Origin of the sequence: Klebsiella sp. GG_Kp146 (assembly GCF_040061975.1) — a bacterium.
Classification (GTDB): domain Bacteria; phylum Pseudomonadota; class Gammaproteobacteria; order Enterobacterales; family Enterobacteriaceae; genus Klebsiella; species Klebsiella quasipneumoniae.
The window spans coordinates 1-115343 of sequence record NZ_JBEAHA010000004.1 but is presented as its reverse complement, the minus strand read 5'-3'; the positions used below and the strand labels follow the sequence as shown (position 1 = coordinate 115343).

General features: G+C 59.7%; 94 protein-coding genes, 2 pseudogenes and 1 riboswitch (1 of these 97 running past the window's edge). Of the genes and pseudogenes, 55 read left to right on the top strand and 41 right to left on the bottom strand.

Annotation, left to right across the window (positions count from 1 at the left end):
- From ABLU95_RS06560 to ABLU95_RS06540, 5 genes are all read right to left on the bottom strand, one after another.
- Positions 1–1289, bottom strand: partial view of a cyclic di-GMP phosphodiesterase gene (locus ABLU95_RS06560; RefSeq protein WP_080901701.1) — the 5' portion only. The gene continues 274 nt to the left of window position 1, outside the view; the window shows 1289 of its 1563 coding nt (coding positions 1–1289); its start codon is at positions 1287–1289; its stop codon lies beyond the left edge, outside the window.
- Between the two features lie 187 nt (positions 1290–1476).
- On the bottom strand, positions 1477–2046 hold the full coding sequence (gene mepS, locus ABLU95_RS06555; RefSeq protein WP_004201653.1) for a bifunctional murein DD-endopeptidase/murein LD-carboxypeptidase: 570 nt from the start codon (positions 2044–2046) through the stop codon (positions 1477–1479).
- Positions 2047–2472: 426 nt separating this feature from the next.
- Positions 2473–3186, bottom strand: coding sequence for a phosphatase PAP2 family protein (locus ABLU95_RS06550; protein WP_192870662.1), 714 nt, complete (start codon positions 3184–3186; stop codon positions 2473–2475).
- A gap of 37 nt (positions 3187–3223) precedes the next feature.
- Positions 3224–4201: a GTP-binding protein gene (locus ABLU95_RS06545; RefSeq protein WP_023290457.1), complete on the bottom strand. Its 978-nt coding sequence runs from the start codon at positions 4199–4201 to the stop codon at positions 3224–3226.
- Positions 4202–4321: 120 nt separating this feature from the next.
- Positions 4322–5788: a fructuronate reductase gene (locus ABLU95_RS06540; protein WP_101977619.1), complete on the bottom strand. Its 1467-nt coding sequence runs from the start codon at positions 5786–5788 to the stop codon at positions 4322–4324.
- 207 nt (positions 5789–5995) lie between these two features.
- Here ABLU95_RS06540 and uxuA point away from each other — a divergent pair, with 207 nt between their 5' ends.
- Positions 5996–7186, top strand: coding sequence for a mannonate dehydratase (gene uxuA / locus ABLU95_RS06535; protein ID WP_348879079.1), 1191 nt, complete (start codon positions 5996–5998; stop codon positions 7184–7186).
- 71 nt (positions 7187–7257) lie between these two features.
- On the opposite strand, the gene yeiP is transcribed toward uxuA, so the two are convergent.
- The gene (gene yeiP, locus ABLU95_RS06530; protein WP_002912951.1) at positions 7258–7830 is read right to left on the bottom strand and encodes an elongation factor P-like protein YeiP; all 573 of its coding nucleotides are present in this window, start codon (positions 7828–7830) and stop codon (positions 7258–7260) included.
- A 147-nt stretch (positions 7831–7977) separates the two neighbouring features.
- Here yeiP and ABLU95_RS06525 point away from each other — a divergent pair, with 147 nt between their 5' ends.
- Both ABLU95_RS06525 and ABLU95_RS06520 read left to right on the top strand, forming a co-directional pair.
- Positions 7978–8232 (top strand): YkgJ family cysteine cluster protein, encoded by a 255-nt coding sequence (locus tag ABLU95_RS06525; RefSeq protein WP_023290454.1) that lies wholly within the window; start codon positions 7978–7980, stop codon positions 8230–8232.
- Positions 8233–8266: 34 nt separating this feature from the next.
- A pseudogene (locus ABLU95_RS06520) lies at positions 8267–8359 on the top strand (hypothetical protein); the annotation flags it as partial.
- A gap of 34 nt (positions 8360–8393) precedes the next feature.
- Here ABLU95_RS06520 and setB read toward each other — a convergent pair.
- The gene (gene setB, locus ABLU95_RS06515; protein ID WP_032453530.1) at positions 8394–9575 is read right to left on the bottom strand and encodes a sugar efflux transporter SetB; all 1182 of its coding nucleotides are present in this window, start codon (positions 9573–9575) and stop codon (positions 8394–8396) included.
- A gap of 336 nt (positions 9576–9911) precedes the next feature.
- Between setB and fruB the strand changes: the two genes are divergently transcribed.
- From fruB to fruA, 3 genes are read left to right on the top strand one after another with little or no spacing between them, the layout of a single operon-like run.
- A complete protein-coding gene (gene fruB, locus ABLU95_RS06510; RefSeq protein ID WP_023290452.1) occupies positions 9912–11042 on the top strand; it encodes a fused PTS fructose transporter subunit IIA/HPr protein in 1131 nt (376 codons plus the stop codon).
- Complete coding sequence (gene fruK, locus ABLU95_RS06505; protein WP_002912941.1) at positions 11043–11981, top strand: 1-phosphofructokinase; 939 nt, start codon at positions 11043–11045, stop codon at positions 11979–11981.
- A gap of 16 nt (positions 11982–11997) precedes the next feature.
- The gene (gene fruA, locus ABLU95_RS06500; RefSeq protein ID WP_101977617.1) at positions 11998–13692 is read left to right on the top strand and encodes a PTS fructose transporter subunit IIBC; all 1695 of its coding nucleotides are present in this window, start codon (positions 11998–12000) and stop codon (positions 13690–13692) included.
- Between the two features lie 53 nt (positions 13693–13745).
- Here the strand turns inward: fruA and nfo are convergent, their stop codons facing one another.
- Both nfo and ABLU95_RS06490 read right to left on the bottom strand, forming a co-directional pair.
- Entirely contained in the window at positions 13746–14600 is an 855-nt protein-coding gene (nfo, locus tag ABLU95_RS06495; protein ID WP_023290450.1) for a deoxyribonuclease IV, read from the bottom strand.
- Positions 14601–14671: 71 nt separating this feature from the next.
- On the bottom strand, positions 14672–15721 hold the full coding sequence (locus tag ABLU95_RS06490; RefSeq protein ID WP_060590045.1) for a YeiH family protein: 1050 nt from the start codon (positions 15719–15721) through the stop codon (positions 14672–14674).
- 265 nt (positions 15722–15986) lie between these two features.
- Between ABLU95_RS06490 and yieE the strand changes: the two genes are divergently transcribed.
- The 3 genes from yieE (at position 15987) to cirA (ending at position 20977) form a co-directional block, all read left to right on the top strand.
- Positions 15987–16853, top strand: coding sequence for a DNA-binding transcriptional regulator YeiE (yieE, locus tag ABLU95_RS06485; protein WP_004201638.1), 867 nt, complete (start codon positions 15987–15989; stop codon positions 16851–16853).
- Between the two features lie 179 nt (positions 16854–17032).
- Complete coding sequence (locus ABLU95_RS06480) at positions 17033–18502, top strand: amino acid permease (protein ID WP_023290447.1); 1470 nt, start codon at positions 17033–17035, stop codon at positions 18500–18502.
- Between the two features lie 501 nt (positions 18503–19003).
- Positions 19004–20977, top strand: a complete 1974-nt coding sequence (gene cirA, locus ABLU95_RS06475; RefSeq protein WP_064157251.1) for a catecholate siderophore receptor CirA — start codon at positions 19004–19006, stop codon at positions 20975–20977.
- 57 nt (positions 20978–21034) lie between these two features.
- Here cirA and fghA read toward each other — a convergent pair whose 3' ends face one another.
- Positions 21035–21868 carry an S-formylglutathione hydrolase gene (gene fghA, locus ABLU95_RS06470; protein WP_080901705.1) on the bottom strand — a complete coding sequence of 278 codons (834 nt, stop codon included), beginning with the start codon at positions 21866–21868 and terminating at the stop codon, positions 21035–21037.
- 360 nt (positions 21869–22228) lie between these two features.
- On the opposite strand from fghA, the gene folE reads away from it, so the two are divergent.
- The 6 genes from folE to mglC all read left to right on the top strand — a co-directional run bounded on the left by folE (position 22229) and on the right by mglC (position 29208).
- Entirely contained in the window at positions 22229–22897 is a 669-nt protein-coding gene (gene folE / locus ABLU95_RS06465) for a GTP cyclohydrolase I FolE (protein ID WP_023290444.1), read from the top strand.
- 15 nt (positions 22898–22912) lie between these two features.
- The gene (gene yeiB / locus ABLU95_RS06460) at positions 22913–24070 is read left to right on the top strand and encodes a DUF418 domain-containing protein YeiB (RefSeq protein WP_044524213.1); all 1158 of its coding nucleotides are present in this window, start codon (positions 22913–22915) and stop codon (positions 24068–24070) included.
- A gap of 155 nt (positions 24071–24225) precedes the next feature.
- Positions 24226–25248, top strand: a complete 1023-nt coding sequence (gene galS / locus ABLU95_RS06455) for an HTH-type transcriptional regulator GalS (protein ID WP_348879074.1) — start codon at positions 24226–24228, stop codon at positions 25246–25248.
- Between the two features lie 296 nt (positions 25249–25544).
- Positions 25545–26543 (top strand): galactose/glucose ABC transporter substrate-binding protein MglB, encoded by a 999-nt coding sequence (mglB, locus tag ABLU95_RS06450; RefSeq protein WP_023290441.1) that lies wholly within the window; start codon positions 25545–25547, stop codon positions 26541–26543.
- Positions 26544–26661: 118 nt separating this feature from the next.
- Positions 26662–28182, top strand: coding sequence for a galactose/methyl galactoside ABC transporter ATP-binding protein MglA (mglA, locus tag ABLU95_RS06445; RefSeq protein ID WP_002912876.1), 1521 nt, complete (start codon positions 26662–26664; stop codon positions 28180–28182).
- A gap of 15 nt (positions 28183–28197) precedes the next feature.
- Positions 28198–29208, top strand: a complete 1011-nt coding sequence (gene mglC, locus ABLU95_RS06440; protein WP_002912871.1) for a galactose/methyl galactoside ABC transporter permease MglC — start codon at positions 28198–28200, stop codon at positions 29206–29208.
- A gap of 70 nt (positions 29209–29278) precedes the next feature.
- Here the strand turns inward: mglC and sanA are convergent, their stop codons facing one another.
- The 4 genes from sanA to ABLU95_RS06420 all read right to left on the bottom strand — a co-directional run bounded on the left by sanA (position 29279) and on the right by ABLU95_RS06420 (position 32443).
- Entirely contained in the window at positions 29279–29995 is a 717-nt protein-coding gene (gene sanA / locus ABLU95_RS06435; protein ID WP_004201624.1) for an outer membrane permeability protein SanA, read from the bottom strand.
- A 345-nt stretch (positions 29996–30340) separates the two neighbouring features.
- Positions 30341–31225: a cytidine deaminase gene (gene cdd / locus ABLU95_RS06430; RefSeq protein WP_241516559.1), complete on the bottom strand. Its 885-nt coding sequence runs from the start codon at positions 31223–31225 to the stop codon at positions 30341–30343.
- A 128-nt stretch (positions 31226–31353) separates the two neighbouring features.
- Positions 31354–32049: a CidB/LrgB family autolysis modulator gene (locus ABLU95_RS06425; protein WP_004201621.1), complete on the bottom strand. Its 696-nt coding sequence runs from the start codon at positions 32047–32049 to the stop codon at positions 31354–31356.
- Entirely contained in the window at positions 32039–32443 is a 405-nt protein-coding gene (locus ABLU95_RS06420; RefSeq protein ID WP_023290438.1) for a CidA/LrgA family protein, read from the bottom strand. The genes ABLU95_RS06425 and ABLU95_RS06420 overlap by 11 nt, the downstream gene beginning before the upstream one ends.
- A 358-nt stretch (positions 32444–32801) precedes the next feature.
- On the opposite strand from ABLU95_RS06420, the gene dusC reads away from it, so the two are divergent.
- From dusC to ascB, 5 genes and pseudogenes are all read left to right on the top strand, one after another.
- Complete coding sequence (dusC, locus tag ABLU95_RS06415) at positions 32802–33734, top strand: tRNA dihydrouridine(16) synthase DusC (RefSeq protein WP_023290437.1); 933 nt, start codon at positions 32802–32804, stop codon at positions 33732–33734.
- Between the two features lie 356 nt (positions 33735–34090).
- Positions 34091–35455, top strand: coding sequence for a carbohydrate porin (locus ABLU95_RS06410; RefSeq protein WP_261902174.1), 1365 nt, complete (start codon positions 34091–34093; stop codon positions 35453–35455).
- 155 nt (positions 35456–35610) lie between these two features.
- Complete coding sequence (gene bglG, locus ABLU95_RS06405) at positions 35611–36444, top strand: transcriptional antiterminator BglG (RefSeq protein ID WP_044524210.1); 834 nt, start codon at positions 35611–35613, stop codon at positions 36442–36444.
- 29 nt (positions 36445–36473) lie between these two features.
- Positions 36474–38445 (top strand): annotated as a pseudogene (gene bglF / locus ABLU95_RS06400) (PTS beta-glucoside transporter subunit IIABC).
- Between the two features lie 15 nt (positions 38446–38460).
- Positions 38461–39855 (top strand): 6-phospho-beta-glucosidase, encoded by a 1395-nt coding sequence (ascB, locus tag ABLU95_RS06395; protein WP_080901711.1) that lies wholly within the window; start codon positions 38461–38463, stop codon positions 39853–39855.
- A gap of 33 nt (positions 39856–39888) precedes the next feature.
- On the opposite strand, the gene ABLU95_RS06390 is transcribed toward ascB, so the two are convergent.
- Positions 39889–40623 carry a class I SAM-dependent methyltransferase gene (locus ABLU95_RS06390; RefSeq protein WP_023290432.1) on the bottom strand — a complete coding sequence of 245 codons (735 nt, stop codon included), beginning with the start codon at positions 40621–40623 and terminating at the stop codon, positions 39889–39891.
- 128 nt (positions 40624–40751) lie between these two features.
- Here ABLU95_RS06390 and mdtQ point away from each other — a divergent pair, with 128 nt between their 5' ends.
- Entirely contained in the window at positions 40752–42191 is a 1440-nt protein-coding gene (gene mdtQ, locus ABLU95_RS06385; RefSeq protein WP_048297899.1) for a multidrug resistance outer membrane protein MdtQ, read from the top strand.
- Between the two features lie 32 nt (positions 42192–42223).
- Here mdtQ and ABLU95_RS06380 read toward each other — a convergent pair whose 3' ends face one another.
- Positions 42224–42793, bottom strand: coding sequence for a DedA family protein (locus ABLU95_RS06380; protein ID WP_023290430.1), 570 nt, complete (start codon positions 42791–42793; stop codon positions 42224–42226).
- A gap of 154 nt (positions 42794–42947) precedes the next feature.
- Between ABLU95_RS06380 and ABLU95_RS06375 the strand changes: the two genes are divergently transcribed.
- Entirely contained in the window at positions 42948–43535 is a 588-nt protein-coding gene (locus ABLU95_RS06375) for a Yip1 family protein (RefSeq protein WP_032453512.1), read from the top strand.
- Between the two features lie 188 nt (positions 43536–43723).
- Positions 43724–44674 (top strand): D-alanyl-D-alanine endopeptidase, encoded by a 951-nt coding sequence (gene pbpG, locus ABLU95_RS06370; RefSeq protein WP_074194602.1) that lies wholly within the window; start codon positions 43724–43726, stop codon positions 44672–44674.
- 624 nt (positions 44675–45298) lie between these two features.
- Here the strand turns inward: pbpG and ABLU95_RS06365 are convergent.
- Both ABLU95_RS06365 and dld read right to left on the bottom strand, forming a co-directional pair.
- Entirely contained in the window at positions 45299–45853 is a 555-nt protein-coding gene (locus tag ABLU95_RS06365) for a GNAT family N-acetyltransferase (RefSeq protein WP_002912829.1), read from the bottom strand.
- Positions 45854–45938: 85 nt separating this feature from the next.
- Positions 45939–47684 (bottom strand): D-lactate dehydrogenase, encoded by a 1746-nt coding sequence (dld, locus tag ABLU95_RS06360; protein ID WP_065812292.1) that lies wholly within the window; start codon positions 47682–47684, stop codon positions 45939–45941.
- Between the two features lie 194 nt (positions 47685–47878).
- Between dld and bglX the strand changes: the two genes are divergently transcribed.
- From bglX to ABLU95_RS06335, 5 genes are all read left to right on the top strand, one after another.
- The gene (gene bglX / locus ABLU95_RS06355; protein ID WP_348879073.1) at positions 47879–50176 is read left to right on the top strand and encodes a beta-glucosidase BglX; all 2298 of its coding nucleotides are present in this window, start codon (positions 47879–47881) and stop codon (positions 50174–50176) included.
- A gap of 136 nt (positions 50177–50312) precedes the next feature.
- The gene (locus ABLU95_RS06350; RefSeq protein ID WP_023290425.1) at positions 50313–51230 is read left to right on the top strand and encodes an ABC transporter substrate-binding protein; all 918 of its coding nucleotides are present in this window, start codon (positions 50313–50315) and stop codon (positions 51228–51230) included.
- Between the two features lie 7 nt (positions 51231–51237).
- Entirely contained in the window at positions 51238–52395 is a 1158-nt protein-coding gene (locus ABLU95_RS06345) for an ABC transporter permease (protein ID WP_044524199.1), read from the top strand.
- Positions 52388–53335, top strand: a complete 948-nt coding sequence (locus tag ABLU95_RS06340) for an ABC transporter ATP-binding protein (protein ID WP_243806096.1) — start codon at positions 52388–52390, stop codon at positions 53333–53335. Before ABLU95_RS06345 ends, ABLU95_RS06340 begins: the two co-directional genes overlap by 8 nt.
- Positions 53319–54056 (top strand): ABC transporter permease, encoded by a 738-nt coding sequence (locus ABLU95_RS06335; protein WP_080901715.1) that lies wholly within the window; start codon positions 53319–53321, stop codon positions 54054–54056. Before ABLU95_RS06340 ends, ABLU95_RS06335 begins: the two co-directional genes overlap by 17 nt.
- Here ABLU95_RS06335 and ABLU95_RS06330 read toward each other — a convergent pair.
- Complete coding sequence (locus ABLU95_RS06330) at positions 54031–54144, bottom strand: protein YohO (protein WP_002912762.1); 114 nt, start codon at positions 54142–54144, stop codon at positions 54031–54033. The two genes, ABLU95_RS06335 and ABLU95_RS06330, sit on opposite strands and share 26 nt — an antisense overlap.
- A 229-nt stretch (positions 54145–54373) precedes the next feature.
- On the opposite strand from ABLU95_RS06330, the gene ABLU95_RS06325 reads away from it, so the two are divergent.
- Genes ABLU95_RS06325 through ABLU95_RS06315 form a run of 3 tightly spaced genes read left to right on the top strand, consistent with a single transcriptional unit; the run spans position 54374 to position 57293 of the window.
- A complete protein-coding gene (locus ABLU95_RS06325) occupies positions 54374–56062 on the top strand; it encodes a sensor histidine kinase (RefSeq protein WP_004189065.1) in 1689 nt (562 codons plus the stop codon).
- Entirely contained in the window at positions 56056–56775 is a 720-nt protein-coding gene (btsR, locus tag ABLU95_RS06320; RefSeq protein WP_023290421.1) for a two-component system response regulator BtsR, read from the top strand. The genes ABLU95_RS06325 and btsR overlap by 7 nt, the downstream gene beginning before the upstream one ends.
- A gap of 47 nt (positions 56776–56822) precedes the next feature.
- A complete protein-coding gene (locus tag ABLU95_RS06315) occupies positions 56823–57293 on the top strand; it encodes a DUF1456 family protein (protein WP_023290420.1) in 471 nt (156 codons plus the stop codon).
- A 110-nt stretch (positions 57294–57403) separates the two neighbouring features.
- Here the strand turns inward: ABLU95_RS06315 and metG are convergent, their stop codons facing one another.
- A complete protein-coding gene (metG, locus tag ABLU95_RS06310; RefSeq protein ID WP_241516609.1) occupies positions 57404–59437 on the bottom strand; it encodes a methionine--tRNA ligase in 2034 nt (677 codons plus the stop codon).
- A 153-nt stretch (positions 59438–59590) separates the two neighbouring features.
- Between metG and apbC the strand changes: the two genes are divergently transcribed.
- Positions 59591–60700 carry an iron-sulfur cluster carrier protein ApbC gene (gene apbC, locus ABLU95_RS06305; protein ID WP_023290418.1) on the top strand — a complete coding sequence of 370 codons (1110 nt, stop codon included), beginning with the start codon at positions 59591–59593 and terminating at the stop codon, positions 60698–60700.
- Here the strand turns inward: apbC and ABLU95_RS06300 are convergent.
- Positions 60697–61158, bottom strand: coding sequence for a GNAT family N-acetyltransferase (locus ABLU95_RS06300; protein ID WP_236948274.1), 462 nt, complete (start codon positions 61156–61158; stop codon positions 60697–60699). The two genes, apbC and ABLU95_RS06300, sit on opposite strands and share 4 nt — an antisense overlap.
- Entirely contained in the window at positions 61133–61450 is a 318-nt protein-coding gene (locus ABLU95_RS06295) for an RcnB family protein (protein ID WP_004201590.1), read from the bottom strand. Before ABLU95_RS06295 ends, ABLU95_RS06300 begins: the two co-directional genes overlap by 26 nt.
- 183 nt (positions 61451–61633) lie before the next feature.
- Here ABLU95_RS06295 and ABLU95_RS06290 point away from each other — a divergent pair, with 183 nt between their 5' ends.
- Positions 61634–62533 carry a LysR family transcriptional regulator gene (locus ABLU95_RS06290; protein WP_032453496.1) on the top strand — a complete coding sequence of 300 codons (900 nt, stop codon included), beginning with the start codon at positions 61634–61636 and terminating at the stop codon, positions 62531–62533.
- Here ABLU95_RS06290 and ABLU95_RS06285 read toward each other — a convergent pair.
- Both ABLU95_RS06285 and ABLU95_RS06280 read right to left on the bottom strand, forming a co-directional pair.
- Positions 62523–63854, bottom strand: a complete 1332-nt coding sequence (locus ABLU95_RS06285; RefSeq protein ID WP_348879072.1) for an NCS2 family permease — start codon at positions 63852–63854, stop codon at positions 62523–62525. The genes ABLU95_RS06290 and ABLU95_RS06285 overlap by 11 nt on opposite strands.
- A 2-nt stretch (positions 63855–63856) precedes the next feature.
- Positions 63857–65668: an adenine deaminase C-terminal domain-containing protein gene (locus tag ABLU95_RS06280; protein ID WP_348879071.1), complete on the bottom strand. Its 1812-nt coding sequence runs from the start codon at positions 65666–65668 to the stop codon at positions 63857–63859.
- Between the two features lie 120 nt (positions 65669–65788).
- On the opposite strand from ABLU95_RS06280, the gene ABLU95_RS06275 reads away from it, so the two are divergent.
- Positions 65789–66703, top strand: a complete 915-nt coding sequence (locus tag ABLU95_RS06275) for a LysR family transcriptional regulator (protein WP_348879070.1) — start codon at positions 65789–65791, stop codon at positions 66701–66703.
- On the opposite strand, the gene ABLU95_RS06270 is transcribed toward ABLU95_RS06275, so the two are convergent.
- Both ABLU95_RS06270 and ABLU95_RS06265 read right to left on the bottom strand, forming a co-directional pair.
- Entirely contained in the window at positions 66700–67122 is a 423-nt protein-coding gene (locus ABLU95_RS06270) for a universal stress protein (RefSeq protein WP_023290412.1), read from the bottom strand. The two genes, ABLU95_RS06275 and ABLU95_RS06270, sit on opposite strands and share 4 nt — an antisense overlap.
- Before the next feature lie 140 nt (positions 67123–67262).
- Positions 67263–69239, bottom strand: a complete 1977-nt coding sequence (locus tag ABLU95_RS06265; RefSeq protein ID WP_023290411.1) for an alkyl sulfatase dimerization domain-containing protein — start codon at positions 69237–69239, stop codon at positions 67263–67265.
- Positions 69240–69440: 201 nt separating this feature from the next.
- Here ABLU95_RS06265 and ABLU95_RS06260 point away from each other — a divergent pair, with 201 nt between their 5' ends.
- Positions 69441–70076 carry a helix-turn-helix domain-containing protein gene (locus ABLU95_RS06260; protein WP_348879068.1) on the top strand — a complete coding sequence of 212 codons (636 nt, stop codon included), beginning with the start codon at positions 69441–69443 and terminating at the stop codon, positions 70074–70076.
- A 67-nt stretch (positions 70077–70143) separates the two neighbouring features.
- Here the strand turns inward: ABLU95_RS06260 and ABLU95_RS06255 are convergent, their stop codons facing one another.
- On the bottom strand, positions 70144–72120 hold the full coding sequence (locus ABLU95_RS06255; RefSeq protein ID WP_023290409.1) for an alkyl sulfatase dimerization domain-containing protein: 1977 nt from the start codon (positions 72118–72120) through the stop codon (positions 70144–70146).
- Between the two features lie 238 nt (positions 72121–72358).
- Positions 72359–72456: riboswitch (TPP riboswitch) on the top strand.
- Positions 72457–72490: 34 nt separating this feature from the next.
- Between ABLU95_RS06255 and thiM the strand changes: the two genes are divergently transcribed.
- From thiM to fbaB, 3 genes are all read left to right on the top strand, one after another.
- A complete protein-coding gene (thiM, locus tag ABLU95_RS06250; protein ID WP_348879066.1) occupies positions 72491–73264 on the top strand; it encodes a hydroxyethylthiazole kinase in 774 nt (257 codons plus the stop codon).
- Entirely contained in the window at positions 73261–74061 is an 801-nt protein-coding gene (gene thiD / locus ABLU95_RS06245) for a bifunctional hydroxymethylpyrimidine kinase/phosphomethylpyrimidine kinase (RefSeq protein WP_009307429.1), read from the top strand. The genes thiM and thiD overlap by 4 nt, the downstream gene beginning before the upstream one ends.
- 147 nt (positions 74062–74208) lie before the next feature.
- Complete coding sequence (gene fbaB / locus ABLU95_RS06240) at positions 74209–75261, top strand: class I fructose-bisphosphate aldolase (RefSeq protein WP_004201578.1); 1053 nt, start codon at positions 74209–74211, stop codon at positions 75259–75261.
- 81 nt (positions 75262–75342) lie between these two features.
- On the opposite strand, the gene ABLU95_RS06235 is transcribed toward fbaB, so the two are convergent.
- Positions 75343–76284, bottom strand: a complete 942-nt coding sequence (locus ABLU95_RS06235; RefSeq protein WP_087849496.1) for a sugar-binding domain-containing protein — start codon at positions 76282–76284, stop codon at positions 75343–75345.
- A gap of 206 nt (positions 76285–76490) precedes the next feature.
- Here ABLU95_RS06235 and dalD point away from each other — a divergent pair, with 206 nt between their 5' ends.
- From dalD to ABLU95_RS06175, 12 genes are all read left to right on the top strand, one after another.
- Positions 76491–77858: a D-arabinitol 4-dehydrogenase gene (dalD, locus tag ABLU95_RS06230; protein WP_348879064.1), complete on the top strand. Its 1368-nt coding sequence runs from the start codon at positions 76491–76493 to the stop codon at positions 77856–77858.
- Between the two features lie 9 nt (positions 77859–77867).
- Positions 77868–79331, top strand: coding sequence for a xylulokinase (gene xylB, locus ABLU95_RS06225; RefSeq protein ID WP_064154335.1), 1464 nt, complete (start codon positions 77868–77870; stop codon positions 79329–79331).
- 69 nt (positions 79332–79400) lie between these two features.
- Complete coding sequence (dalT, locus tag ABLU95_RS06220) at positions 79401–80678, top strand: D-arabinitol transporter (protein ID WP_348879063.1); 1278 nt, start codon at positions 79401–79403, stop codon at positions 80676–80678.
- Positions 80679–80726: 48 nt separating this feature from the next.
- Positions 80727–81389 (top strand): HAD-IA family hydrolase, encoded by a 663-nt coding sequence (locus ABLU95_RS06215; RefSeq protein ID WP_348879062.1) that lies wholly within the window; start codon positions 80727–80729, stop codon positions 81387–81389.
- 297 nt (positions 81390–81686) lie between these two features.
- Positions 81687–82841, top strand: coding sequence for a mandelate racemase family protein (locus ABLU95_RS06210; RefSeq protein ID WP_032728516.1), 1155 nt, complete (start codon positions 81687–81689; stop codon positions 82839–82841).
- A 119-nt stretch (positions 82842–82960) separates the two neighbouring features.
- Positions 82961–84583: an ABC transporter substrate-binding protein gene (locus ABLU95_RS06205; protein WP_214632607.1), complete on the top strand. Its 1623-nt coding sequence runs from the start codon at positions 82961–82963 to the stop codon at positions 84581–84583.
- Positions 84580–85617 (top strand): ABC transporter permease, encoded by a 1038-nt coding sequence (locus tag ABLU95_RS06200; RefSeq protein ID WP_285199059.1) that lies wholly within the window; start codon positions 84580–84582, stop codon positions 85615–85617. The genes ABLU95_RS06205 and ABLU95_RS06200 overlap by 4 nt, the downstream gene beginning before the upstream one ends.
- The gene (locus ABLU95_RS06195; protein WP_004103766.1) at positions 85614–86519 is read left to right on the top strand and encodes an ABC transporter permease; all 906 of its coding nucleotides are present in this window, start codon (positions 85614–85616) and stop codon (positions 86517–86519) included. The genes ABLU95_RS06200 and ABLU95_RS06195 overlap by 4 nt, the downstream gene beginning before the upstream one ends.
- Positions 86491–87354, top strand: coding sequence for an ABC transporter ATP-binding protein (locus ABLU95_RS06190; protein ID WP_004103764.1), 864 nt, complete (start codon positions 86491–86493; stop codon positions 87352–87354). Before ABLU95_RS06195 ends, ABLU95_RS06190 begins: the two co-directional genes overlap by 29 nt.
- Positions 87355–87364: 10 nt before the next feature.
- The gene (locus ABLU95_RS06185; RefSeq protein WP_348879060.1) at positions 87365–88138 is read left to right on the top strand and encodes an ABC transporter ATP-binding protein; all 774 of its coding nucleotides are present in this window, start codon (positions 87365–87367) and stop codon (positions 88136–88138) included.
- A 416-nt stretch (positions 88139–88554) separates the two neighbouring features.
- On the top strand, positions 88555–89364 hold the full coding sequence (locus ABLU95_RS06180; RefSeq protein ID WP_348879058.1) for a winged helix-turn-helix domain-containing protein: 810 nt from the start codon (positions 88555–88557) through the stop codon (positions 89362–89364).
- Positions 89351–89821 carry a hypothetical protein gene (locus ABLU95_RS06175; protein WP_348879057.1) on the top strand — a complete coding sequence of 157 codons (471 nt, stop codon included), beginning with the start codon at positions 89351–89353 and terminating at the stop codon, positions 89819–89821. Before ABLU95_RS06180 ends, ABLU95_RS06175 begins: the two co-directional genes overlap by 14 nt.
- On the opposite strand, the gene yegS is transcribed toward ABLU95_RS06175, so the two are convergent.
- The 8 genes from yegS to ABLU95_RS06135 all read right to left on the bottom strand — a co-directional run bounded on the left by yegS (position 89822) and on the right by ABLU95_RS06135 (position 103710).
- The gene (gene yegS, locus ABLU95_RS06170; protein WP_075202482.1) at positions 89822–90718 is read right to left on the bottom strand and encodes a lipid kinase YegS; all 897 of its coding nucleotides are present in this window, start codon (positions 90716–90718) and stop codon (positions 89822–89824) included.
- A gap of 242 nt (positions 90719–90960) precedes the next feature.
- Positions 90961–92322, bottom strand: a complete 1362-nt coding sequence (gene yegQ, locus ABLU95_RS06165) for a tRNA 5-hydroxyuridine modification protein YegQ (RefSeq protein WP_032428934.1) — start codon at positions 92320–92322, stop codon at positions 90961–90963.
- 320 nt (positions 92323–92642) lie between these two features.
- A complete protein-coding gene (gene baeR, locus ABLU95_RS06160; protein ID WP_023290397.1) occupies positions 92643–93365 on the bottom strand; it encodes a two-component system response regulator BaeR in 723 nt (240 codons plus the stop codon).
- Positions 93362–94858: a two-component system sensor histidine kinase BaeS gene (baeS, locus tag ABLU95_RS06155; protein WP_348879055.1), complete on the bottom strand. Its 1497-nt coding sequence runs from the start codon at positions 94856–94858 to the stop codon at positions 93362–93364. The genes baeR and baeS overlap by 4 nt, the downstream gene beginning before the upstream one ends.
- Positions 94855–96270: an MFS transporter gene (locus ABLU95_RS06150; RefSeq protein WP_348879054.1), complete on the bottom strand. Its 1416-nt coding sequence runs from the start codon at positions 96268–96270 to the stop codon at positions 94855–94857. The genes baeS and ABLU95_RS06150 overlap by 4 nt, the downstream gene beginning before the upstream one ends.
- Position 96271: 1 nt before the next feature.
- Positions 96272–99349 carry a multidrug efflux RND transporter permease subunit MdtC gene (gene mdtC / locus ABLU95_RS06145; protein WP_032453476.1) on the bottom strand — a complete coding sequence of 1026 codons (3078 nt, stop codon included), beginning with the start codon at positions 99347–99349 and terminating at the stop codon, positions 96272–96274.
- Positions 99350–102472 carry an MdtB/MuxB family multidrug efflux RND transporter permease subunit gene (locus tag ABLU95_RS06140; RefSeq protein WP_348879052.1) on the bottom strand — a complete coding sequence of 1041 codons (3123 nt, stop codon included), beginning with the start codon at positions 102470–102472 and terminating at the stop codon, positions 99350–99352.
- Positions 102472–103710, bottom strand: a complete 1239-nt coding sequence (locus tag ABLU95_RS06135; RefSeq protein WP_348879051.1) for an MdtA/MuxA family multidrug efflux RND transporter periplasmic adaptor subunit — start codon at positions 103708–103710, stop codon at positions 102472–102474. The genes ABLU95_RS06140 and ABLU95_RS06135 overlap by 1 nt, the downstream gene beginning before the upstream one ends.
- A 300-nt stretch (positions 103711–104010) precedes the next feature.
- On the opposite strand from ABLU95_RS06135, the gene ABLU95_RS06130 reads away from it, so the two are divergent.
- On the top strand, positions 104011–105285 hold the full coding sequence (locus tag ABLU95_RS06130; protein WP_032453470.1) for a dicarboxylate/amino acid:cation symporter: 1275 nt from the start codon (positions 104011–104013) through the stop codon (positions 105283–105285).
- 274 nt (positions 105286–105559) lie between these two features.
- On the opposite strand, the gene ABLU95_RS06125 is transcribed toward ABLU95_RS06130, so the two are convergent.
- From ABLU95_RS06125 to yegD, 5 genes are all read right to left on the bottom strand, one after another.
- Positions 105560–106171, bottom strand: coding sequence for a transcriptional regulator (locus ABLU95_RS06125; protein WP_086076041.1), 612 nt, complete (start codon positions 106169–106171; stop codon positions 105560–105562).
- Between the two features lie 116 nt (positions 106172–106287).
- Entirely contained in the window at positions 106288–106428 is a 141-nt protein-coding gene (locus ABLU95_RS06120; protein WP_004146563.1) for a small membrane protein, read from the bottom strand.
- A 237-nt stretch (positions 106429–106665) separates the two neighbouring features.
- Positions 106666–107370 carry a response regulator transcription factor gene (locus ABLU95_RS06115; RefSeq protein ID WP_172740243.1) on the bottom strand — a complete coding sequence of 235 codons (705 nt, stop codon included), beginning with the start codon at positions 107368–107370 and terminating at the stop codon, positions 106666–106668.
- A gap of 14 nt (positions 107371–107384) precedes the next feature.
- Positions 107385–109241 carry a sensor histidine kinase gene (locus tag ABLU95_RS06110; RefSeq protein WP_348879137.1) on the bottom strand — a complete coding sequence of 619 codons (1857 nt, stop codon included), beginning with the start codon at positions 109239–109241 and terminating at the stop codon, positions 107385–107387.
- A gap of 289 nt (positions 109242–109530) precedes the next feature.
- Positions 109531–110883 (bottom strand): molecular chaperone, encoded by a 1353-nt coding sequence (gene yegD / locus ABLU95_RS06105; RefSeq protein ID WP_348879050.1) that lies wholly within the window; start codon positions 110881–110883, stop codon positions 109531–109533.
- Between the two features lie 137 nt (positions 110884–111020).
- On the opposite strand from yegD, the gene alkA reads away from it, so the two are divergent.
- From alkA to asmA, 4 genes are all read left to right on the top strand, one after another.
- On the top strand, positions 111021–111869 hold the full coding sequence (gene alkA / locus ABLU95_RS06100; RefSeq protein ID WP_101862010.1) for a DNA-3-methyladenine glycosylase 2: 849 nt from the start codon (positions 111021–111023) through the stop codon (positions 111867–111869).
- A 114-nt stretch (positions 111870–111983) separates the two neighbouring features.
- A complete protein-coding gene (udk, locus tag ABLU95_RS06095; RefSeq protein ID WP_002912442.1) occupies positions 111984–112625 on the top strand; it encodes a uridine kinase in 642 nt (213 codons plus the stop codon).
- A gap of 90 nt (positions 112626–112715) precedes the next feature.
- The gene (gene dcd / locus ABLU95_RS06090; RefSeq protein ID WP_004151145.1) at positions 112716–113297 is read left to right on the top strand and encodes a dCTP deaminase; all 582 of its coding nucleotides are present in this window, start codon (positions 112716–112718) and stop codon (positions 113295–113297) included.
- Positions 113298–113327: 30 nt separating this feature from the next.
- Positions 113328–115175 (top strand): outer membrane assembly protein AsmA, encoded by a 1848-nt coding sequence (gene asmA / locus ABLU95_RS06085; protein WP_101995039.1) that lies wholly within the window; start codon positions 113328–113330, stop codon positions 115173–115175.
- The last annotated feature ends 168 nt before the right edge of the window (positions 115176–115343 follow it).

The window sequence follows — 115343 nt, the reverse complement described above, 5'->3', positions numbered from 1 at the left end:
CGTTCGAGATAGATCAACGCGCTATGCCCGGTGCCAAAATCATCGATCGCGATTTCAAAACCGTGCTGGTGCAGCCAGGCGAAGTTAGCGACCGATTTTTCTTTGTCAATCATCGCCCGCTCTGTGACCTCCAGCACCACGTGAAAATGGCCGGCGGGCAGCGCGGCGGCGAAGCGCAGCATATCGTCGCGGAAGCTGTCGGCCTGAAGATGGGCTGGGGAAATATTGAGCCCCAGCTTGACGCCGTGCGGCAGAATACGCTTCAGCGCCGGCGCGTCGCGGGCGATCAGCGCCAGCAGGTGATCGGTCAGCGGCACGATCATCTGCTGGGTTTCCGCGAGGTTAATAAAGACGTCAGGCGGAATTTCGCCCACCACCGGATGGCGCCAGCGCATCAGGACCTCCACGCCGCTGATACGCAGAGTCTGGGCATTCACCACCGGCTGATAGACGACGTAGAACTGGTTGTTTTTGATCCCCAGCAGAATGGATTTTCGCGGATCGGATTTGATCGACAGCACGTAATAGCAGAGCAGCCCCGCCAGCAGGCCGCACACCACCCCGAGCAGCAGAGCAAACTGCGTATTTTCCGCCAGCCAGCTGTTGGCATACAGGTAGACCTTGAGGGGGAAACCGTCGATCTGCACTTCGCGGATCGGCACATTATGCAGCGTTTGCGGATCCACCAGCCGGTTACTGAAGGTGGAGATAGCGGTGTGGCCGATGACCAGCGCAATACCGCTGAAATCATTCTGCCGTGCGGAATAGAGGATATACGGCGTGAGATTGGCGTTAATCGACACGAAAATGCCGCTGTTTTCATCACCGGGTTTGCCTACCCATAGTGCCAGCGCCGCGCTCTTCGGCATCATCGGCGTGCCTGGCAAAATCGCCATATCAAGGGGTTTGCGGATATCAATGGCCGGGATCAGCTGGGTGAGGGGGGTATTCATGGCGCCGGTTGCCGAGGAGCAAAAGGCCACGCCGTTTTTGACCAGCAGAAAAGCGCGGACGTTAGGGCTGAACGCGGCGTGGGAGGTGAGCCCGGAGTCAATATTCTCGCAGGGCTGGTCCACGAGCGGCTGCAGGCCGTCAATGGTCTGGCGCAGGTCGTGAAAATAGCTTTTCAGATAGGTATTAACATTGTTGATAATGGCGTCGAAACGCTCGGCCCGGTTATGGTAAATCACCATAAACTGAATGCTGCCAGCCAGTAGCGCGACGATAATGCCCACGCACAGGCTGGTTAGCCAGGTTTTACGCTGGGGCGAAAAGTAGCGAGTCAGCATAGCTATAGTCTTTCCGTGTTATTGATGCGCAGCAACGGGTTGTCAGTCGTCGTTTTTCTCATTCCCACTTAAAAGACATAGCTTATTTTGCGTCGTTCAGAATCAGGTGGCAAAAAAAAACACTGCCGGGGCAGTGTTTTTTATCCCGCTTCCAGCCAAGGGATAACCGGCGGCGGTAGAGGACAGTTTACGAGCGGCTCAGGACTCGACGCGCTTCGTTGTAGCGCTTTTTCCAGTATGGCTCATCCATGCTGGAGATGGTCACTCCGCTGCTGGTAGAGGCGTGAACAAACTGGTTGTTGCCGAGGTAGATCCCGACATGGCGGCCGGTAGAGCCGGCGCGGAACAGAACCAGATCGCCAGTACGCAGCTGGGTACGGGAAATCGATTTTCCGGTTTCCTGCTGTTCAGAAGTTGAACGCGGCAGTTCCAGACCAAATTGTTCGCGGAAGGTGCGCTGCACGAACGCCGAGCAGTCGATACCTTTGCGAGTGCTGCCGCCGAGGCGGTAACGCACGCCTTTCCAGCTGGCATACTGATCCATTAAACGGGACTTCACGTCCAGGTTACGGACCATCGTTTCAAATTCATCCTGAGAGGCTTGCAGTGATGATAAATCGCCACTACCCACAGCATGCGTCTCAGAATGCATATTCCTGGCGGTACTTGTTGAACTACACGCGGAAAGCAGAACCGCTACTGCAATCGCGGGGGCTACCCGCAAGATGTATCTCAAAATCGGCTGAGATTTGACCATGCTGTTTATTTTCCCTTGTTGTCCTTAACGACAATGTCGTTATAAAAAATGCCAAACGTGTTAGAGCCTAAATACCCATCCGCAATGAGACAATTCCTTAAGCTTAAATTTGTGCAGTCACGCACAATTTTATTCAGGGCCTGAATTAATGTTGCGGAAAAGGCAAAACGAGAACGAGATTACCCTATCAAACGCCGCATGGCGAGCGGTTTTGCGCGATTTCTTATAAGTATTTTGGTGACAAAAAGTGAATCATCGGGAAAGGTCAAAATTGCGGCAATTCCGGGCAAAAAACAGACAATTCCTTCATTTGTCACGGGATTAATGTGACCAGAAGATGAACGCGATGTTGAAAAAAAGGAAAATTGAAAAAAGGGACCCAAAAGGTCCCCTTATAGATAATGCCCCTGGCGGCTGCCCACGGCTTTATTTGGCCGATATTCCGCCGGGTAAGTAGCGATCGAAAAAGGCGATCAGTTTATCGCTCAGCGGCGTCATCAATACCCAGGGCGCGCCAATCAGCACGGCGGTCAGAGAGCCGACAGCAATATCGCTGAACCAGTGGGCGCCAATCATCACCCGCGGGAAAGCAAAGACCACAAATATCACCAGCGCCACGGCCAGCGCGCGGCGGCCAAAATAGCGCCACATAAAGCTCGCGAAGATCAGCAGCATCATCCCATGATCGCCGGGGAAGCTGTCCTTGGAAGCATCCTTTGTGGGGAAGTTAACGACGTCGCTGACGCGGGTGACATCGCTGAAAAACAGCGACGGACTGGCGCGCTGAACCGGCATCAGGTGCTGCGCCAGCTGGTTGATGATCACCGCCGCCAGCAGCATTACCACGCCCATAATAGCGATCTGACGACGGCCTGCCGCCGGCGCCTTGAGCCAATAGCTGAGCATCAGGCAACCCATCGCCAGCAGCGAGCAGGCGTCGAAGGCGCGATTGTTGATGATCGCCAGCAGCCAGGCGTAAGCGCGGCTGACGCTGACGCCATGGTTAAAGAAATGGAAGATCGCGGCGTCTACCGGCGCCCACGCGCCGTGGTTGGCTGGCAGATACCAGGAGCAAAATAGCGCCACACCCGCGAAGTTAAGCAGCAGGATTAAAGGAATTCGGTTTTTCATCATAGCCATTGCGATTTTGTGACAGTCGGCGGCAACCTTAGCCGCCTTAACTTAAACGAAGCCTCAACAATGAGGTCTGGAGCGCGTTCCAGTCGGCTTCATGGGCGGAGATAAGCTCGATGCGGCTATCGGGCGGGGCGACGCTAAGGGTCTCGATATGCAGATCCTCGCCCTGGCGGTTGATCCGCACCGCCCCTTCGGCAATGCGCAGCACACCTTTGACGCGCGCCACCGGCGCCAGCCGGGCCCACTCCAGCAGGGCGATGGTGTCAAAGACCGTTTCCGCGTCGAAGATCCAGCCGCAGGCCTGATAGCCCTGGCCGCTGTTAAGGTGGCGGCGCCAGCGCTGGTGTTCCGCCAGACTAAGGGCGGCGAGACCGGCTGTGGGGGGATGGCGGTGGGCGTGCTCCGCGCTCGCCGGCAGCGGGGCGGTATTGCGCCGCGGTTCATCAAGCAGGGCCAGGTCGATATTACCCTGGGTCGCCGACACCTGGCGGCGATCGCCGCCCCAGCGTTGCCACCAGTCGACAAACGCCTGAGCGCTTTCGGGCGTTTCCCGATCGCTTTTATTGGCCACGATGATATCCGCCGCCGCCAGCTGGTCGCGAAAGTTGTCGTTGTTGACCGCTTTCTCGTCCAGTAGCTGACGCGGATCGAGAATGCACAGGGTCGCGCGCAGATCGATCCAGGGTTCATACACCGCCGCGGTGAGGATATCGAGGATCTGCTTTGGATGGCCAAGTCCGGTGGGCTCAATCAACAGACGATCGGGTTTCCCCTGGCGCAGCAGGGTATTCAGCCCGACCTGCATCGGCAGGCCATTGACACAGCACATGCAGCCGCCGGGGATCTCCTTGAGCAGGGCGCCGCTGTCGGCCAGCAGGGCGCCGTCTATCCCGACTTCGCCAAACTCGTTAACCAGTACGGCCCATTTTTCATCCGCAGGCTTCTGCGCCAGCAGATGAAGAATCGAGGTCGTCTTACCGCTGCCGAGAAAGCCGGTGATCAAATTGGTTCTGGTCACTCTTTTCTCCTGGATAAATGTAATGTTGTAACAGTTACGTCTATCCTGACGAAAAAAGAGGGAAAAGAGAAGTCCTGAGGCGGACAGAAGGAAATTCTGTCCGCATAAGCGCAAATATTGTTAAGAATTGAGCGCGCGGGCAACCGCCTCGCGGGCGCCGTGCATCGCCAGCTGCTGCCAGGCGGCGCGGATCCCGGCGACAAACTGCGCGTTGCGCGGCAGGTCGCGGCCAAATATTTCCTCCAGACCCAGCAGGGCGTCAACGCGCTGCTGCTCATCGCTCTGCGCCACCCGCTGCTGGATCTTGTCCACCAGCGGATCGCGGACGTCGATGGCCTGACCGGCATCGTCCGTACCGCTGACGTAGCGCATCCAGCCGGCTACGCCGAGGGCCAGCAGCGGCCAGCGGCTGCCGCGGTCAAGATGCACGCGAATACCGTCGAGCATACGCTGGGGCAGCTTCTGGCTGCCGTCCATGGCGATTTGCCAGGTACGGTGTTTGAGCGCCGGGTTGCTGAAGCGCGCGATCAGGCTGTCGGCATAGGCCGCCAGATCGACGCCGGTAATGGTCAGCGTCGGGGCCTGTTCGTCAAGCATCAGCTGGCGGGCGGCGCGGCGGAAGACCTCATCCTGCATGCAGTCGCTGACGTGCGCATGACCTGCCAGATAGCCAAGCCAGGCGAGGAAAGAGTGGCTGCCGTTGAGCATCCGCAGCTTCATCTGCTCCCAGGGCAGCACGTCGTCGGTCATCTGCACGCCCGCCGTCTCCCAGGCGGGGCGCCCGGCGACAAAGTGGTCTTCGACCACCCACTGAATGAAGGGTTCGCAGCTGATGGCGCAGGGATCTTCCACCCCCAGCACGGCGGCGATTTCCGCCAGCGACTCCGCGGTGGCGGCGGGAACAATGCGATCCACCATGGTGCCCGGGAAGCTGACGTTGTCGGCGATCCAGCTCGCCAGCGCCGGACTGCGTTTTTCCGCCATGCCGAGGACGGCATTTTTCACCACGTGGCCGTTGTCGGGAATGTTATCGCAGGAGAGCACGGTAAAGGGCGGCAGGCCCCGTTCCCGGCGGCGGGCCAGCGCTTCAACTAAAATACCGGGAGCCGACTGCGGCAGCATCGGATTTTCCAGATCGTGAACGATACGCGGATGCGTCGGATCCAGCTTGCCGGTCGCCGGATCGATGCAATAGCCTTTTTCCGTGATGGTCAGCGAGACAATCGCTACCTGCGGCTCGCAAAATTTCTCGATAATCGCCGCCAGCGAATCGAGCCTGGCGTTCAGGCATTCGTGCACCGCGCCGATAACAATGGGCTGATTACCGTCGGCGCCTTTTTCCAGTACGGTAAACAGGTGGTCCTGTTCGCGAAGCTGGCTCATCAGCGTATCGCCGCTGAACAGACTGATTTCGCAGATCCCCCAGTCGCCGCCGATGTTATTCAGCACGCGATCGGTCAGCAGCGCCTGGTGCGCGCGATGAAACGCGCCAAAGCCGAAATGGACAATACGCGAGCGGAGCTGGCTGCGATCGTACTGAGGACGTTGCACGTTTTCCGGTAGCGTAGCGGTTGCAATTGTTGTCATTCTTTACACACCTGTTTAACTGCTTATTAACATTGCCAGTCTAAAGTTATATGACAGGAAATTAAATTGGTAAGCCGAAATTATCCGCTGACTGTGAGCTGGATCAATCAATGCGCCGGCTCTGTTTGCAGCCTGACGAGAAACATGTATGGTAGTCGTCATGATTGTCGCCATTATTGGTATAACAACTTTTGTGAGGGCATAGCGATGGAGCAAACCTGGCGGTGGTATGGGCCGAACGATCCGGTATCGCTTGATGATGTACGACAGGCGGGGGCGACCGGGGTCGTCACTGCGCTGCACCATATTGCAAACGGTCAGGTCTGGCCGGTCGACGAGATAAAAGAGCGTCAGGCGCTGTTAGCGGCGAAAGGGCTGACCTGGTCGGTGGTCGAAAGCATTCCGGTGCACGAGGATATTAAAACCCACAGCGGGCAGTATACGACCTGGATTGCCAACTATCAGCAGAGCATCCGCAACCTCGCGGCCTGCGGTATCGATACCGTATGCTACAACTTTATGCCGATCCTTGACTGGACGCGCACCGATCTGGAATATGAGCTGCCGGACGGCTCCCGGGCGCTGCGTTTCGATCAGATCGCCTTCGCCGCCTTTGAGCTGCATATCCTCAAACGCCCGAGGGCGGAAGCGGATTACAGCGAAGAAGAGCAGCGCCAGGCCGAGGCGTATTACAAGGCGATGAGCGAAGCGGACATTGAGAAACTGACCCGCAATATCATCGCCGGCCTGCCGGGGGCGGAAGAGGGCTACACCCTCGACCAGTTCCGCGCGCGCCTGGCGGAATATGACCACATCGATAAAGCGCAGCTGCGCGAAAATATGGCCTATTTCCTGCGGGCCATCGTACCGGTGTGCGAAGAGGTGGGGATCCGACTGGCAGTGCATCCGGACGATCCGCCGCGGCCGATCCTGGGCCTGCCGCGTATCGTGTCGACCATCGAAGATATGCAGTGGCTGAAAGAGACAGTGGACAGCATCAACAATGGCTTTACCATGTGCACCGGATCCTATGGCGTCCGCGCCGATAACGATCTGGTGAAGATGGTGGAGACCTTTGGCGATCGCATCCACTTTACCCATCTGCGCGCCACCTGCCGCGAGGCGAACCCGAAAACCTTCCACGAGGCGGCGCACCTTAGCGGCGACGTCAATATGGTGGCGGTGGTGGATGCGATTCTGCGTGAAGAGCAGCGGCGTAAACAGGCCGGCGATCTGCGCCCGATCCCGTTCCGTCCGGATCATGGTCATCAGATGCTGGACGATCTGCGCAAGAAAACCAACCCAGGCTATTCGGCGATTGGCCGTCTCAAGGGGATGGCGGAAGTGCGCGGCGTGGAGCTGGCGCTGAAGATGACCAAATACCCTGAACTGCTGTAATCGCGGCAACGGGGATAACAAAAAGGACAGCCAGCGGCTGTCCTTTTTTCTGGTCAACTCGTCACGGAAAATTAATCCGCGCGGCCCATATAGCGGCACTCTTCGATATGAATGCGGATTTTCTCACCGGTGGTCAGGTATTCCGGCACCTGAATCACCAGGCCGGTGCTCATGGTGGCGGGCTTGGTGCGGGAGCTGGCGGATGCCCCTTTAATACCCGGCGCGGTTTCGATAATTTCCAGGTCCACGGTCTGCGGCAGCTCAAGCGCCAGAAGCTGGCCGTCCCAGGTCAACACCTGCATATCCGGCATGCCGCCTTCCGGAATAAACTGCAGCTCTTCTTCGATCTGCTCTTTCGTGAAGGTGTAAGGGGTGTAGTCTTCTTTATCCATGAACACGTATTCGTTGCCATCGACATAGGAGAAGTCAACGAAACGGCGGGTCAGGGTCACGGTATCGACGATATCGTCGCCTTTGAAGCGCTCTTCTACTTTCAGGCCGGTACGCACATCGGAGAAGCGCATTTTATACAGTGTCGCAGCACCGCGGGCGCTGGGTGACTGAATATCGATATTTTTCACAATCAGCAGCTTGCCGTTGTAATTCAGCACCATACCTTTTTTAATTTCATTCGCTCTTGGCATTGCAGTAATCCTGTCACTTAACGAGTCAAAAATATCGCGTAAAACTACTCGCGCCCGGGCGTTCAGGCAAGTGGAATTCGCGAGTTTTGCTATCTTCTGGCAAAACGTTTAGGCTGTGGCGCAAAATGAGCGTTTGGGAGCTGGGTTGTGGAATGTCGTACTGATTGTGGCGCATGTTGCATCGCCCCCTCTATATCCTCGCCGATCCCCGGCATGCCGCAGGGCAAGCCGGCCAATACCCGCTGTATTCAGCTCTCCGAGCACAATCTGTGTCTGATTTTCGGCTCCCCACTGCGTCCGAAGGTATGCGCCAGCCTGCAGCCCTCGCCGGAGATGTGCTTCACTCATCGTGATGACGCCATCACCTGGCTGCTGGAGCTTGAGCTGGCCACCGCGCCCTGAGCTTAAAGCAGCAAATGAGACAGGTTTTTGATATGTGTATACCGATTATTTTGCCCATGTGTCGATTATGCGCAAGGTGCTGCTGCGCATGACCAGCTGGCTGCATTATCTCTATCTGGATCACTAATCCGCACTGCCCGGCTCCGGCCGGGCAACCTTATCTATACGTCCCTGATCCGCCACAGGCAGGCCTGGGTGGCGATCCCCATAACCAGCGCTATCCAGAACACCGCATGATAGCTCCAGATCTCTGCCACCACGCCCGCCAGTGAGCCGGCGATGATCCAGCCGACGCGGGTGGTATTGGTGTAGAGGGTGGTGGCCGCGCCCGCCTGCCCGGGCATCAAATCCTGGAAATAAAGCATGCCAATCCCGGCGAGGATCCCGATATAGATGGCGTTCAGCACCTGCATCGCCAGCAGCAGCGCCGGCGTATGCACCGTCAGCATGCCCACATAAAACAGCACCCCAGCCACCGCGGAAAGGCGCATCAGAAAGCGTTTACCGAAGCGCCGGGCGTAGTAACCGGCAATCAGCATGGTGGGAATTTCCAGCCCGGCGGCGGTCCCCATCATCAGGCCGGCCAGCTTCTCCGGCAGATGCAGCTCGTTAATGATAAACAGCGGCATATTAATGATGTACAGGCTGTTGGTGCCCCACATCAGCGTGCAGATGCTGAACAGCAGCAGCGCATCGCGGCGGTGCGTGCGCGGGGCTTCCAGCCGGCCAGTCGCCACCGCCTTGGCTTTGCGCATGCTGGGCAAGAACAGCCAGACCATGATCCCGCAGACGATAAACGCCGCCGCGGCGCTGAGGTACATCGCGGTAAAGCCAAACCCCATCGCCAGCGCATAGGCCAGCGGGGGACCAATCACCCAGGCCAGCGAGACCTGGGCGCGCAAAATGGAGCTGAACATCACCGCTTCGCGGCCGGTTTTGTCGGCATGCTCGCGCGCGAGGGCGAACATCTGCGGGTTGGCGGTCGAACCAAAGCTGCTAAGGAATACGCCGATGAACAGCAAAATGAAATAGTTCCGGTTCCAGGCAAACAGCACGCAGGCCAGCACCCCCAGCAGGCAGCAGACGACAATCAGCTGCTTGCGATCGCCCTGACGGTCAGAACGTCCGGCGAGGAACTGGCTGACCAGAATGCCGATGACGGCGCTACCGGTAAAAAAGAAACCCACCATCGCCGGGCGGACATGCACTTCATTGGTCAGAAACAGGCTCAGGGTTGGCGTCTGCAACGCCCCGGCAATGCCCGTCAGAAAGGCGACGATCAGGAAGGCGGAAGAGGTGACATCGAACCCGCGTCGGGGAAGGGCGGCGCTTCGGTTTTCCATGTGTTTGGTTTTCTGTAGTTTCAGGAGACGGCGCGGAGTTTACGCCTGCTGGCTGAAAATAAACAGTAGTATGGCACGAATAATTAAAAAGGCGTTTCAAAATAGAGGGTTCAGCAAAAAGCTGACGTTTACCGCGGCCAGGCGCCAGGGCTTCAGCAAAAGTGTGCAGTACCTCTAAGTTCTGCAATCAAGTCGCTGACGTACCTTGCGCGTTGAGCAAGAAAGGTACAGAATTCTTGAAACGTTTCAGCGTCATTCGGCATATCGTTTACCGTCAGATGGCGCCTTTTTTCTCAAGTTAGCTGAAACGATTCAATTCAGCAGGAGAGGAGAACCATGTTCCAGTTATCTGTGCAGGATATTCATCCCGGCCAGCAGGCCGGTAATAAAGAAGAGGCCATCCGGCAGGTCGCCGCCGCGCTGGTCAGCGCTGGCAACGTGGCCGATGGCTACGTGAACGGCATGCTGGCGCGCGAGCAGCAGACCTCCACCTTCCTCGGCAACGGGATCGCGATCCCGCACGGCACGACGGATACGCGTGACCAGGTGCTGAAGACCGGCGTTCAGGTGTTTCAGTTCCCGCAGGGCGTCACCTGGGGCGAAGGGCAGACCGCCTATGTGGCGATCGGGATTGCCGCCAGCTCAGATGAACACCTCGGCCTGCTGCGTCAGCTGACCCATGTGCTGAGCGATGACGCGGTCGCCGCCCAGCTGCAGTCCGCCACCACCGCGGAAGAGCTGCGTGCGCTGCTGATGGGGGAGAAACAGAGCGAAGCGCTGAAGCTGGACAACGAGACCCTGAGTCTCGACGTCGCGGCCAGCGATCTGCTGACCCTGCAGGCGCTGAACGCCGCGCGTCTGAAAGAAGCAGGCGCTGTGGATTCCGCCTTCGTTAGCCACGTCATTAACGATACGCCGCTGAACCTCGGTCAGGGTATCTGGCTGAACGACAGCGCCGAAGGCAATCTGCGCAGCGCCGTGGCGGTCAGCCGCGCCGCCACCGCCTTCACCCGCGACGACCAGCCAGTTTCCCTGCTGGTCACGGTGGCGATGACCGACGATCAGCCAACCGCGGTGCTGAACCGCCTGAGCAAGCTGCTGCTGGACAAGAAAGCTGACCATCTGCTGAAAGCCGACGCCGCCACCGTGCTGGCGCTGCTGACCAGCGACGACGCGATTGCCGAAGATGTGCTGAGCGCCGAATTCGTGGTGCGCAATGAGCACGGCCTGCACGCCCGTCCGGGCACCATGCTGGTCAACACCATTAAACAATTTTCCAGCGACGTCACCGTCACTAACCTCGACGGTTCCGGCAAGCCGGCCAACGGCCGCAGCCTGATGAAGGTCGTGGCGCTGGGTGTGAAAAAAGGTCACCGTCTGCGCTTTACCGCGCAGGGTGAGGATGCGCAACAAGCGCTGGATGCGATTGGCGAAGCGATCGCCGCAGGCCTTGGGGAGGGCGCATAAATGAGCAGACGTGTAGCAACCATTACTTTAAACCCGGCGTACGATCTGGTGGGCTTCACCCCGGAGATCGAGCGCGGTGAAGTGAACCTGGTGCGTACCACCGGCCTGCACGCCGCCGGGAAAGGCATCAACGTGGCGAAAGTGCTGAAAGATCTTGGTATTGACGTCACCGTCGGCGGCTTCCTGGGGAAAGACAACCAGGATGGCTTTCAGCAGCTGTTCAGCGAGCTGGGGATCGCCAACCGTTTCCAGGTGGTGCAGGGGCGGACCCGCATCAACGTTAAGCTGACGGAAAAAGATGGCGAAGTGACCGATTTCAACTTCTCCGGCTTTGAAGTGACCCCAGGCGACTGGGAACGCTTCGTCAACGACTCCCTGAGCTGGCTGGGGCAGTTCGATATGGTCTGCGTCAGCGGCAGCCTGCCGTCCGGCGTCAGCCCGGAGGCCTTTACCGACTGGATGACCCGTCTGCGCAGCCAGTGCCCGTGCATCATTTTCGACAGCAGCCGCGAAGCGCTGGTTGCCGGACTGAAAGCGGCGCCGTGGCTGGTGAAACCGAACCGTCGCGAGCTGGAGATCTGGGCTGGCCGTAAGCTGCCGGAGATGAAAGACGTTATCGACGCCGCCCATGCGCTGCGCGAGCAGGGGATCGCCCACGTGGTGATTTCCCTGGGCGAAGAGGGCGCGCTGTGGGTGAACGCCTCCGGCGAGTGGATTGCCAAACCGCCTTCAGTCGAAGTGGTCAGCACCGTTGGCGCCGGCGATTCGATGGTCGGCGGCCTGATTTACGGCCTGCTGATGCGTGAATCCAGCGAGCATACCCTGCGCCTGGCGACCGCCGTCGCTGCCCTGGCCGTCAGCCAGAGCAACGTCGGGATCACCGACCGTACCCAGTTGGCCGCGATGATGGCGCGCGTCGACTTACAACCCTTTAATTGACAGCAGGAGAGGCATAATGAAAACGCTGCTGATTATTGATGCCGGACTCGGACAGGCGCGCGCCTATATGGCGAAAACCCTGCTGGGTGCCGCAGCTCCAAAAGCGCAACTTGAACTGATTGATAATCCGAACGACGCCGAACTGGTGATTGTTCTCGGGTCGGCGCTGCCCACTGACAGCGCGCTGAACGGCAAACAGGTTTTCCTCGGCGATATTAATCGCGCCGTGGCGCACCCGGAGCTGTTCCTCAGCGAAGCTAAAGGCCACGCGACGCCGTACGCGGCGCCTGCCGCCGCGGCAGTCCCGGCGGCCACCGGCGGACCGAAACGTATTGTCGCGGTCACCGCCTGTCCGACCGGCGTTGCCCATACCTTTATGGCGGCTGAAGCCATTGAAACCGAAGCGAAAAAACGCGGCTGGTGGGTGAAAGTGGAAACCCGCGGCTCCGTCGGCGCGGGCAATGCTATCACCCCGGAAGAGGTGGCCGAGGCGGATCTGGTGATCGTCGCCGCCGATATCGAAGTCGACCTGGCGAAATTCGCCGGCAAGCCGATGTATCGCACCACCACCGGTCTGGCGCTGAAGAAAACCGCCCAGGAGCTGGACAAAGCGGTGGCTGAAGCCAAACCGTACCAGCCTTCCGGTAAACCTCAGGCTGCTGGCGAAGGTAAAAAAGAGTCGGCGGGCGCCTACCGCCACCTGCTGACCGGCGTCTCCTACATGCTGCCGATGGTGGTGGCGGGCGGCCTGTGTATCGCGCTCTCCTTTGCCTTCGGGATCAAAGCGTTTGAAGTGAAAGACACCCTCGCGGCGGCGCTGATGCAAATCGGCGGCGGCTCGGCCTTCGCGCTGATGGTGCCGGTGCTGGCGGGCTTTATCGCCTTCTCCATTGCCGACCGTCCGGGTCTGACCCCGGGTCTTATCGGCGGTATGCTGGCGGTCAGCGGCGGCTCCGGCTTTATCGGCGGGATCATTGCCGGTTTCCTTGCCGGTTACGTGGCGAAAGCCATCAGCACTAAGCTGAAACTGCCGCAGAGTATGGAAGCGCTGAAGCCGATCCTGATCATTCCGCTGGTCTCCAGCCTGATCGTGGGCCTGGCGATGATCTACCTGATTGGTAAACCGGTCGCCGGTATCCTCGCCTGGCTGACCCACTGGCTGCAAACCATGGGCACCGCCAACGCGGTTCTGCTGGGCGCGATCCTCGGCGCGATGATGTGTACCGACATGGGCGGCCCGGTGAACAAAGCGGCCTATGCCTTCGGCGTTGGCCTGCTGAGTACCCAGACCTACGCGCCGATGGCGGCGATCATGGCGGCCGGTATGGTGCCTCCGCTGGCGATGGGTATCGCGACGCTGGTTGCCCGCAATAAGTTCGACAAAGGGCAGCGGGAAGGGGGTAAAGCCGCGCTGGTTCTCGGCCTGTGCTTTATCTCTGAAGGGGCGATTCCTTTTGCCGCCCGTGACCCGATGCGCGTGCTGCCTTGCTGTATCGTCGGCGGCGCGGTAACCGGCGCTATCTCGATGGCGATTGGCGCGAAACTGATGGCGCCGCACGGCGGGCTGTTTGTTCTGCTGATCCCGGGGGCGATTACGCCAGTGCTGGGCTACCTGCTGGCGATTGTTGCCGGGACGCTGGTGGCGGGCCTCTCCTACGCGGTGCTGAAACGCCCGGAAGCGCAGGTAGCGGAAGTCGAAAAAGCGGCATAATCTCTCCGCAATAAAAAAGGGCCGACTGTTCGGCCCTTTTTTTATGTCTCTATTTATGCCACTTCGGCGATCTGCTGCGCCCGCAGCCAGGCTATCTCTTCCGCCCAGATATCCGGGTTGATGGTTTCCAGAATCAGCGGAATGCCGTCGAAGCGGTTGTCCTGCATGATCCAGCTGAAGCAATCGTGGCCGATGTTGCCTTCCCCCAGACTATGGTGACGGTCGACCCGGCTGCCGAAGGCGCTCTTGGCATCGTTGAGATGCATGCCGCGCAGATACTGAAAGCCGACGATACGGTCGAAGTCGGCAAAGGTCTTCTCGCAGGCTTCGGCGCTGCGCAGGTCATAGCCAGCGGCGAAGGCGTGGCAGGTATCGATGCAGACGCCGACGCGGGTTTTATCTTCCACGCCGTCGATGATGGCTGCGAGGTGCTCGAACTTAAAGCCCAGGTTGCTGCCCTGGCCGGCGGTATTTTCGATAACCGCGGTGACGCCTTCGGTCTTCGCCAGCGCGATATTGATCGATTCGGCGATGCGCGCCAGACACTCTTCCTCCGGGATCTGCTGCAGATGGCTGCCGGGGTGGAAGTTGAGCAGCGTCAGCCCCAGCTGCTGACAGCGGGTCATCTCATCGATGAAGGCGTCACGGGATTTTTCCAGCGCCTCTTCCACCGGGTGGCCGAGGTTAATCAGGTAGCTGTCGTGCGGCAGGATCTGTCCGGGGCCAAAGTGATACTTTTCACAGGCGGCTTTGAATTCGGCGATGGTCTGGTCGCTGAGAGGCGCGGCGCGCCACTGGCGCTGATTTTTGGTGAAGAGGGCGAAGGCGGTTGCTTCGATTTCGGCGGCGCGAATGGCGGCATTGGCCAGTCCACCTGAGGCGCTCACGTGCGCTCCTACGTATTTCATAAAAAAACTCCAGTTAAAGCCGCTGGGGGGTGGGTAATGATAGCGGCTTAACTGGAGAAAGATGTAGTGCTTTATGCCATCAGGCTGTGGATGGCGACGTTAATGGCCCCGCCGCCGACAATCAACCAGACGAACAGCATCAGCGCCATCAGCAGCGGTTTCGCCCCGGCTTTTTTCAGCGCGCTGACGTGAGTGGTCACCCCAAGAGCGGCCATCGCCATCGCCAGCAGGACGGTATCCAGCGTCACCAGCATCTCCACGACCGCTTTCGGCAGCAGATGGAAGGAGTTAAACACCGCCACCAGGATGAACATAATGGCAAACCACGGAATGGTGATTTTGCTTTTCTCGCCGTTACCTGCCGGGGTCAGCTGTTTAACTCGCGCCGCCAGGAACAGCAGGAACGGGGCCAGCATCATCACGCGCAGCATTTTAGCGATAACCGCGGCGTTCTCCGCATCCGGGCTGACCGCATGGCCGGCGGCGACGACCTGCGCCACTTCATGCATGGTGGAACCCATATAGATCCCGTAGGTCTCCGGGGTAAACCAGTGCGCCAGCAGCGGATACATCGCCGGGTAGAGGAAGATAGCGATGGTACCGAAGATCACCACCGTGGCGACGGCGACGGTCACTTTACTGGCTTCGGCTTTGACCACCGGCTCGCTGGCGAGCACTGCCGCCGCGCCGCAGATGCTGCTGCCGGCGCCGATCAGCCAGCTGGTGTGCTTATCGAGCCCAAACACTTTCTGGCCCAGGAAGCAGGCGATGAAAAAGGTGCTGGAGAGCGTCAGAACGTCAATCAAAATACCGCTCACGCCGACGTCGGCAATCTGGGCGAACGTCAGGCGGAAGCCGTAGAGGATGATCCCCAGGCGCAGCAGATGCTGTTTGGCGAAGATCACCCCGCCGTCGCAGGGCTGCCAGATTTTCGGATAGACCGTGTTACCGACGACCATCCCGAACAGGATAGCGAGGGTCAGGGCGCTGAAGCCCGCCCCGGCGATGGCCGGGAAGCTACCGGCCCACAGGGCGGCGCCGGTCAGGGCGGCGGTCAGCGCCAGGCCTGGGACAAAATGCCACAGGGAACGATGTTTGGTGGGTAAAGTGAGTGCTGTCATAACCTTCTCCTTTGTCTGCCTGAAGGTTACGCCGCTCAGTGATAAATATAAAATTGATTATATGTTTATAATCAATCGTAATAAGTGGTTAATAGCCGCTTCGCCGGGGACAACGGGGCAGGGGAGTGAGGCGCAAAAGCGGGGCGGTCTCGCCGGCAAGACGATGATTTTGTGACGTAAGCGGATTTTCCTTCCGTCAGCCGCCTCGATTTGTGTCACCATAGTAAGGAAGGTTATTCAGGTTGGATTACTAAACGGGTGGGTTATGCATATTACGCTGCGGCAGCTGGAAGTGTTCGCCGAAGTCCATAAGAGTGGGTCGACCACTCAGGCGTCACAGATGCTGGCGCTTTCGCAATCGGCGGTCAGCGCCGCGCTGACCGATCTGGAAGGGCAGCTCGGCGTACAGCTGTTCGACCGCGTCGGCAAGCGGCTGGTGGTCAATGAGCATGGACGGCTGCTCTATCCGCGCGCCCTGGCGTTGCTGGAGCGGGCCCTGGAGATCGAGCAGCTGTTTCGCGGCGACAACGGGGCGATTCGGGTCTACGCCAGCAGCACCATCGGCAACTATATTATGCCGGAGATCATTGCCCGCTATCGCCATGACTTCCCGGATCTGCCGGTTGAGCTGAGCGTGGGCAACAGCCTGGACGTGATCAACGCCGTTGCCGACCTGCGGGTGGATTTCGGTCTGATCGAGGGGCCGTGCCATGCCGCCGATATTATCGCCGAGCCGTGGCTGGAAGATGAGCTGGTGGTGTTTGCCGCGCCTGACTCGCCGCTGCTGGCGGGGGAGGTGACCCTGCAGCAGCTGGCCGAGGCGCCGTGGATCCTGCGCGAGCATGGGTCTGGCACCCGGGAGATTGTCGATTACGTTCTGCTGTCGCATCTGCCGGCGTTTCATCTGGGGATGGAGCTGGGCAACTCGGAGGCGATCAAACACGCGGTGCGCCATGGGCTGGGGATCAGCTGCTTATCGCGGCGGGTGATTGCCGAACAGCTGGCCTCCGGCACGCTGGCGGAGCTGAAAGTGCCGCTGCCCCGGCTGACGCGCACGCTGTGGCGCATCCACCACCGGCAGAAGCATATTTCCAAAGCATTACAACGTTTTCTACAGTATTGCCAGGTGTAGCGATCCGGCGTTATCGCCTGATAAAAGGGGGGAATTTGCTGGCAATTCCGCAGGTTAGTGCTTTACTAATAATTTGCGGTCGATCATGAAGCTCTCTTATAACTTTGCATTTGTACCGGATGGAACCCCGATCGTCTGCTACAATCGCGCCTCATTTTTTGGATGGATAGCATTATCACATGGTTTCGGAAACTAAAACCACAGAAGCGCCCACGCTACGTCGTGAACTAAAGGCGCGCCACTTGACCATGATCGCCATCGGCGGTTCCATCGGTACGGGTCTTTTTGTTGCCTCTGGCGCAACGATTTCGCAAGCAGGTCCCGGCGGGGCGCTGCTGTCTTATATTCTGATCGGTCTGATGGTCTATTTCCTGATGACCAGCCTGGGCGAACTGGCGGCGTTTATGCCGGTGTCCGGTTCCTTCGCCACTTACGGGCAGAATTATGTTGAAGAGGGCTTCGGCTTCGCGCTGGGCTGGAACTACTGGTACAACTGGGCGGTAACGATCGCCGTTGACCTCGTGGCCTCGCAGCTGGTGATGAGCTACTGGTTCCCTGATACCCCAGGCTGGATCTGGAGCGCCTTGTTCCTCGGCATTATGTTCCTGCTGAACTGGATCTCGGTGCGCGGATTTGGCGAGGCGGAATACTGGTTCTCGCTGATCAAAGTGGCCACCGTCATTATCTTTATCATCGTCGGCGTGATGATGATTGTCGGCATCTTCAAAGGGGCGCAGCCTGCCGGCTGGAGCAACTGGGGGATCGCGGATGCGCCGTTTGCCGGCGGCTTCTCGGCGATGATCGGCGTGGCGATGATTGTCGGCTTCTCCTTCCAGGGCACCGAGCTTATCGGTATTGCCGCCGGTGAGTCTGAGAACCCGGAAAAGAACATTCCGCGCGCGGTGCGCCAGGTCTTCTGGCGTATCCTGCTGTTCTACGTCTTCGCGATCCTGATTATCAGCCTGATCATTCCGTATACCGATCCGAGCCTGCTGCGCAACGACGTTAAAGATATCTCCGTCAGCCCGTTCACGCTGGTCTTCCAGCACGCCGGTCTGCTGTCGGCGGCGGCGATCATGAACGCCGTTATCCTGACGGCCGTTCTGTCGGCGGGTAACTCGGGGATGTACGCTTCTACGCGTATGCTGTATACCCTGGCCTGCGACGGCAAAGCGCCGCGCATTTTCTCGAAGCTGTCGCGTGGCGGCGTACCGCGCAACGCCCTGTATGCGACCACCGTTATCGCGGCGCTGTGCTTCCTGACTTCGATGTTCGGTAACCAGACGGTGTACCTGTGGCTGCTGAACACCTCGGGGATGACGGGCTTTATCGCCTGGCTGGGGATTGCCATCAGCCACTATCGTTTCCGTCGTGGCTTCGTCCTGCAGGGTAACGATATTAATAATCTGCCGTATCGTTCCGGGTTCTTCCCGCTGGGGCCGATCTTCGCCTTCGTGCTGTGCCTGATCATCACCCTCGGACAGAACTACGAAGCGTTCCTCAAGGACACCATTGACTGGGGCGGCGTGGCGGCGACCTACATCGGTATTCCGCTGTTCCTCGTCATCTGGTTTGGGTACAAACTGGCGAAAGGCACCCGCTTCGTTCGCTACAGCGAAATGACCTTCCCGGACCGCTTTAAGCGTTAATCTTCGCTATTGTGCGATAAAAGCCCTCTGAAAAGAGGGCTTCATCGTGCTGGCCAGGTGCAATCTTCAGGAATTGCCCGGCGGCGCTGCGCTTGCGCGGGCCAACAGATATCTGCGTCACTGTTTGATATTGCAACTTTTCGTAGGCCGGGTAAGGCGAAAGCCGCCACCCGGCAGACATATGAGTACGATAACGAAAACAGGTTTGTCATCATCCGGAAGCCCTCTGAAAAGAGGGCTTTTTTTATGTCCACACGGTTACAGCCTGACACAATTCTTTATAATTAGATTGATAATAGAAATCATTATCTTTATCATTTCCGACCATTACGGATGAAGCCACTCCCCCCGTCTCTGCCATGTGTACAGACTGACATCGGGCGACCAGCCACATCGACGAGAAAACAGCGCGAGTCTACCGCCGACAGAGCGGCAGGCCGCCAGCGCGTGTGAGCAGCACCTTTTTTGTTTGTTTGGTTGTACACCTCATGGAGATTTGGAATGTTCAGGTTAAACCCTTTTATCCGGGCGGGATTGTCTGCGTCCGTCGTATCGTTGGCGTTTCCGGCCCTGGCCGATGTGAATGAAGAAACGCTGGTGGTGACCGCCTCGGCCACTGAACAGAGCGTCAAAGACGCACCGGCGAGCATCAGCGTCATCACCCAGCAGGATTTGCAGCGCAAGCCGGTGCAGAACCTGAAAGACGTACTGCGCGATGTGCCCGGGGTCCAGCTCACCAACGAAGGGGATAACCGCAAGGGCGTCAGCATTCGCGGTCTGAGCAGCAGCTATACCCTGATCCTTGTCGACGGGAAACGCGTCAACTCCCGGAACGCCGTCTTCCGCCACAATGACTTCGACCTGAACTGGATCCCGGTGGATGCCATCGAACGTATCGAGGTGGTGCGCGGCCCGATGTCCTCCCTGTACGGCTCCGATGCGCTCGGCGGCGTGGTCAACATTATTACCAAAAAAATCGGCCAGAAATGGACCGGGACGCTGAGCGCCGATACCACCATTCAGGAACACCGCGACCGCGGCGATACCTGGAACGGTCAGTTCTTCACCAGCGGCCCGCTGATCGACGGCGTGCTCGGGATGAAGGCCTACGGCAGCCTGGCGAAGCGCGCCAAGGACGATCCGCAGTCTTCCAGCAATGCCACCGGCGAAACGCCGCGCATCGAGGGCTTCACCAGCCGCGATGGCAATGTTGAATTCGCCTGGACGCCGAGCGACAACCACGATTTCACCGCGGGCTATGGCTTTGACCGCCAGGATCGCGACTCCGATTCCCTTGACCGCAACCGCCTTGAGCGTGAGAACTACTCCCTGAGCCATAACGGCCGTTGGGAGATGGGCAACAGCGAGCTCAAGTTTTACGGCGAAAAGGTGGATAACAAAAATCCGGGGCAGAACGGCACCATCACCTCGGAAAGCAATGCCATCGACGGCAAGTATGTCCTGCCGCTGGACATGATTAACCAGCTGGTGACCTTCGGCGGCGAATGGCGCCACGACAAGCTGAAAGATCCGGTCAACCTGAGCAGCGGCGGCCAGTCCACCTCCGCCAGCCAGTACGCCCTGTTTATTGAAGACGAATGGCGCATCATCGAGCCGCTGGCGCTGACCACCGGCATTCGTATGGACGACCATCAGACCTATGGCGATCACTGGAGCCCGCGCGCCTATCTGGTGTATAACGCCACCGATACCGTCACCGTCAAAGGCGGCTGGGCGACGGCGTTTAAAGCCCCGTCGCTGCTGCAGCTTAACCCCGACTGGACCACCAACTCCTGCCGCGGCTCGTGCAGCATCATCGGTAACCCGGATCTGAAGCCGGAAACCAGCGAAAGCTTCGAGCTTGGTCTCTACTATCGTGGGGAAGAGGGCTGGCTGCAGGATGTTGAAGGCAGCATCACCACCTTCCAGAACAATGTCGACGATATGATTGATGTTCTGCGCACCTCCAGCGCCAGCGAAGCGCCGGGCTACCCGAACTTTGTCGGCTGGAAAACCGTCAACGGTAAGCGCGTGCCGATCTTCCGCTATTTCAACGTCAACAAAGCGCGCATCAAAGGGGTGGAGACCGAGGTGAAGATCCCGTTCGGCGATGAGTGGAAGCTGACGGTGAACTACACCTACAACGATGGTCGCGATCTGAGCAACGGCGGCGATAAACCGCTGCAGACGCTGCCGTTCCATACCGCCAACGGCACGCTTGACTGGAAACCGCTGGACGACTGGTCCTTCTACGTGACGGCCAACTATACCGGCCAGCAGCGCGCGGTGAGCGCCACCGGCAAAACGCCGGGCGGCTATACTCTGTTTGACGTCGGCGCGGCGTGGCAGGTCACCAAAAACGTGAAACTGCGCTCCGGGGTGCAGAACGTGGGCGATAAAGATCTCAACCGGGACGACTACAGCTATACCGAAGAGGGCCGTCGCTACTTTATGGCCGTGGATTATCGCTTCTGATCGTTGGCGCTTAACGATGGCCTGCGCCGCGACGTGGAGTCGCGGCGCAGGTTGCGTTTAGTTAAAGAGATGCTGCGCGTGGAAACGCAGATGGTCTTCGATAAACGAGGCAATAAAGTAGTAGCTATGATCGTAACCGGGCTGGATGCGCAGCGTTAACGGCCAGGCCTTCTGCCGCGCGACCTCCGCCAGCACCGCGGGCTGCAGCTGTCCGGCGAGGAACGGATCGTTATCGCCCTGATCGATAAGCGTCGGCACCGCGTCCGCCGGCTGGCTGGCCTGCATCAGGGCGCAGCTGTCCCAGGCGCGCCATGTCGATTCATCGGCGCCGAGATAGGCGGTAAACGCTTTCTTGCCCCACGGCACCTGGGAGGGATTGACGATTGGCGCGAAGGCGGAGACGCTGGCGTAGCGGCCGGGATTGGTGAGCGCCATGATAAGCGCGCCGTGACCGCCCATCGAGTGGCCGCTGATGGCGCAGCGCTCGCCGACGGTAAACTCGCTGCGGATAAGCGCGGGCAGTTCGTCGCGCAGGTAATCGTACATCCGGTAGTGCGCCGCCCACGGCGCCTCGGTGGCGTTCAGGTAGAAGCCAGCGCCTTGCCCCAGATCGTAACCGTCATCGTTGGCCACCTCGTCACCGCGCGGGCTGGTATCCGGCATCACCAGCGCGATGCCCAGCGCGGCGGCAATGCGCTGAGCGCCCGCCTTGGTGGTAAAGTTTTCATCGTTACAGGTCAGCCCGGACAGCCAGTACAGCACCGGCGGCGGCGCTTCGCGCTCAGGCGGTAAAAAAATGCTGAACGTCATGGCGCAGTTCAGGACAGGGGAGTGATGACGCCAGCGTTGTTGCCGGCCGTCAAAACAGCGATGCTCTTCAAGCAGTTCCATGCAAGGCTCCTCGGAAGGGATGTGCGCGTAAACGTTCATAATACAGATATTTCATTAGCCGGTGAGCAACTTTCACTTTCTCCTTTTGAGAACTTACTGCATCATTAATGCAACTTATAGCCAACATGCCGGTGTAGCGATGGCGCTTATGGATGCGTACAGCGGTTGGATCATTCCGGATTCGGCGATAGGGATTTGGCGTCGCGCTTGAGGCGTGGCTTCGCGCCTTAATAAAAGGCAGCGCCAATTTCAATAATTATCGTTACGGCTACTGGATTCTGTGCGCCACCTCACGCACAATGAATACAAACTTTGCCCCCAGAAAAAGCAAAGAGCGCCACACCTGCAGGAGAAACCCAAATGTCATCACTGAGTAAAGAAGCCGTCCTCGTTCATGAAGCGCTGGTCGCTCGTGGGCTGGAGACGCCGATGCGTGCGCCAGTACAAGAAATTGATAACGAAACACGCAAGCGTTTGATTACCGGTCATATGACCGAGATTATGCAACTGCTGAATCTGGATCTGAGTGATGACAGTCTGATGGAGACCCCGCATCGCATCGCCAAAATGTATGTCGATGAGATCTTCTCCGGACTGGATTACTCCCGTTTCCCGAAAATCACCGTCATTGAAAACAAAATGAAGGTCGATGAAATGGTCACCGTGCGCGATATCACCCTGACCAGCACCTGCGAACACCACTTTGTCACCATCGATGGTAAAGCGACGGTAGCCTATATCCCGAAAGATTCGGTGATCGGCCTGTCGAAAATCAACCGCATCGTGCAGTTCTTCGCCCAGCGCCCGCAGGTCCAGGAGCGTCTGACGCAGCAGATCCTGATCGCGCTGCAGACGCTGCTCGGCACCAGCAACGTGGCGGTGTCCATTGACGCGGTGCATTACTGCGTGAAAGCCCGCGGCATCCGCGACGCGACCAGCGCCACTACCACCACCTCCCTCGGTGGCCTGTTCAAATCCAGCCAGAATACCCGCCAGGAATTCCTGCGCGCAGTACGTCACCACAACTAAAACGGAGCAGGGTACATGGAGAGAAATGTCACGCTGGACTTTGTCCGCGGCGTCGCCATCCTCGGTATCCTGCTTCTCAATATCAGCGCCTTCGGCTTGCCGAAGGCCGCTTACCTCAATCCGGCCTGGTCAGGAAGCGCGACCCTCAGCGACGCCTGGACCTGGGCGATCCTTGACCTGCTGGCGCAGGTGAAGTTTCTTACCCTGTTCGCGCTGCTGTTTGGCGCCGGTCTGCAGCTCCTGCTCCCCCGCGGCAAACGCTGGATCCAGTCGCGGCTGACCCTGCTGGCGCTGCTTGGTTTCATTCACGGTCTCTTCTTCTGGGATGGCGATATTCTGTTGGCTTACGCCCTGGTGGGGCTGGTGAGCTGGCGCATGGTGCGCGAGGCGCAGCATGTTAAATCGCTGTTTAACACCGGGGTGGTGCTCTACCTCACCGGTATTGCGGTGCTGGTCCTGCTGGGGATTATCTCGGGGACGGCCGCGAATCGCTCCTGGGTACCGGACGCGGCCAATCTGCAGTATGAGCAGTACTGGAAGCTGCACGGCGGCATGGAGGCGGTCAGCAACCGGGCGGATATGCTGTCGGACAATCTGTTGGCGCTCGGCGCGCAGTATGGCTGGCAGCTGGCGGGGATGATGCTGATAGGCGCGGCGCTGATGCGCAGCGGCTGGCTGAAAGGGCAGTTCAGCCAGCGTCACTATCGGCGCACCGGCGCGCTGCTGGTGCTAGCCGGGATGGCGGTGAATGTGCCGGCTATTGTCGCCCAGTGGTATCTGGCCTGGGACTATCGCTGGTGCGCGTTTTTACTGCAGGCGCCGCGTGAACTGAGCGCCCCGCTGCAGGCTATCGGCTATGCCTCGCTGGCCTGGGGCTACTGGCCGCAGCTCTGCCGTTTCCGCCTGGTGGGGGCTATCGCCTGCGTCGGACGCATGGCGCTGAGCAACTACCTGCTGCAGACCCTGATCTGCACCACCCTGTTTTATCATCTCGGGCTGTTTATGCGCTTCGATCGTCTGCAGCTGCTGGCCTTTGTTCCCCCCATCTGGGCCGTCAACCTCCTCGTGTCATCACTCTGGCTGCGCCGCTTCCGCCAGGGGCCGGTGGAATGGCTGTGGCGTCAGTTAACCCTGCGTGCGTCAGGGACATCATTGAAAGACACATCCAGATAACGATCTCGATCACAATCATTAACAAAACGGATGTAAACGTTTCCAGCCGTGTGACCTCACTCACGTAGCGGACCGCGGGTCGCTGCCAGAATAGTCTCCTTGCTGAGCACAGGAGGTGAATGTGACGTGCTGTAATTCTCTTAAGGTCGCTGAGTATGATCACCATTCGTGATGTCGCCCGCCAGGCGGGCGTATCCGTGGCCACCGTGTCGCGGGTGCTGAACAATAGCGCGCTGGTGAGTCCGGATACGCGCGACGTGGTGATGAAAGCGGTGACCCAGCTGGGCTACCGGCCCAACGCCAACGCCCAAGCGCTGGCCACCCAGGTCAGCGATACCATCGGCGTGGTGGTGATGGACGTCTCCGATGCCTTCTTCGGCGCGCTGGTGAAAGCGGTGGATACCGTCGCCCAGCAGCATCATAAGTATGTGCTGATCGGCAACAGCTATCACGAGGCGGAAAAAGAGCGCCATGCCATCGAGGTGCTGATCCGCCAGCGCTGCTCGGCGCTGATCGTCCATTCTAAAGCGCTCAGCGATGCTGAACTGAGCGACTTTATGCAACATATCCCGGGGATGGTGCTGATCAACCGCATCGTGCCGGGCTTTGCCCATCGCTGCGTCGGCCTCGACAACGTTAGCGGCGCGCTGATGGCTACCCGCATGCTGCTCAATCACGGCCACCAGCGCATCGGTTATCTCTCCTCCAATCACGGCATTGAAGACGACGATATGCGCCAGGAAGGGTGGAGCAAAGCGCTGCAGGAGCAGGGCATCATCGCCCCGGACAGCTGGGTCGGGTCCGGCTCCCCGGACATGCAGGGCGGCGAAGCGGCGATGGTCGAACTGCTGGGGCGGAATCTCGGCCTCACTGCGGTGTTCGCCTATAACGACAGCATGGCGGCCGGCGCGCTGACCACGCTGAAGGACAACGGCATTGTCGTGCCGCAGCATCTGTCGCTGATTGGCTTTGATGATATTCCTATTTCCCGTTACACCGATCCTCAGCTGACCACCGTGCGCTATCCGGTAATGTCGATGGCGAAGCTGGCCACTGAGCTGGCGCTGCTGGGGGCGGCCGGCAAGCTGGATCGCGAGGCGACGCACTGCTTTATGCCCACCCTGGTGCGCCGTCACTCCGTTGCCCAGCGGCAAACTGTGGGGCCGATCACTAACTGAAGCGGCGGCGGGATGTAACCGCTTTCAATTTGTGAGTAAATTCACAGTATATTAACATTCACCTGATTATGATGGCAGCGTTTACCAGTCTGAACCGCGAGGTGATGGGAAATCCTCACTTTCTTCAGTAGGAACAAGGCGTTAAACGAGTATTAGAGTCGTATTTTTCTGGAGCGTTACCCGACACGGAAGACCGAATTTTCGTCGTGAAATGCGTTGTGCGGTAACACTAATGCAACAAATCCCGCCCGCACTTTTTCACAAAAATGACCCTGCATAATAAAACCGGAGATTCCATGAATAAGAAGGTGTTTACCCTCTCTGCTGTAATGGCTGGTCTGTTATTTGGCGCCGCAGCACACGCAGCAGATACCCGTATCGGCGTGACGATTTATAAATATGACGACAACTTTATGTCGGTGGTGCGTAAGGCGATTGAAAAAGATGGCAAATCCGCGCCTGACGTCCAGCTGCTGATGAATGACTCGCAGAACGACCAGTCGAAACAAAACGATCAGATTGACGTGCTGCTGGCGAAAGGCGTGAAAGCCCTGGCGATCAACCTGGTTGACCCGGCTGCGGCGGGAACGGTCATCGAAAAAGCGCGCGGGCAGAACATTCCGGTGGTGTTCTTCAACAAAGAGCCTTCCCGTAAAGCGCTGGATAGCTATGACAAAGCTTATTACGTCGGTACCGACTCGAAAGAGTCCGGGATTATTCAGGGCGATCTGATCGCCAAGCACTGGAAAGCCAACCCGAACTGGGATCTGAATAAAGACGGCCAGATCCAGTACGTCCTGCTGAAAGGCGAGCCGGGCCATCCGGATGCGGAAGCGCGTACCACCTACGTTATCAAAGAGCTGAATGATAAAGGCCTGAAGACCCAGCAGCTGCAGATGGACACCGCCATGTGGGATACCGCCCAGGCGAAAGACAAAATGGACGCCTGGCTCTCCGGCCCGAATGCGAACAAGATTGAAGTGGTGATCGCTAACAACGACGCCATGGCGATGGGCGCGGTTGAAGCGCTGAAAGCGCACAACAAGAGCAGCATTCCGGTGTTCGGCGTGGATGCGCTGCCGGAAGCCCTGGCGCTGGTGAAATCCGGCGCGATGGCCGGTACCGTGCTGAACGATGCTAACAACCAGGCGAAAGCGACCTTCGATCTGGCGAAAAACCTGGCCGACGGGAAAGACGCTGCGGCAGGCACCAACTGGAAAATTGACAACAAGATTGTTCGCGTCCCCTATGTGGGCGTCGATAAAGACAACCTGAGCCAGTTTACCGGCAAATAATCGTGATGTGAGTTGCGGGCGTGGGTTATCCACGCCCGATTATTCCTGATACAGAACCAGACTCCTGCTGGCGTTATTGCGCCGGACGGGGCGTGCATGAACGCAGCCAGGTATAACTATGGTCAGCAATAATAGCGAACGGTCAGGCGAATATTTGTTGGAAATGAGCAACATCAACAAATCGTTTCCTGGCGTCAAGGCTCTTGATAATGTCAACCTGAAGGTTCGTCCGCACTCCATTCATGCGTTAATGGGTGAGAACGGCGCCGGTAAATCGACATTATTAAAATGCCTTTTTGGGATCTATCAAAAAGATTCCGGCAGCATTCTTTTTCAGGGAAAAGAGATCGATTTCCATTCGGCGAAAGAAGCCCTGGAAAACGGTATTTCGATGGTACATCAGGAATTAAACCTGGTCTTACAGCGTTCGGTCATGGACAACATGTGGCTCGGGCGTTATCCCACTAAAGGTATGTTTGTCGATCAGGACAAAATGTACCGGGATACCAAGGCCATATTTGATGAGCTGGATATTGATATCGACCCGCGCGCCCGCGTCGGTACCTTATCGGTATCCCAGATGCAGATGATTGAGATCGCCAAGGCGTTTTCCTATGACGCCAAAATCGTCATCATGGACGAGCCGACGTCGTCGCTGACGGAAAAAGAGGTCAACCATCTGTTTAAGATTATCCGCAAGCTGAAAGATCGCGGCTGCGGTATCGTCTATATCTCGCACAAAATGGAAGAGATTTTCCAGCTGTGCGATGAAATTACCATCCTTCGCGACGGCCAGTGGATCGCCACCCAGCCGCTGGAAGGGCTGGATATGGACAAGATCATCGCCATGATGGTCGGGCGTTCGCTCAACCAGCGCTTTCCGGATCGAGAAAACACCCCGGGAGAAGTGATCCTCCAGGTGCGCAATCTCACCTCCCTGCGCCAGCCGTCCATTCGCGATGTCTCCTTCGATCTGCATAAGGGCGAAATTCTCGGTATCGCCGGTCTGGTGGGCGCGAAGCGTACCGACATCGTGGAGACCCTGTTCGGGATCCGTGAGAAGGCCAGCGGCACCATCACCCTGCACGGGAAGAAGATCAACAACCACAGCGCCAATGAGGCGATTAACCACGGTTTTGCGCTGGTGACCGAGGAGCGGCGCTCCACCGGGATTTACGCCTATCTGGATATCGGTTTTAACTCGCTGATCTCCAATATTAAGAAATATAAAAACAGCGTCGGCTTGCTGGATAACTCGCGGATGAAGAGCGATACCCAATGGGTCATTGACTCTATGCGCGTTAAAACCCCCGGCCAGCATACGCAGATTGGTTCGCTTTCCGGTGGTAACCAGCAAAAGGTCATTATTGGCCGCTGGCTGCTGACCCAGCCGGAGATCCTGATGCTGGACGAGCCGACGCGCGGTATCGACGTCGGCGCCAAATTCGAGATCTATCAGCTGATTGCCGAGCTGGCTAAAAAAGATAAAGGGATCATTATTATTTCCTCCGAAATGCCGGAACTGCTGGGGATTACCGACCGCATTCTGGTGATGAGCAACGGCCTGGTCGCGGGCATTGTTGAGACTAAAACCACCACGCAAAACGAAATACTGCGTCTTGCGTCATTGCACCTTTAAGATCAGGGGCTTCACATGAGTGCGTTAAATAAAAAGAGTTTTCTCACTTACCTGAAAGAGGGTGGGATATATGTCGTCCTTCTGGTCCTGTTGGCCATTATTATTTTCCAGGATCCGACATTTTTAAGTCTGCTGAACCTGAGTAATATTCTGACCCAGTCCTCGGTGCGTATTATTATTGCCCTCGGCGTGGCCGGACTGATTGTCACGCAGGGCACCGATCTCTCCGCCGGCCGTCAGGTGGGACTGGCGGCGGTGATTGCCGCGACCATGCTGCAGGCGGTGGATAATGCCAACAAGGTGTTCCCGGATATGGCGACCATGCCGATCCCGCTGGTCATCCTGCTGGTATGCGCCATCGGGGCAGTCATCGGCCTGATTAACGGGATCGTCATTGCCTATCTGAACGTGACGCCGTTTATTACCACCCTTGGGACCATGATCATCGTCTACGGCATTAACTCGCTGTACTACGACTTCGTGGGCGCGTCGCCGATCTCCGGCTTCGACAGCCATTTCTCCCATTTCGCGCAGGGGTTTGTGGCGCTGGGTTCGTTCCGCCTGTCCTACATCACCTTCTACGCGCTGATTGCCGTCTTCTTTGTCTGGATCCTGTGGAACAAAACGCGCTTTGGCAAAAACATCTTCGCTATCGGCGGTAACCCGGAAGCGGCGAAGGTCTCCGGGGTCAACGTAGCGTTGAACCTGCTGATGATCTACGCCCTCTCCGGCGTGTTCTACGCCTTCGGCGGCCTGCTGGAAGCTGGTCGTATCGGCTCGGCGACCAATAACCTCGGCTTTATGTACGAACTGGACGCCATCGCCGCCTGCGTGGTGGGCGGCGTATCGTTCAGCGGCGGGGTAGGGACCGTATTCGGCGTGGTGACCGGGGTGATTATCTTCACCGTGATCAACTACGGCCTAACCTATATCGGCGTTAACCCTTACTGGCAGTACATCATTAAGGGGGCGATCATTATCTTCGCCGTGGCGCTGGATTCCCTGAAATACGCCCGTAAGAAGTAATTTTTGCCTGAGTAAAAACCCGCGCCTGGCGCGGGTTTTTTTATGCCTGAAACGGATGCGTTGATGGAGGCTACTTTTCTTTCTGCAGCTCCAGTAGCTGCTCCGGGGTGACCGCCGGGTAGGACTGGGCGTCATCCGGCACGTCGTGCTGCTGCGCTGGAATCGGGATTAAAGGACCGAGGAAGCGCGGTTCCCGTTTGAAGATATAGAGGTCCGCCAGCGCGCCGAAGCGGGCGCCGAATTCGCGCAGCCGCACGCTCCACATATCCTTCGGCGACGGCACCGCGTAGCACTGAGCCTGGATCCCCATATGCAGGGCGATAAACAGCGCCCGTTCGCAGTGGAAGCGTTGGGTGATGATAATGAAGTCGTTGGTGTCGAACACTTTGCGGGTGCGGACGATCGAGTCGAGCGTGCGGAAACCGGCATAGTCCAGCACGATATCCGCCGGATCGACGCCGCCTTTAATCAGGTCCCGGCGCATAGTCATCGGTTCATTGTAGCTTTGCAGGGCGTTATCCCCGCTCAGCAGCAGATAGTTGACCTTGCCGCTGTTGTAGGCGTTGAGCGCGCCCTGGATGCGGTAGCGGTAATACTGATTGATCACCCCGGTGCGGTAGTATTTAGCGGTGCCCAGCACCACGCCGACCTGGCGGTAGGGGAGGTCCTGCAGCTCGTCATAGATATAGGGCGCGGTTTTCCAGCTCATCCAACGGTCAAGACCCAGCACGGTCAACAGCAGCAGGCCGAGCAGGACTAACAGGCTGTAGAACACACGCTTTAACATGAACTTGGCTCAATAATAGACAACGGAGTCTTCAGGCTACTTTACCCGCCGGGTAAGCGCAAGAAACCCGCGTTTAATTGCGGGGATTTTCAGCAATATGGACCGATCGCCGATCCCAGACCGGGCAAGGCGTAGCCGCAACCTGTTCTCCGGCCCACCGGGAACGTCTCAGCGACTTTGAGGCCGTCAGGTCGGCAGTTTCAGCAGCCATAGCGATCTTCAGCTCGCAATGGCGCGAACGGTAGGTCGGGTTAGCGGAGCGCCTCCCGACAACATAACGGCATAAAAGGTCGGCCGGATTAGACGAAACCGTCATCCGGCCATCTGCTCAGGCGCGCAGGCTGATTAACCTAACAGCACGCGCTCGATAGTGTGGCAGCCCAGCGCCTTCAGGGTGGCGACGGTGGCGTCCCACTGAATCAGCGCCGCATCGGCTTTCTCCGCCAGGATCGCCCGCTGGATGTCCGGATAATCATAGCCGTTGAGGCTGAGGAGATTCAGCGCCCCCTGCAGCGGCGGCAGCGTCGGGTTGAACGCCGCGTTTTCCGCATAGCTGCCGCTGAAAAGGGTGCCATCTTTCAGCTCCAGCGCTACGCCGGAAGGCGAGTGGCTGTACGGCGCGTGGCAGCGGTTAGCGGCCTCAATCGCCGCCTGAGACAGGGCATCGCCGCTGACCGGGAAGCCGTGGTTCTGGTGGTCCATCAGCAGGGTTTTGATCTCCAGGTCTTTCGGGCCGAAGGCATCCGGGAGATAGTGCTGCAGCGCATGGGCTTCGCGACCGGGCAGATGAATGCGCAGCGCCAGTCCGCTGTTCAGTTCGTTCATAAACTGACGGCAATGGCCGCACGGCGTGTAGTTCACCGTGATAGCGCGCAGGGAGGTTTCACCGCGCAGCCAGGCGTGGCTGATGGCGCTCTGCTCCGCATGGACGGTCTGCTGCATGGTGGCGCCGAGAAATTCCATGTTGCCGCCAAAGTACCAGCGGCCGCTGACGCCGCGGGCGATAGCCCCGACGTTAAAGTGGGAAAGGTCGGCGCGCGCGCAGGCGGCGGCCAGCGGCAGTAGCGCAAAGGCCAGCGCGTCTTCGTCCAGACCTGTCGCCTGTTGCAGCGTCGCCACCTGATCGGCTTCGAGCAGCGCCGGGAAGTGCGGGTCGGCGAGCATCGGGGCGATGGCCGCCTGCAGGTCTGCTGCCAGAGTCGTCAAAGCAGCTTGAAAACGTGAGTGCATAGCGTTGCCTCATAACAGTGTAATGGGAAACCAGTGTACGGGCGTCAAGGAGTTTCAAATGTGATTTACATCTCATTGCTAATGCAACTTTTCATCGTTGCATTGATAAATGTGATGTGAGTCACATTTTATCCCACTACCGCAAGGATCAGCGGGAATAAAAACGGCGCCATCAACGAAGTGATGATCCCGCACAGCACCAGCGCCAGCGAGCTGAACGCCCCTTCCTGATAGTCCAGTTCCGCACAGCGGGCGGTACCGAGGGCGTGCGAGGCGGTGCCCATCGACAGGCCGCGCGACGCTTTAGTGCGAATACGCATCAGGTTGAGCAGGGTATGGCCGAAAACCGCGCCAAGGATGCCGACAAAAATCACGCACACGGCGCTGATGGCCGGGATGCCGCCGATACTGCCGCTCACCGCCATGGCAATCGGCGTGGTCACCGATTTGGGCAGAACAGAGGCGGCGATCTGCGGTGTGGCGCCCATCAGCAGGGCCACGGTGGTGCCGGTGATCATCGCCACGCAGCTGCCGATAAAGCAGATGGTGATGATCGATTTCCAGCGCGCGCGGATCTGGTGCAGCTGTTCATACAGCGGGAAGGCCAGCGCGACCACCGCCGGCTGCAGCAGATCGTTCAGGATCTTGCTGCCGGCAAAATAACGCTCATAGGAGATCCCGGTCAGCAGCAGAAACGGGATTATCACTACCATCGCCACCAGCAGCGGGTTGAGTAGCGGGAACTTAAAGCGGGCCGCCAGTTTGCGGGCGAGAAAAAAGACGATCAGGGTTAGCGGTAGCGACCACCAGATTTCATGCATCATTTTTCTTTTCCTTTTGCCCAATCACTTTGCGTTCGCCATGCACCAGGTGAGAGCTCCAGCTCACCACCACAAACACCACCAGCGTGCTGATGGCGCAGGAGATGACGACCGGCCCCAGCTGGGCGCGCAGCAGATCCCAGTACTGCATCACGCCGACGCCGATGGGCACGAACAGCAGCGCCATATAGCGGATCAGGATATTGCAGCCGGGGTTGACCCACTGCGGCGGCATAATTTGCAGCGCCAGCAGCACGAAGAGGATCAGCATGCCGATGATGCTGCCGGGGATGGTGATGGGCAGCAGCCCGGCGATAAATATTCCGGCGTATAAGCAGGCGTAAATCAGGACGAAAGCCCGCAGGTAGTGCCAGATAATAGTCAGCGATTTACTCATGGTAATAACCCTTGATGAAGTGCATTCATCATACAATTAATCCCTAAAATGTGCTACCGATCACATCATGAATTCTATGCATAGCGCTGATAGCGTACGGGAACAATAGCCTCTCCCGGCAGGACCTGACAGCTCGCAGCTTTGGGTATATCGGGTCCCACGCTACCTTTTTGGAAGAGAAGCGGCAAATGAAGGCGGTATGAGACGCCGCAGACTCCTGTAAAGCATAGAGATTATCTCCTCGCTTTGCTGCATTCGCCGAATGGGGAATGGGGTACGGCAGGCGGGACGCATTGAGCACTTTCAACCAACGCCCGGAGGCGCTACCATAGCGCCTCTTTTTTTTCCGGGTAACGATATGCGTGTACTACTGGCGCCGATGGAAGGCGTGCTCGATTCGCTGGTGCGCGAGCTGCTGACCGAAGTGAACGATTACGATCTGTGCATCACCGAGTTTCTGCGGGTGGTGGATCAATTGCTGCCGGTTAAATCGTTCTACAGGCTGTGCCCGGAGCTGCATCATCAAAGCCGCACCCCGTCCGGTACCCGCGTGCGCGTCCAGCTGCTGGGGCAATATCCCGAGTGGCTGGCGGAAAACGCCGCCCGCGCGGTGGCGCTGGGCTCGTGGGGCGTCGATTTAAACTGCGGCTGTCCGTCTAAGCTGGTGAACGGCAGCGGCGGCGGGGCGACGCTGCTGAAAGATCCGGAGCTTATCTATCGCGGCGCGAAGGCGATGCGCGAGGCGGTGCCCGGGCATCTGCCGGTGACGGTGAAAGTTCGTCTCGGCTGGGACAGCGGCGAACGGCGCTTTGAAATCGCCGACGCGGTGCAGCAGGCGGGGGCCAGCGAGCTGGTGGTCCACGGCCGCACTAAAGAAGATGGCTACAAAGCGGAGCGCATCAACTGGCAGGCCATCGGCGAGATCCGCCGGCGCCTGACCATTCCGGTAGTCGCCAACGGCGAAATCTGGGACTGGCAAAGCGCTCAGGACTGTATGGCCGTCACCGGCTGCGATTCGGTGATGATTGGCCGCGGGGCGCTCAACGTACCGAACCTCAGCCGGGTGATCAAATACAACGAACCGCGCATGCCGTGGCCGCAGGTGGTTCAGCTGTTGCAAAAATATACCCGTCTGGAAAAGCAGGGCGATACCGGCCTGTATCATGTGGCGAGAATTAAACAGTGGCTGGGCTATTTACGCAAGGAATATACCGAGGCGCTGACGCTGTTTAATGAAATTCGCGCCCTGCAAACCTCTGCTGAAATAGCGGCGGCGATCGCCCGCTATTAAGCGCCATATTGTTATTCGCTTCACATATTATTACTTGCCTGTCTATTGATGATAGGCATGAGTGAAATAAAGTGATACTGTGCGGTCAATCAATTCAGGATTGCTACTGAACGCAGGCAAAACCTAAGCACTTCCGTCATTCGTGGCGGCAAGTGCTTAGGTTTTTTTTTGGCCAAAATTTAACGGTGGGTAAATGATGACGTAAAACAAGAGATTGTCATTCATCTTTTCTCTGGCACGGTCGCGGTTTTATTACCGAAGGAGGCCCCTTGCCATTCATTTTTTAAAAAAGAAAACAGGTAAATAAATAGCCTGGGGATCCCCTTTGTTTTTATTCAGTCACGGTGGAGATCACAATGTATAACAAAAAAATAAATCAGCTTTTTATCGGCGCGGCGCTGGCGGCGATGGCGCCCGTCGTGAACGCGGCGCAAACCCCGGTGTGGAACGGCAGCGTGCTGGGGTTTGAAGCCGGACAGCCAGGGCTGCTGGGCGATATGCTGGGCATTCGTCCAATCCTTGAAGAGAACGGCTTTCATTATAATCTCGGCTATCTTAACGAGATGGCCTACAACGCCGGCGGCGGTTATAACCACGATAAACATCTGGCCTATATTGACCAGGTGTCGTTGACCTTTACCCAGGATCTGGAGCGCTGGACCGGCATACCGGACGCCCGTCTCGAGGGCAACATCGTCAACCGCAACCACGATGATAACCTCACCACGAAACGGCTGCAGGATCCGCGGGTCAGCTTCAACGATCTGTCGCAGGAGAGCTGGGGCGGCGGGTCAATCACCCGTCTCGGCTGGCTGACCTTCGCCCGCAGCTTTGACGACCGTCGCCTGACCTGGCGCATCGGCATGATGAACAAGGTGCAAACCTTCGACCAGATCATTCCCTGCGATTTCCAGTTGCTGACCCAGTGCGGCGGCAAATCGGCCAACTCGCTGACCTGGAATAACTGGAACATCCACACCTGGGGCACCACCCTGGAGTACAAGCTGACGCCGACGGTGACCCTCAAAGGCGGGGTGATGGAGCAAAACCCGCAGGCCGCCTCGCGCAGCCATGCCTGGAGCTGGTCGACGAAGGGTAGCAAAGGCATTTTACTGCCGATGGAGATCGAAACCCGTCCGCTGATGAATGGCCTGCCGGGAGCCTATAACCTCGGCGTGGTCTGGACTAACGCGCCGCAAAGCGACCTTTACAGCGGCAAATCCGGCGGCGCCGGGGCGACGGACCCGCAGGGCTACGCCGAGCACGACAGCACCTGGTTTATGTACGCCGGCCTGAACCAGCAGATTACCCGCCACGCCGACGATCCGCTGCGGGGAATGAGCGTCTCGCTGAGCGGCAGCCTCAGCGACCAGCGCAGCAACTATATCCACTCAGCCGTCGCCGCCTCGATGCGCTACCGCGGGCTGTTTGACGCCCGTCCGGAGGACTGGATCGGCTTCGGCCTGACGTGGATCGACATGAGCAGCCACTACGCGCGCAATCAGCGCTATATGAACCAACTCAGCGGCGCCGCCGACTATAACGATCCGGCCTGGCAGCCGGTGGCCGGCCACTCGCTGAACGGCGAACTCTATTATCGCTTCCGCCCGGTCTCCTGGCTGGAGCTGCAGCCGGGCCTGCAGTACTGGCACCGTCCGGGCGGCGTTGCGCAGACCCAGGACGCGTGGGTGGTGGAGTGGAAAACCGTCGTGACCTTCTGATAGTCGCGATCTTAATCACGTTTTTTCACTTGTCAGGTTGAGCGCCTAGCAGAAGTTGTTACAGTGCTGGCGTTGGATTGCAACTGCTGCGGCAGGCAAAACCTGATTACCTGGCGTTTCGTCGGGGGTCAGGTTTTTTTGTTTCTGGGGTCAATATGCAAATCGCCAAAGTACTCAATAACAATGTGGTGGTGGTTCTTGACGAACACCAGCGCGAACAGGTGGTGATGGGGCGAGGGCTGGCCTTTCAGAAACGCCCGGGCGACGCGCTGGACGACAGCAAAATTGAAAAAGTCTTCGCCTTACAAAGCGATGAACTGGTCGGCCGCTTAGGTGAACTGCTCAGTCAGATTCCGTTAGAAGTGATGACCACCTGCGATCGCATTATCGACCTGGCGCGCGGGCGGTTGGGCAAGTTACAGGAAAGTTTGTACATCACGTTAACGGATCACTGTCACTTTGCTATCGAGCGGCAGAAAAAGGGCATCGCACTGCGTAACGTGCTGCTGTGGGAGATCAAGCGGCTCTATCCGAAGGAGTTCGCGCTGGGCCAGGAGGCAAGGGCCATTATTAGCAAACGGCTCGGCGTGGCGCTGGCGGAGGATGAAGCCGGATTTATCGCCCTCCATCTGGTGACGGCGCAGCTCAACAGCGAAATGCCGGAGGTCATGCACGTGACCCGGGTGATGCAGGAGATCCTGCAGCTGGTGAAGTATCAGCTGCAGCTGAACTACGACGAGGAGTCGCTGAGCTATCAGCGTTTCGTCACCCATCTGAAGTTTTTCGCTCAGCGGATGCTGACCCGCACGGTGGTGGAAGATGACGACGTCTCGCTGCACAGCGCGGTGAAAGACAACTACGCCAAAGCGTGGAAGTGCGCGGAAACGGTGGCGACGCATCTGCAAAAGCAGTATCAGCGGGCGCTGACCACCGAAGAAATTATGTTTCTTGCCATTCATATTGAACGGGTAAGAAAAGAGGGACGCTAAGTCCCCCGACAAAACTGGATTGTTACTGCATGATGCAGGCAAAACCTGAGCGCGACGCCTACCGGCGTGGTTCTCGGGTTTTTTTTATTTTTACTACTCAGTCGCCGGTTGTCTGCGGACAGCGGCAGTAAGGAAAAGAGCATGGAATATAAAGCACTCGCGCAGGATATTCTCCGCCGCGTCGGCGGCAAAGAGAACATTGTGAGTCTGGTTCACTGTGCGACACGTCTGCGTTTTAAGCTGAAAGATAACGGCAAAGCCGATGCCGAAGGGCTGAAGGCCAACCCGGGCGTCATTATGGTGGTGGAGAGCGGCGGCCAGTTTCAGGTGGTGATTGGCAACCACGTTCACGACGTCTGGCTGGCGGTGCGTCAGGAGGCAGGGTTAAGCGACGACAGCGAACCGGTGGCGGAAAGCGTTGAAAAAGGGTCGCTGCTGGGGCAGATCATCGATGTCGTGTCGGGAATTTTCACGCCGTTTATCGGCGTGCTGGCGGCCTCCGGTATCCTGAAAGGGATGCTGGCGCTGGCGGTCGTCTGCGGTTGGCTGACCCCGCAACAGGGAACCTATAAAATCTGGTTTGCCGCCAGCGACGCGCTGTTCTTTTTCTTCCCGCTGTTTCTCGGCTACACCGCCGGTAAAAAATTTGGCGGTAACCCGTTTGTCTCGATGGTGATCGGCGGGGCGTTAACCCACCCGCTGATGATTCAGGCCTTTGAGGCCAGCCAGGCGCCGGGCGCGGCGGTGGAGCACTTTCTCGGCATCCCGGTGACCTTTATTAATTACAGCTCATCGGTGATCCCGATTATTCTCGCCTCATGGGTCTGCTGCTGGCTGGAGCGCAAGAGCAACGCGCTGCTGCCGTCATCGATGAAAAACTTTTTTACGCCGGCGATTTGTCTCGCCGTTGTGGTTCCGCTGACGTTTCTGCTGATTGGCCCTCTGGCGACCTGGCTCAGTCATCTGTTGGCCCAGGGGTATCAGATTATCTACGCGGTGGCGCCGTGGCTGGCGGGAGCGGCGATGGGCGCGCTGTGGCAGGTTTGTGTGATCTTCGGCCTGCATTGGGGACTGATTCCGCTGATGATTAACAATCTGACGGTGCTTGGCCATGATTCCATGCTGCCCATGCTGCTGCCGGCCGTTATGGGGCAGGTCGGCGCGGTGCTGGGTATTTTCCTGAAAACCCGCGATGCCCGTCAGAAAGTGCTGGCCGGTTCTGCGTTTTCAGCGGGCATCTTCGGCATTACCGAGCCCGCTATCTATGGCTTAACATTGCCGCTGCGCCGGCCGTTTATCTTCGGCTGCGTGGCGGGCGCCATCGGCGGCGCTATTGTGGGTTTCAGTAACGCCAACGTCTATTCATTCGGCTTCGGGAACATCTTTACCGTGGCGCAAATGATCCCGCCCCAAGGGCTTGATAGCACCGTTTGGGGCGGCATAGTGGGCATCTTCGCGGCGTTGATTATCTCCTGTGGCTTAACTTTCTTCGCCGGCCTGCCGCGCGCCAGCGCCGCGCCGGGCGCCGTGGCGGTAGCGCCGGTCTCGGCAAACGACATTCTGGCGCCGATGAGCGGCAGCGTCATCGCCCTCGATCAGGTGCCGGACAGCACCTTCGCCAGCGGCCTGCTGGGGAATGGGGTCGCCATTATCCCGGCGGTGGGCAAAGTCATCGCCCCGTTCACGGGCGAAGTGGCCTCTCTGTTTCAGACCAAACACGCCATCGGCCTGCAGAGCGACAGCGGTATTGAGCTGCTGATCCACGTCGGCATCGACACGGTCAAACTCGACGGCGTGCCGTTTACCGCGCATGTGAAAGAGGGCGACAGAGTACAGGCCGGCGATCTGCTGATTGAGTTCGATCGTCAGGCGATTCTGGACGCCGGTTACGACCTGGCGACCCCGATTATTATCAGCAACAGCGAAGACTATCGTGAGATCGACACGGTGGCGCCCAGCGCCGTCGAAGCCGGTCAGCCGCTGTTGTCAGTCAGCCATTAATCACAGGAGAGAGAGATGAAAACATTCCCGGCAGATTTTTTATGGGGCGGCGCGACCGCGGCGAATCAGGTGGAAGGGGCTTACCTGGAAGATGGCAAAGGGTTATCCACCTCTGATGTGCAGCCGCACGGCGTCTTCGGCGAAGTGGTCGAGCGCGTACCCGGCGACAGCGGGATTAAGGATGTGGCGATCGATTTTTACCATCGTTACCCGGAAGATATTGCCCTGTTTGCCGAGATGGGCTTTAACTGCCTGCGGGTGTCCATCGCCTGGACCCGTATCTACCCCAACGGCGATGACGCCGAGCCGAACGAAGCCGGCCTTGCCTTCTACGACAAGTTGTTCGACGAGATGGCGAAGCACAACATCACCCCGCTGGTGACGCTGTCGCATTATGAAATGCCGTGGGCGCTGGTGAAAAACTACGGCGGTTGGGGTAGCCGGGAGGTGATTGGCTTCTTTGAGCGCTACGCCCGGACGGTGTTCAGCCGTTATAAAAACAGGGTCAAACTGTGGCTGACCTTTAACGAAATCAATATGTCGCTGCATGCCCCGATGACCGGCGTCGGCCTGCCGGCCGGCAGCAGCAAAGGCGAGGTGTATCAGGCCATTCACCACCAGCTGGTGGCCAGCGCCCTGGCGGTCAAAGCCTGTCACGAGCTGGTGCCCGAGGGCAAAATCGGCAATATGCTGCTCGGCGGGCTGATGTATCCCCTGAGCTGCAAACCGGAAGATGTGTTCGAGACGCTGCAGGAGAACCGCAGCTGGCAGTTCTTCGGCGACGTGCAGGCGCGCGGGGCGTACCCGGGCTATATGCAGCGCTTTTTCCGCGACAACGGCATCACGCTCGACATCACTGAGGCCGATCGCGACACGCTGAAAACCACCGTCGATTTTATCTCCTTCAGCTACTACATGACCGGGTGCGTCACCGCCGATGAGGCGCTGAACCAGCAGGCGCGCGGCAATATTCTCAGCATGGTGCCGAACCCGCACCTGGCGAGCTCGGAGTGGGGCTGGCAGATAGACCCCCTGGGCCTGCGTACGCTGCTGAACGTGCTGTGGGATCGCTATCAGAAGCCGCTGTTTATCGTGGAAAACGGTCTGGGCGCCAAAGATAAGGTGGAAGCCGACGGCAGCATTAACGATGACTACCGCATCAGCTACCTGAACGACCATCTGGTGCAGGCGCGGGAGGCCATTGACGATGGCGTTGAGCTGATGGGCTTTACCAGCTGGGGACCGATTGACCTGGTGAGCGCCTCGAAGGCGGAGCTGTCGAAGCGCTACGGCTTTATCTATGTCGACCGCCATGATGACGGCACCGGCACCCTGGCGCGCAGTAAGAAGAAGAGCTTTGACTGGTATAAAGAGGTGATTGCCAGCCGCGGCGCCAGCCTGAAAGCGTAATGCTTCTCCGCCCGGCCATCGTCGGGCGGGGGATTAAGCCGGTTTACGCGCGCGCAGTAAAAAGATCATCGGCCGCTCTTTCTCTTCCTCCAGGGCGGGCTGTTGAGCAATCTGTTCGGCGCCTGGCCCCCACTCATCCAGCTGCTCCAGCACAAAACCGGCGGCGATAAGCGCGTTTATCCAGCTCGAGAGTTTGCGGTGCTGTTTAATGACGCCCTCGGCAAACCAGTTGCTGACGCGCTCCCCCTCCTGCTGATAGTGGCTGACCGGCCAGCTCTTTTGCCCCTGTTCATTCACCTGCCATCCCTGCTGCAGCGGCGCGGTATAGATGGGATGTTCGGCAGAAAAGACCAGGATACCGCCAGGGACCAGCGCCTGCTGCAGGGTGGAGAAGAGCGGGGCGATGTCGGGTAAATAATGCAGGGCCAGCGAGCTGTAGATCAGATCGCAGCTGTTGGCGGGCAGCGTCAGGGTTTGCAGATCGGCGCAGCGGTAGTCAATCTCATCCCCGCGGGTCATTTCCCGTGCCTGCGCCAGCATACGCCGGGAGATATCAAAACCCATTATCTGGCTGGCTCCCTGCTGCTGCGCCCAGCGGCAAAACCAGCCGTAGCCGCAGCCGAGATCCACCACCCGCAAACCGGCCAGCGGCGGCAGCATTGCCTGTAGCGATGGCCACTCCGGTGCGCCATCCAGCCCTTTCACCGAACGATCGAGGGTTGCATAGCCGGCGAAGAAGTGCGGATCGTCATAAATATTCTGGCTCATATTCATCCCTTGAATTGATAAGTTTGTTTATTTTTAGCAAACTAATAATTTAGTCACACGCTTTACTAAACGCGTTTAATTCAATTAACTTATGATCACTCACCTGATTATATTATCTGACCTGTCTAATGAAATTGAGATTAAATAATAGCGCGCTGGCGGCCTTGCCCCTGGCCATCGCGCTGGTAGGCTGCGCGCCTTCCCATGAGGTTGCTCGTCCGCCGCAGCAGCAAATTCCGGCTTCCCACGTTGCCATGGATCTTCCCGCCGCCGTCAAAAACGGCTGGCCGCAGACCGACTGGTGGAAAGACTACCACGATGCCCAACTGGATAATTTGATTCAGCGCGCGCTCGCCAACGCACCGGATATGCAGATTGCCGAACAGCGCATCAGGCTTGCCGAAGCGCAGGCCAGAATGTCGCAGGCGAATCTTGGCCCGGAGATGGATTTCTCCGCTGACATCGAACGTCAACGCATGTCGGCCGAAGGTCTGATGGGGCCGTTCGCCACCGACACCGACGGCAATACCGGCCCGTGGTACACCAACGGTACCTTCGGCCTGACCGCCGGCTGGGATCTCGATCTGTGGGGCAAAAACCGTGCGCTGGTGAAAGCCCGCATCGGCGAGCTGAAAGCCCAGGTGGCCGAGCAGGCTCAGACCCGCGAGCTGCTCTCCGGCAGCGTGGCGCGCCTGTACTGGCAGTGGCAGACGGAAGCGGCGATCAAAGCGGTGCTGCAGCAGGTGAAAAACGAGCAAAATAATATCGTGACGGTCGACAAGGCCCTGTATCAGCGCGGGATCACCAACTCCGCCGAAGGGGCGGAAAACGATATTAACGTCAGCAAAACCGACCAGCAGCTAGCGGACGTGGCGGGCACGATGAAAGAGATTGAAGCGCGGCTGATGGCCCTGACCAACAGCCAGAGCCAGTCGCTAAACCTCAAACCCGCCAGCCTGCCGACGGTCAGCGCGCAGCTGCCGGACACCCTTGGCTATGAGCTGCTGGCGCGTCGCCCGGATCTGCAGGTCGCTCACTGGTATATTGAGGCGTCGCTGAGCGAGGTGGACGCGGCGAAGGCGGCGTTTTACCCGGACATCAATCTGATGGCGTTCCTGCAGCAGGATGCCCTGCACTTAAGCGATCTTTTCCGCCATTCGGCGCAGCAGATGGGCGTCACCGCCGGACTGACGCTGCCGATCTTCGACAGCGGTCGCCTCAATGCCAATCTGGATATCGCCAGCGCGCAGAACAGCCTGTCCATCGCCCAGTACAACAAAGCGGTGGTGGACGCCGTCAACCAGGTGGCGAAAACCGCCAGCCAGGTCGAGACGCTGATGGCCAAGAGCCAACAGCAGCAGCAGGTTGAAAAAGACGCCCAGCGGGTGGTGGACCTGGCGCAGGCCCGGATGGCGGCGGGGATCTTGCCCGGCTCCCGGGTCAGTATGGCGAAGCTCCCTGCGCTGCAGGAGCGTATCACCGCCTTGCGCCTGCACGGCCAGTGGATTGACGCCAGCATTCAGCTGACCTCGGCCCTCGGCGGCGGCTACCACCAGAGCGTGAAGTAACCGGCCCCCCGGCGCGTCAGCGGGCGCGCCGCTCAGTCTTTCTTCTTCCCTTCGCGCCGCCTGAACCACCAGTGGGCGGCCACGACCACCACCACCGCGAGGATCAGCCAGATCCAGTGCTTCAGATGGGCGTCGAGGTGGTGCAGCCACGGGCCAACCACCTCGCCGCCAAGATAGCCTATGGTGGTAAACAGCAGAGCCCACACCAGCGCCCCGGCAATATTCAGCGGCAGGAAAATGCGCGGCGGCAGGCGGCTGGCGCCGATCAGCAGGGGGCCGATCACCCGGAAGCCGTACATAAAGCGGGTACCGATGACAAACAGCCACGGCCGGTGCTGGATCATGCGCTGGGCTTTCCTGATCCGCGCCTTCTGGCTGGCGAAACGGCGCAGAATGCGCCCGCCGAAGCGGCGACCAAGCAGATAGAGCAACTGATCGCCAATCATCCCGCCGAGGGCGACAGCGATCACCACCAGGGGAAACTTCAGTAGTCCCTGATGCGCCGCGACGCCGCCCAGCAGGGTAATGGTCTCACCTTCCGCCATGCTGCCGACGATCAGCGCCGCGTAGCCATACTGGGAAATCAGGTGATTGATATCCATAAACAGCTTATCTCCTTACCTCATCACCTGTTAATCATACACCCTGCAGACCAAAACGCGTCGAACGCAGATTTTTTGTGCTGTACACAAAATAATCTACAGGGTGAATTATACTTGGATCAGTGCAGTACGAAGCCGTGACAAGGGGGACGCTATGAACCATGTCTGGGGGCTCTTCGCTCATCCCAATCGGGAGATGAGCGTGATAAAGAGCGAGAATGAAACCATTTCTCATCACTATACGCACCATGTGCTGCTGATGGCGGCGGTTCCGGTGGTTTGCGCCTTTATCGGCACCACGCAGCTGGGCTGGAACTTCGGTGACGGCACCATTATTAAACTGTCGATGTGGACCGGGCTGGCGCTGGCTGTCCTGTTTTATGCCGTGATGCTGGCCGGGGTGGCGATCATGGGGCGGGTTATCTGGTGGATGGCCAGGCAATATCCGCAGCAGCCTTCCCTGAAACGCTGCATGGTCTTTGCCGGCTATGTGGCCACGCCGCTGTTCCTGAGCGGGATTGTGGCGCTCTATCCGCTGGTCTGGCTGTGCGCGCTGATCGGTACCGTTGCCCTGTTCTATACCGGTTATCTGCTCTATCTCGGGATCCCGACCTTCCTGAGCATTAACCGGGAAGAGGGGCTCAGTTTCGCCAGCTCGACCCTGGCCATCGGGGTGCTGGTGCTGGAAGTACTGCTGGCGATCACCGTGGTGCTATGGGGGTATGGCTACCGACTGTTCTGATCGGACGAAACGGGTCAATATGCATTGCCGGCAAATATGTATTTTATGTCGGCAATGCAGCATTTCTTCACGATTCTTATTAGGCACAGGGCCTTACGGCGCGGTATGATGGCGTTTGCCAGCGAAGTTGCCCACTCAACCTCGCGGCGTACGTTCCATAACGTGCAAAAATACTTTTCAGAATGCCCATGATGCCGAAATTCCGAGTCTCTTTGCTCAGCCTGACCTTGCTGCTGGCTGTGCCTTTTGCGCCCCAGGCGTTAGCAAAAACCCCGACGGCGGTAACCGCCTCGCAGCCGGACATCGCTTCCGGCAGCGCCATGATCGTCGATCTGGCCACCAAAAAAATCATCTACGCCAGCCAGCCGGATCTGGTGCGCCCGATGGCGTCGATCACCAAGGTGATGACCGCCATGGTGGTTCTCGATGCCCATCTGCCGCTGGACGAAATGCTGACGGTGGATATCAGCCATACTCCGGAAATGAAGGGGATTTACTCCCGCGTGCGTCTCAACAGCCAGATCAGCCGCCGCGATATGCTGCTGCTGGCGCTGATGTCTTCCGAGAACCGCGCGGCCGCCAGCCTGGCGCATCACTATCCGGGCGGCTACGACGCCTTTATTCGCGCGATGAACGCCAAAGCGCAGGCGCTGGGTATGACCCATACCCGCTATGTGGAGCCCACCGGTCTGTCGGTGCATAACGTCTCCACCGCCCGCGATCTGACCAAACTGCTGATCGCCAGCGAGCAGTACCCGCTGATTGGCCAGCTGAGCACCACCAAAGAAGAGACCGCCACCTTTGCCCATCCGGCCTACAGCCTGCCGTTCCGCAACACTAACCATCTGGTGTATCGCGACAACTGGAACATCCAGCTGACCAAAACCGGCTTCACCAACGCTGCCGGCCACTGCCTGATTATGCGCACGGTGATTAACCAACGTCCGGTGGCGCTGGTGGTGATGGATGCCTTCGGCAAATATACCCACTTCGCCGACGCCAGCCGTTTGCGGACGTGGATCGAGACCGGGAAGGTGATGCCGGTCCCGGCTTCGGCGCTGAGCTATAAAAAGCAGCGCGAAGCGCAGATGGCGGAGGCGATGCTGAAAGGCGGCGCCCAGACCGCGCAGAACGATTAATCTGCATATACCCCGGATGACGGCGCATTGCGCCTTATCCGGGCTAAAGATGCATTTATATCAAAGGGTTATCAGGGCTTGTAGGCCCGGCAAGCGCAGCGCCGCCGGGCAATCACGCCGAGTGCCGCGTTTGTGCCGGATGGCGGCTGACGCCTTATCCGGCCTACGTTATTTGGCGCCGGGTTTGCCTTCTTCGCAGGCCCGGCAAGCGCAGCGCCGCCGGGCAATATACCCGACACCGTGCCGCGTTTGTGCCGGATGGCGGCTGACGCCTTATCCGGCCTACATTATTTGGCGCCGGGTTCCGCCCCTTCGCAGGCCCGGCAAGCACAGCGCCGCCGGGCAATCACATCGAGTGCCACGTTTGTGCCGGATGGCGGCTAACGCCTTATCCGGCCTACATTATTTGGCGCCGGGTTCGCCCCCTTAGTAGGCCCGGCAAGCGTAGCGCCGCCGGGCAATCACGCCGAGTGTCGCGTTTGTGCCGGATGGCGGCTAACGCCTTATCCGGCCTACGTTATTTGGCGCCGGGTTTGCCTTCTTCGCAGGCCCGGCAAGCGCAGCGCCGCCGGGCGATCGGGCTGGGAGGTTTATACCGCGAGCCGCGGGATGTGACGCCGAATATTACTCCGGCAGCGTCCAGTCGCCGTCACCCAGCGCGCGCTGCATAATCAACGTATCCCGCCAGTCGCCCATCTTATAGCCGACGCTGCGCAGCTGACCTGCCACGGTAAAACCGAACTTTTTATGGATCGCCAGCGAGCCGGCATTATTATGGCCATCGCCGATGATCGCCAGCATCTGCCGCCATGGGCCTTTCTCGCATTCGGCGATCAGCCGCGACAGCAGCGCGCTGCCGATGCCGCGCCCGCCCATTCCGGATTCCACGTAGATCGATTCTTCGAGGGTGTAGCGATAGGCCGGGCGCGGGCGATAGAAAGTGGCGTAGCAGTAGCCGACGATAGCCCCGCGCCACAGCGCTACCAGCCAGGGCAGCCCGTTATCGCGCACGGTCTGGATCCGTTTACGCATTTCGTCAACGGTGGGGGGGATCTCTTCGAAGGAGGCGCGGCCATTGAGCACGTGCCAGACATACAGCGCGGCGATGGCGTGGGCATCGTCGGGCAGCGCTTCACGAATTTCTAAATCACTGTCGAGTAACGGGGCCTCTGCAGGCATGGCGGCGCTCCTGAATCTGCCGGAGAGACATTCTCCGGCGTGCAGCGTAATACAGAAGCGCCAGGCTGAATAGTCCTGCCGCCGATTATTGCGGATCTGTCGGGGAGACTGGCGCCGGGGCCGCTTCACCCCAGTATTTCTGCTTGCTGGTTTTGCCGATCCCCGGGTTCATGCTGTTGGTCGGATCGTTCTGGCGATAGAACTGCTGCAGGCTCTCCGGCGCTTCATACAGATGACCCACGTTATGCTCCGCCGGGTACTGGGCGCCGCGGGCTTTCAGCAACGCCAACATCTGCTCCTTCAGCGCATGGGCGTCGACCCCTTTCTTGACGATGTAATCCTGATGGAATACATGGCACATAAAGTGGCCATAGTAGAGCTTATGCACCAGCTGGCTGTCGATTTCCGGCGGCAGATGTTCGAACCACTCGGTATCGTTGCGGCGCAGGGCGATATCCAGCGCCAGAATATCTTCCACCTCGTCAGCATGCACCGCCTGATAGCGGATCGCCGCGCCCGCGGCGGCAAAGCGATGGAGGAACGCTTTGCTGCCTTCCTCCGGCGTGCAGGCGAAGAACTCCCCCTCGGCCTGTTGGAAGTACGCCGTCAGCCAGCGCTGCGCTTCTTCGATGCCGTCGCCGGCCATCTTCAGCAGCAGATGGTGTTCATATTTGTCGCGCCAGGTTTTCATCCGCTCCGGTAAATGCGCCGGGAAGACGTGGCCGAGCTTCTGCATAAAGCGGTCGGTAAAGTGCGGCTTAAACAGCGACACTTTCTCCAGCATCGCGTCGGTGCGCCCCTTCATGGTGAAGAAGAACGGCATTTTGTCGGTGCCGAGCTTGTCGATCATCAGGAAGGTGTCTTTGCCATACTTCTCGGCGATATCGTAAATATCGCGGTGCATATATTCCCCGGCCACCGGCAGATGCTGGAACTCGGCGAGGATATGGCGGCGGATCTCGGTCAATACCTGCGGCTGATTGGTGCCAATGTAAAACACCTGCTGGCGCTTCTCCGCCGGGAAGGTATCGAGACGCGCGGCGAAAACCGCCAGTTTACCGGCGCAGCCGGAGGATTCGAACAGGCGGTCCGGGTCGGCGTTGTAGCGCGCCGGGGTGTCGGCATCGACATCGCGCACGCGGGTAACATAGTCGTGATCGTGGGCGTGGCGGCCGTCGTGCAGCACATCGCTATCGCTGATCCGCTCGTCGTCGAGTCGGCTGAGGATCTGCTCCGGCGTACTGCCGAGATCGATGCCCAGATGGTTGACCAGCTTTAGCTTACCGTCGGCGTCAATCTGCGCGAACAGCGACATCTCGGTATAGGCTGGCCCGCGCTGCACCAGGGAGCCGCCGGAATTGTTGCAGATCCCGCCGATCACCGACGCGCCGATGCACGATGAGCCGATCACCGAGTGCGGCTCGCGCCCCAGCGGTTTCAGCGCTTTTTCCAGTGAATAGAGAGTGGTGCCGGGCCAGGCCAGCACCTGCTCGCCTTTGTCCAGCAGATGCAGCTTATCCAGGCGCAGGGTGCTGATAATCACGATCTCGCGATCGTAATCATTGCCGTTGGGGGTAGAGCCTTCGGTCAGGCCGGTGTTGGCCGCCTGCATCAAAATGATTTTATCGGCGTCGACGCAGGCGTTGAGCACGCGCCAGAGTTCCAGCAGGGTGCCGGGAAAGACAACCGCCAGCGCTTCGCCCTGGCCGGAGCGGAAGCCTTTGCGGTAGCGCTGGGTTTTTGCCGGGTCGGTCAGCAGATGCGCAGGGCCAACCAGGCGCGCCAGGTCAGCCAGAAACGTTTTATGGGTGTTAGTGGGTGCAGATGACATGTTCCACTCCTTGTGGTGGTGCGCGAAATATCGAGGATAAGCATAGCGCTTTGTATGACAATTTGATGCATGAATGTTTCGCAAAAATCAGAGAAGAACCTTAGCATTCTGCGGGCGCGTTGTTTATATATATGGCAAACTGCGGTTTTTATTATGTTTTACCAAGTCCCCGTCTGAGAAAAAGCGAGATAACAATGAAATGGCTCTGCACTGTAGGCGTCGCCGTGAGTCTGGCGCTGCAACCCGCGCTGGCGGATGAACTGTTTGGTAACCACCCCCTGACCCCGCAGGCGCGGGATGCCTTTGTTACCGACCTGCTGAAAAAAATGACCGTGGACGAGAAAATCGGCCAGCTGCGTCTGATAAGCGTCGGCCCGGATAACCCGAAAGAAGCGATCCGCGAGATGATCAAAGCAGGCCAGGTGGGAGCGATTTTTAACACCGTCACCCGTCCGGATATCCGCGTTATGCAGGATCAGGTGATGCAGCTTAGCCGCCTGAAGATCCCGCTGTTCTTTGCCTACGATGTGCTGCACGGCCAGCGCACTGTCTTCCCGATAAGCCTCGGTCTGGCCTCGTCGTTTAACCTCGACGCGGTGAAAACCGTGGGCCGCGTGTCAGCTTATGAAGCCGCCGATGATGGGCTGAACATGACCTGGGCGCCGATGGTCGACGTCTCCCGCGACCCGCGCTGGGGACGCGCTTCCGAAGGCTTCGGGGAAGACACGTATCTGACCACGATGATGGGCCAGGCGATGGTGGAGTCGATGCAGGGCAAGAGCCCGGCTGACCGCTATTCGGTGATGACCAGCGTCAAGCACTTCGCCGCCTACGGCGCGGTGGAGGGCGGGAAAGAGTACAACACGGTCGACATGAGCCCGCAGCGTCTGTTCAACGACTATATGCCGCCGTATAAAGCCGGACTCGATGCCGGCAGCGGCGCGGTGATGGTGGCCCTGAATTCGCTGAACGGCACCCCGGCGACCGCCGATTCCTGGCTGCTGAAAGATGTCCTGCGCGACCAGTGGGGCTTTAAAGGCATCACGGTTTCCGACCACGGCGCCATCAAAGAGCTGATCAAGCATGGCGTGGCCTCCGACCCGGAAGACGCGGTGCGCGTGGCGCTGAAGTCCGGCATCAACATGAGCATGAGCGACGAGTATTACAGCAAATACCTGCCGGGGCTGGTGAAATCCGGCAAGGTGACCATGGCTGAGCTGGATGACGCCACCCGTCACGTGCTCAACGTCAAATATGACATGGGGCTGTTCAACGATCCGTACAGCCACCTGGGACCAAAAGATTCTGACCCGCAGGACACCAACGCGGAAAGCCGTCTGCATCGTAAAGAGGCGCGCGAAGTGGCCCGCGAGAGCCTGGTGCTGCTGAAAAACCGTCTCGATACGCTGCCGCTGAAAAAATCCGGCACTATCGCGGTGGTGGGCGCGCTGGCGGACAGCAAACGCGACATGATGGGCAGCTGGTCGGCGGCGGGCGTGGCCGATCAGTCGGTGACCGTCCTGACCGGCATCAAAGAAGCGCTGGGCGATAACGGCAAAGTGATTTACGCCAAAGGGGCGAACGTTACCGACGACAAAGGCATTGTTGATTTCCTCAATCTGTATGAGAAAGCAGTGCAGGTTGACCCGCGCTCGCCGCAGGAAATGATCGACGAAGCCGTCGCGGCGGCGAAGCAAGCCGACGTGGTGGTCGCCGTAGTGGGCGAGGCGCAGGGGATGGCCCATGAGGCCTCCAGCCGGACCGACATCACCCTGCCGCAGAGCCAGCGCAATCTGATTGCCGCCCTCAAAGCCACCGGCAAACCGCTGGTGCTGGTGCTGATGAACGGCCGTCCGCTGGCGCTGGTGAAAGAGGATCAGCAAGCCGATGCGCTGCTGGAGACCTGGTTTGCCGGCACCGAAGGCGGGCATGCCATCGCCGACGTGCTGTTTGGCGACTATAACCCGTCGGGCAAGCTGCCGATGTCCTTCCCGCGCTCGGTGGGGCAGATCCCAACCTACTACAGCCATCTGAATACCGGTCGGCCGTATAATCCGGAGAAGCCGAACAAGTACACCTCGCGTTACTTCGATGAGGCCAACGGCCCGCTGTACCCGTTTGGCTACGGCCTGAGCTACACCACCTTTAGCGTCTCCGATGTCACCATGTCGTCGGCCACCCTGCCGCGCGACGGCAGCGTGACCGCCAGCGTGCAGGTGACCAACACCGGCAAACGCGAAGGGGCGACGGTCATTCAGCTGTATCTGCAGGACGTCACCGCCTCCATGAGCCGGCCGGTGAAAATGCTGCGCGGCTTTAAAAAGGTCACCCTCAAGCCGGGTGAAACGCAAACCGTCAGCTTCCCGATCGACGTCGACGGGCTGAAGTTCTGGAACCAGCAGATGAAATACGTCGCTGAGCCGGGCAAATTCAATGTCTTTATCGGCGTGGACTCCGCCCGCGTGAAGCAGAGCGAGTTTGAGCTGTTGTAAGGCAGAGCCCTTAAGCCCAACGTCACACGTTAAAGGCCGATTAATCGGCCTTTTCTTTTTCGTATCGCTGGCAAATGGACTACGCTTTTCTCTTAAGCTTCTGTAAGCGAAGCGCAAAAGAACTGAGGGAAGCGGGATGAAGATGGCGACGAAATGGTCCGGCGCGCTGGCGCTGGCCGCCCTGATAAGTGTGCCGCTGCAGGCGGCGGAGCCGGTGAAGGTCGGCTCGAAAATTGATACCGAAGGGGCGCTGCTGGGCAATATGATCCAGCAGGTGCTGGAAAACCACGGCGTCAAAACGATTAATAAAATCCAGCTCGGTACCACGCCGGTGGTGCGCGGGGCGATTGTCGCCGGCGAGCTGGATATCTACCCGGAGTATACCGGCAATGGCGCTTTCTTCTTTAAAGATGAAAATGACCCGGCATGGAAGAATGCCCGGCAGGGCTATGAGAAGGTGAAACGCCTGGATCAGGAGAAACATCAGCTGGTATGGCTCACCCCGGCGCCGGCTAACAACACCTGGACCATCGCCGTGCGCCAGGAGCTGGCGGAGAAAAATCATCTGACCTCGCTGGCCGACCTCAGCCGCTATCTGCAGCAGGGCGGCGAATTTAAGCTGGCGGCTTCGGCGGAGTTTATTGAACGCCCGGACGCGCTGCCGGCGTTTGAAAAAGCGTATGACTTCAAACTCAACCAGAACCAGCTGCTGTCGCTGGCCGGAGGCGATACGGCGGTGACCATCAAAGCGGCGGCGCAGCAGACCTCCGGCGTCAACGCGGCGATGGCCTACGGCACCGACGGCCCGGTGGCGGCTCTGGGGTTACAGACGCTGAGCGACCCGCAGGGCGTGCAGCCGATTTACGCCCCGACGCCGGTGGTGCGCGAGGCGGTGCTTAAAGCCTACCCGCAGATCGCCGACTGGCTGAAGCCGGTCTTCGCCAGCCTCGATGAAAAGACCCTGCAGCAGCTCAACGCCCGCATCGCGGTGGAAGGCCAGGATGCGAAGCGCGTGGCGGCAGATTATCTGCAGCAGAAAGGCCTGCTGAAGTAAGCCACCGGTGACCATTCGCTGTACTCACCGCGTCGGCCTGCTGCTGACAGGCCTGCTGCTGGTTACGCTGGCGCTGCCGTTTATCGCTTACGCGCCGAATCGCTTACTCTCCGGGGAAGGGCGCGGGCTGTGGCAGGTGATGCCCTGGCTCGCCGGCGTTCAGCTGGCGGCAGCCCTCGCCGGGATCCTGCTCTGCTGGCTGCCGGGCAGGGTTGCGCCGCTTCTCCATCTGCTGCTGGCCGAACTGCTCTTCCCGCTGCTTATCTGGGGCAGCGGCCAGGCGGCGATTGAGCTCTCCCGGCACGGCTCGCCGCTGGCGCGCACCTCGCCCGGCAGCGGTTTGTGGCTGTCGCTGGCGCTCTGCCTGCTGCTGGCCAGCGAGGCCATTCGTCATCTTACCGCCCGGCCGCTGTGGCGCTGGCTGCTCAATGCGCAAGTCTGGCTTCTGCCCATCATCCTGCTCGCCGCCGGGGCGCTCGATCAGCTCTCGCTGCTGAAGGAGTATGCCAACCGCCAGGAGGTGTTTGACGACGCCCTGCGCCAGCATCTGCTTCTGCTGTTTGGCACCCTGCTGCCGGGCCTGATCATTGGCCTGCCGCTGGGGGTATGGCTCTGGCGGCGTCCGCGCTGGCAGGCGCCGGCCTTCACCGTGCTCAATGTGATCCAGACTATCCCGTCGGTGGCGCTGTTCGGCCTGCTGATTGCCCCGCTTGCCGGTCTGGCGCGCTATTTCCCGGCGCTGGGCGAGCTGGGCGTCTCCGGGACCGGCGTGGCGCCGGCCCTGATCGCCCTGACGTTGTATGCGCTGCTGCCGCTGGTGCGAGGGGTGGTGACCGGCCTGCAGCAGGTGCCGCGGGATGCGCTGGAGAGCGCGACGGCGATGGGCATGAGCGCCGGACAGCGCTTTCGTCAGGTACAGCTCCCGCTGGCGATGCCGGTGCTGTTGCGCAGCCTGCGGGTGGTCAGCGTGCAAACCGTCGGCATGGCGGTGGTGGCGGCGCTGATCGGCGCCGGCGGCTTTGGCGCGCTGGTGTTCCAGGGGCTGCTGAGCAGCGCGCTGGATCTGGTACTGCTCGGGGTCGTGCCGACCATTGCCCTGGCGGTGGTCGTGGATGCCCTGTTCGCCCTGTGGGGCGCCTGGCTGAAAGGAGAGGCCAATGATTGAATTTGAAGGGGTCAGCAAAGCGTTTGCCGGCCACCCGGCGGTGAAGGACCTGACCCTGCAGCTGCGCGAAGGCGCTTTCTCGGTGCTGGTGGGAACCTCCGGCTCGGGCAAGTCGACGACGCTGAAAATGATCAACCGCCTGCTGGAGCCGGACCGGGGCATGATTCGCTTTGCCGGCGAAGACATCCGCCAGCAGCCGCTCCTGACCCTGCGGCGGCGGATGGGCTATGCCATCCAGTCCATCGGCCTGTTTCCCCACTGGACGGTGGCGCAGAATATCGCCACCGTGCCGCAGTTGCAAAAATGGCCGCGGGGGAGGATCGCCGACCGGGTCGACGAGCTGATGGCGCTGCTGGGGCTGGAGGCAACGCTGCGCGACCGCTACCCTCATCAGCTCTCCGGCGGCCAGCAGCAGCGGGTCGGGGTGGCGCGGGCGCTGGCGGCAGACCCGGAGGTACTGCTGATGGATGAGCCCTTCGGCGCCCTCGACCCGGTGACCCGTGAGGCGCTGCAGCAGGAGATGCTGCGCATCCATCGCCTGCTGGGGCGGACGATTGTCCTGGTGACCCATGATATTGACGAAGCGCTGCGTCTCGCGGACCACCTGGTGCTGATGGACGGCGGCGAGGTGGTCCAGCAGGGGGCGCCGCTTGAGATGCTCATGCGGCCAGAGAATCGCTTTGTGCAAACCTTTTTTGGCCGCAGCGAGCTGGGCGTGCGCCTGCTGTCGCTGCGCGAGGTGCGGGACTATCTGCGTCCCGACGAGCGGCTGGCGGGCGAGGGGCTGACCGTCACCATGACCCTGCGGGAAGCGCTGTCGCAGTTTGTCGCCCGGCGCTGCGAAGCGCTGCCGGTGGTGGATGCCGAGGGGCAACCCTGCGGCACGCTGCATTTTGCCGATCTGCTGCGCCAGGAGGCGAGTCTTGAAGGCGCTTCGTGAGCCGCTGTGGTGGCTTAGCGCGCTGTTTATCGGCCTGCTGGCGGGGCTGCCCTACAGCGCGCCGCTGTTCAGCCGGCTGTTTCCGGAACTGCCGCGGCCGGTCTACCAGCAGGAGAGCTTCTGGGCGCTCACTGTCGATCACGGCTGGCTGGTGGCGGCGTCCAGCCTCGCGGCGACCGCTGTCGGGCTGGGGGCAGGGGTGGCTGTCACCCGGCCCGCGGGCAGCGCGTTTCGTCCGCTGGTGGAGACCATCGCCGCTATCGGGCAGACCTTTCCGCCGGTGGCGGTGCTGGCGATGGCGGTGCCGGTGCTGGGCTTTGGCTGGCTGCCGGCGCTGATCGCCCTCGCGCTGTATGGCATACTGCCGGTGCTGCAAGGGACTCTGGCCGGTCTGGGGTCGATACCGTCGGGCGTGTCAGAAGTGGCAGAAGGGATGGGCATGACCGGCTGGCAGCGTCTGTGCAAGGTGGAGCTGCCGCTGGCGGCCCCGGTGATCCTGGCGGGGATCCGCACCTCGGTCATCGTCAATATTGGTACCGCGACGATAGCCTCGACGGTGGGGGCCAATACGCTTGGGACGCCGATCATCATCGGCCTGAGCGGGTTTAATACCGCCTATATCGTGCAGGGGGCGCTGCTGGTGGCGCTGGCGGCGATTATTGTCGACCGCGCATTTGAGCGCCTGGCCCGCTGGCTCAGCCGACACCGCCACGTACAATAAAGGAATAGCCGGCCAGCATCACGCCGCTGATCCCGCCGATGGCCATAAGTAAGAAGAGAGTGACGACCGCGATTTTCGCTGGCTTCATAATAGGCTCCTGATGTTAACAGGGGGATTATACGGTGAAGCACAGGTGTTAATGAAACATTAATTGCGGTTTAGCGCGCCGCGCCGGGCTTTTTGCCGCTTTCGCTGCGTCACGCGCCGCAAAAAAGTGTGATCCTACCCGTCATTTTTCATTTTTATGCAGGGCTTCAAAGAAAGTCTCCGCCAGGCAGTGTAAGGTACGCGCTTTCAGGAATGTGTGGTTTGCGGGTATGTACGAGTTTGATCTGGTGTTGCTGCTGCTTCAGCAGATGTGCGTATTTTTGGTCATCGCGTGGTTGATGAGCAAAACCCGACTGTTTATCCCCCTGATGCAAGTCACCGTTCGCCTGCCGCACAAGCTGCTGTGCTACGTCACCTTCTCCATTTTCTGCATTATGGGTACCTATTTTGGTCTGCATATCGAAGACTCTATCGCCAACACCCGCGCCATCGGCGCCGTGATGGGCGGTCTGCTCGGCGGCCCGGTGGTCGGCGGGCTGGTGGGGCTGACCGGCGGCCTGCACCGCTACTCGCTGGGGGGGATGACCGCCTTAAGCTGCATGGTCTCCACCATCGTCGAGGGGCTGCTGGGCGGTCTGGTGCACAGCGTGCTGGTCAAGCGCGGCCGGCCGGACAAAGTCTTTAGCCCGCTGACCGCCGGGGCGATCACCTTCGTGGCCGAGCTGGTGCAGATGATGATTATTCTGCTGATCGCCCGCCCGTTCCAGGACGCCCTGCATCTGGTGCAGAGCATTGCCGCGCCGATGATGGTGACCAATACCGTCGGCGCGGCGCTGTTTATGCGCATTCTGCTGGACAAGCGGGCGATGTTCGAGAAGTACACCTCCGCCTTTTCCGCCACGGCGCTGAAGGTGGCGGCGTCCACCGAGGGGATCCTGCGTCAGGGGTTCAACGAAGAGAACAGCATGAAGGTGGCCCAGGTGCTGATCCAGGAGCTGGATATCGGCGCGGTGGCGATCACCGACCGCGACAAGCTGCTGGCGTTTACCGGCATCGGCGACGACCATCACCTGCCGGGCAAACCTATCTCCTCCTCGTATACGCAACGGGCGATTGAGACTGGCGAGGTGGTGTATGCCGACGGCAACGAGGTGCCCTACCGCTGCTCAATTCATCCGCACTGTAAGCTGGGGTCGACGCTGGTGATCCCCTTGCGCGGCGAGAACCAGCGGGTGATCGGCACCATCAAACTGTATGAGGCGAAAAACCGCCTGTTCAGTTCGATCAACCGCACCCTGGGGGAGGGGATTGCCCAGCTGCTGTCGGCGCAGATCCTCGCCGGGCAGTACGAGCGGCAGAAGGCGCTGCTGACGCAATCCGAAATCAAGCTTCTGCATGCCCAGGTCAACCCGCACTTCCTGTTTAACGCGCTTAACACCCTGAAGGCGGTGATCCGTCGCGACAGCGAGCAGGCCGGCCAGCTGGTGCAGTATCTGTCGACCTTCTTTCGCAAGAACCTGAAGCGGCCGACAGAAATCGTCACCCTCGCCGATGAGATCGAGCATGTTAACGCCTACCTGCAGATTGAGAAGGCCCGCTTTCAGGCTAACCTGCAGATCCAGATGGCGGTGCCGGAAGGGCTGGCGCATCACCAGCTGCCGGCCTTTACCCTGCAGCCGATCGTGGAGAACGCCATTAAGCATGGCACATCGCAACATCTTGGCGTCGGCGAAATTACCATTCGCGCCAGCCAGGACGATCGCTGGCTGCAGCTGGATATCGAAGATAACGCCGGGCTGTACCGGGCCAACCCTCAGGCCAGCGGGCTGGGGATGAATCTGGTGGACAGGCGGCTTCGGGCGCGTTTTGGCGCCGACTGCGGCATCAGCGTAACCTGCGAACCGGAGCGCTTTACCCGTGTCACCCTACGTTTGCCCCTGGAGGAGAATGCATGCTGAGAGTATTGATCGTCGATGATGAGCCGCTGGCGCGGGAAAACCTGCGTATTTTGCTGGAGACTCAGCGCGATATCGAGATCGTCGGCGAATGCGGCAACGCGGTGGAGGCGATTGGCGCGGTCCATAAGCTGCGTCCCGACGTGTTGTTTCTCGACATCCAGATGCCGCGCATCAGCGGCCTGGAGATGGTCGGGATGCTCGACCCGGAGCACCGCCCCTATATCGTGTTTCTCACCGCCTTTGATGAATACGCGGTGAAAGCCTTTGAGGAGCACGCCTTTGACTATCTGCTCAAGCCGATTGAAGCTGCCCGGCTGGAGAAAACCCTCGCCCGTCTGCGCCAGGAGCGTAATCTGCAGGATGTGTCGCTGCTGGATGACGCCCGGCAGACGCTGAAATACATACCCTGTACCGGCCACAGCCGTATCTGGCTGCTGCAGATGGAGGATGTGGCCTTTGTCAGCAGCCGGATGAGCGGGATCTACGTGACCGACCGCGAGGGCAAGGAGGGGTTTACCGAGCTGACCCTGCGCACCCTTGAGAGCCGCACGCCGCTGCTGCGCTGTCATCGCCAGTATCTGGTGAATATGGCGCACCTGAAGGAGATTCGCCTGGAGGAGAATGGTCAGGCGGAGCTGCTGATGCGCGCCGGGCAAACGGTGCCGGTGAGCCGGCGCTATTTAAAAAGCCTGAAAGAGGCGATTGGCCTGTAAAGCTGCTACACTGCGCCCCATTGCATCATCGACAGTAAAAGGCACTCATGCTCAGTAATGATATTCTTCGTAGCCTGCGCTACACCCTGAAAGTCAATAATAACGATATGGTGCGCATTCTTGCGCTATCCGACATGGAATCCACCTCCGCCAGCTTTGACACCTGGACGACGAAAGAGGATGAAGAGGGTTTTGTCCGCTGCCCGGACATTATCCTGTCGGGTTTCCTCAACGGCCTTATCTATGACAAGCGCGGTAAAGACGATTCGGCGCCGGAGCTGGCGCTGGAGCGCCGGGTGAATAACAATACGGTGCTGAAAAAGCTGCGGATCGCCTTCTCGCTGAAAACGGATGATATTGTGGCGATCATGAGCGAGCAGAAATACCGCGTCTCGGTGCCGGAAGTGACCGCCATGATGCGGTCGCCTGACCACAAAAACTACCGCGAGTGCGGCGACCAGTTTCTGCGCAATTTCCTGCGCGGCCTGACCCAGCGGGTGCATAACCCGAAGGCGTGATGGTTAGCCAGGGGGCGGCTTCGCCTTACCCGGCCTACAAAACCCGTCGGCCCGTGCAAGGGTAGCGCCGCCGGGCAAAAAAAAGCCGGAGATATTCTCCGGCTTTTTTATTATTTCACCTGCTGACCGGGCTTCGCGCCGTCGTCAGGGCTTAACAGGAAGATATCCTTCCCGCCAGGGCCGGCGGCCATCACCATCCCTTCCGAGATGCCGAAGCGCATTTTGCGCGGCGCCAGGTTGGCGACCATCACCGTCAGGCGGCCAATCAGCGGCTGCGGATCCGGATAAGCGGAGCGGATGCCGGAGAAGACGTTACGCTTCTCGCCGCCAAGATCCAGCGTCAGGCGCAGCAGCTTGTCGGAGCCCTCGACGAATTCCGCGTTTTCAATCAGCGCCACGCGCAGGTCGACTTTGGCGAAATCGTCAAAGGTGATGGTTTCCTGAATCGGATCCTCCGCCAGCGGGCCGCTGACCGGCGCCGCGGTGGCTTTCACCTCTTCTTTAGAGGCTTCCACCAGGGCTTCCACCTGCTTCATCTCGATGCGGTTGTACAGCGCCTTAAACGGATTGACCTTATGCGCCAGCAGCGGCTGCTGGATGGCGTCCCAGCTCAGCTCGCTGTTGAGGAACGCTTCCGCGCGCGCGGCCAGCTGCGGCAGGACCGGCTTCAGCCAGGTCATCAGCACGCGGAACATATTCAGGCCCATGGTGCAGATGGCCTGCAGGTCGGCGTCGCGGCCTTCCTGTTTCGCCACCACCCACGGCGCCTGCTCATCGACATAGCGGTTGGCCACGTCGGCGAGGGCCATGATTTCGCGGATGGCCTTACCGAACTCGCGGCTGTCCCACGCTTCGCCGATGCTTTCCGCCGCGTCGGTGAAGGTTTTGTACAGCGCCGGGTCGGCCAGCTCAGCGGCCAGCACGCCGTCAAAACGCTTGCTGATAAAGCCGGCGTTGCGCGAGGCGAGGTTAACCACCTTGTTGACGATGTCGGCGTTAACGCGCTGGATAAAGTCTTCCAGGTTGAGGTCGATATCATCGATGCGCGAAGAGAGCTTGGCGGTGTAGTAGTAGCGCAGGCTGTCGGCATCAAAGTGCTTCAGCCAGGTGCTGGCCTTAATGAAGGTGCCGCGCGACTTAGACATCTTCGCGCCGTTGACCGTCACGTAGCCATGCACGAACAGGTTGGTCGGTTTACGGAACTGGCTGCCTTCCAGCATCGCCGGCCAGAACAGGCTGTGGAAGTAGACGATGTCCTTGCCGATAAAGTGATACAGCTCGGCCGTGGAGTCTTTCTTCCAGTATTCGTCGAAGCTGGTGGTGTCGCCGCGCTTGTCGCACAGGTTCTTGAAAGAGCCCATGTAGCCGATCGGCGCGTCCAGCCAGACGTAGAAATATTTGCCCGGCGCGTTCGGAATTTCGAAGCCGAAGTACGGCGCATCGCGGGAGATGTCCCACTGCTGCAGGCCGGATTCGAACCACTCCTGCATTTTGTTCGCCACCTGCTCCTGCAGCGCGCCGCTGCGGGTCCACGCCTGCAGCATTTCGCTGAACGACGGCAGGTCGAAGAAGAAGTGTTCGGAGTCACGCATCACCGGCGTGGCGCCGGAGACCACCGATTTCGGGTCGATCAGTTCGGTGGGGCTGTAGGTCGCGCCGCACACTTCGCAGTTATCGCCGTACTGGTCCGGAGATTTACACTTCGGACAGGTGCCTTTCACAAAGCGGTCCGGCAGGAACATGCCTTTTTCCGGATCGTAGAGCTGAGAGATGGTGCGGTTTTTGATAAAACCGTTCTCTTTCAGACGGGTGTAGATAAGCTCCGACAGCTCGCGGTTCTCGTCGCTGTGCGTCGAGTGATAGTTATCATAGCTGATGTCGAAGCCGGCAAAATCGGTCTGATGCTCCTGACTCATCTCGCCAATCATCTGCTCCGGAGTGATACCGAGCTGTTGCGCCTTGAGCATGATCGGCGTGCCGTGGGCGTCGTCGGCGCAGATGAAGTTGACTTCGTGGCCGCGCATTCGCTGGTAACGGACCCAGACATCAGCCTGGATGTGCTCCAGCATGTGGCCGAGGTGGATGGAGCCGTTGGCGTACGGCAGGGCGCACGTTACCAGAATTTTCTTCGCGACTTGAGTCATAGTGAGCATTACATCTTCTGTTGTAAAAAGGGCTTCCGATATTACCAAAAGGGCTGTGGGTGCGCCATAAATGGCTGCCCATATATGGATAATCCTTTCCTGTGATAAACTCTGTGATTACTGAAAGCATCTCAAAACAACAAAGGAGTCGGGATGAATTCGCAATCCCAGGCCAAATCCCCCGAGCGCCTCCGCGCGATGGTCGCCGGGACGCTGGCCAATTTCCAGCACCCAACCCTGAAGCATAATCTCACCACCCTCAAGGCGCTGCACCATGTCGCCTGGCTGGACGATACCGTTCATATCGAGCTACAAATGCCGTTCGTCTGGAGCAGCGCCTTCGAAGCGCTCAAAGAGCAGTGCAGCGCCGAGCTGTTGCGCATCACTGGCGCGAAGGCCATCGACTGGAAGCTGACCCACAGCATCGCGACCCTCAAGCGCGTGAAAAACCAGCCCGGCATCAACGGCGTGAAGAACATTATCGCCATCAGCTCCGGGAAAGGCGGCGTCGGTAAATCTTCTACTGCCGTAAACCTGGCGCTGGCACTCGCCGCGGAAGGGGCGAAGGTGGGCATTCTGGATGCCGATATCTACGGCCCGTCGATTCCGACCATGCTTGGCGCGGAAGACAGCCGCCCGACCTCGCCGGACGGTACCCATATGGCGCCGATCATGAAGTTCGGTCTGGCCACCAACTCCATCGGCTACCTGGTGACCGACGACAACGCCATGGTGTGGCGCGGGCCGATGGCCAGCAAGGCGCTGATGCAGATGCTGCAGGAGACCCTGTGGCCGGATCTCGACTACCTGGTGCTGGATATGCCGCCGGGCACTGGCGACATCCAGCTGACGCTGGCGCAGAACATTCCGGTCACCGGCGCGGTGGTAGTCACCACGCCGCAGGATATCGCGCTGATCGACGCCAAAAAAGGCATCGTGATGTTCGAAAAAGTGGAAGTGCCGGTGCTGGGGATCGTGGAAAACATGAGCATGCATATCTGCAGCAACTGCGGGCACCATGAGCCGATCTTCGGCACCGGCGGCGCACAAAAACTGGCCGAGAAATACCACACCCAGCTGCTGGGCCAGCTGCCGCTGCATATTACGCTGCGGGAAGATCTGGATAACGGCACGCCGACGGTGGTGGCGCGTCCGGAAAGCGAATTTACCGACATCTACCGCCAGCTGGCGGGTCGGGTGGCGGCCCAGATGTACTGGCAGGGAGAAGTGATCCCGGGTGAGATTGCCTTCCGCGCCGTTTAAGGCCGCGGCGAGCGCATCAGCCAGTATCCGCCCTCGGGCGAGGCGCCCTGTGCTTCGATGGTCCAGCCGTGACGCTGGTAGAAGCGCAGGGCGTTTTTATTTTCCATCAGGCACTTCAGCGTCCCGCTGGCGGTAAAGGTCCGTTCGACCTGCGCCAGCAGCGCGCTGCCGATATGTTTGCCCTGCCAGTCCGGGTCGACGAACAGATGGTGAAGAAAGTTATCGGCGATCCATACGGCGGCAAAGCCCACCGGCAGGCCGTCGTATTCCGCGACCCACAGCTGTTCATCCGCGGTGGCGGCATCGAAATCTTCCAGCCGCCACGTCGTGGAGGGAAGCCAGGTCCACGACACACTGCGCGCCCGCAGAAAGAGCTGGCGCAGCGCCGGAGAGTCCGCTGGTTCGCCGGGGCGGATGCGGAGTGTAAGCGGATCAGCGATGATAGAAGATCTCGCCATCGTACACCTTGAGGATTTTGCCTTCGGTGTCGGTGATCAGCACGTAGTTACCGCCCATATAGGTCCAGTGGCTGCCGGCGTCCGGCGCGGGCAGATTACGCTGCTGCCACCCTTTGATGTTGTATTCGGGGGTGAGGTACATCGCCGGAACGGTGTCGCCAATGTGGAACTGGGTGAAGTCGGCGGTGAACTCTTTCAGCGCATACTGATCGATCCCCGCGGCAGAAGCCGTCCAGCTGGCGCCGGCGGTGGCAAGGAGTACGCCCAGAAGCATCATTTTTGTTTTACGCATAGTTTCCTCAATATTACCTGGACTCAAAATAGCAGCCTCGTATCATTCCTGATGCGTTGCTGAAATGGCAAGCACTGGATTTTTAAAAAGTGTAAGCAAAACACGGCGCAAGTCCTGCGCCGCTTGCGTTGCAGCGACGGTGATGCCTATTTTGGGAGCAATCTGAAGCAGGGGAGAATCGGCATGTTCAGGCTGGAAGATCTGACCTTATTTGTCCGCGCCGCGGCACTGGGCAGTTTTAGCGACGCCGCGCGCGAGGCGGGGCAGCAACCGGCGCAGGTGAGCGCGGCGATTAAGCGTCTGGAGACGATCCTCAATATTCGCCTGTTCGCCCGCTCGACCCGCAGCCTGCGCCTGACGCCGGAGGGGGAGACCTGGCTGCCGTATGCCACCCAGATGCTCGATACCCTCGAGGCCGGCCTGCAGAAGATCCAGACCCCGGACGATGAAATTCGCGGCATGCTGCAGATCGCCGTGCCGTCGGATCTCGGGCGTAACCTGCTCCTGACCCTGTTCCGCGACTTTCGGCAACGCCACCCGGCGCTGCGCCTGCGCCTGCTCTTTTCCGACCAGCTGACCGACGTGTTTAAAGATCCGGTGGACGTCGCGTTTCGCTATGGCAATAACGATGACGCCTCGTTTATTTCGCTGCCGGTGGCGCCGGAAAATCGTCGGGTGCTGGTGGCCTCTCCTGAGTGGATCGCCCGCCACGGCGAGCCGCAGACCCTTGAGGAGCTTGGCCAGCACAATGCGTTGATCTACATATTGCGCGGCCGCCCGTTCGACCGCTGGTCGCTGAGCCTCGACGGCGAAGTTCTGCAGCAGAAGGTCTCCGGCACGGTGATGAGCGATGACGCGGAGGTGATCCGCCGGCTGGCGGTGGCCGGGGAGGGCATTGCCTATAAATCGATGCTCGACGTCAGCGACGATCTGCGGGCGGGCCGCCTGCGGCGCCTGCTGCCGCGTTACCAGGGGGATGTGGTGCCGTTGAACCTGATTTGTCCGCACCGCAAACAGCTCTCTGCCGCGGTGCGTTTGTTATATGAAGAGGTGAAATCACATTGTGAAGGGCTTAATGTCTAACTAAGGTCGCGAAGTAGTAGACCAGCGGGACGGCCAGCACCCACAGGCCAATCGGGATTTCCCGCCACTTGCCGGCGATGGCCTTGATCACAATGTAAAACAGCAGCCCGCCGGCGATGCCGGTGCCGAAGCTGTTGGCGATGAGGGTGATCATCACCATCATCAGCACCGGCAGGCCGTCGGTGAAGTTGCCGAGATCCACTTTGCGCAGGCCGCTGAACATGTTCAGGCCGATCAGGATCAGCGCCGGGGCGGTGGCCTCCTTCGGGATCATCAGCGCCACCGGCGTGAACAGCAGCATCAGCAGGAACATCACCGCCGCCGACAGCGCGGTGAGGCCGGTTTTGCCACCGGCTTCCGCCGCCGCCGAGGACTCAATCAGCGCCGTTGCCGCCGGAATACCTACCCACGGGCCGAGCGCCGCGGCAATCGAATCGACCATAAACGGGCGATTAATCTGCGGCATGTTGCCTTCTTCATCCAGCAGGCCCGCCTCGCCGCCCACCGCCAGCGTCGTCCCCATGGTGGAGAAAAACTCAGAAGCGAAAAAGACGAACAGGAACGGCAGGAAGGCGATGTTTAACGCCCCCAGCAGGTCAACCTCTCCCAGCACCGGGGCCAGCGAGTGGGGGACATCGATAAAATGCGTCGGCAGTTTCGTGACGCCGAACGGGATCCCCACCAGGGTAGCGCACAAAATGGCGCCCGGCACCTTACGCGCCTGCAGGGCTATCGCCAGGAACAGGCCGCACAGCGCCACCAGCGCGCCGGGGGCGAGGAAGTCGCCGAGCATCAGGGCGTTGGTTTTGGCATTGGCGAGCACCAGCCCGGCGTTGCGAAAGCCGAGGACGGCGACGAACAGGCCGATGGAGGCCGTCAGCCCCAGCTTGATCGACTGCGGAACCGAGCGGGTGACCACTTCGCGCAGGCCAAAGCGGGTCAGCAGGAAGAAGAGAACCCCCGACCAGCAGGCGATCCCGAGGCCTGTCTGCCAGCCAATCCCCTCGCTACCGGCCAGCGTGACCCCCACCAGCACTGAGCCGCCAATGCCCGGGCCGACGATAAACGGCAGGTTGGCGTAAAACGCCATCAGCAGCGAGCCGACGACGAAGACCAGAATGGTGCCGGTGGTGGCGGCGCCTTTGTCCATTCCGCCGATCGCCAGCAGTCCCGGGATGACCACCAGTAAATAGGCGGCGGCGAGAAAACCGGTGATCCCGGCCAGGCATTCGCTGCGCAGCGTGCCGCCGCGCGAGCGCAGCGAAAAGCGGCGCTCCAGCCAGTTATTGCGGGCGGAAGAGTGAAGTGTGTTATCGGCCATGCTCAGGCTCCCTGAGGATTATTGTTGTGAGGCGTTGGCGCCGGGGTTTCCCGGCAGGCTATCAACGGGTCGACTATCTGGCGGCTGCCGCCGTCGGTCAGACCCAAATCGGTTAAATGCGGCCCGGCGTTACAGGCAAGACAGGTGCCTTCAATGGCCTTAAAGACCCGGTACGGCGGCTCCCAGTCGGCGACTTTGCTGCTCAGATCGCGCAGCTCGCGGAACTGACGCGCCAGCTCGGCCGCCGGGAGATCCGACAGCATGCCGGCAATCGGCATCGCCACATGGGCGAGGATCTCGCCCCGTTGCGCCAGCGCCATCCCGCCGCCGGAGGCGATAAGCTGGTTGGCCGCCTGCGCCATATCCTCAGCATTGCGCCCGAGCACCACCAGATTGTGTGAATCGTGGGAATAGCTGGTGGCGATGGCGCCGCGCAGCTCGCCCCAGCCTTCAAGCAGGGCGATTTGCGGCGTCGCCTGATGGCGGCCGTGGCGGTGCTTGACCCAGATCAGGCTGAAGCCGGCGGGCAGCTGGACCTGGCCGTCGCGGATCTGCACCTCGACCTCACCCCACTGGGTGAAGCGCGCGCCGCGGATATGGCGCAGGCGGGCGACGCCGTGGCGAATGCCCTTGATGCGCAGGATAAAGTCATCGGCGGCGAGGGGGGCTATCTGCAAGGTATCGCGCGGCGGCGTCACGCCCGGCGCCGGGGCGATCGGCTTCAGCAGGCGGCCGGCATGGGCCAGCCGTTCCCCGCCAACGTAGACTTCGCGGGCCGCCAGCTTCTCCAGGGAATCAAACACCACCAGGTCGGCGCGTCGCCCGGCGGCAATCAGCCCGAGATCGTGGCGCTGCAGGCGAATAGCAGCGTTGAGGGTGGCGAAACGCAGCGCATCGACCGCCGGTAATCCATGCTCGATCAGCAGGTTGAGCAGGGCGATGATCCCGCCTTTCTCCAGCAGCATATCCGGCGGCACGTCATCGGTGCAGACGGTGATCTGCGAGGAGAGGTGCGGCAGCGTTTTCAACGCCGCCACGATATCCGGCAGCAGGTAGGGGTGCGAGCCGCGGATCTCGATCGTCAGCCCGGCGCGCAGTTTTTCCAGCGCGTCGTCCGCCGAGGTCAGTTCATGATCGGAGGTGACGCCGGCGGCGAGGTAGGCCTGCAGGTCGGCGCCGCTCAGCCCGCGGGCGTGGCCTTCAATCAGTTTTCCGCTGTTGAGACCGGCCTGGACAATCTCCTGCATCCGCTCGCTGCCGTGCAGCACGCCGTGCATATCCATCACTTCCGCCACGCCGCGCACTTCCGGCCAGCCGAGCATGGTCTCCATTTCCGCGCCGGCGAAATCGGCGCCGGACATTTCGAGGCCGGGGGTGGAGGGCACGCTCGACGGCGCGGCGACCATCACCTGCAGCGGCAGGTGGCGGCTGGCATCTACCGCGTAACGCACGCCCTCGACGCCGAGCACGTTGGCCAGCTCATGCGGATCCCAGAACACCGCGGTGGTGCCCTGGGTGAGGACGATTTCGGCGTAGCGCTCGGGCGGCAGGTGGGAGCTTTCAAGGTGCACGTGGGTGTCCATCAGGCCGGGCGACAGGTAGCCGCCGGACAGGGAACGCACTTCATGGGCGTCGACGCGGCTGCCGCACGGGTGGACGCTGGCGATCATCTCGCCGACGATACCGACGTCAGCCGGGCGGATTTCGCCCGTGGCCATATCGACGATCTGCGCATCGACCAGCAGCAGATCAAACGGGGATTCGCCGCGCGCGGCCTGCACGGCGCGACGGCGGACTTGAGCATTGCTGGACATAACCACTCCGGCACAAGGATAATGCGGATACTCTAGGGGCACAGCAAACGTTTGCCCAGATGAATAAATTTATCACCCGATAAGCTCGGGTTATTGTGCAGGACCACCGTAGCGAACCCGATGATGAACGAACCCTGGCAGCGGCTGCCCGCGCTCTCTCTTAAACAGCTTCAGTATTTCGTCACCCTGGCCCAGCTGCGCCATTTTACCGATACCGCCAGTCGGCTGGCGATTAGCCAGCCGGCGCTGAGCAGCGCTCTGCGGCAGATTGAAACGGTGCTCGGCGGCAAGCTGGTCAACCGCACCGCTTCGGCGGTCACCCTGACTGAACTGGGGGCGGCGATTTTACCCCACGCCCAGCGGATCCTCAGCGTGGCGCAGGCGGCCTTTTTCGATATGCAGCAGATCGTCGAGGCGGGCGGCGACGGGACGGTGCGCATCGGCCTGGTGCCGTCGGTCAGTTCGCTGCTGTTTCCGCTGCTGCCGCAGACCCTGGCCCAGGCCTTTCCCCGCCTGCGTATTGAATTTCACGATCAGACCAACGATGCGCTCATCCAGGCGCTGTTGCGCGGCGAGATTGATTTCGGCATCGGGGCGATCGACAGCTCACTGCCCGCAGAACTGCTGGTCTATCCGCTGCGCGACGATCCCTTCGTGGCGGTACTGCACCGCGACGATCCGCTGGCCGCGCAGGCGCATCTGCCGTGGAAACAGCTGGTGGGGCGGGACATTGCCGTCTTCTCGAAGGGCAATATTCAGCGGCTGGTGGCGGCATTAGTGGAGAGCCATCGACTGACGCTGACCACCCGCTACCAGGTGGACTATATCGAAACCCTGTATGGCCTGGTGCGATCGCGCTTAGCGGTGGCGATACTACCGGAGCTGTACACCACCCATCTGCAGGACCCGGCGCTCAAGGTCGCCGAGCTGCAGCAGCCGGCGTTGACCCGCACGGTGGCCCTGATGCGCGGGCCGCATGCGCTGCCGCCGCTTATCGAAGCCTGTTTTTCCCTGCTGCAGGCCGCCTTGCGCTAGGGCAGGTGCTTGATCAGCACGTCTATGGTTAAGTGGTTGATGTACTCCAGCGAGTGTGAGGAGAGGACGCCCAGCAGCCGGTTATGGTGCCCGGCAATAATTAAATCGATCTGCCGCTGTCGAACGCAGGTTTCGACATCTTCAAAGCGGCGGGTGGTCACCAGCGAGAGGGTATCCACCGGCAGGGAGACGGTGCAGGCCAGCTCGTTGAGCAGGGCTTTGGCCTGGATCACCTCCTGCGAGACCTGATCGTCGCGCAGGCTGTCGGAAACATAGTTCAGCGCCCGGTAGTCGGTGCTGATGTGGGCGATAGTGATGCGCATGCCGTTCTCTTCCGCCATTCTGGCGGCATGCTCGAGCAGCGGGACGCCGTCCTGACTGCTGTTAATCAGTACCAGCGCATGGTGATAAAGCGCCATAAATACCTCCGCGCAAAAAAGTTGTCCTCAGCGTATTTTGAGCCGCGGGCGGGGGGATGGCAAACCCTCGGCGCGTTTGTCTGAAGATAAAGTTCCCCCGCGGCCTGACGGGCGGCGGGGGAGCGTGGGGCGCGTGGCGCTTACGGGGTGACGATGTTGAACCAGAAGGCAAAGGTGTCCATGTAGCTCAGCATTTCGTCGAGCTTAGCGCCATTGCCGCTAATGTTAACCTCGCCGTTGGCCTGAGCCTGCTTCAGCGTCTCCTGTTTCAGGATGATCTTATTCAGGGTGTCGCGGCTGAGCGAGATGCTGGCGTCTGCGTTGTCGGCTACCGCATTGGCGGTATGGTTAAGCACGCCGTTTTCCAGCTCCAGTTTGTACTTGCCGCCGTCTTTACCGAGGTCGATGTTAAAGACCGCTTTAGCCGCCCCGGCTTTTTCGCCGTTGATATGCACCCCGAGATAATCGAAGAACATTTCCGGCGTCATCGCCCGCACGGTATCCGGACTGGCGGTGTTCGGCGTCGGCAGTTTCTGCACGCCGTTACGCAGCTCCTGAGCGCCGGTGAGGTAGAAGTTGCGCCAGGTCCCGGCTTCCGCCTGATACCCGAGCTGCTCCAGGGCGTCGGCTTCCAGATGACGCGCCTGCTGATTGTTCGGATCGGCGAAGACGATTTTGCTGGTCACCTGCGCCACCCAGCGGTAGTTCCCCTGCTGGTAGTCGGCTTTGGCTTTCTGCATGATGGCATCGGCGCCGCCCATATATTCCACGAACTTCTTCGCCGCCTGCTCTGGCGGCAGCTCGTCGAGGGTGGCCGGGTTGCCGTCGAACCAGCCGAGGTAGAAGACGTAGGTCGCTTTCACATCGTGGCTGACGGAACCGTAGTAGCCGCGGCTGGACCACTGTTTCTCAAGGGACTCCGGCAGCTTGAAGTTGGCGGCGATCTCATCGCGGGTCATGCCCAAATTCGCCATCCGCAGAGTCTGGTCGTTGATATAGCGATACATATCGCGCTGACCTTTCATCAGCTTAACGATATTATCGTTGCCCCAGGTCGGCCAGTGGTGCTGCGCGATAATCACTTCCGCATCGTTGCCCCAGCGGTCGATGGCGGCATTGATATATTTCGACCACGCCAGCGGATCGCGGATTTTGGCGCCGCGCAGCGAGTAGGTGTTGTGCAGGGTATGGGTGACATCCTCTGCCGCCTCGATCATTTTCTTCTCTTTGACATACCACAGCATCTCAGACGGCGCTTCCGAGCCCGGCGCCATCATAAAGTCATAGGTCAGGCCGTCGATCACTTCCTGCTGACCGGTATGGGTAATGTAGTTGGTCGGCGGGATCAGCGTGACGGTACCCGCCGAGGTGGTGGTGCCGAGACCGGCGCCAACCTGACCTTTGGCGTCCGGCTTCAGCAGGTTGCCATACATATAGCTGGCGCGGCGGCTCATCGCGGTACCGGCCATGATATTTTCGGAAACCGCTTCTTTCATAAAGCCGTCCGGGGCGTAAATCTTCACTTTTCCGGCTTTGACATCGGCTTCATCCACCACCCCGCGGATACCGCCGTAGTGGTCCACATGGCTGTGGGTAAACAGCACCGCCACCACCGGTTTTTTCGGCCGGTGGGCAAAATAGAGCGCCAGAGCCTCTTTAGCCGGTTCGGCGCTTAGCAGCGGGTCGATGATGGTGATCCCGGTTTTGCCTTCAATAATGGTCATATTGGAAAGATCGAGATTACGGATCTGGTAAACGCCGTCGGTGACTTTGAACAGACCGCCGATATTCAGCAGCTGCGACTGTCGCCACAGGCTAGGATTGACGGTGTCCGGCGCCTTTTCGCCCTCTTTGACGAAATTATATTTGGCCGGATCCCAGATAATATTTCCCTGGTCACCTTTGAGCATCGCCGGCGGCAGGGGCGCGATAAATCCCTGATGGGCGTTGTTAAAGTCGGTTTTATCCGCAAACGGCAGTTTACGGTATAGCGCCTGGTTCGCCTCCCGCGTGGCCGGTGTGGCATCCTGTTGTTGCGCGGCGGCAAAGGCGGTTACCGACAAAGACGATAACATTCCGGCCAGCGCCAGATTTTTGGCTATCTGATTTAATTTCATCACTACCTCTCAGGTAATTTATTTTGCGGAAATAAAAAATATCTCCCGCTTAAAAAGTGAATGGCTTGTCGTTTATTCTAAAGACTAATATTCCGCTGAATAGTCCCATATGGGACTGGCGCGGCGCCGCCAAAGGATCCCCTCGTCTTTAGCAGGCGAGGACTGCTATACTGTCGCTAACGGCGCAGGCGAGGGCAGAGAATGAATTTCCAGGAAATACATAGTTATTATAAGGCGTTAGCCATAGCCGACTTTTTTGCCGATATCCTCGTGGAAGGTGAAGAGGTTATTCTCTCCGCCAATAAAAAATGGTGCCCGCAACCGGGGTATATTTATTTTTGCACCGAGGGTTCGCTATCCATATTAATGCCGGATGATGGGTTGAATATCGGTAATACTATTGAGCATATGCCGATTGGCCTGATGGAGCGGTATTGCCCGCTGGCGAAATTTGAATATACCGGAAGCGCAACCGTGACGCTGCGTAAAATTTCCTATGCCACTTTTGATGGCCTTTTTATTGCTACCCACCCGCAGCGCGTCGAGGCGCTGGCGCAGGTGTTGGTGTTCATGAGTATCTTTACCATCGACCTGCACAATGAACGTCGCCAGGTCACCAGCTACCAGACGATTCGTCCGATGCTGTATCGCTATTTGTATCGGCAGCATACGCATGAGGGTGAAAATGAGGGGCTGGCGTTATTTATCATCCGGCGTACCAATCTTTCGCGCACTCATGTGTTTCGCGTGCTGGCGGACTTAAAGGCGGGGGGATATATCACGATGAAACGTGGCAAACTGATCTCTATCGATCGACCGCTGCCTGCGGAGTACTGACCGGGCAGGAGAGGGTAACAAGGCAGAATGCTCTGTCTTGTTACCCACGACGCCTGTCAGCGAATCATTACGGCGTCACGATGTTAAACCAGAAGTCAAACGGGTCCATATAGCCTAACATTTCATCGAGTTTGGCCCCGTTACCGCTGATTTTAACTTCCCCCTTATCTTCCGCCTGCTTCAGGGTCTCTTCTTTGAGAATGATTTTATTCAGGGTAGCGCGATCCAGCGTCAGGGTGGCATCCGCCTCTTTGGCTTGCGCATTGGCGGTGTGGTTCAGCACGCCGTTTTCCAGTTCCAGTTTATATTTACCGCCGTCATTGCCCAGATCGATATTGAAGACCGACTTCGCATTGCCCGCTTTTTCGCCATTGATATGGACCGCCAGATAATCAAAGAACATTTCCGGGGTCATGGCGCGGACGGTGTCCGGGCTGGCGGTGTTCGGGGTCGGACCTTTCACCACGCCATTGCGCAGTTCCTGGGCGCCGGTAAGGTAGAAATTACGCCACGGGCCGGACTCCGCCTGATAGCCTAATTGCTCCAGGGCATCGGCTTCCAGATGACGCGCCTGCTGGTTGTTAGGGTCGGCGAAAACGACTTTGCTCACCACCTGGGCAACCCAGCGGTAGTTACCCTGGTCGTAATCCTCTTTCGCTTTCTTCAGGATGGCATCCGCGCCGCCCATGTACTCGACGAACTTCTTCGCCGCTTCTTCCGGCGGCAGTTCGTCAAGGGTGGCCGGGTTGCCGTCGAACCAGCCGAGATACAGCACGTAGGTGGCCTTCACATCGTGGCTGACCGAGCCGTAGTAGCCGCGGTTAGCCCAGGTATTGGCGAGGCCGTCCGGCAACTTAAAGTTAGCGGCGATTTCATCGCGGGTCAGGCCTTCGTTAGCCATCCGCAGGGTCTGGTCGTTGATGTAACGATACAGGTCACGCTGACTCTTCAGCAGGTTAACCACGTTCTCGTTGCCCCAGGTCGGCCAGTGGTGCTGGGCCATAATGATCTCAGCCTTATCGCCCCAGCGAACGATCGCCTGGTTGATATATTTCGACCACGGCAGCGGCTCACGGATCTTCGCCCCGCGCAGCGAGTAGGTGTTATGCAGAGTGTGGGTGACATCCTCTGCGGATTCGATCAATTTCTTCTCTTCGATATACCACAGCATTTCTGACGGCGCTTCGGAGCCTGGCGCCAGCATGAAGTCATAGGTCAGGCCGTCGATCACCTCTTTCTGGCCATCCTTATCAATGATGTTGGTTGGCGCAATCAGGGTGACGGTGCCTGCCGAGGTGGTAGTCCCCAGGCCCGCGCCCACCTGGCCTTTAGCGTCCGGCTTCAGCAGGTTGCCGTACATATAGCTGGCGCGGCGGCTCATGACGTTCCCGGCCATGATATTTTCCGCCACCGCCGCTTCCATAAATCCGGACGGCGCGTAGATTTTGACTTTACCCGCTTTGACGTCGGCTTCATCAACCACGCCGCGCACGCCGCCGTAATGGTCAACGTGGCTGTGGGTGTAGATCACCGCGACGACCGGTTTTTTACCCCGGTTTTTATAGTAGAGATCCATGCCGACTTTGGCGGTTTCAGCTGAGACCAGCGGGTCTACGACGGTGATCCCCTCTTTGCCCTCGATGATTGTCATATTGGAGAGATCGAGGTTGCGGATCTGGTAGACCCCGTCGGTGACTTCAAACAGGCCGCTGATGTTGATCAGCTGCGACTGGCGCCACAGGCTCGGGTTTACGGTTTCTGGCGCTTTTTCCCCTTCTTTAATGAAGGCGTACTGGCCCGGATCCCAGATGACATTGCCCTGTTCGCCTTTGATGACTTCTGGCGGCAGGGCGGCAATAAAGCCTTTATGCGCATTGGTGAAATCGGTGTTATCGGAGAAGGGGAGTTGGTTGTAGAGGGCATCGTTCGCTTTTTTGGTCGCTTCGGTTGCCTCTTTGGCTGACGTATCTGCCCAGGCGGCGAAAGCGAGACTACTCAACATGCCCGCTAACGCTAACCCTTTCACTATCGGGGTTAATTTCATTGCAATCCTCATTTATTGCATGGTTCGTTCGGTTTTACCGATTTAACGCAGGTGACTGTTTGTTACGGATTTTTTAAATATAACCACACATTTACATTCATCCAGTTTTGCTTGCAAAAAACACATTTTTAATCAGAAATTACGCCTTTTGTATTAGCTGGCGAACGGGGAAAAAAGCCGGTCAGCTTGTGTTACACCGCCACATTTCGTACCCTGCTTCAGGAAAATGTTGTACCGCTTTTATGACTCGGGGTGCCCTTCTTAAATGAAGGCTGAGAAATACCCGTACCACCTGATCTGGATAATGCCAGCGTAGGGAAGTCAGAGACCGCAGGGTCATTGCTTCTACCTCGTCTGGCGGGAGCAAACCATGCCTGAGCTGTTGAATCCCGCGCCTGTCGCGCACCTGCGCCATCTGCTGCGCGCCCATTCCCCCCTTGTGCACTGCATGACCAATGACGTGGTGCAGACCTTTACCGCCAATGTTCTGCTGTCCGTTGGCGCCTCGCCGGCGATGGTGATCGATCCCCGCGAAGCGGCGCAGTTCGCCGCCATCGCCGATGGGCTGTTAATCAACGTCGGCACCCTGACCGAAGATCGCGCAGTGGCCATGCGTGCCGCAGTGGAGCAGGCCCGCCAGGCCGGCAAGCCCTGGACGCTGGATCCGGTGGCGGTCGGCGCCCTGACCGTGCGCACGGCCTTTTGTCACGCGCTGCTGGCCTTCCAGCCGGCGGCCATTCGCGGCAATGCCTCCGAAATTCTGGCGCTGGCCGGGATGAGCGCCGGCGGGCGCGGGGTGGATACCACCGATACGGCCGCCGCGGCGCTGCCGGCGGCCCAGGCGCTGGCTCGTCAGTTGACCACCGTCGTGGCGGTCACCGGTGAGGTGGATTACGTCACCGACGGCGAGCGGGTGCTCAGCGTGGCGGGCGGCAGTGCGCTGATGACCCGGGTGGTGGGCACCGGCTGCGCGCTGTCGGCGGTGGTGGCGGCGAGCGCGGCGCTGCCGGGAGACCGGCTGGAAAACGTGGCCGCCGCCTGCGGGCTCATGAAGCAGGCCGGGGAAATCGCTGCCCGTCACGGGGGGCCCGGGAGCTTTGTTCCGGCGTTTCTCGACGCGCTGTATCAGGAGGTGCGCGCATGAAACGCATCAATGCTCTGACCATCGCCGGCACCGATCCCAGCGGCGGGGCCGGTATCCAGGCCGATCTGAAAACCTTCTCCGCGCTGGGAGCCTACGGCTGCTCGGCGATCACCGCCCTGGTGGCGCAGAATACCCGCGGCGTGCAGTCGGTCTATCGTATTGAACCGGACTTTGTGGCGGCGCAGCTCGATTCGGTGTTCAGCGATGTGCGCATCGATACCACCAAAATCGGCATGCTGGCGGAAACCGATATTGTGGAAGCCGTGGCCGAGCGGCTGGCGCGCTACCGGGTGGCCAACGTGGTGCTGGATACCGTCATGCTGGCGAAAAGCGGCGATCCGCTGCTGTCGGCCTCGGCGGTGGAGACCCTGCGTCAACGATTGTTGCCGCAGGTGTCGCTGATCACCCCGAACCTGCCGGAAGCGGCCGCCCTGCTTGATGCACCCCATGCGCGCAACGAGCGCGAAATGCTGGAGCAGGGGCGGGCGCTGCTGGCGCTGGGCTGCGGTGCGGTATTGATGAAGGGCGGCCATCTCGACGATGCCGAGAGCCCGGACTGGCTCTTCACCCGCGAAGGGGAACAGCGATTTACCGCGCCGCGAGTACAGACCAAAAACACGCACGGCACCGGCTGCACGCTCTCGGCGGCGCTGGCGGCGCTGCGTCCGCGTCACGCCGACTGGGCGGCCACCGTTACCGAGGCCAAGGCCTGGCTGTCGGCGGCCCTGGCGCAGGCCGACTCCCTGGAGGTGGGCCACGGCATCGGGCCGGTGCACCATTTCCATGCCTGGTGGTAAATGGCAGCGTAACGGGACAGCAGAATCTCCTGAAAAAATGCCCTCCCGGCTGGAAAATAGGCTAAGTCGGTACCAGGCTTAACCTGCCCAAAATAATTGGGTTGGGATAATGCATGCCGGCTCCGGCCGGCCTTACGGGAGATTGCTATGACTGATATTACGCAGTTGCTGGGCAAAGATGCCGAGAGCCTTTTGCAGCACCGTTGTATAACCATTCCGGCCGACCAGCTGTATCTGCCTGGCGCAGATTATGTTGATCGGGTGATGGTGGATAACAACCGGCCGCCGGCGGTGCTACGCAATATGCAAACCCTGTACAACACCGGACGACTGGGGGGGACCGGCTACCTGTCCATTCTGCCGGTCGACCAGGGCGTGGAGCACTCGGCGGGGGCCTCCTTCGCCGCCAACCCGCTGTACTTTGATCCGAAAAATATCGTCGAGCTGGCGATCGAAGCCGGCTGTAACTGCGTGGCGTCGACCTACGGCGTGCTGGCCTCGGTGTCGCGCCGTTACGCGCATCGTATTCCTTTCCTGGTGAAGCTCAACCATAACGAAACGCTGAGCTACCCCACCGAGTACGACCAGACCCTCTACGCCAGCGTTGAGCAGGCGTTCAATATGGGGGCGGTGGCCGTGGGCGCGACGATCTATTTCGGCTCGGAACAATCGCGTCGTCAGATAGAAGAGATCTCCGCGGCCTTTGAGCGGGCCCATGAGCTGGGCCTGGTCACCGTGCTGTGGGCCTATCTGCGCAATTCGGCATTCAAGAAAGACGGTGTCGACTACCATGTTTCCGCTGACCTGACCGGTCAGGCCAACCACCTGGCGGCCACCATCGGCGCCGATATCGTCAAGCAAAAGATGGCGGAGAATAACGGCGGCTACAAAGCGGTTAACTTCGGCTATACCGATGACCGGGTGTACAGCAAACTGACCAGCGATAACCCCATCGATCTGGTGCGCTACCAGCTGGCCAACTGCTACATGGGCCGCGCCGGGCTGATTAACTCCGGCGGCGCGGCGGGCGGAGAGACCGACCTTGCCGACGCGGTGCGCACGGCGGTGATCAATAAGCGCGCCGGCGGCATGGGGCTGATCCTTGGCCGCAAAGCGTTTAAGAAATCGATGGCCGACGGCGTGAAGCTGATCAATGCCGTGCAGGATGTCTATCTCGACGGGAAAGTGACTATCGCCTGATAAGCACCAGTATCGTTGGGTTCCCCGGTGGCGCGACGCGCACCGGGGTTACCGTTTTGTATGTGTCCTCAGTCCGCGCCGTTAGCGCGTAAGCAGCCAGCGCGCGGTATGTTCATCGGTCACCAGACCGTTGATCCAGCCGCCTTTAAGGGCGGCCAGGATCGCCGGTCGTTTGTATTCTCCACAGGCCGCGGCAATCCGCGGGCAGTGGTTCTGGCGGATATCATAGCTGGTGATCATGCGGTTGATCTCGCTGTCTACCACCTCGCCTTCTGCATCGATAAACCGCCCGAGGATCTCCCCGATGCCGCCGCGGGCGGTCAGCTCATCCATCTGCGCCTGATTGATAAAGCCGTCTTTAAAGATCGGGCTTTGCGTGCCCAGCGGACCAATGCCGACAAAAATGACGTCCGCCTCCCGGGCGACGCCGGAGACGCTGCGAAATAAGCGATTGGTGCACCACATCTCATACTCTTCCGCGGTCTGGGCGTAGCGCGGCGCAGGCCACTGATAGTACTTGGCCTTAATTTTGCGGGTGAGCAGCAGGGGCACGTCATCGTAATAGTTGCACTGCCCGTCGGCGTCCATGGCGCTGATCAGCGCCACGCAGCGGGTATTCAGGCTGTCGAAATCGATGCGCTGCAGCGCTTTTTTCAGGGTCAGGCCCGAGCCCAGGCCGATGATTTTCTCTTTATCATCCTGCAGATAGCGAGCCATCAGCTGATAGCAGCCAAACGATACGCTGTCGAGGGTACTCTCTTCGCTAAAGGCGGGGACCACATTGCATTCGATAAGCCGGTACTTTTCCTGCAACAACTGCGCATAATCGAGGCAGTTCGCCACCGGATGGTGCAGATTAATCGACACAATCCCTTCTTCTTTCGCGGCGGCGATCAGCCGTTGCACCACCGGTCTGGAGGTGCCCAACTGGCTGGCGATCTCGCTCTGATTCTGGCCGGCGATGTAGTACATCCATGCGGCACGCACCTTCTGATCCAACCGGATATCGTCTTCTTTACTCATGGTTTCCCGCCCTAAGTTGCTGGCCAGGGCACGCAATTGGCCCGGCGAATATCCGCATTCTCGCCGTGGTTGCCATAACTGGCAAGCTTTTGCTCTTTATTGGTCATTTGTAATTTAAGTGGGTAATTGCTCTTTTGTGATCCGTGGCTCTTATTTTGGTCAAATGATCAATTACAGTGGCGCCATCCACTCAAGGAGAGCAGAACATGAACAATCAATTCACATGGCTTCATATCGGTCTGGGTTCTTTTCATCGCGCGCATCAGGCGTGGTATCTGCATCGTCTGATCGCTTCCGGCGATAAGCGCTGGCGCATCGCGGCGGGCAATATTCGCAACGACGCCGAGCAGGTGGTGCAGGCGCTGGCGGCGCAGGGCGGACGTTACGTCCTGGAGACCGTCAGCCCGGAAGGGGCGCGTGAATATGAAGAGATCACCTCAATTCAGAAACTGCTGCCGTGGCAGGCCGGGCTGCAGCCGCTGATTAACGAAGGGGCTAACCCGCAAACCAAAGTTATCGCCTTTACCGTGACGGAAGGGGGGTACTACCTGAATACCCGCCATCAGCTGGAAACCAGCAACCCCGATCTGCAGGCTGACCTGAAAGGCGAATGCAAAACCATTTACGGTACCCTCGCGCGAATTCTGGAAAAGCGCATGGCGGACAACGCCGGGCCGCTGACCCTGCTCAACTGCGACAACGTGCGTCATAACGGCGAGCGCTTCCACGACGGGATGGTGGAGTTCCTGCAGCTCACCGGCAAACAGGCGGTGATTGACTGGATGGCGGCCAATACCACCTGTCCGAACACCATGGTGGACCGCATCACCCCGCGTCCGGCGGCCGATCTGCCGGCCCGTATCAAAGCGCAAACCGGCATTGACGATAAGGCGCCGGTCATGGGCGAGACCTTTATCCAGTGGGTGGTGGAGAACAACTTCCGCGATGCCCGCCCGAACCTGGAAGCGGTCGGCGTGGAGATGGTCGAGTCGGTTATCCCGTTTGAAGAGGCGAAAATCCGCATCCTGAACGCGTCGCACAGCTGCATTGCGTGGGCGGGGACCTTAATCGGCCAGCAGTTTATTCACGAAAGCACGCTCACCGATGTTATCTACGCCATTGCCGACCGCTACGTCACGGAAGATGTGATCCCATGCCTGGGCGATAACGGTATTGATTTGCCGACCTACCGCGATGTGGTGCTCAAGCGCTTTACCAACCCGCATATCCAGGACACCAACCAGCGCGTCGCCGCCGACGGTTTCTCGAAAATTCCGGCGATGATCGCCCCAACCCTGCAGGAGTGCTATCAGCGCGGCGTCCGCCCGGAAGCGACCGCCATGCTGCCGGCGCTGTTCTTCGTCTTTATGGAGCAGTGGCATAAGGGAACCCTGCCGTATCAGTACCAGGACGGCATCCTGGATGAGCAGGCGGTGCATGAGATGTATGAGGCTCAGGATCCGCTGGCTGTCTTCGCCCGCGATAAAGCCCTGTTTGGTGACCTGGCCGACAACGCGGATTTCCTGGCGCTGATGCGCGAGAAAGTCGCCGCCGTTTACACGCTGATTAAATAAGAGGTGGCTATGTATCTGGGTATCGATCTTGGCACATCGGAAGTCAAAGCGCTGGTCATTGATGAGAACAATCAGGTTATCGCCAGCCATAGCGCGCCGCTGAGCATTCAGCGGCCTCATCCGCACTGGTCAGAACAATCACCGGAGTTATGGTGGGAGGCGACGGAGTATCTGATGGCCACGCTGCGGGAAAAATGCGCCCAGCACTGGCCGGCCGTCAAGGCGATTGGCCTCTCCGGACAGATGCACGGCGCGGTGTTGCTGGATGAAAAGGGGGAGACGATCCGTCCGGCCATTCTGTGGAACGACACCCGCTGCGCCGCAGAGTGCGCGGAGCTGGAGGAGATGGCGCCGGAGCTGCATCAGGTGGCGGGCAACCTGGCGATGCCCGGCTTTACCGCGCCGAAGCTGCTGTGGGTGCGTCGTCACGAGCCGCAAAACTTTCAGCGCACCGCCACGGTGCTGCTGCCGAAGGATTATCTGCGCTACCGGATGACCGGGAAGAAAGTCTCCGATATGTCGGACGCCGCCGGGACGCTGTGGCTGGACGTGGCTAAGCGCGACTGGTCCGATGCGCTGCTGGACAAGTGCGGTCTGTCGCGCAGCCAGATGCCGACGCTGGTGGAAGGCTGCGAGGTTTCCGCCACCCTTGATCCGAAAGTGGCCGAACGCTGGGGGCTGAACGCCTCGGTGGTGGTGGCCGGGGGCGGCGGCGATAACGCGGTCAGCGCCATTGGCGTTGGGGCGGTTTCACCGGGGGATGCGTTTATTTCGCTCGGTACCTCCGGGGTGCTGTTTGTGGTGACCGACGCCTATCGTCCGGCGCCGCAGTCGGCGGTCCATGCGTTTTGTCACGTTCTGCCGAACCTGTGGCATCAGATGAGCGTGATGCTCAGCGCCGCCAGCTGTTTGCAGTGGTTCTGCCGCCTGACCGGCACCACGGAGGTGGCGCTGCTGGCGGAGATTGCCGAGCTAAGCGAGGAGGAGAAGGCCAACGCGCCGTTCTTCCTGCCCTATCTCTCCGGGGAACGTACCCCGCATAACGATCCTGACGCCCGCGGCATGTTCTGGGGTATGACCCACTCCAGCCTGCGCGCCCAGCTCGGCTACGCCGTGCTGGAGGGGGTGAGCTTTGGCATCAACGACGGCCTGCAGGTATTGAAAGAGAGCGGGACGCCGATCGCGCAGTGCTCGCTGGTGGGCGGTGGCGCCCGCAGTCCGTTCTGGGCCCAGCTGCTGGCCGATATTCTCGCTATGCCGGTGGTGACCCACAAAGGCGGAGAGACCGGCGGCGCGCTGGGCGCGGCGCGGCTGGCCTGCCTGGCGGCGGGCAAACCGGTTGCCGCGGTATGTGAAAAACCGGAAGTCTGGCAGACCTGGCGTGCGGATCCCGTTCGCCACCACACCCTGATGCAACGCTACGCGCAGTTTAAGGCCCTGTATTTAAACGATCTGCACTATCGGCAGCATTAATTTTTATCACCATAACCGCGCCGGCGAACTGACCGGAGCGGCCTCCTGTACCCTGAAAACGAGGTCATTATGTCTATCAATAATAAACAGTGGCTCGGTTTACCCCTGAACCTGCTCTGGGGATACATCGCCATTGCCGTATTTATGACCGGCGACGGTTTTGAATTAGCCTTTCTCTCGCACTATATCAAAGCGCTCGGATTCTCCCCGGCGGAGGCCTCCTTTGCCTTTACCCTCTACGGCCTGGCCGCCGCGCTGTCGGCATGGATCTCCGGCGTGGTGGCGGAAATTATTACGCCGCTGAAAACCATGATGATTGGCTTCGTGCTGTGGTGCGTATTCCACGTGCTGTTCCTCGTTTTCGGCCTCGGTCACGCCAACTATGCGCTGATCCTGGTTTTCTACGGCATTCGCGGCTTCGCGTATCCGCTATTCCTTTACTCGTTTATCGTGGCGATTGTCCATAACGTCAAAAGCGACAACGCCAGCTCGGCCATCGGCTGGTTCTGGGCGGTCTATTCCATCGGCATCGGCGTCTTCGGCAGCTATATTCCGAGCTTTACCATCCCGCATATCGGCGAGCTGGGGACATTGTGGCTGGCGCTCGCTTTCTGCGTCACCGGCGGCATCATTGCGCTGGCTTCCCTGCGCCATATTAAAACGCCGCACCATATGCAGAATCTGACCACCCGCGAGAAGTTTGCCGAACTGGGCCGCGCGGCGACGCTGCTCTATACCAACCGCAATATTCTGCTGTCGAGCATGGTGCGAATTATCAATACCCTCTCGCTGTTCGGTTTTGCGGTGATTATGCCGATGATGTTCGTCGATGAGCTGGGCTTTAGCACCTCGGAATGGCTGCAGGTGTGGGCGGTCTTCTTCTTCACCACCATTTTCTCTAACGTGCTGTGGGGCATTCTGGGGGAAAAACTGGGCTGGATGAAGGTGGTGCGCTGGTTTGGCTGCATCGGGATGGCGCTCTCCAGCCTGGCGTTTTACTACATCCCTCAGCACTTCGGCCACAGCTTTGCGATGGCGCTGATCCCGGCCATCGCCTTGGGGATCTTTGTCGCCGCCTTCGTGCCGCTGGCCGCCGTGTTCCCGGCGCTGGAGCCGAAGCACAAAGGCGCGGCGATTTCGGTGTATAACCTGTCGGCGGGGATGTCGAACTTTCTCGCCCCGGCGATCGCCGTGGTGCTGCTGCCGTTCTTCAGCACCATTGGGGTCGTCATCGCCTATACCGCATTGTACGTGGTGGCCTTTTTCCTCTGCGCGTTTATCCGCGTCGAGCAGCCGGGATTTTCCCACAAGGAAGCGACTGCCAGCGAGCAGGTGGAGTTCTCTTAAGGTGATACGGCTGGCGTGCCAGGCATGCCAGCCTTAATGAGGTGAATGATGAGTATTCAGGCAGTGATTTTTGACATGGATGGCGTGATTATTGATTCCGAAAGCCTGTGGCGGCAGGCGCAAATCGACGCCCTCGCGCAGTGGGGGGCAATGGCGAGCGTCGAGGAGTGTGAAACGCTGACCAAAGGCAAACGCCTCGACGAAATTGCGCGCACCTGGTGCCGCCATTGCCAGCTTGAGCTTGTTCCGCAGCGGCTTGAAGCCGCGATATTGCAGCGTATTACCGGCCTGATCGCCGCCGAAGGCGAGCCGATGCGCGGGGTGCATGAGGCGTTACGCTATTTTCGCCATGCCGGTTATAACATTGCGCTCGCCACCTCCTCGTCCCGCCAGGTTATCGCCGCCGTGCTGAACAAGCTCTCGCTGTGGCACTATTTTGACGTGATCTCCAGCGCGGATGATGAAGCGCAGGGCAAGCCGCATCCGGCGGTGTATCTGACGACGTTGGATAAGCTTAATCTCGACGCCAGCCGGTGCATGGTGATCGAAGACAGCTTCAACGGCTTTTGTGCGGCTCAGGCCGCGGCTATTCCTACGGTGGTGATTGCCGAAGATAGCCAGCACGCGCGTTTTCAGGCCGCCGTGGGCCGCTATCAAACCTTACCTGAACTGCTGGAAGCGCTTACCGCCGAGCCAGAGGCGGTCGCATAACTCACGCTTTCGTGAGCGCAGAAAATCCCGGGATGTACACGGTCGGTCACTCTCTCTTCTGCGCTCACGCCCTTTTTTCTCCATGCCGATCCGCCTCACATTTCACTCATCTTTTGTGAAAACAGTCACGTCTTGTTGTGCCAATGCCCAAATTTATTGCCTTGCTTAGCGGTGTTTGTCCGAGGCACTGCTACGTAATTGTGCTTAGATTAGATATTGAAACGTATTTTCAATAATGTGGAACCGCTTTGCCGATTTGCTTCTATCGATCGGATTTGGCCGTGATAAGGATTGAGCATGAAAATTGAATCTGTGAATGTCACCGTTTTCCAGTATCCCACACGTCGGGTTTCCGACAGCGCCGGTCACTCCCATCCGGGGGCTGAAAGCATGGCCAAAATGGCGATGCTGACCATCACCGCTGATGATGGGGCGCAGGGTTTTTCGTTTGCGCCTCCGGAAGTCGTGCGCCCGTTCGTGGTGAATACTTTTTTCCGCAAAGTGCTGGTGGGGCAGGACCCGTTTAACCGCGAGCGTATCTGGCAGGATCTTAACCACTGGCAGCGCGGTAGTGCACATCAGCTAACGGAGCGCGCGCTGTCGTTTATTGAACAGGCGCTGTGGGATCTGATAGGCCGCAGCCTTAAGATGCCGGTTTACAAGCTGCTCGGCGGCTATCGCGACACCGTCCCGGCTTACGGCAGCACGATGTGCGGCGACGATCTGCCGGGTGGTCTGTCGACCCCGGAGGAGTATGCCGCCTTTGCCGAAAAGCTGGTCGCCCGCGGCTACAAGGCCATCAAGCTGCACACCTGGATGCCGCCAATCTCTTTTGCGCCCAATCCCAAAATGGATATTAAAGCCTGCGCGGCGGTGCGCGAAGCGGTAGGGCCGGATATTGACCTGATGATTGATGGCTATCACTGGTACAGCCGCGCCGAGGCGCTGTGGATCGGCAAAGAGCTGGAAAAACTCAATTTCGCCTGGTTTGAAGAGCCGATGGAGGAGGATTCGATGTCCTCCTACGCGTGGCTGGCGGAAAACCTGTCGATCCCCATCGTCGGGCCGGAGAGCTTCGGCGGCAAGCACCACATGCGCGCCGAATGGGTGAAAGCCGGAGCCTGCGACATTCTGCGCGCCGGCGCTAACGGCGTGGGCGGTATTACCCCGACCATGAAGGTCGCGGCGCTGGCGGAATCTTTCGGCATGGATTGCGAAGTCCACGGCAACGGCGCGGCAAGCCTGGCGGTGGTCGGCGCGATCCGCAACTGCCGCTGGTACGAGCGCGGCCTGCTGCATCCGTTCCTCGACTACGATGAACCGGCGGCTTATCTCAATAGCATTGTTGACCCGATGGATGACCAGGGATTTGTGCATTTGTCACAACGTCCGGGCCTCGGCGAAGACATTAATTTTGCGTATATCGAAGCCAATACCGTTAGCCACGACTGATTCAAAAAAATAAATGCCCGATGGCGCTGCGCTTATCGGGTCTGCGGCCCGGTAGGCCGGATAAGGCGAAAATGCCGCCATCCGGCAACATGTACCCTACAGTACAGGCAAACAGAGATATGAAAAAAAACTCCCTACTGGCAGCGTGCTTATTCACGCTCGCCGTGTCGATGGGAAGCGGGGCGGCGGTGGCGAAAACGCCGCCCGATCAGCTTATCATCGGCATGAATATGAATAACCTGCTCACCCTTGACCCGGCGGCGATGACCGGTAACGAAGTGGTGGGAATCGTGGTCAACCTCTACGACTCGCTGGTAGAGCTTGACCCTGAACAGCTCACCGACGTTAGGCCCGCGCTGGCGAAATCCTGGGATATCAGCCCCGACGGCAAAACCCTGACCTTTCATCTGCGCGACGACGTTAAGTTTCACTCCGGCAACCCGCTGACCGCCGCTGACGTGGTGTGGTCAATGCGGCGCATCCTGCACCTCAACCTGGCTCAGGCCTCGGTATGGAAATCCTATGGCTTCAGTAAGAAAAATATCGACAGCCAGGTCAGCGCGCCGGACCGCTTCACGGTGCAAATCGAGTTACCCAAAGATAACGATCCGCAGCTGGTGATTTACTCGCTGGCGGCGCTGGGCAACCTCGGGGTGCTGGACAGTAAAACGGTGCAAAGCCACCAGCAGGATGACGACTGGGGTAACCGCTGGCTGACCACCCATGAAGCCGGTTCCGGGCCGTTTACGCTGGAAACCTGGCAGGCAAAAGATGTGCTGCGCATGAAGCGCAATCCTGACTACTGGCGCGGCGAGGCGAAAATGAGCCGCGTGGTGCTGCGCCATTTCCAGGAGTCGCAAACCCTGCGTCTGATGATCGAAAAAGGCGACCTCGATATTGCCAACAATATGGCGGTTTCCGATATTAACGCCCTGCGCAGCGACCCGCAGCTGACCGTCGATGCGGTGCAGCGCGGCACCATGTACTACGTGGCGATGAGCATGAAAGAGGCGCACTTCGCCCAACCGAAAGTGCGCGAAGCGGTGCGCTATCTGATTGATTACCAGGGTATCAATAAAGCGCTGATGCCGGGCTACGGCGTGCTGCACCAGCGACCGATTAAGGCGGGCATGCCGTCTACGCTGCCTGACCCTGGCTATAAGCTGGACGTGGCGCGGGCGAAAAAGCTGCTGGCGGAAGCGGGTTATCCCAACGGCTTTGATACCACGCTGCGGGTCCTCTCCGATCAGCCATTTCTTAACATCGCTATCGCCGTGCAGTCGACGCTGATGCAGGCGGGGATTAACGCCAAAATCATCACCGGCACCGGTAACCAGATCTACGGCGCGATGCGCGAGCGTAAATTTGACCTGCTGGTGGGACGCGGCGGCAGCGGAATGGAGCCGCATCCGCACTCCAGCCTGCGCGCGCTGGTCTATAACCCGGATAACAGCGATGAGGCGCGTCTGACCAACTTTCAGGGCTGGCGTACCGGTTTTTACGACCCGCAGCTCAATACGATGATTGACCAGGCCCTGCTGGAACGCGATCCGCAAAAACAGGTGGCTGACTACCAGGCCATCCAGGCGCGCTACGACCAGCTGGTTCCGGCTTTAATTCCGCTTTCGCAGATGGTCGATTCCGTGGTGGTGCGCAACGAGGTACGAGAGTATCAGCCGCACCCCTCCGCCACCACTTTTCTGCGTGACGTCTATAAAGTCCGCGAAGGAGAGAAAGGATGAGTACCGCAATCCTTGCGCCCTGCTCACGCGGCCGGCGCTTATCCAAACGGCTGCTGCAGGTGGTGATTACGCTGTTCGGCCTGCTGCTGCTGACCTTTACCATTGGCCGCGTCATGCCTATCGACCCGGTGCTGGCGATCGTCGGTCCGGATGCTGACCAGAGTACCTATCAGCAGGTTTACCAGCAGCTGGGGTTTGATAAATCGCTGGCCACCCAGTTTGGCATCTATTTCGTCAACCTGCTGCACGGCGATCTGGGCAATGCGCTGCTGACCGGGAAACCGGTGGTGGACGATATTATCCGCGTCTTCCCGGCCACCATGGAGCTGGCGACGATGGCGATTCTCGTCGGCGCGGGTCTCGGAATTCCGCTGGGCGTGCTGGCGGCGGCGCGACGCAATAGCTTCTCCGATTATGTGGTACGCATTATCAGCCTGGCGGGCTACTCGACGCCGATTTTCTGGGTCGGAATGATGGGGCTGCTGGTTTTCTATGCCTGGCTCGGCTGGGTGGGCGGCGCCGGGCGGGTAGACCTCGGTCTGGACGGCATTGTGCCGCGCCGTACCGGCCTGATGACCGTTGATGCGCTGCTGGCAGGAAACGGACAGGTGTTCTGGAACGCCATTAATCATCTGATTCTTCCCGCCTCGCTGCTGGGTTTTCACTCGCTGGCTTATATCAGCCGTATGACCCGCAGCTTTATGCTGGCCCAGCTGTCGCAGGAGTTCATTATTACCGCGAGGGTGAAAGGGCTGACCGAGCGTCAGGTTATCTGGAACCATGCGTTTCGTAACATCCTCGTGCAGCTGCTGACGGTGGTGGCGCTGGCCTACGGCGCGCTGCTGGAAGGCGCGGTGCTGATTGAAACCGTCTTCTCATGGCCGGGTTTCGGCTCCTATCTTACCGGTAGCCTGCTGCTGGGCGATATGAATGCGGTGATGGGCTGCGTGCTGCTGGTGGGAGTGATCTTCGTGATGCTCAACCTGCTCTCCGACATGCTGTATCAATTCTTTGACCCGAGGACAAAATCATGACCGTTTCTCTGGATTCGCCGCTTTCGGGCGGTGCGGGCGAAGGCCGTCAGCGGCTGCAACGCGCGGCGGCGCGGGCCGTCGGGTTTATCGGCAAAATGGCGCGCAACCCGCTAACGGCCATCGGCGGAGGAATTATCTTTCTGCTGCTGGTGGTGGCGATTTTCGCGCCGCTGATTGCGCCTTATAACCCGCTGGTGCAGGACCTGAACAGCGCGCTGGTCGCGCCGAATGCGCAGCACTGGTTCGGCACCGATGAGTTTGGCCGGGATATCTTTAGTCGCCTGGTGTACGGCTCGCGCATCACGCTCTATATCGTGCTGCTGGTCTCGGTGACCGTCGGTCCGCTCGGGCTGCTGCTGGGCGTCAGCGCCGGCTATTTCGGCGGTAAAGTCGATATGGTGCTGATGCGCGTCACCGATATTTTCATCTCCTTCCCGAGTCTGGTTCTGGCGCTGGCGTTTGTCGCCGCCTTAGGGCCGGGGCTGGAGCATGTGGTTATCGCCATCACGCTTACCGCCTGGCCGCCGATAGCCCGTCTGGCGCGCGCCGAAACGCTCTCTCTGCGCCAGGCCGATTTTATCTCCGCCGTGCGTCTGCAGGGCGCTTCATCGTCCCGCGTCCTCTGGCGCCATATCGTGCCGCTGTGTCTGCCCTCGGTCATTATCCGTATCACCATGAATATGGCCGGGATCATTCTGACCGCGGCCGGTCTCGGCTTTCTCGGGCTCGGCGCGCAGCCGCCGGAGCCGGAGTGGGGAGCGATGATCTCCAGCGGGCGCACTTATATGATGGAGTGCTGGTGGGTCGTAACAATTCCGGGGCTGGCGATTCTGATCAACAGCTTAGCGTTCAACTTCTTAGGAGATGGCCTACGTGACATCCTCGATCCCCGCAGTGAATAATGCTCCGCTGCTCGACGTGCGCGATCTGTGCGTCGACTTTGTTAACGGCAGCGCAGTGACCCATGCCGTGCGCGGCGTCTCCTTCCAGCTGGGGCGCGAAAAGCTGGCGATTGTCGGCGAGTCCGGTTCGGGTAAGTCCACCGTTGGGCGCGCGCTGCTGCAGCTGCATCCGAAAAAGGCCCGCGTCAGCGCCAGCCGCATGCAGTTTGCCGACCTCGATCTGCAGCATCTTAGCGAAGCGCAGATGCGCGGCGTACGCGGCAAACGTATCTCTATGATTATGCAGGACCCGAAATATTCGCTTAATCCGGTGGTCTGCGTGGGTAAGCAAATCGCCGAGGCCTGGCTTACTCATCATCCCGGGCGCAAAGATGAGGCGAAAGCCAGGGCGCTGGAGATGCTGGAGGTAGTGCGTATTCGCCAGCCGGAGCGCGTTTATCAGCTTTATCCGCATGAAATATCCGGCGGACAGGGGCAGCGCATCATGATCGCCATGATGCTGATTACCGACCCGGAACTGATCATTGCCGATGAGCCCACCTCCGCGCTGGATGTGTCGGTGCGCCTGCAGGTGCTGGGCCTGCTGGATGACCTGGTTCAGTCGCGCGGGCTGGGGCTGATTTTTATCAGCCACGATATCAACCTGGTGCGCAGCTTCTGCGACCGCGTACTGGTGATGTACGCCGGACGGGTAGTGGAGTCCATTGCTGCTAAAGATCTCGATAACGCCCGTCATCCCTATACTCAGGGATTGATTAACTCGCTGCCGGATATGCAGCATCGTCGCCCGATACTGCCGGTGCTGCAGCGTCAGGCCAGCTGGTTAACGGAATAAGGAGCGGATGATGATTGAAGTTCAACATCTCAACCTCGCGTTTGGCGAGGGGGAGAAGCGTAACCAGGTGCTGTATGACGTCAGTTTCCACGTTAAGCCCGGCGAGATCTACGGTCTGGTAGGCGAGTCCGGCTCCGGTAAAACGACGGTGCTCAAGTGCCTGGCGGGGCTGTTTACCCACTGGCAGGGGGCGCTGGCCATCGATGGTCAGCGCTTAGGGCATGAAATTAGCCGCAGGCGCTGCCGTCAGGTGCAAATGGTATTTCAGGACCCCTACGGATCGCTGCATCCTCGTCACTCCATTGGCGATATCCTCGAAGAGCCGCTGCAGATCCATCGTATCAACGACCGCGACCGGCGGATCAATGCGCTGCTGGACAAAGTTGGCCTCAACCGTGCCTTTCGCGAGCGCTATCCGCATCAGCTCTCCGGCGGGCAGCGGCAGCGCGTGGCGATAGCCAGAGCGCTGATTCTTGAGCCTCAGGTACTGCTGCTGGATGAGCCGACGTCGGCGCTGGATGTGTCGGTGCAGGCGGAGATCCTCAATCTGCTGGCAGAATTGCAGCAGGAGGCTAAGCTCACTTACCTGATGGTTACCCACGATCTCGGGGTTATTGCCCATTTATGCCAGACCGTGGCGGTGATGCAGTACGGGAAGATCCTTGAAACCCTGACGGTCGATGCGCTGGTCAGCGGCGAGGCGCGGACGGCCTATACGCAGATGCTGGTCAACGCCAGTCGGCAATATACGCGCGAAATGGCGCGCGAGGTGGCGGCATACTAAGCTTTATGGCGCATTGTCACGTGGGAAATGCGCCCATTTTATAGATAAAACTTTGAAACGATATGTAGTTATAGTTATAAATATCGTCTATTAATGTAAATGTGGTATTTAGATCTAAAATGAAAGTATCTGTTGTGTGAATGCATCTTTTACGAATTATAACTTGTATTTATTATTTTTTTTGAAATAAATACCCATTTCAATTCGAAGTACAAAATATTCCGTTCTGTAAATTCATTTAAACCTTGCTAATAACAAGGAAAAACTGCGTATTACGCCTCCAGATCTGCTGAGTAATAGAGTAAACTCGCCTGCGAATAATCTTAATATGTCATCAACGTCATGGCGGATTACCCTATTTATAGTAGGGTACCCCCTGCCGCCCATCCACGTGATTACTATTCTCAGAGAACAGGATGGAAAAAATATATACGATTAATGGAAGAATTGCCTTTTTTCCTCAGCGTAGCGCTCTAATACTTATTGCTGACGAGACGAAAACGGTTTCCTTAAATATGCCGGCCAGCCGCTGTTTATTACTGCTTATTCAGCATGATGGCAATACTGTTGCCCGCGAAACCTTTGTTGAGGAAGTGTGGATAAAGCATGGCGCTCAGGTAACCAGCAACGGTTTTTACCAGAATATTTCCCTGTTACGTCGGGCATTTAAGGAGCTGGGGGTAGACGAGGATATTATTATTACGGTGCCGAGGGTAGGCGTCAGGCTGGATGCAACATTAACGGTTACGGAATCTCAGCCGCGCGATGTAGAGAAGGCACCGACGGCGGAGGAGCCACAAGCGCCCGTTGACGAGCCTGTTCATAAGGAGGTCGCAGCTGCGAGTTTGCCCGAAAAAAAGCGGTTAAGGCCGCGACGCTCTCTTTTGTGGGGGCTTGCGGCGCTGCTGAGTTGTCTGGTTTGTGGATTTGTTGCGTGGCAAACAGAATTCGAATCTTATTTGCAAAGTTATTCGCCCATAATTGCTAAATTTTCGCAACAATGTCACTTCTTTGCCAATAATGACGTAGTTGACCATGTTCGTCATGTCAATTTTATCAAGCGCAGTAAATTTGAATGCGAAGAATATCCATGGATTTATTTGACGCTTTATCCCGGGCAAGCGCGGGTGTCGGTGATTCGCTGCCGTCAGCCATTTAGTCAATGGCGTGATAATCAATGCCTCACCAAATATTACATTAAGGAGGTAGTCAATGCGCCGGCGTGAAATTAAATGGTTAATCGCTATCGTATTTATCGGAGTATTAAGCGGTATGACGATAAAATCCTGGCAATACTGGCAGCGCAATCATTTCCAGTGCAGCGGTGAGATGCGGCTATTAAACTCAGGTTATCAGGGCGATATTTCATTACGCTTCGTATTTGATAGCACCCGTGGGCTGGTGATTGTCCGGGGAGAGATTACGCCGCCGCAGGGTGAATCGTTTACCATCAACCAGAACATCTGGTTTAGCTTTACCCGCGACGGCCAGCACTACTTCCTGCGATCGGAAAGCGTCTCTGTCAGCATCGGCGAAACCGAGCAGGAGAAGCATATTAACAACATCCTGCCCAAGTTTTTCCTGCAGCAGCAGGTGCCGTTTTACCTTAATATTCAGCGGCTCAATCAACGAACCCGGCTGCTGTATACCAGCCGGGCGCCGTCTTTGCTTTGCGAAACCTGATCAACGCAACAGCGGGCAGTCGGGCGGCAGCCGGCAGCGCAGGGCCGCCGGTAACAGCTCCATGCGGAAAGTTTTGCCGGTCAGCGGTTCGCCGTCGAGGTTAAACGTCATCTCATGAGGGGCGGTGATCTCAAACCACGAGGAGACGCCGTCGACAATATTCGGCGAGTTTTCCGGATTCGCCAGGGTGCTGAAGAGGGCAGGGATCAGCTCTTCGCCGGTGAAAATGCGCAGATGCAGCAGGCCATCGTTAATCAACGCCTCCGGACACAGCTGCTGGCCGCCGCCCGCCTGGCGGCCGTTGCCGATGCCGATGACCAGCGCATCGCCCTGCCAGTGAAAGTTCTCTCCGCGGATCTCGCAGCGGTCCGGCTTCAGGGTATCCATGCGCATCAGGCCGTGGATTAAATAAGAGACACCGCCGAGCGCGGCTTTGAGCTTTTCCGGCGTTTCGGTGGTGATCCGGGTGCCGAACCCGCCGGTCGCCATATTAATAAAGCCGGTCTTATCATTAACCCGGGCGATATCTATCGGCACATCGCGGCCGACGATCGCCAGCTTCAGGGCGCTGGCCAGATCCTGCGGAATACCGACGCTGGTGGCGAAGTCGTTGGCCGTGCCCAGCGGTAAAATCCCCAGCGCCATCCTGCTGCCGCGCTCCACCAGCGCCGTCGCCACTTCATTAATGGTGCCGTCGCCGCCGCCGGCGATCACCGTTTCAACGTTCAGCTGCAGGGCTTCATCGATAAACCGCACGGCATCGCCCTTTTCCCAGGTGACGCGGACGTGAATATCGATCCCTTCGTCACGCAACAGGTTAACCGCCTCGCGTAGCTGCGGTTCATTGGCACCTTTGCCGTTAAGGATCAGTAAGCTGGCAGGAAACGTAGACATCATCAAGGGAACCTTTATTGCTCAATGTTGCATAAAGTGTACCGCATGACGCCAGCGAAGACCGGAGGAGAGACAAAAAAATAAGCCCGCGTAAGGGAGATTACGCAGGCTAAGGAGGTGGTTCCTGGTACAACTAGCATTTATGGGTTATGTTTTTCAGCGAAATGGATGATACCTGTTTCGATCGAAACGGTATGTGATCCGATTCTAATATCCTTACATCGTGAAAAAATAACGCAAATTAACTAGTTACCGTGCGGATTTCTGGTTGTCTGACCAGTAAAGTTGCGCATCAGCAGCGCATACTGCAGCGGCAGGTCATCCGGCACAGGCAACCATACGGTATAGCCGTCGCCCGGGGCCACTGGCATGGCTTCGCCTTTGCCATTTTCCATCTGCTCGAGGGTGAAGTTGACGTTACCCTGCGGGGTCATCAGTTCCAGACTGTCGCCAACGCTGAACTTATTTTTGACCGCCACTGCCGCCAGCGGGCCGTTACGCTCCCCGGTAAATTCGCCGACAAACTGCTGGCGCTCGGAGAGGGAGTAGCCGTACTCGTAGTTCTGATAATCGTCATGGGTATGGCGGCGCAGGAAGCCTTCGGTGTACCCGCGATGGGCCAGCCCTTCCAGCGTTTCCAGCAGGCTGGTATCGAACGGTTTGCCGGCGGCAGCGTCGTCGATCGCCTTGCGGTAAACCTGTGCGGTGCGCGCGCAGTAATAGAAGGATTTGGTGCGGCCTTCGATCTTCAGCGAGTGAACGCCCATCTGGGTCAGACGCTCAACGTGGGCGATAGCCCGCAGATCTTTCGAGTTCATGATGTAGGTGCCGTGCTCGTCCTCGAAGGCGGTCATGTACTCGCCCGGACGTTTGGCTTCCTCGATCATAAAGACTTTATCGGTCGGCGCGCCGATGCCGAGGGTTGGCTCCACGGTCTGCACCGGGATCGGCTCATATTTGTGGACGATGTTGCCGACGTCGTCCTCTTTGCCTTCCGCCACGTTATATTCCCAGCGGCAGGCGTTGGTGCAGGTGCCCTGGTTCGGGTCGCGCTTGTTGATATACCCGGAGAGCAGGCAGCGGCCGGAGTAGGCCATGCACAGCGCGCCGTGGACGAAAATCTCAATTTCCATCTCCGGCACCTGGCGGCGGATCTCCTCGATTTCATCCAGCGACAGTTCACGCGACAGGATCACGCGGGTCAGCCCCATCTGCTGCCAGAATTTGACCGTCGCCCAGTTGACGGCGTTGGCCTGCACCGAAAGATGGATCGGCATATCCGGAAAGTTTTCCCGCACCAGCATGATTAAACCCGGATCGGACATGATCAGCGCGTCCGGACCCATCTCCACCACCGGCTTCAGATCGCGAATAAACGTTTTCAGCTTGGCGTTATGCGGGGCGATGTTGACCACCACATAGAATTTTTTACCCAGCGCGTGGGCTTCATTGATGCCGAGCTGCAGATTTTCGTGATTGAATTCGTTGTTACGCACGCGCAGCGAGTAGCGCGGCTGGCCGGCATAAACGGCATCGGCGCCATAGGCGAAAGCGTAACGCATATTCTTCAGCGTTCCCGCCGGGGAAAGGAGTTCTGGTTTAAACATGGTGTTCTCGTTCTGATGACAGGTCAGATTCGCCGCACCCGGTACGGCGAGTTGGGGGAGTGTCCCCACATTAAGGGCGGGCATTGTAGCGCCGCGGCGAAGGGGAGTAAATATCAGATGGGTATCTTTCAGCATGGCTAATTTGTTTGCCATTTTGAACCTGGGCAGTGCTCGTACTGACAGCACTAATAACGCCTGGTGGGATAGGCTCTATGGAATTCCCCCGGGTTGCGGCGTAAACGCCTTACCCGGGCTACGGATTGCAGACGGCGGTGAACGTGTAGCCCGGCTAAGCGCAGCGCGAGCCGGGAAAAGGCTAACTACGCCAGCCGGCAGGCGTCCGCTTCCCAGCGATAGCCAACGCCGTATACGGCGCGGATAAACGACTGTTCGGCGTCCAGCGCCTCCAGTTTGCGCCGCAGGTTCTTGATGTGGCTGTCGATGGTGCGGTCGGTCACTACCCGATAGTCGTCATACAGATGGTTGAGCAACTGTTCGCGGGAGAAGACCTTCCCCGGCTCCTGGGAGAGGGTTTTCAGCAGCCGGAACTCGGCGGGGGTGAGGTCCAGCAGCTTGTCGCGCCATGAGGCCTGAAAACGCCCCTCGTCGACAATCAGCGGGCTTTGGGCGTCCAGCGCCTGCAGGTCGCGCTGCGGCTTGCAGCGGCGGAGGATGGTTTTCACCCGGGCGACCACTTCCCGCGGGCTGTAGGGCTTGCAGATATAGTCGTCGGCGCCGATCTCCAGCCCCAGCAGGCGGTCGATCTCTTCGATTTTCGCCGTCACCATCACCACCGGAACGTCGGAGAAGCGGCGGATTTCCCGGCACAGCGTCAGGCCGTCGGTGCCGGGCAGCATCAGATCCAGCAGGATCAGGTCCGGCGGGGTCTGCCGAACGTAGGGCAGGACCTTGTCGCCATGGTTAATCAGCGTAGGCGCATAGCCGGCGGCCTGCAGATAATCAATCAGCAGCTGGCCGAGCTTGGGTTCATCTTCCACGATCAGAATGCGCGGGGTGTTTTCATCTACAGGCAATTCAGTCATACGTCTCTCGGTAAATCATGTTCCAGAGGTAACTCAACTTTAATGCTAACCCCGCCAAAAGGCGAATGGTCGGCGCGCAGGGCGCCGCCGTGGGCCGCTACGATATTGAGGCAAATCGCCAGCCCGAGGCCAGAGCCGCCGCTGGCGCGGTTGCGCGATCCTTCCGCCCGATAAAAGCGTTCGCACAGGCGGGCCAGCTGCTCATTGCTGACCCCGGGGGCGCTGTCGGCGAAGTCGATCACCAGCATCCGTCCGCTGCGGCGGGCGGTAATGTGCAGGCTGCCGCCGCTGTCGGTATAGCGCAGGCTGTTCTCCAGCAGATTGTTGAAGAGCTGCATCAGGCGGTCGCGGTCGCCGAAGATCATTGCCTGCTCCGGGAGCGACACCTGAATGCTCAGCTGCCGGCCGGCGAAGCGCTCGCGAAACGCGCCTGCGGCCACCTCCAGCAGGGTGATGATATCCAGCGAGGTTTTCTGGTAGGCCAGCGCGCCCTCATCGGACATCGACAGCTGGTGAAGGTCGTCCACCAGCTTGGTGAGGGTGGCGACCTCGGCCTGCAGGGAGGGAATGGACTCAGGAGTGAAGCGCCGGACCCCGTCCTGAATCGCCTCCAGTTCGCCGCGCAGCACCGCCAGCGGGGTACGCAGTTCATGGGAGATGTCGGCCATCAGATCGCGACGCATCTGCTGGTTGCGCTCCAGGGTGCTGGCGAGCTGGTTAAAATCCTGCGCCAGGCGGCCGAGCTCATCGCCGCCGGTCACCGTCACGCGGGTGGAAAAGTCGCCCGCCGCCAGCTTATGGGTGCCTTCCACCAGCCGCTTCACCGGCGCCAGCAGGCCGCGGGCCAGCGGGAAGGTGGCCAGCGCGGCAAGCAGGGTGGCAAGGGCAACGATCAGCCAGCTGGTGCGCTTCTGCTGCCGGTCGAAGTTAATGTCGGTATTGCGGGTTAGCCTTTCCACCGGCGAGGCGATCACTCTGCCTACCTCCACGCCGTTGACCATAATGCTGCGCTGGCTGCCGTCCTCCGGCACGCGCTCGCGGGGGCCAACCAGCACGCGGCCAGACTGATCGACCACCCAGAACATGGTGCGCCAGCCGTGGGGCGGCATTTCCGGCCTCGGGCGCGGGCCGTCAGGGGGGCCATCCGGCGGCGGCCCGTCCGGACCGGCGTCCGGCGCGTCCATCGCCCCCGGCTTCATGGCGTGCCCCGGCGGCGAGCGGTCGTCATTATCCCGTTCGAAGGTGCGCAGCAGCTGGAAGATAAAGCGGTCGTTGTTGCGCAGAAACGCCCAGCTGCCGTGCTGGGCATACTGCTCGCTCAGCGCGTCGCTGAGCATGGTTAACCGCTGCTCATTGCCGCGCTTGATGTAATCGATAAACCCGCGTTCGAAACTGATGCGCACCGCCCAGTGCATGCTGATCAGCAGCACGATGCAGGTGGCGAAAATAGCGAGGAACAGCTTGCCGGTAATGCCCGGGCGCCAAAATTTCACGATCCACTCCTGTTGCGTCGACGGATGACGGTATTGCTGCCGACGTCATCCGGTACCCGGGAAAAGATGAGCGCTGGCAGGGCGATGATCGCCGCCATGCTCAGATAGGTATAGAGAAAGACCTGATGGGTGCTGGCGGCGTCGAGGCTCATATGCTGCTGGCCGTACAGCCCCAGCAGCAGCCCGGCGATGGTCACGCCAATACTCATCGACAACTGCATCACCATCGACAGCAGACTGTTGCCGCTGCTGGCCAGATCGTCGGGGAGATCTTTCAGGGTCAGGGTATTCATCGAGGAGAAGCGGCTGGCGTTGATCATCCCCTGCAGAAACAGGATCAGCGGCAGCACGTAATACCAGCCCGCCAGGGCGCTAAACATAAACAGCAGGCTGACCGCCGCCAGCCCCAGAGTGCTGGCGACCAGCACCCGACGATAGCCGAAGCGGTTGACCACCTGGACCACGATCCGCTTCATCCCCATGCTGCCGAGCACCATCGGGATCATCATCAGCCCGGCGTGGAAGGGGCTAAAGCCGAGGCCGATCTGCAGAAACACCGGGGTCATAAACGGCAGCATGCCGCTGCCGATGCGCGCGGCGAAGCTGCCGCCGAGGCCAAGGGAGAAGGTGCGGTTGCGAAACAGGTTGAGGCTGAACAGCGCCCGGGCGTTACCGCGGGCATGCCACAGGTACAGCAGCAGGGCGGCGAGGCCGATGGCCACCAGTCCCGCCAGCCAGGCGGGGGAAATGCCGAGCCCTTTCTGGCCGTCCAGGGCCAGGGTCAGGGTCGCCATCCCGGCCGCCAGCAGCACAAAGCCGGCGAGATCGAAGCGCCGGGTCTGCATGGTGTAGTTGGGCATCAGGCAGAGGGTGGCGATGGCCCCGACGATCCCCACCGGAATGTTAATGAGGAAGATCCAGTGCCAGGAGGCGTACTCCACCAGCACCCCGCCCAGCGCCGGGCCGAGCAGGGGGCCGACCTGCCCCGGCAGGGTAACGAAGGTCATCGCCGCCATGTACTGATCGCGCGGGACGATCTTCATTACCGTCAGGCGGCCGACCGGCACCATCATTGCGCCGCCGACCCCCTGCAGCACCCGGGCCATTACCAGCTGGTCGAGGGTACTGGCCTGGGCGCAAAACAGCGATCCGGCGGTAAACAGCACGATGGCGGTAAAGAAAATATTGCGCACCCCGACCCGGTCAGCCAGCCAGCCGCTGGCCGGGAGCATCACCGCCACCGTCAGGACATAGGAGACGATGATCATATGCATATGCAGCGGACTCTCCCCGAGGCTTTTGGCCATCGAGGGGAGGGCGGTGTTGACGATGGTGGTGTCCAGCGACTGCATAAAGAAGCCGAACGCCACTATCCATAGCTGCCAGCGCACGCTGGCCGGGAGGTCTGTCATCTTATTCGCTTACCGGTTGAGTGGAATGACGCGAAAAACGCAGCCGCAAACGGTCAAAGAAAAGATAGACCACCGGCGTGGTGTAGAGCGTTAACAGCTGGCTCATCACCAGACCGCCGACGATGGTGATCCCCAGCGGCTGGCGCAGCTCGGAGCCGTCGCCGCCGGAGAGCACCAGCGGCAGGGCGCCGAACAGCGCGGCGAGGGTGGTCATCATAATCGGCCGGAAACGCAGCAGGCAGGCCTGGAAAATCGCCTCTTCCGGCGTCAGGTTGCCGGTGCGCTGCGCCTCAAGGGCAAAATCAACCATCATGATGGCGTTTTTCTTCACGATGCCAATTAATAACATGATCCCGATAAGGGCGATGAGGCTGAACGGGGCATCGAATATCTCCAGCGCCAGCAGCGCGCCCACCCCGGCGGAGGGCAGCGTCGAAAGGATGGTCAGCGGATGCACATAGCTCTCGTAGAGCATCCCCAGCACGATATAGACCGTGGCGATGGCCGCGAGGATCAGGATCACCTGCGCGTTCATGGTCTGCTGGAACACCTGAGCGGTACCGGCAAAGGAGCCGCGTACGGTGGACGGCACCCCGAGCTGGGTCATCGCGCGGTTAATCGCCTCGCTGGCTTCTGACAGCGAGCGGCCGGTGGGCAGGTTAAAGGAGATAGTGGACGCCGCCGACAGCCCCTGGTGGTTCACCGACAGCGGGGCGTTGGCTGGCTGCCATTTGGCGAAGTAGGCCAGCGGGATCGGCTTGCCCTCGCTGTTGATGACAAACATCTTATCCAGGGCGCTGACGTCCTGGGTATAGGCCGGGTCGACCTGCATCACCACTTTATACTGGTTCAGCGGCTGGTAGATGGTGGAGATCTGCCGCTGGCCGAAGGCGTTGTTCAGCAGGTTGTTGGCGTCCTGAACGCTGATGCCAAGGCGCGACATGGTATCCCGGTCATAGACGAGGTCCATTTCGGCGCCATTGTCCTGCTGATCCGAGTTGACGTCCGCCAGCTCAGGCAGCGCCGCCAGCGCTTTGCGGATCTTCGGCTCCCACTCGCGCAGCGCCGACAGGTCATCGGACAGCAGGGTGTACTGATAGCTGGCGTTCGACTGCCGGCCGCCGACGCGGATATCCTGCACCGCCATCAGGAACAGATTGGCCCCGGGCTCGTTGGCCAGCTTTTTGCGCAGCCGGTCGATCACCTGCTGCGCCGTCTCGTGGCGCTGGTCGCGCGGCTTGAGGGTGATAAACATCATCCCGCTGTTGACCCGCGAGCCGCCGGTAAACCCGGTGACGTTATCCACCGCCGGATCTTCGCGAATGATCTGCATAAAGTCCTGCAGCTTGCCGCGCATCGCCTGGAAGGAGATGCTCTGGTCGGCCTGAATGCCGCCCATCAGCACCCCGGTGTCCTGCTCCGGGAAGAAGGTTTTCGGGATCGAGATATAGAGCCAGACGCTGAGGGCGATGGTGCCCAGCACCACCAGGCCGGTCAGGCGGCTGTGCTTCAGCACCCATTTTAACGACTTACCATAGCCACCCTGCATGGCCACCAGCAGGCGGCCAAAGCCGCGGTTGCGCGTCGGCTGGTGGGGTTTGCCGCTTTTCAGCAGCCAGCCGCACATCATCGGCGTCAGGGTAAGGGAGACCGCCAGCGAGATGCCGATCGCCACCGACAGGGTGACGGCGAACTCGCGCAGCAGGCGGCCGGGCAGGCCGCCCATCAGCAGCAGCGGCAAAAACACCGCCACCAGCGACAGGCTCATCGACAGGACGGTAAAGCCGACCTCGCGGCTCCCCTGCAGCGCCGCCTGCAGCGGTTTCATCCCCGCCTCCAGATGGCGGGAGATATTTTCCAGCACCACGATGGCGTCATCGACCACGAAGCCGGTGGCAATGGTCAGCGCCATCAGCGACAGGTTGTTAAGGCTGAAGCCGCACAGGTACATGGCGGCGAAGGTACCGATCAGCGAAACCGGAACCGCCACCGCCGGGATCAGCGTCGCGCGCCCGGATCGCAGGAAGAGGAAGACCACCAGGATCACCAGCGCCACCGAGATCACCAGCGTCTGCTCCACCTCCTCCAGCGAGGCGCGAATAGTCGGCGAGCGGTCCTGGGCGATCTGCAGATCGATGGCCGCCGGAATGGTCTGCTGCAGCTCCGGCAGGCGGGCGCGGATGCTGTCCACTGTCTGGATGATATTGGCTTCCGGCAGTTTGCGGATCATCAGCAGGATCGCCGGTTTGGCGTTGGTCATCCCGGCGTTGCGCACATCCTGCACCGAATCCGAGACGGTGGCGACATCCCCCAGCCGCACCGCGGCGCCGTTCTGGTAGTGGACGATCAGCGGCTGATAGTCGGCGGCGGTCTTCAGCTCATCGTTGGTCTGCACCTGCCAGCGGTGGGCGCTGTCCTCCAGCGCCCCCTGCGGTTTGCGTACGTTAGCGTCGCTGATGGCGGTGCGCACCGCGTCCAGCGACACGCCCTGGTTGAACAGCGCCTGCGGATTGAGATCGACGCGCACCGCCGGCAGGGAGCTGCCGCCGACGTCGACATCGCCGACGCCGTCGATCTGCGCGATGGTCTGCGCCAGCTGGGTGGAGGCGAAATCATACAGCTCACCCTGGGAGTAGGTGTCCGAGGTCAGCGTCAGGATCATGATGGGCGCATCCGACGGGTTGGCTTTGCGGTAGGTCGGCCGGCTCGGCATCCCGCTCGGCAGCAGGCTTTGCGCGGCGTTGATCGCCGCCTGCACGTCGCGCGCCGCGCCGTTGATATCGCGGTCGAAGTTAAACTCGAGAATGATGCGGGTGCTGCCGAGCGAGCTGGAGGAGGTCATCTCATTGACCCCGGCAATCCGCCCCAGGGAGCGCTCCAGCGGGGTGGCCACCGACGAAGCCATGGTCTCCGGCGAGGCCCCCGGCAGCGAGGCGCTGACCATGATCACCGGGAAATCCACCTGCGGCAGCGGGGCCACCGGCAGCAGCCGGAAGCCGAGAATGCCGCACAGGGTGATGGCCAGCGAGATGAGGATCGTCGCCACCGGGCGGTAAATGAAGAGGGCGAAAAACTTCACTTACGCCTCCTCTTCCTGACGCGGGAAGCGACGCTTCAGATGCAGCGACAGGCGGTCGAACAGCAGGTAGATCACCGGGGTGGTGAACAGGGTCAGCACCTGGCTGAGCATCAGACCGCCGACCATGCCGATCCCCAGCGGACGCCGCAGCTCGGCGCCGACGCCGGTGCTCAGCATCAGCGGCAGGGCGCCGAGCAGGGCGGCGAGGGTGGTCATCAGGATCGGGCGAAAACGCAGCAGACAGGCCTGATAGATCGCCTCCCGCGGCGGCATACCCTGCTCGCGCTCGGCGGCCAGCGCGAAGTCGATCATCATGATGGCGTTCTTCTTCACGATGCCGATCAGCAGAATAATGCCGATGATGGCGATCACGTCCAGCTCGCTGCCCGCCAGCCACAGCGCCAGCAGCGCCCCGACCCCGGCGGTGGGCAGGGTGGAGAGAATGGTGATCGGATGGATAAAGCTCTCATACAGCACCCCCAGCACGATATACATCGCCACCACCGCGGCCACGACCAGCCAGACGGTGCTGCCCAGCGCCGACTGGAAGGCCAGCGAGCTGCCCTGGAACTGAGTGCGGATATCGGTCGGGAAATCCAGCGACTGTTCGGCGGCGAGGATCGCCTCCACCGCTTCGCCGAGCGAATAGCTGTCCGGCACGTTAAACGAGATGGTGGTCACCGGGAACTGATCGAGGTGGTTCACCGACAGCGGGGTAAAGCGCTGCTCCACCGTGGCGATGGCGGTCAGCGGCACAATGCCGCCGTCGCTGCTGGTCAGGCGGATATTATCCAGCGCCGCCAGGCCCGGCGTCGCTTCGGTATCCTGCTCAAGCACCACGCGATACTGATTCGCCTGGGTGTAAATGGTGGAGATCAGCCGCTGGCCGAAGGCGTTGTACAGCGCGTTATCGACGTCCGCCATCGAGATACCGAGGCGGCTGGCGCTGTCCCGGTCCACCTTGATGTAGGCGGCCAGGCCTTTGTCCTGCCAGTCGCTGCTGACGTCGGCCAGCTGCGGCTGAGCCTGCAGGCGGCTGAGCAGCGGCGGCACCCAGGTGCTCAGCGCCTCGAGAGAGTTCGCCTGCAGTGTGAACTGGTACTGGGTGCGGCTCACCGTGGTGTCGATGGTCAGATCCTGGGTCGGCTGCAGATAGAGCGCCACGCCTGGGACGCCGGCCACCGCCTGCTGCAGACGGCTAATCACCGTCTGAACGCGGTCGTCGCGTTCATCCAGCGGCTTGAGGTTGATCTGCAGGCGGGCGCTGTTCAGCGCCGGGTTGGTGCCGTCGACGCCGACGAACGAGGTCAGGCTCTCCACCGCCGGATCCTTGAGGATAATGTCGGAAACCTGCTGCTGGCGCTGGGCCATGCTGGCAAAGGAGACCGACTGCGGCGCCTGTAGGGTGCCCTGGATAATGCCGTTATCCTGGATCGGGAAGAAGCCTTTGGGAATAAAGATCCACAGCAGGATCGACAGCGCCAGGGTGCTCAGGGCGACGCCGAGCGTCAGCCACGGATGGTTCAGCACCCGGCTCAGCCAGCGGCCATAGACGGCGATCACCCGGTCAAAGAAGCGCTCGCTGGCCCGCGAGAAGCGGTTCTGCTTGCGCAGCGATTCGTGGCTTAACATGCGGGCGCACATCATCGGCGTCAGGGTCAGGGAGACCACCGCCGAGATCAGGATAGCGACGGCGAGGGTGACGGCGAATTCGCGGAACAGGCGGCCGACGATATCGCCCATAAACAGCAGCGGGATCAGCACCGCGATCAGCGAGAAGGTGAGGGAGATAATGGTGAAACCAATTTCCCCTGCGCCTTTCAGCGCGGCGGCCAGCGGTTTCTCGCCTTTTTCGATATAGCGCGAGATGTTCTCGATCACCACGATGGCGTCATCCACCACAAAGCCGGTGGCGATGGTGAGGGCCATCAGCGTCAGGTTGTTGATGGAGAAGTCGAGGAACACCATCACCGCGAAGGTGCCCACCAGCGACAGCGGCACCGCGACGCCGGGAATAATGGTCGCCGGGACGTTGCGCAGGAACAGATAGATGATCATCACCACCAGGGCGATGGCCAGCATCAGCTCAAACTGCGTGTCGCGCACCGAGGCGCGAATATTGGTGGTCCGGTCGGAAAGAACCTGCACCTTCACCGATTTTGGCAGGCTCTCGGTGAGCTGCGGCAGCATCTGGCGAATGCTGTCGGCGGTGTCGATAATGTTGGCCCCCGGCTGACGCTGGACATTCATCACGATGGCCCGCTGCTGGTTGGCCCACGCCCCCAGCCAGCTGTTCTCTGCGCCTTGTTCGACGCTGGCGACGTCGCCAAGGCGGATCGGCGCCCCGTTCTGATAAGCGATAATCAGCCGGCGGTAATCTTCCGCCGACTGCATCTGATCGTTAGCGGAAAGCGTCACCGCGCGGGCCGGGCCGTCGAGGCTGCCTTTCGCGGAGTTAACGTTGGCGCTGGTGATGGCGGTGCGCACGGTTTCGCTGGTCAGGCCGAGGGCGGCGATGGCCTGGGCGTTCAGCTTGACCCGCACCGCCGGGCGCTGGCCGCCGGCGAGGGTCACCAGACCGACGCCGGAAACCTGAGAAATCTTCTGCGCCACCCGGGTCTCCACCATATCCTCCACCTGGGTCATCGGAATGGCCGAGGAGGTGACGGCGAGGGTCATGATCGGCGGATCCGCCGGGTTAACCTTGCTGTAGACCGGCGGGTTGGGCAGATCGCTCGGCAGCAGGTTGGTGGCGGCGTTAATGGCCGCCTGCACTTCCTGCTCGGCGACGTCCAGCGGCAGGGTCAGCTGGAACTGGAGCGTGACGACCGAGGCGCCGCCGGAGCTTTGGGAGGACATCTGCTTAAGGCCGGACATCTGGCCGAACTGGCGCTCCAGCGGGGCGGTGATGGCGGAGGTCACCACGTCCGGGCTGGCGCCCGGATAGAGGGTGACCACCTGGATGGTCGGGTAATCGACCTCCGGCAGGGCGGAGACCGGCAGAAAACGGTAGCCGATGATCCCGGCCAGCAGGATCGCCACCATCAGCAGCGTGGTGGCCACCGGACGCATAATAAATAGCCGGGACGGGCCGCCGGTGCGGCCTGGAGGTAACACCTGCATCAGGAACGCGCTCCGTGTTTACCGCTCTGGCGCGGGGCGGGCTGCGCCTGCTCGCCGCTGCTGGCGGTGACAACTTCCACTTTCGCCCCTTCGGTCAGGCGGTCAATCCCGTCGGTGACCACGCGATCCCCGGCGGAAAGCCCGGCGCTGATGACCACTTTCTGGCTGTCCTGAATCCCCGGAGTGACGCTGTGTTTGCTGACCTTATTCTCATCGTTCAGCACCCATACAAAATGCCCTTCGTTGCCCATCTGCAGGGCGGCGGCAGGGATCACCACCGCGTTCTGCTGGGTATCCACCAGCAGGCGGGCGTTAACGAACTGGTTGGGGAACAGGGCGTCGTCCAGATTGCTAAAGCGCGCCTTCAGCTTGATGGTCCCGGTGGTCGCATCGATCTGGTTGTCGAGGCTCTGCAGCTCCCCGACGCTGATTTTCTGCTTATTGGTGCGGTCCCAGGCTTCGACGCTGAGCGCTTTGCCCGCTTTCTGCGCCTGCACCACCGTGGCGATGGTGCTTTCCGGCAGGGTAAAGACCACGTCGATCGGGTGCGTCTGGGTGAGAACCACAATCCCGGTGGTATCCCCGCTGGAAATCTGGTTGCCAATATCCACCTGCTTTAAGCCGACGCGGCCGTCAATCGGCGCGGTGATGCGCGTCCAGTCGAGCTGCAACTGGGCGCTGGCGACGGCCGCTTCATCGGCCTTCACGGTGCCGGCGGATTCCACCACCAGCGACTGCTGGGTGTCGAGCTCCTGGCGGGAGACGAGGTTGGTTTTCACCAGCTGCTGGTAACGGGCCAGATCGCGGCGGGCGTTGGCCAGGGTGGCGTTATCTTTCGCCAGCTGACCCTGCGCCTGGGCGAGGGCCACCTTAAACTGGCTGGGGTCGATCTGCGCCAGCAGATCGCCGGCTTTGACCTGCTGCCCCTCCTGGAAGTGAAGGCTCAGCAGCTGGCCGTCGACCCGGCTGCGGACGGTGACGGTATTGGCCGCCGTCACGGTACCCAGTCCGGTAAGATAGCGCGGCACCGCTTGTTCGGTCGCGGTGGCGGCCTGCACCGGCGCCAGCGCGCCGCCAAAGCGACCATGGCGCGCGCCGCCCGGCCCCTGCGGACCCTGCCCGGCGGCGGGCGTCCCGCTGCCGCTCGTTCCACGATCGTGCCAGAACCAGTAGGCGGTCCCGGCGATAATCACTACCGCCAGCGCGGCGCCCCAACGACGTATGTTACTGCCTTTCATTAGTTTACGGTCTCATCCTGAAGCGTTTCGCTGAATGATACTAGTTTAGTGAGGGAAGGGGCCGTAAAAATGGAGGAATTATGAAAAGAAGGTTGAGAAATGTCTGGATAACGGCGGCGATGGCGGGCGGTCTCGCCGCCGATTTCCGGGGTGATATCAACTTTTAGTTTAAAAAAGTAAAAAATAGTTGTATCCGCAAGGGCTTTAATTAGATTTATGCGGTGAATAAATCAGTGCATTTCCATAATAATAAAATATGCACTTAAAAATCAACGTGTTGAATAATCAGGGGTCATTGCTGTGGCAAACGCAAACAAACTCACGCTCTTCATCGTCATTTTTATGCTGATGGGGATCCTCTCCGGCGCGGCTATCCATGCCTACGCGACGCCGACCACCATCTCCGCATGGGCAGACAACATCACGCTGCTGACCGATCTGTTTCTGCGCTTAATCAAAATGGTCATCGCGCCGTTGGTGTTCAGCACCCTGACGGTCGGTATTATGCGCCTCGGCGAGACGGCGACCATTGGCCGGGTGGGCGGTAAGGCGATGGTGTGGTTTATCACCTCTTCGGTATTATCCATTCTCGTCGGGCTGGTGATCGTCACCTTCCAGCACCCGGGCGCCGGGCTAAACCTGACGGTGCCGAAAGAGGCCGTGGATACCGGCCTGGCGGTCAGCGGCATGACCCTGAAAGGGTTCCTGTCGCATACCATACCCACCAGCATCACCGAGGCGATGGCCAACAACGAGATCCTGCAGATCGTGGTGTTCTCGATGTTCTTTGGCATCGCCGGCGCGTCGCTGGGGGAGAAGTTTAATGCGCCGCTGGTGGCGGCTCTTAACGTGGTGTCGCACATTATGCTGAAGGTGACGGGCTATGTGATGTACGTTGCGCCGCTGGCCATCTTCGCCGCCATCTCGTCGGTGATTGCCTCGCAGGGGCTGGGAATTTTGCTCAACTACGCGTCGTTCATTGGCGGTTATTACCTGGCGGTGCTGCTGACCAGCGCGGTGCTGATTGCCGTCGGCTATATGGTGCTCAAGAAAGAGGTCTTCCGCCTGCTGAACATGCTGAAAGATCCGGTGCTGGTGGCCTTTACCACCAGCAGCTCGGAAGCGGCCTATCCGAAGACCCTCGAGCGGCTGGTGAAGTTTGGCTGTTCGCGCAATATCGTCTCGTTCGTCCTGCCGATTGGTTACTCATTTAACCTCGTCGGCTCGATGGTTTACTGCTCCTTCGCCGCGATGTTTATCGCTCAGGCCTATAACGTGTCGCTGAGCTTCAGCGAGATGACGGTCATGATGCTGACCCTGATGCTGGCCTCAAAAGGCATCGCCGGGGTGCCGCGCTCGGCGCTGGTGGTGCTGGCGGCCACCATTCCCAGCTTCCATATTCCGGTTGCCGGGATCCTGCTGCTGATGGGCATCGACCACTTCCTCGATATGGGGCGCTCCGCCATCAACGTGCTGGGCAACGGCATCGCCACCGCCATGCTGTCGAAAAACGAAGGTCTGCTCACCGACGAGGAAGCGCAGCCGGACTGGGAAGCGGAGAAAGTGGAAGCCTGATCCTGCCGCGCCCTCGCGCAGAGGGCGCCATTCCACATGGAAAAAAAGACCCCTGACAGGCACGTCAGGGGCAATGTGACGAAGTATCAGTTTTCCTCGTAAATAGTCTTTTTTCTTATATAAAGGCGCGCGGTAACGTCTTTATACCGAGGAAGCGTCAGAGTTTAACGTTATGTCTGGCAGCGCTGGCGCTTTTTTAGCATTCAGCGGCTATTTTCAGATTTCCGACAATATAGTCAGGTGAAAATCTTATTTTCTTCTGCACGCTATTTGCCTACCAGCGCTCACGTAACAGATTCATAAACTGGAAAAAGTCGTGGTTATTATTCAGGCTGTATTTTTCCATAATCTTATTCTTATGATAAGCGGCGGTGCGGGGGCTGACGCGCTGCAGGGCGGCGATTTTACTCATATCGAGACCTTCGAGAATACCGTGCACCACGGCGGTCTGGGAGCGCGACAGCACGCGATGCGGGCAGCTGGCGCAGCTGAGCTCCCGGCCTGCGTCGTCGGTGGCCGAAGGCGTCATACAATGCTGGAGCTCGCTTTTAATAATCGTCAGCAGTTGCGGAATACTGGCCGTCTTTAGCGAGACAAAAATGACCCCTTTCAGGCAGTTAATCATGAAATCCTCTTCCGGCAGCTGGTCGTAGCTGTGGAGGATAATCAGCGAACTGCCTTTTTTCCTGTTTTTAATCAGCGTATTGCACAGGTAGATTTCGCCGGGGATCACTTCGCAAATGATGATGTCTTCCCCTGACAGGTCATTATTCCGCCAGGAAAAGCGCGCCCGCTGATCGCCCCGGGTGAGGTCATTGACCATGGCGACCAGCGATTCACGGACAAAGGTGTTACGGGTATTGATGGTGACATTAATGTTTCTCATGGCGTTATTTCCTTACGCAAAAACATAACGCCATGCTGTGACACATCCTCCGGGCGTATGCGGTGTGTTGACTGTATTAAAGTGCCTACAATATGTTTTTATTATTCTACAGTGAATTATTTACGACGCATTGAACGCTTATCGTTGAAGGTAAATTTCTGCCGTCTCCTGTCTTTCAGATAGGAAATAAAACTGTATACAGAGATGCTGAAGAAAAAAATGCATAGCAATAAAACTAACCACGTTTGCATGGCCATTGTTTATACCTTGTTTGTGTTGCATGGTGTCAGAATTTGCCGCGAACGGCTAATACGTTTTGTTATATGCTTTTCTGTCCAATGAAAATCATACGACATCATCCTTATGTAGTAGCACTATAAGAAAGTTCTTAAGGTTATCGTCAGTCTCATTCCTCTCATTTCTCTCAGAAAATGAGAAAAATTAACACTTGCGAGTCATTCATATCCAGCATGGCCGCCGACATACCCCGTCCATCAGGAAATAAAGGCCAGCCCCTTACCAAAGATGGCGCGTACGGGCAGGTGGATCCCCTGCTGGCGAGCCTTGTGGCGCAGGCGGCTAACCACCACGTCGATGCGGTGCAGGTCAGGCTCGCTTTCATGGGCGAACAGGCAGGCATGGAGATCCAGCTTGCTGCACACTTCGTTGCGATTGCGCATTAAGAGCTCCACCAGGCGATATTCCTGCTGGGTTAACTCCAGCGTCCGGGCGTCGGGTGAGATCAGTTTATCTTCGTTCAGACGCCACAGCCCGGTGGCGGGGGGAGAGACGGCGCTGGCCGTCTCCGGCGACGGGGAGGCCGCCGGGCGATCCTGTTGCAGGCGGGCGCCGAGGGCGGTCAGGGTCTCCGCGAGGTGGGCGAAGTTAACCGGCTTGATCAGATAGGCATCGGCCCCGAGGCTCAGCGCCTGCAGTTTATCCTGCTGCTGGCCGCGGGCGCTGACCACCACCAGACCGTAGTGCCCCAGCTCGTGCAGGTAGCTCAGCACGCTGAAGCCATCCTCGCCGGGCAGACCGATATCAATCAGCACGATGTCCACCGGATGGCTGTGCAGCTGCCGCCAGAAGGCTTCGGCGCTGCACGTCCCCCAGACCTCGAAGCCGCGATAGCCCAGCCAGGCCAGCAGTTCATCCAGCAGATCGGGGTTATCTTCTATTATCGCCAGCCGTAAAGCCATGCGTCGTTCTCCTCTTAAGCAACCGTGGGGAGGGTGAGAATAAAGGTGCAGCCGTCCGGGCCATGCTCGGCCAGCCACAGTTTGCCATCATGAGCCTGCACGATCTGGCGCGCAACATACAGTCCGAGACCGGTGCCGCCCGGCACTGGTGACGTATGTTCCCCGCGTCGGTAGCGCTCAAAGATCAGTTCCGCCTGCCCGGCGGGGAGGCCAGGACCGTAGTCGCGAATGCGCAGCTCTGTTTGCCCGGCATCGGCGTGAATATCGATGGTGATTTCGCCCGGCGGCGAATACTTGACCGCGTTATCCAGCAGGTTGGCGATGGCGATGCACAGCAGGCCGGCGTCGGCCTGTAGCTGCGGACTTTCCACCGCGCCGTGATGGCGAATGTTCAGGTAATGGTCGTGAGAGATAGCCACTACCGAGGCCGCCATAGTGATCACCGTCAGCAGGGCGGTCTGCTGGCGGTCGACGTGCAGATCGTGGGAAGCGAGCCGGGCGTCGGCGAGGCAGTTATCGGTGAGCTGCACCAGACGGGTGGCGGCGCGGCCGATGCGATCGAAGCGCGCCTCCTGGCTGGCCGACGCCGCCGAGAGGCGGAGATTCTCCAGCGCGGCCTGGATCACCGCCAGCGGGGTGCGGAATTCATGCGCCACCATGCCCATAAACTGCCGCTGGTGGAAGCTGGCCTCACGCTCGATCTGCAGCTCGCGCGCCAGGCGCTGCTTCTGCTCCAGCTGGCGGTTTTCAGCCCGTACCCGCAGGATGGCAATGATCAGCACCGTAATGATGTGGACGATCAGCGCATACTGCCAGAGGGAATAGATCGCCATATGAAACGGGATAATACCGTGGATCGACAGCTGCACCAGCACCGCGGCGGCGACATAGAACGGCGGCAGGAGCCCCAGCAGGAGAGTGTTGCGGTCGATAGCTTTTTTGCGCCACAGCCACCAGGAGGTGAACAGCAGCACCGGAGTGATAATGATAAAGATCACCCCTTCAATCTGCATGGCGAGGCCGTAAAACCCCAGCGGAATGCTGACCTGCAGCAGCAGGTTGAGCGCCACGGCGGCGATCAGCAGCCGGTAAAGCCGCGGCATATTTTTCTTCAAATCAAATATCTCGCTGTGCAGCCACAGGGCGGTGGCATAGCTGAACAGGGAGAGGCTGCTGATCATAAAGTCCTGGAAGGGCAGCGCGGCGTGGCCGAAGAACCACTCCGGGAAGCCGTGCAGGGCGGCCACCAGCGGATAATTGAGCGAGAAGAAGCAGATGCCCCACAGCAGACGCCGGCGCAGGGCCAGGGCCAGCCATAGCGCCACGCCGCTGGCGACCGCCGCCAGGCCAAAATAGAAGCTCCAGAAGGCGGTGTCGGCGGTGGCCCGCTGCAGATAGGCCTGCGGAGAAGAGAGGGAGGCCAGCAGGATCAGGGTGCTGGTGCTCTGCAGGCGAAAGACTATCTCATAGCCGGCGGCGGTGGGCGGCGGAGGGAGGATCAGCACGCTTTCCCGATAGTGGAGATCGCTCTCCCGGGCCAGGTCACGGTCGCCAAAGGTCCGCGCGGTCCACGGCGCGTCGCTGCCCAGTGGCCGGTAATAGAGAGTCAGGTGGTCGACGAAAGAGGGACCAATCTGCAGCCAGCGCGACTCGCCGGCAAACCAATCACCCGGCAGCTCGCTGCGCAGCCACAGGGTTTTGCGTGAATAGCCGAAGGAGGGGATTTGCCGGGTGGTGGCGAGCTGGTCCACGGGCAGGTCGGCAAAGCGATCGATGGTCATCTGGCCGCTGTCGTCCGCGTACCATTCGACGGGGATATCTGTTCCCAGTTGTCGGGGCGCCGACTGCGCCTGCGGGGCGATCAGCAGCAAGAGCAATCCGCAGCTGACCAGCCAGCCTGCCAGGAACCGCGGCCGGCAACGCCGGACCGCTGCGAAGATCGCAGACACCCTTTTCAATCACGCCCCCTTGCGGCATGCAAAGATTACTGACCGCAGACGACTGGCTACGGTATGGATAATACGCCCCCGGAAGCGGAGGAAAGTGGACAGGCCTGTCCGGACGAACAGGCCATTTTGCGTGGGAGACCAGGAATATTCCAGCGTAATCTGCAGCGCCGCGATCAGGACAGACCTGCTGCGCGGCAGCGCCGGGCAAGGGCTAGCGGAAAACCACCTGCGCCCAGCGGGCCAGCCCGGCGGTTACTGAGCCAAAATCATCGCCACCGGCCAGCGGAATACCCGGGAGCTTGGCTGCCAGCGCCTTTTTGATCAGCGGTGAGCGGGCGCTACCGCCGGTCAGATAGATCACGTCCGGGGTGGTCTGGCTGCTGTCGAGGACAAGCTGCACCTGTTCCATAATGCGGCTCAGCGGCTGATCCAGCGCCGCTTCCAGCCCCTGCCGGGCGATGGCGGTGGCCAGCTCGTCCTGAATAAACGGCAGTGCAGTCTCGACGCTGTCCGCGCTGGAGAGGGCGATTTTGCTCTCTTCGGCGCTGCGCACCAGACGATAGCTCAGGCGCTGACGCCAGACCTTCAGCAGCAGGGCCACTTTATCGGCATCCCGGGCGCTGCGCAGCAGGTCGTTAAGCAGCCGGCCGTTGGCGGTGCTGTAGAAGTCGCTCTGCGCTGGGACGTCGTTGATCGCCACCGCGTTCCACCACGGGAGGATCGGCAGCGCGGTGCCTTTCTCCGTTTCGCCGCCCATGCCGAGCAGGGGCATCAGGCATTTGAAGGCCAGGGCAATATCGAGGTCGTTACCGCCGATGCGGCAGCCGCTGTGGCCGAGCAGGCTCTGCTGGCGGTCGGCGCGCTCCCGCCACTGCGGGCCCATCAGCAGCAGGGAGCAGTCGGTGGTCCCGCCGCCGATATCGACGACCAGCACCCGCTTCTCTTCACTGAGGGTGGCTTCGAAATCCAGCCCGGCGGCCACCGGTTCAAACTGGAAGACCACATCGCGGAAACCGGCGCGAAGGGCGGCCCGCTCAAGGATCCCCTGCGCCTGGGCGTTGGCTTCGTCGCCGCCGAGGCCCTGGAAGTTGATCGGCCGGCCTATCACCGCCTGGTCGATCTGCTCGGGCAGCTGGCTTTCCGCCTGCAGCTTGATGTGCAACATCATGGCGCAGACCAGGTCTTCAAACAGGGCCACCTGCTGCGGCTTGAGGCCGCTGGCGCCGAGGAAGGACTTTGGCGATTTGACGAAGTAGACCTCTTCCGGATCTTCAACATACTGATGCAGGGAGGCGAGGCCGAACTGCACGCTGTTGCGCAGCACCTCGATGTCTTCGTCGCGGTTGGCGGCGATGGCCCGGCGCAGCAGCGCCTGGTTTTCGTCGCTGTGGGTCGGCACCTCGTGATGGCGATAGAGCCACTCGCTGACCGCTTCGCGCGTCGGCGCGCAGAGCATGGAGGGCAGCAGCGCGCTGCCGTTTTCCAGCGTCAACAGCTGGGGCTTGTTTTCCCGCATCACGGCCACCGAACAGTTGGCGGTGCCGTAGTCAAAACCAATAAACATCGTCTGCAAAATCCCCATGCCGGTGAAGAAGGGGGGCGACTTTAGCGGATCGCCGTCATGCCGACAACCGGAATTTAAAAGCAAGGCGCTGACGGTGTAGGGCGACTATCATTGAAACGCTATATAAAGGAGAACTTATGGTGTTGTTACCCTGGACCCCGCCCTACGACTGGGGGTGGATGGTTGGTTTTCTGCAGGCGCGCGCAGTCGCCGGCGTCGAGCGTTTTCATGACGGAGGCTACAGCCGCAGCTTTCGCGTAGCAGGCCACGGCGGGCTGATTCATCTGGCGCCGGACGAGGAGGCGCAGGGGCTGCGGGTGACGCTCTCCCCGGGGCTGCAGCCGGTGGCGGAGATCTGCTATGCGCGAATTGGCCAGCTGTTTGATCTGGCCTGCGACCCGCAGCAGGTCGCTCGTACGCTGGGCGACCTGGCGCAGGCGCGGCCGGGGCTGCGCCTGCCCGGGGCGCTGGACGCTTTCGAACAGGCGGTGCGCGCGGTGCTCGGCCAGCTGGTGAGCGTGGCGATGGCCGCCCGGCTCACCGCCAAAGTGGCGGCCGGCTGGGGCGAACCGCTGGCGGATGCCCCCGGCTATGTTTTATTCCCAACGCCGGAGGCGCTTTCCCGGGCCGATCCGCAGGCGCTGAAGGCGCTGGGGATGCCGCTTCGCCGCGCGGAGGCGCTGATCCACCTTGCCCGGGCGGCGCTCAGCGGCGAGCTGCCCCTGACCGCGCCGGCGGATATCGACGCCGGGCTGCGTGAATTGCAGACTTTGCCCGGGATTGGCCGCTGGACGGCCAGTTATTTTGCCCTGCGCGGCTGGCAGGCGAAGGATATCTTTTTGCCGGACGACTACCTGATTAAACAGCGCTTTCCGGGAATGACCCCGGCCGCCATCGCCCGCTATGCTCGCCGCTGGCAGCCGATGCGATCTTATGCGCTGTTGCATATCTGGTATACCGATGACTGGGCGCCGGCGGCGGAATAGCCGTCCGGGGCGCATACCACTGGTATCGGGGCGCTGAAATCCCTATAATTGCCGCGTTTGGCGGTCCGCCGCCACCCTCCATCTCTATCCAGGTTAATCAGGTCGCAAAAATTTATGACTGATATGTCCCATCAGTGCGTCATTGTAGGCATCGCCGGCGCATCGGCTTCTGGCAAAAGTCTTATTGCCAGTACTCTCTATCGCGAATTGCGTGAACAAGTTGGCGACGAACATATTGGCGTCATTCCGGAAGACAGCTATTACAAAGATCAAAGTCATCTGTCGATGGAAGAGCGCGTCAAAACTAACTATGACCACCCGAGCTCAATGGACCACAGTCTGTTGTTCCAGCACCTGCAGATGCTGAAAAGCGGCCAGCCGATTGAACTGCCGGTCTACAGCTACGTCGAGCATACCCGCACGCCGAACACCATTCACGTCGAGCCGAAGAAGGTGATTATTCTTGAAGGGATCCTGCTGCTGACCGATGCGCGCCTGCGTAACGAGCTCAACTTCTCTATTTTCGTCGACACCCCGCTCGATATTTGCCTGATGCGCCGCATTAAGCGCGACGTTAACGAGCGCGGCCGCTCCATGGACTCGGTGATGGCCCAGTATCAGAAGACCGTGCGCCCGATGTTCCTGCAGTTTATTGAGCCGTCGAAGCAGTATGCCGACATCATCGTGCCGCGCGGCGGCAAAAACCGCATCGCGATTGATATTCTGAAGGCCAAAATCAGTCAGTTCTTTGAATAACCTGGCCGAATTGTGTAACGTGCAAAGAGTAGCCCTGTTGCCCTCTCCGCCGCGAAGCGTGCGGGAAGCAGCCTTATAAGGAGAAAGCCCATGCGTCTGTGTGACCGAGATATCGAAGCCTGGTTGGATGAAGGGCGACTGGCCATCAATCCGCGCCCGCCCGTTGAGCGTATTAATGGCGCGACGGTTGATGTACGGCTGGGTAATAAATTCCGCACCTTCCGCGGCCACACCGCGCCGTTTATCGATTTAAGCGGCCCGAAGGCCGAGGTGAGCGCCGCGCTGGACCGCGTGATGAGCGAAGAGATCGTTCTGCCGGAAGGGGAGGCCTTTTTCCTGCACCCGGGCGAACTGGCGCTGGCGGTGACCTATGAGTCGGTCACCCTGCCTGCCGACCTGGTGGGCTGGCTTGACGGGCGCTCCTCGCTGGCGCGCCTGGGGCTGATGGTGCACGTGACCGCGCACCGCATCGACCCGGGCTGGTCCGGCTGCATCGTGCTGGAATTCTACAACTCCGGCAAGCTGCCGCTGGCGCTGCGCCCGGGGATGCCCATCGGCGCGCTGAGCTTTGAACCATTATCGGGCCCGGCGGCCCGGCCATATAACCGCCGTGAAGACGCCAAATATCGCGACCAGCAGGGCGCGGTGGCGAGCCGAATCGACAAGGATTGATAACGTCAACGGGGTGTTGCTGAGGGTGCCATGAGACGAATACTGACAACGCTGATGATCCTGCTGGCGGTCATTGTCGCCGGGCTTACCTCGTTGGTATTGCTGGTCAATCCCAACGATTTTCGCGCCTATATGGTGCATGAGGTGGCAGAGCGCAGCGGTTATCAGCTTGAACTCGATGGCCCGCTGCGCTGGCACGTCTGGCCGCAGCTCAGCATTCTCAGCGGGCGCATGACGCTGACCGCCAGAGGCGCTGAAGAGCCGGTGATCCGCGCCGACAACATGCGCCTCGACGTGGCGCTGCTGCCGCTGCTTTCGCATCAGCTGCAGGTGAAGCAGGTGATGCTCAAGGGGGCGGTGATCCAGCTGACCCCGAAAACCGAGGCGGTTCGCGACAGCGCCGCGCCAGTGGTGCCGCATGACAACACCCTGCCGCTGGCCCCGGAGGACCGCGGATGGTCCTACGACGTGCGCCAGCTGCAGGTGGCCGACAGCGTGCTCTTCTTCCAGCATGAAAACGGCGAGCAGGTGACGGTGCGCGATATCCGCCTGCAGATGGAGCAGGATGAGAACCACCGGGCCACCGTCGATTTCTCCGGCCGCGTCAACCGCGACCAGCGCGACCTGGCGCTGAACTTCTCCGCCACCGTGCAGGGCGGCGACTATCCGCATTCGTTAAAAGCCGACTTTAGCCAGCTCAGCTGGCAGCTGCGCGGCGCTGAGCTGCCCCCCGACGGCATCAATGGTCAGGGGAGTCTGCAGGCCAGCTGGCAGGAAGATAGCAAGACCCTGCGCTTTGATAATCTGAACCTGATGGCCAGCGGCAGCACCCTCACCGGCAACGGCAGCGTGGTGCTGGGAGAGCGCCCGGACTGGTCATTGGATCTGCACGCCACCACCCTGAATCTCGACAGTCTGCTGGCGTCCTCTTCGCCGGCGACCGACAGCAGCGCCAGCCAGCAGGGCCAGAGCCAGACGCGCCCGCTGCGTCCGGTGATCGCCGACAGCGATGAGCGCGAAGATTACCAGAGCCTGCGCGGCTTTACCGGCCGGATGGCCCTGAGCGCCGACCAGCTGCAGTGGCGCGGCCTGAACTTCACCCAGGTGCAAAGCGAGATCAGCAATCAGCAGGGGCTGCTGACGGTCAGCAAAATGCAGGGCAACCTCGACGGAGGCCAGCTTTCCCTCCCCGGCACCCTTGATGCCCGCGGCGACACGCCGCAGGCGACGTTCCAGCCGGCGCTGCAGAACGTGGAGATCGGTTCGCTGATCAAAGCCTTCAACTATTCCTTAAGCCTGACCGGCAAGCTGTCGCTGACCGGCGAGTTTTCCGGAGCGCGCATTGACGCGGATGATTTCCGCCGTCGCTGGCAGGGCCAGGCGCAGATCCAGATGACGGATACCCGTACCGAAGGGCTTAACTTCCAGCAGCTGGTGCAGCAGGCCGTGGAGCGCAGCACCAACGTGCGGGCGCAGGAAAATTACGACAACGCCACCCGGCTGGATGCCGTGAGCAGCCAGCTGACGCTGGATAACGGGCTGGTGACGCTGAACCGCGTGCAGGGGCAGTCCGACGTGATGGCAATGACCGGCGAAGGACAGCTCGATCTGCAGAAAGAGAACTGCGATATGCGCTTTAACGTGCGCGTGCTCGGCGGCTGGAAAGGCGAGGGCAAGCTTATCGACCGCCTGAAGCAGACCGCCATCCCGCTGCGCATCTACGGCGACTGGCAGTCGCTGAGCTACAGCCTGCAGGTGGACCAGATCCTGCGTAAACAGCTGCAGGATGAAGCGAAGCAGCGCCTCAACGACTGGGTCGAACGTAATAAAGGCAGCAAAGAGAGCAAAGACGCTAAAAAGCTGCTCGATAAGCTGTAATCGTCCAGACCAGCAGCCCGGGACTACCGGGCTGTGAGCATGTCGTCCAGGTGTGATGTCTCGTTGATGCCGGGCGGCGGCTACGCCTGACCCGGCCTGGGTTGTGCGGCGGGGGTAATCCCCCGGTTTGTGTCGCCATCCCGTAGGCCTGATAAGCGAAGCGCCATC

Coding starts and splice junctions, on each gene's coding strand:
- mepS (WP_004201653.1), bottom strand. CDS start 2,046: ATGGTCAAATCTCAGCCGATTTTGAGATACATCTTGCGGGTAGCCCCC.
- ABLU95_RS06550 (WP_192870662.1), bottom strand. CDS start 3,186: ATGGCTATGATGAAAAACCGAATTCCTTTAATCCTGCTGCTTAACTTC.
- ABLU95_RS06540 (WP_101977619.1), bottom strand. CDS start 5,788: ATGACAACAATTGCAACCGCTACGCTACCGGAAAACGTGCAACGTCCT.
- uxuA (WP_348879079.1), top strand. CDS start 5,996: ATGGAGCAAACCTGGCGGTGGTATGGGCCGAACGATCCGGTATCGCTT.
- yeiP (WP_002912951.1), bottom strand. CDS start 7,830: ATGCCAAGAGCGAATGAAATTAAAAAAGGTATGGTGCTGAATTACAAC.
- setB (WP_032453530.1), bottom strand. CDS start 9,575: ATGGAAAACCGAAGCGCCGCCCTTCCCCGACGCGGGTTCGATGTCACC.
- fruB (WP_023290452.1), top strand. CDS start 9,912: ATGTTCCAGTTATCTGTGCAGGATATTCATCCCGGCCAGCAGGCCGGT.
- fruK (WP_002912941.1), top strand. CDS start 11,043: ATGAGCAGACGTGTAGCAACCATTACTTTAAACCCGGCGTACGATCTG.
- fruA (WP_101977617.1), top strand. CDS start 11,998: ATGAAAACGCTGCTGATTATTGATGCCGGACTCGGACAGGCGCGCGCC.
- nfo (WP_023290450.1), bottom strand. CDS start 14,600: ATGAAATACGTAGGAGCGCACGTGAGCGCCTCAGGTGGACTGGCCAAT.
- ABLU95_RS06490 (WP_060590045.1), bottom strand. CDS start 15,721: ATGACAGCACTCACTTTACCCACCAAACATCGTTCCCTGTGGCATTTT.
- yieE (WP_004201638.1), top strand. CDS start 15,987: ATGCATATTACGCTGCGGCAGCTGGAAGTGTTCGCCGAAGTCCATAAG.
- ABLU95_RS06480 (WP_023290447.1), top strand. CDS start 17,033: ATGGTTTCGGAAACTAAAACCACAGAAGCGCCCACGCTACGTCGTGAA.
- cirA (WP_064157251.1), top strand. CDS start 19,004: ATGTTCAGGTTAAACCCTTTTATCCGGGCGGGATTGTCTGCGTCCGTC.
- fghA (WP_080901705.1), bottom strand. CDS start 21,868: ATGGAACTGCTTGAAGAGCATCGCTGTTTTGACGGCCGGCAACAACGC.
- folE (WP_023290444.1), top strand. CDS start 22,229: ATGTCATCACTGAGTAAAGAAGCCGTCCTCGTTCATGAAGCGCTGGTC.
- yeiB (WP_044524213.1), top strand. CDS start 22,913: ATGGAGAGAAATGTCACGCTGGACTTTGTCCGCGGCGTCGCCATCCTC.
- galS (WP_348879074.1), top strand. CDS start 24,226: ATGATCACCATTCGTGATGTCGCCCGCCAGGCGGGCGTATCCGTGGCC.
- mglB (WP_023290441.1), top strand. CDS start 25,545: ATGAATAAGAAGGTGTTTACCCTCTCTGCTGTAATGGCTGGTCTGTTA.
- mglA (WP_002912876.1), top strand. CDS start 26,662: ATGGTCAGCAATAATAGCGAACGGTCAGGCGAATATTTGTTGGAAATG.
- mglC (WP_002912871.1), top strand. CDS start 28,198: ATGAGTGCGTTAAATAAAAAGAGTTTTCTCACTTACCTGAAAGAGGGT.
- sanA (WP_004201624.1), bottom strand. CDS start 29,995: ATGTTAAAGCGTGTGTTCTACAGCCTGTTAGTCCTGCTCGGCCTGCTG.
- cdd (WP_241516559.1), bottom strand. CDS start 31,225: ATGCACTCACGTTTTCAAGCTGCTTTGACGACTCTGGCAGCAGACCTG.
- ABLU95_RS06425 (WP_004201621.1), bottom strand. CDS start 32,049: ATGATGCATGAAATCTGGTGGTCGCTACCGCTAACCCTGATCGTCTTT.
- ABLU95_RS06420 (WP_023290438.1), bottom strand. CDS start 32,443: ATGAGTAAATCGCTGACTATTATCTGGCACTACCTGCGGGCTTTCGTC.
- dusC (WP_023290437.1), top strand. CDS start 32,802: ATGCGTGTACTACTGGCGCCGATGGAAGGCGTGCTCGATTCGCTGGTG.
- ABLU95_RS06410 (WP_261902174.1), top strand. CDS start 34,091: ATGTATAACAAAAAAATAAATCAGCTTTTTATCGGCGCGGCGCTGGCG.
- bglG (WP_044524210.1), top strand. CDS start 35,611: ATGCAAATCGCCAAAGTACTCAATAACAATGTGGTGGTGGTTCTTGAC.
- ascB (WP_080901711.1), top strand. CDS start 38,461: ATGAAAACATTCCCGGCAGATTTTTTATGGGGCGGCGCGACCGCGGCG.
- ABLU95_RS06390 (WP_023290432.1), bottom strand. CDS start 40,623: ATGAGCCAGAATATTTATGACGATCCGCACTTCTTCGCCGGCTATGCA.
- mdtQ (WP_048297899.1), top strand. CDS start 40,752: ATGAAATTGAGATTAAATAATAGCGCGCTGGCGGCCTTGCCCCTGGCC.
- ABLU95_RS06380 (WP_023290430.1), bottom strand. CDS start 42,793: ATGGATATCAATCACCTGATTTCCCAGTATGGCTACGCGGCGCTGATC.
- ABLU95_RS06375 (WP_032453512.1), top strand. CDS start 42,948: ATGAACCATGTCTGGGGGCTCTTCGCTCATCCCAATCGGGAGATGAGC.
- pbpG (WP_074194602.1), top strand. CDS start 43,724: ATGATGCCGAAATTCCGAGTCTCTTTGCTCAGCCTGACCTTGCTGCTG.
- ABLU95_RS06365 (WP_002912829.1), bottom strand. CDS start 45,853: ATGCCTGCAGAGGCCCCGTTACTCGACAGTGATTTAGAAATTCGTGAA.
- dld (WP_065812292.1), bottom strand. CDS start 47,684: ATGTCATCTGCACCCACTAACACCCATAAAACGTTTCTGGCTGACCTG.
- bglX (WP_348879073.1), top strand. CDS start 47,879: ATGAAATGGCTCTGCACTGTAGGCGTCGCCGTGAGTCTGGCGCTGCAA.
- ABLU95_RS06350 (WP_023290425.1), top strand. CDS start 50,313: ATGAAGATGGCGACGAAATGGTCCGGCGCGCTGGCGCTGGCCGCCCTG.
- ABLU95_RS06340 (WP_243806096.1), top strand. CDS start 52,388: ATGATTGAATTTGAAGGGGTCAGCAAAGCGTTTGCCGGCCACCCGGCG.
- ABLU95_RS06330 (WP_002912762.1), bottom strand. CDS start 54,144: ATGAAGCCAGCGAAAATCGCGGTCGTCACTCTCTTCTTACTTATGGCC.
- ABLU95_RS06325 (WP_004189065.1), top strand. CDS start 54,374: ATGTACGAGTTTGATCTGGTGTTGCTGCTGCTTCAGCAGATGTGCGTA.
- btsR (WP_023290421.1), top strand. CDS start 56,056: ATGCTGAGAGTATTGATCGTCGATGATGAGCCGCTGGCGCGGGAAAAC.
- ABLU95_RS06315 (WP_023290420.1), top strand. CDS start 56,823: ATGCTCAGTAATGATATTCTTCGTAGCCTGCGCTACACCCTGAAAGTC.
- metG (WP_241516609.1), bottom strand. CDS start 59,437: ATGACTCAAGTCGCGAAGAAAATTCTGGTAACGTGCGCCCTGCCGTAC.
- apbC (WP_023290418.1), top strand. CDS start 59,591: ATGAATTCGCAATCCCAGGCCAAATCCCCCGAGCGCCTCCGCGCGATG.
- ABLU95_RS06300 (WP_236948274.1), bottom strand. CDS start 61,158: ATGGCGAGATCTTCTATCATCGCTGATCCGCTTACACTCCGCATCCGC.
- ABLU95_RS06295 (WP_004201590.1), bottom strand. CDS start 61,450: ATGCGTAAAACAAAAATGATGCTTCTGGGCGTACTCCTTGCCACCGCC.
- ABLU95_RS06290 (WP_032453496.1), top strand. CDS start 61,634: ATGTTCAGGCTGGAAGATCTGACCTTATTTGTCCGCGCCGCGGCACTG.
- ABLU95_RS06285 (WP_348879072.1), bottom strand. CDS start 63,854: ATGGCCGATAACACACTTCACTCTTCCGCCCGCAATAACTGGCTGGAG.
- ABLU95_RS06280 (WP_348879071.1), bottom strand. CDS start 65,668: ATGTCCAGCAATGCTCAAGTCCGCCGTCGCGCCGTGCAGGCCGCGCGC.
- ABLU95_RS06275 (WP_348879070.1), top strand. CDS start 65,789: ATGATGAACGAACCCTGGCAGCGGCTGCCCGCGCTCTCTCTTAAACAG.
- ABLU95_RS06270 (WP_023290412.1), bottom strand. CDS start 67,122: ATGGCGCTTTATCACCATGCGCTGGTACTGATTAACAGCAGTCAGGAC.
- ABLU95_RS06265 (WP_023290411.1), bottom strand. CDS start 69,239: ATGAAATTAAATCAGATAGCCAAAAATCTGGCGCTGGCCGGAATGTTA.
- ABLU95_RS06260 (WP_348879068.1), top strand. CDS start 69,441: ATGAATTTCCAGGAAATACATAGTTATTATAAGGCGTTAGCCATAGCC.
- ABLU95_RS06255 (WP_023290409.1), bottom strand. CDS start 72,120: ATGAAATTAACCCCGATAGTGAAAGGGTTAGCGTTAGCGGGCATGTTG.
- thiM (WP_348879066.1), top strand. CDS start 72,491: ATGCCTGAGCTGTTGAATCCCGCGCCTGTCGCGCACCTGCGCCATCTG.
- thiD (WP_009307429.1), top strand. CDS start 73,261: ATGAAACGCATCAATGCTCTGACCATCGCCGGCACCGATCCCAGCGGC.
- fbaB (WP_004201578.1), top strand. CDS start 74,209: ATGACTGATATTACGCAGTTGCTGGGCAAAGATGCCGAGAGCCTTTTG.
- ABLU95_RS06235 (WP_087849496.1), bottom strand. CDS start 76,284: ATGAGTAAAGAAGACGATATCCGGTTGGATCAGAAGGTGCGTGCCGCA.
- dalD (WP_348879064.1), top strand. CDS start 76,491: ATGAACAATCAATTCACATGGCTTCATATCGGTCTGGGTTCTTTTCAT.
- xylB (WP_064154335.1), top strand. CDS start 77,868: ATGTATCTGGGTATCGATCTTGGCACATCGGAAGTCAAAGCGCTGGTC.
- dalT (WP_348879063.1), top strand. CDS start 79,401: ATGTCTATCAATAATAAACAGTGGCTCGGTTTACCCCTGAACCTGCTC.
- ABLU95_RS06215 (WP_348879062.1), top strand. CDS start 80,727: ATGAGTATTCAGGCAGTGATTTTTGACATGGATGGCGTGATTATTGAT.
- ABLU95_RS06210 (WP_032728516.1), top strand. CDS start 81,687: ATGAAAATTGAATCTGTGAATGTCACCGTTTTCCAGTATCCCACACGT.
- ABLU95_RS06205 (WP_214632607.1), top strand. CDS start 82,961: ATGAAAAAAAACTCCCTACTGGCAGCGTGCTTATTCACGCTCGCCGTG.
- ABLU95_RS06200 (WP_285199059.1), top strand. CDS start 84,580: ATGAGTACCGCAATCCTTGCGCCCTGCTCACGCGGCCGGCGCTTATCC.
- ABLU95_RS06195 (WP_004103766.1), top strand. CDS start 85,614: ATGACCGTTTCTCTGGATTCGCCGCTTTCGGGCGGTGCGGGCGAAGGC.
- ABLU95_RS06185 (WP_348879060.1), top strand. CDS start 87,365: ATGATTGAAGTTCAACATCTCAACCTCGCGTTTGGCGAGGGGGAGAAG.
- ABLU95_RS06180 (WP_348879058.1), top strand. CDS start 88,555: ATGGAAAAAATATATACGATTAATGGAAGAATTGCCTTTTTTCCTCAG.
- ABLU95_RS06175 (WP_348879057.1), top strand. CDS start 89,351: ATGCGCCGGCGTGAAATTAAATGGTTAATCGCTATCGTATTTATCGGA.
- yegS (WP_075202482.1), bottom strand. CDS start 90,718: ATGATGTCTACGTTTCCTGCCAGCTTACTGATCCTTAACGGCAAAGGT.
- yegQ (WP_032428934.1), bottom strand. CDS start 92,322: ATGTTTAAACCAGAACTCCTTTCCCCGGCGGGAACGCTGAAGAATATG.
- baeR (WP_023290397.1), bottom strand. CDS start 93,365: ATGACTGAATTGCCTGTAGATGAAAACACCCCGCGCATTCTGATCGTG.
- ABLU95_RS06150 (WP_348879054.1), bottom strand. CDS start 96,270: ATGACAGACCTCCCGGCCAGCGTGCGCTGGCAGCTATGGATAGTGGCG.
- ABLU95_RS06140 (WP_348879052.1), bottom strand. CDS start 102,472: ATGCAGGTGTTACCTCCAGGCCGCACCGGCGGCCCGTCCCGGCTATTT.
- ABLU95_RS06135 (WP_348879051.1), bottom strand. CDS start 103,710: ATGAAAGGCAGTAACATACGTCGTTGGGGCGCCGCGCTGGCGGTAGTG.
- ABLU95_RS06125 (WP_086076041.1), bottom strand. CDS start 106,171: ATGAGAAACATTAATGTCACCATCAATACCCGTAACACCTTTGTCCGT.
- ABLU95_RS06120 (WP_004146563.1), bottom strand. CDS start 106,428: ATGGCCATGCAAACGTGGTTAGTTTTATTGCTATGCATTTTTTTCTTC.
- ABLU95_RS06115 (WP_172740243.1), bottom strand. CDS start 107,370: ATGGCTTTACGGCTGGCGATAATAGAAGATAACCCCGATCTGCTGGAT.
- yegD (WP_348879050.1), bottom strand. CDS start 110,883: ATGTTTATTGGTTTTGACTACGGCACCGCCAACTGTTCGGTGGCCGTG.
- alkA (WP_101862010.1), top strand. CDS start 111,021: ATGGTGTTGTTACCCTGGACCCCGCCCTACGACTGGGGGTGGATGGTT.
- udk (WP_002912442.1), top strand. CDS start 111,984: ATGACTGATATGTCCCATCAGTGCGTCATTGTAGGCATCGCCGGCGCA.
- dcd (WP_004151145.1), top strand. CDS start 112,716: ATGCGTCTGTGTGACCGAGATATCGAAGCCTGGTTGGATGAAGGGCGA.
- asmA (WP_101995039.1), top strand. CDS start 113,328: ATGAGACGAATACTGACAACGCTGATGATCCTGCTGGCGGTCATTGTC.